The sequence below is a fragment of the Cytophagales bacterium genome, assembly GCA_033344775.1.
In the GTDB taxonomy this organism is placed as follows: domain Bacteria; phylum Bacteroidota; class Bacteroidia; order Cytophagales; family Cyclobacteriaceae; genus JAWPMT01.
In genome coordinates this window covers 807400-922742 of sequence record JAWPMT010000002.1, presented here as the reverse complement: position 1 = coordinate 922742, position 115343 = coordinate 807400, and the positions used below count along the sequence as shown (strand labels likewise).

General features: G+C 44.4%; 18 protein-coding genes (2 of these 18 only partly in view). 2 read left to right on the top strand and 16 right to left on the bottom strand.

The features are described 5' to 3' along the window. Positions 1-393 carry the 5' portion of a hypothetical protein gene (locus tag R8G66_07790; protein MDW3192250.1) on the bottom strand. 240 nt of this gene lie to the left of the window's left edge, so only the first 393 of its 633 coding nucleotides appear in the window; it begins with the start codon at positions 391-393; its stop codon lies off the left edge, out of view. A 70-nt stretch (positions 394-463) separates the two neighbouring features. Here R8G66_07790 and R8G66_07785 point away from each other — a divergent pair, with 70 nt between their 5' ends. Then, positions 464-595 carry a hypothetical protein gene (locus R8G66_07785; GenBank protein MDW3192249.1) on the top strand — a complete coding sequence of 44 codons (132 nt, stop codon included), beginning with the start codon at positions 464-466 and terminating at the stop codon, positions 593-595. Positions 596-633: 38 nt separating this feature from the next. On the opposite strand, the gene R8G66_07780 is transcribed toward R8G66_07785, so the two are convergent. From R8G66_07780 to R8G66_07765, 4 genes are all read right to left on the bottom strand, one after another. Further along, positions 634-1872, bottom strand: coding sequence for a site-specific integrase (locus R8G66_07780; GenBank protein ID MDW3192248.1), 1239 nt, complete (start codon positions 1870-1872; stop codon positions 634-636). A 562-nt stretch (positions 1873-2434) separates the two neighbouring features. Further along, a complete protein-coding gene (locus R8G66_07775; GenBank protein ID MDW3192247.1) occupies positions 2435-3247 on the bottom strand; it encodes an amino acid racemase in 813 nt (270 codons plus the stop codon). 14 nt (positions 3248-3261) lie between these two features. Beyond that, a complete protein-coding gene (locus R8G66_07770) occupies positions 3262-6333 on the bottom strand; it encodes a cyclic peptide export ABC transporter (GenBank protein ID MDW3192246.1) in 3072 nt (1023 codons plus the stop codon). Positions 6334-6469: 136 nt separating this feature from the next. Beyond that, positions 6470-7213 (bottom strand): hypothetical protein, encoded by a 744-nt coding sequence (locus R8G66_07765; GenBank protein ID MDW3192245.1) that lies wholly within the window; start codon positions 7211-7213, stop codon positions 6470-6472. A gap of 449 nt (positions 7214-7662) precedes the next feature. On the opposite strand from R8G66_07765, the gene R8G66_07760 reads away from it, so the two are divergent. Next, positions 7663-10101, top strand: a complete 2439-nt coding sequence (locus R8G66_07760) for an ABC transporter permease (GenBank protein MDW3192244.1) — start codon at positions 7663-7665, stop codon at positions 10099-10101. 65 nt (positions 10102-10166) lie between these two features. Here the strand turns inward: R8G66_07760 and R8G66_07755 are convergent, their stop codons facing one another. The 11 genes from R8G66_07755 to R8G66_07705 all read right to left on the bottom strand — a co-directional run. Further along, entirely contained in the window at positions 10167-11858 is a 1692-nt protein-coding gene (locus tag R8G66_07755; protein MDW3192243.1) for a carbamoyltransferase N-terminal domain-containing protein, read from the bottom strand. 59 nt (positions 11859-11917) lie between these two features. After that, positions 11918-31111, bottom strand: coding sequence for an amino acid adenylation domain-containing protein (locus R8G66_07750; protein ID MDW3192242.1), 19194 nt, complete (start codon positions 31109-31111; stop codon positions 11918-11920). A 3-nt stretch (positions 31112-31114) separates the two neighbouring features. After that, complete coding sequence (locus tag R8G66_07745; protein ID MDW3192241.1) at positions 31115-40723, bottom strand: amino acid adenylation domain-containing protein; 9609 nt, start codon at positions 40721-40723, stop codon at positions 31115-31117. After that, entirely contained in the window at positions 40720-52833 is a 12114-nt protein-coding gene (locus R8G66_07740; GenBank protein MDW3192240.1) for an amino acid adenylation domain-containing protein, read from the bottom strand. Before R8G66_07740 ends, R8G66_07745 begins: the two co-directional genes overlap by 4 nt. A 39-nt stretch (positions 52834-52872) precedes the next feature. Then, positions 52873-60603 (bottom strand): amino acid adenylation domain-containing protein, encoded by a 7731-nt coding sequence (locus R8G66_07735; protein MDW3192239.1) that lies wholly within the window; start codon positions 60601-60603, stop codon positions 52873-52875. Between the two features lies 1 nt (position 60604). Next, positions 60605-68323, bottom strand: a complete 7719-nt coding sequence (locus tag R8G66_07730) for an amino acid adenylation domain-containing protein (GenBank protein MDW3192238.1) — start codon at positions 68321-68323, stop codon at positions 60605-60607. Between the two features lie 4 nt (positions 68324-68327). Further along, on the bottom strand, positions 68328-87461 hold the full coding sequence (locus tag R8G66_07725; protein MDW3192237.1) for a non-ribosomal peptide synthase/polyketide synthase: 19134 nt from the start codon (positions 87459-87461) through the stop codon (positions 68328-68330). Positions 87462-87474: 13 nt separating this feature from the next. Beyond that, positions 87475-88293: a phytanoyl-CoA dioxygenase family protein gene (locus R8G66_07720; protein MDW3192236.1), complete on the bottom strand. Its 819-nt coding sequence runs from the start codon at positions 88291-88293 to the stop codon at positions 87475-87477. Next, positions 88283-101107 (bottom strand): amino acid adenylation domain-containing protein, encoded by a 12825-nt coding sequence (locus R8G66_07715; GenBank protein MDW3192235.1) that lies wholly within the window; start codon positions 101105-101107, stop codon positions 88283-88285. Before R8G66_07715 ends, R8G66_07720 begins: the two co-directional genes overlap by 11 nt. Before the next feature lie 428 nt (positions 101108-101535). Beyond that, positions 101536-107955: an amino acid adenylation domain-containing protein gene (locus tag R8G66_07710; GenBank protein ID MDW3192234.1), complete on the bottom strand. Its 6420-nt coding sequence runs from the start codon at positions 107953-107955 to the stop codon at positions 101536-101538. Then, positions 107952-115343: the 3' portion of an amino acid adenylation domain-containing protein gene (locus tag R8G66_07705; GenBank protein MDW3192233.1), read on the bottom strand. The gene runs 2211 nt beyond the window's last position; the window shows 7392 of its 9603 coding nt (coding positions 2212-9603); the start codon falls outside the window, past its right edge; it ends in the stop codon at positions 107952-107954. Before R8G66_07705 ends, R8G66_07710 begins: the two co-directional genes overlap by 4 nt.

Here is a 115343-nt window from a genome sequence, read left to right as displayed (position 1 = left end):
GGCAAGTAAGGCCAGATCGTAATGAATTCTCTCCGCATTTGGCAACTGGTTGATCTCCTCTCCGACCCTAAGCCATAGGTCAAAAGATTTTTGAAGTTCACCCTGGTCTCTAAGCACGTAAGCTTCCAAACTCCTGGCCTCCAAATGAAGTGAATCGAGATCCTTTATTTGATTAAGGTATAGTAAAGCCTCGTCGGCATTGCTCAATTTTCTGGATGTCTGCGCCAAATCAAGTAATAAATCAAGATTGGCGCTATCTGTACTCAATAGATTTTTTAAGGTGTTGTAATTATTCCTAAGTTTCACTGTGTCCGGGCGACCTTGTCCCTCGACCTTAAAAAGTATAAACAGACACCAAATAGAAACTATCAAAGAGGCCGTTGAAGACTTCATATTAATCAATTAGATTATATCAAATGATAATAATTTATTTAAATATATATCAAATGATATATCAGAAAATATGAATGCTACTGAAGCGGTAGATTTGAGAACGGGCCGGTGTTTAGGTGGTCCTATTACAAACCTGGATTTCGTTGGCAACGCCGGTGCGATCCATATGATCGTCCCAGCGCCTACGGGGGTAGAAGGTTAACAACATCGAAATTTGGTGAATTTGAAAGCAGTCCTGGACTAAAGTATCTCAAACAAATCATCCGAAGCACTGTCCACTTTATCATTCCCAAAGTAAGAAAGATACTCCTGCGTCTGCTCCTCGGTCTTGTGGCCCAGGCTGCGTTGAGTGACTGCAGCAGATCCAGAATTTTCCCATAACATCGTAGCATAAGTATGTCGAGCGGAATAGATGGAGAAGCTTGAAATATCCAGGTCTTGGGCAACCATTTTCAGATACTTATTGATTTTAAGCCTGCGGTTGTTGATTTTAGTGACATACTTCTCAGGATCATCTTCGAGCTTTAAGACGGGAAAAATGAAGTCCTTTCGATTGGAAGCATCGAAGGTTTTCAATGAGTTTATGGCATCAATAAGAGGCTCCGATACTTTGAGATTAAATGGCTTACCAGTTTTCTTCCTAACATATTGCAACCGATTTAGATCATCAGATAGGTTCTCATATCTCAGCAAACACATGTCCATCCAGTTCATGCCGTGTAAGTAGAAGCTGGCCAGGTAGAAATCTCTTCCAATCTGCTTGGCACTCCCCTGTTTAAACTCAGCCTTTTTTACTAGCTGAAAATTCTTCTTGGTCAAAGCACTTCTTCTGGGTTGTCCTTCTTTGATTTTGTATTTCGTAAACGGATAATGTTTCTCATTCACCAAGCCCATTTTAATGGCTTCATTGTAAAGCGAACGAAGGGTTCGCAGGTAAACCGAAAGTGAACTGTATTGATTCCCTTTACCAATATGTTGATGTTCCAATTGAACCAGAAAATTGTAATCTATCTCGACAAAACTGAGATTGAGATTTCCATCATTGTATCTTCTTAGGAAGTTTGCCAGATCCTTATAGGTTCGAGCAGTTCCTGACTTATTAGCATTCAGCTTCAGTTCGTATTGTTGCTGAATGAAATCACCAAAACTCACGTTTCCTTTGGGTTTCTTCTCTAGGTGGCCCTTGAGCTGGGAAGCACTCAAATTATCTAGAATTCCATCTCGTTCCAATTCTCCAATGATCTCGAAATACTTGGCTTTACGTGATTGCAAATCGTTATTGAAGCGGCTAACATTGCCGTAAGATTTCGAGGATGATCTAAGACGCTCATTCTTGCCGTCCCATTCTTTCTCTGAAAGAGAATAGCCCAATGAGATATGAGAATTGACACGGTTATGCATAATTCTTAGTCGTAATGGATAGGTTCCGTTATCTTTAGCTCTTCGGGTATCGAGGACGAATTTTAGTGTTGTACTCATGACGTGCACGCGATTTGCACGCAAAATATGGTTTCATATGGTATTTCACAAATTCATAAACCTCCCAATTGGCCATTTTAAAGACATTTAACACATATCAAACCAATATGTTCCTGCCTGTCACGCAGGAGGTCGTGACCGGGTCGCCGGTGCGATTCGAGTCTCGTCCGGTTCCGGTCCGCGTAGGACGCAAAAAGCCTCTCAGAGAAATCTGAGAATCTTTTTTTATTTTACGGCGAGTGGCTTCAACCCCCTCTTTAGAACAAAAAGACGTTAACATTTTGGCTTAGAAAGTCAAAAAGCCTGAATTAACAAGATTCCGGTTCTTGGTCACAATTTTAGTCCTAAACAAGAGCATTGTATTTCCTAGGCCAAGAGCTTATTTATATTAATAGAAGCCACGCGTTCAAAACGCGCGCCAGCAAGGACCTTTTCTTTCGTGGTTTACCCTATGCTTACTGTCAGCACTCTGATGGAATTCTTCGAATCCTCTTAAATGAACTTATCAACCTAATGTTTACAGAACAGTCGTAAAGAACCTTCCTCCCCTTCAAGTTAATCTTTACTCGCCATGAGCCAGTTGTCGCCTTTCTGTCGCTGCGATGAGGGCTTTGGCCAATATTTCACTGGGATTGATCAACAGGGGTATTTGTTTTGTCTTAGGGTATTGCTTCAGGGCCAATGGAATTTCTGTACAACCTAATATGACTGCATCTACTCCCTGCTCCTGAAAAAAAGAAAAAGCTCGTCCCAACAAGTCGATGACTTCATCTGTGATCCCCTCTGGACAGGATTTGATCCCATAACTGGGATTGTAGACCATGTCGTGAATCACTTCATTTTGAAACGAATATGTTGGAACGACTGCCTGAAGTCCTGCCTGCTCAAGGAGTGTCACATATACTCCTGCTTTATAAGTACCGTTCGTACTCATGACGCCTACTTTTGCAGCTTCTGGGAAATGTTCCTTGATGTGTTTACAAGTTTCTTTGGGCATGTTCAGCAGCCTTACCCGACTTGATGACTTTTTCAGTTCATCTAGTATTACATTGTAGATGGCAGGAACATGGGAACTATTGCAAGCGATTCCAACGACATCTGCTCCCGACAATTCCAACTTTTGAATGACCTTCGCAATATTGAACGCCGGATTTATCAACTCAGTACCCTCGATGTAAGCAGTCCGGTCTCCTAGCTGCCCGGGATATGACATCATGATCACCGATCGATGCTCCTGATCTTTCTTAGCTTCCGTAAGTCGGAAAATATCATTGGCCAGCTCTATCCCTGCTTGGGGCCCCATACCTCCAACAATCCCAATCACCTGCTCTTCAGCTGATTGATCCCGATCGTCCGTATCATTCAACATATTCATTCCTGATTTGGGATTTACAACTCAGAAGGTGCCAGAATTTGACCTTTGGAGTATAACTCGAGATGTCCCTGATTCATCTTCATTACTCTATCCGCCACATCGAAGTAGTGATCATCATGAGTGATCGCAATGACGATCTTTCCCATCTCTCTCATTTCAGGGAGCAATGTACGGTAAAAGAATTTACGGTATTCGGGATCCTGATCTGCCGCCCATTCATCGAAGAGATAGATAGGTGAATCCTCCAAATAACATTGGAGCAAGGCCAGGCGCTTTTTTTGACCGCCCGAAAGCCTGATGGTACTGTATTGGTTGTTCTCGATTGTCACTTTTTCCTGTAGGTCCAATACCTGCAAATATTGCTCAATTTTCTCTTTCTGTCCTGTTGTATCGCAGTTGTAGAGCTTTTCGAAAAGGTAGGGAGGTGTGAATACAGGCGAGTAATATTCGCTGAGCTCCGCATTTTTCAATGCTGTATCATTCACAGTTATTTCACCTTCATCTGGCAAGTAGAGTCCCAGCAACAATTTGGCAAGGGTGGTCTTACCACTTCCATTCCCACCGATGATGAACAAGATCTCCCCTTTGTTTACCTCCAGATCAATTGGACCCACCCGGAAGCCGGCAGCTTTTCCCTCTGCATTCTTAAACTGATAAGTGATCCCTTTTGCTTCCAGTCTTTCTACCTGTTCGAATTCAGGCTCCGTCTTTTGATCCAGGTCCAGGTTCGCGGGGATCTCGCTGATGAACTGATTAATCCGGTTCCAGGATATTCTTAAATTCATCAGCGCCGGAACTGCACTTAAAATGCTATTGACTGGTCCGATCAGATAGAGCAGCACGATGACAAAGCTCATGACGGTGAAGAATTGAATATTGGGAAACATCTCTGTCATTCCAATGGAAACGACCCCTAAGAGGATCACAAGCAGCGATTCTCCTATCAGAAAAGCATTGACAAAACGAATATCGGCGGTCATGGTCTTGTCTTTGAATTCCCGGGCACTTGCGGCAAGATCATCCTTGTATTCAAGCTTTTTCTTCCGGTGCAAACTAATTTCCTTGAACCCATCGATCATCCCATTGATCAGCCCCATGAATACATTTCTGGAATCACGCGCTTGCTCAAAGTAGATATTTGTGCTTTGCACTGCAAAATAATAAATGGTGGAAAGTGTAATGATCAGAAAAATGGTGAGCATGGTGGCCCAGAAAGCGATAGCTGCCAGGTATATAAAGGCACCTAATGCGGTAATGAAGCTGGTGATCAAATTGACAAACAGCGAAGTTGAATTGCCGATGGTAGCAACATCATCATTGAGGGCGGTATACACCCTACCCCGATGGATCCGTTCGAATTTGTCGTAGGAAGTAGAAAAGATCTTGCTCGTCAACTGTATCCTGAGATCATAAACGAGTTCCCTGGTAAATTTGATGAGGCTGATCTGCACAAATCGACGACCAAATAAGTAAAGGCTAATGACGAGACCGTAGTAGAAAATCAGGTATTTGAGGGCAACATCCGAATTGATCACAGATGTCACGATAATGATGACCGCTACATTGGCAAGACCGGAGAGGATGCTGATCAATAATATCCGGGGAGCTTTCCTTTTGTAATCATTAGGTTCAGATAAAAACAAACTCACCAGATACACCAGCATCGACAATCCTATGGCCAGGAACAGGACTCCCAGCATGATCATCAGGCTTTCGGGACTCCATACCAGGATCGCATCCCAGGTAAAGCCCACTACAGCTCCCGGAAATATATACAGACCCCCAAGAAACGGGGCAATAAATAACAGGGCTTTAGCAAACGCTCCGAAATCCGAGGGTGCGGGCCATTTCACGCGTCTTTTCCCCTGGATACTTTGCACAATGATCAGTATCAGGAAAGCTAAAACGATCAGGACATATAACGCTAATGCAATCGCTATCCCCGAGTAAGTCTTGTCATTACCATCGCCCGGATCAAATTCCAGTTCAATATCTTCATCAGCCAGCAATTTCATGACCCTATCTCCCAGCACTGCTGTGTAATTACTACTGGCATTGGTCAGGACCCCAACGGCGATCTTTTCCTCTGACCGAAAGGCAAAATAAGAGGAGAAGTTCGGATTCATCCCACCGTGATATACCTCTTCAGTACCATCAAACGCCACGTTCCACCCACTGGCGTAAGCAGATTGGCCATGAAGCCCTACAGATCTGTCTCGTTGATGTGTTTGTAAGATCGCCTCACTTAGGTTGGTTTCAACCAGTCCCAGTTGCAACTGCATCCATCGTCCAATGTCCCGAATATCCGAGATCATATATCCAGCGGCGTTGTTGCCCCTATAAACCGGAGCTTCGTATTCCCTGGCATTAAAAAAACCTAATTTATACCCCTTGGACATACGTGTCTCATTTATTGGAGAACCAATGGAGGTGTTTCGCAACTGTAGTGGTGCCAAGACATGATCCTTTACAAAGTCCTCAAAGGGTTGACCGGTAACTTCCTGTATCACCAACGCCAACACGTCGTAATTGATCGTGGCATATTGGAACTCTTTTCCTGGCAATTCATCAAGTTGCTGGTCAATGATTTTTTTCACGGTCAGTTGCAGGGCATCGGGATCATTGCTCTCCGGAATTTTTGCGATCGTCTCCCAGGGAATCCCACTCGTATGATGCATAAGTTGCCGTAAAGTCACCTGCACCATGGAGTCTTCGAATCTCACCCTAAACCACGGCAGGTAATGGGCCACCCTTGCATCGAGATCGATCTTACCTTGCTGTTCGAGCAGAGTGACTGCCAGCCCGGTGAATGCTTTACTACAAGATCCCAGCTGAAAAAGTGTCTGGTCACTCACCGGAACCTGGTTTGTAAGATCGGCAAATCCATACGTTCGGATCACTTGCTCATCCCCGAAGTGAATGACCAGACTTAAACCAGGAATATCTCCACGCCTCATCAATCTTGTCACTTCCTGATCAACTTTATCCAGCAACTTTTGATCCGTAGCAATCGCTAGAAATTGTTGGCTTAAACATATGAGTGCCAGTAGCATACCTTTTCGAAAGGCGCTTAATGTGATCTCCATTGATTCGAAGGTTGTTTTGAGTCGACGAAACAGTCTACTATTCAAGTGTTAATATTCAAAGACTAAAAACCTGGACCTATATTTTTGAAGGAAATGCATTTGGGACTCAGCCCAAAGTATAATCGCTTCTAAATTTTTAGTGCGTTTCTTCCAGATTAAACTCCTCTTCGATAATCACTTCTAATTGCTCCAAACCGGTAAACAATTGATCGTAACTATCAATCACAAAGTAATCAGTTTGCAATTTCAGATTATCATATGGGGTATTGATAAGCTCATACACATCAAAATCATGCTTGCTACTGGTATTGCTATAGATGTTCTTAATTTCCTTTCTTGATGTGAGGATCGCTCCTCCGTATGGTTTGACCTCTCCTTCTTCATAAATCAGACCCATTTCCAAAGTATACCAATAGAGCCGGGATAAATAAAGAACGGCCTTTTCATTTTCGAAGTGTTTCAGTCCCAACTCACTAAACTTCTTAACAAATTCCGAAAATGTATCATTCAATAACATCGGCACATGGCCACACACATCATGAAAGATGTCGGGTAACTTGCTAAAACCCAATTCTTGAGGCTTTCTGATTTGAACTGAAACAGGAAAATTCTTCTTCATCAACATAAAGAAAAATTCTTTGGTTGGTACCAGGCCGCGAACACCTACCGCCTGCCATCCGCAAAAAGAACCTAGCTTTTCATTAAGCTTGTCCAAATTAACCACCCTACCCTCCGGAAGTGCTATTTTTCGGTAGCCCAACTGGTATCCTTCTGAAGAATATGAGATCAGTTCCTGATTTTGAATTTCATATAATTCCTTCCATGTTTTGTGGTCATCTTCTGAGTAAGACTCATACTGTTGTTCGATAAATACACTCATTGTAATGTGACTTGTTTTTAGCAGCTGTAATCTAGGCAAACCGATCAAAATATTGCTAAATAAATGGCAAACATTTTCCTCTCAATTTGATGGTAAACATTGTCTGATCTTTTTTTTCTTACCTACATGATATATGTATGTTTTAACATATGGAAAAAAGAGGTATAACCTTGCTATATGCGCCATTAAAGTTATTTTAAGCACTTTTTTTCTATATTTTCTTCCTTCAAATACTGACAAAAAAATGATAAATTCACCCAAAATTTTCACTAAAAAAATTAGTGTATTCTTTTTTTGTAATTGACGTAAGCAGGCATTTACACCTATCTCACTCATTATTGATCGGGAAACCAGATTCGTCATCTCATAAGAATTAACAGTAATTGTTCATCCATATTCTTTTTATATTTTGAATAACTTCGAAACAAACAATAAATCAACCCTCTATTATGTTTAAAACGAACCTCCGAATTTCATTAAGAAACCTCATCAGGAATAAGTCTTATTCACTGATCAATATCCTTGGGTTGTCCATTGGCATGGGGGTATGTTTAGCCATTTTACAATATGTCCAATTTGAGTCAAGTTACGATGGTTTTCACACCAATGCTCAGGATACCTATCGACTGACCCTAAGAGCACTGGAAAATGGGGAGGTTAACAGACAACAAGCCAAAACCTCTTATGCTATAGCTCCTCAAGCACTTCTTGATATACCTGATATTGAAAGTTACACCAGGATCCACCCACAGTATTTCGGAGCAGTGGTGAATAATCCCGAAAAGAATAATCCCTTCATGGAGGAAGACATGCTCTTCGCGGATAGTACTTTTTTAGAGATGTTCGACTTTGAATTAAAGCAAGGCAATCGATCAACTGCGCTGGACGATAAATATAGTATCGTTCTTACGGAAGAGATGGCAGACAAATATTTTGGATCAAAAGTGAACCCTATAGGAAAAACCCTTAAGGTCGATGGATGGGTTACTGCCAGTTTTAAGGTAACAGGTGTTCTGAAGACGATTCCTGGAAACAGTCATTTAGAGTTCGACTTTTTAATGCCAATGCAATCTCTCTTAGAAAGTGAGAGCTATCAAAATGGTCGAGGCAGATGGGGAAGAACCAATTTTTTCACCTATTTCAAATTAAGAGATGGAAGTAAAACAGCCGATGTTGAGGAGCAGATTGCCGCAATGGTTTACGAGAATTTCGGAAAAACGCTGGAACACTATAACATCACCTGGGAGTTTGCACTACAACCCCTGCCAGATATCTATCTCTATTCCGAACATTTAGAAGATCAAGCAACCAGTACAGCTAATATCCAGGAAATACGTGCCCTTGTTCTCATTGCTATCATCATATTGATTGTGGCATGGCTCAACTTCATTAATCTTTCCATTGCCAGCTCTACCAAGCGGGCAAAAGATGTGGGTGTTCGAAAGGCGCTGGGTTCTACGAAAGGCCAATTGCGGAAGCAGTTTATTATCGAATCGTTTCTGATCAATGTCATTTCCGCTGTGATTGCTTTGTTCATTACCGCAGCATTACTTGCTTATCTCAATCAGATTCTTGGAACCAAGTTTGCCTTTTTGCTGGTACAACAAGCATCATTCTGGCTAACCTTCATACTTTTTATCATCGTTAGCTCTTTTGCTTCTGGCATTTACCCTGCAGTAGTCATTTCCTCTTTCAAGGCGATCAATATTCAACGATTTAAGCTGTCCAATTCAGGATCGGGGTTCAATATCAGAAAAGCCTCACTGGCATTCCAATTCCTCATTTCTACCCTACTCATCTCAGGCACATTCATCATCTACAATCAGATTACATTCATGAAAACTCAGGATTTGGGTGTAGATATGGAACAGGTATTGATTGTTAAAGGACCAGAGATCGTTTCCAACGAAGAACAATTGCCATCAGACCTTGTGGCCTTCAAAACAGAATCCTCCAGATTGGCATCAATTGCTTCGTCCACCAGTTCCGGCACAATCCCCGGGAAAGGTCACAATGCAGTTGTTGGCATGAGAAAATTAGGTGATGAGCCAAGTCTGAATAAACCTGGCGGCATTTCGTATGTTGATCCGAGTTTCTTTACGACCTATGAATTTGACTTCCTTGCCGGTGAACCATTTAAGGAAAGTGATCTTACTGGCAGTCGTCCTCATGTGATTATCAATGAAAAGGCAGCTGAAGTATATGGTCTTGGCCAGGGAGAAGAAGCACTCAATAAACGGATCTTGATCAGAAAGGATACGGTGTATGTGTCTGGTGTCTTAAAAGATTTTCATTGGCAGTCATTGAGAGAAGATCACATGCCCATCTTATTTGTGGTTAGTAATCAGGCTAAGCGCTATTTCTCCTTTAAAATGAGTCCCAGTAATATCTCCGAAACCATTGTCCACATACAAAATTCTTACAATGATATCTTTCGGGGGAATCCATTCAATTACTACTTTTTGGATGACGAATTCAACGAGCAATACAAGTCTTATGTACAGTTTGGCCAGATCTTCCTGATCTTCTCCATACTCGCGATTTTTATTGCATGTTTAGGCCTGTTTGCATTCGTCACCTTTTCTGCCGCTCAGCGAGTGAAAGAAATGAGTATTCGAAAAGTTCTCGGGGCGGATGTTAATCACCTGATTCTCATATTGTCAAAAGAATATGTGATTACACTAATTGTGGCCAATGTAATCTCAATCCCAATTGTTATTTATGTGGCCCAGGATTGGCTTTCTAATTTCGCATTCAGGATGCAACTGGGAATCCTGGCCTTTTTGGTACCAATACTGACCTTGTTCATCATTTCCTGTTTGACTGTAGGACGTCAGATTGTGAAAACAGCCATGATCAATCCGGTAGACTCCATTAAAGCTGAATAGTAAACCAGGTAAATGTGAAAAATCAACATAGTTCGGGCATAGCCCGAACTATTCCATGACATTGCTTAAGTAGCGGTTAAGGTATCGTATTGTTTGACGAGGGATTTTGCGTGCTTATGGTAGTGCAATTTGTCATCGCTCCATATTAAATCTACTTCACCCCACTCCATCACACTTTTAACATCGGGGAAAAACCCTTTGCCTTTAAAGTTGGCGCTGGTGTTACACAAAACCGGAATTCCGGTATGTCTTTTATACTCAGCTAACAAACGATAAATAACAGGATTTTCTGCCTTATTTACAGTTTGTAACCTTGCGGAACCATCCAAATGACATACAGCCGGAATTTTTTGCAACCAACTTTCTTTCACCATGTGATCGAATAACATGTATGGATCAGGGCTGCCAGGATTAAATACTTCAGGAGCATCTTCCTCAAGGCATATTGGTGCCACAGGTCTATAGGGCTCACGATCTTTAACACGATTGAGGATATCTTTCATGGAGGTACTCCGTGCGGAAGCAATGATACTCCTCCCTCCTAACGAACGCGGCCCCACTTCGGCATTACCTTGAAGCACCACGACCGGAAGGTCTTCATTTTCGGCGATCATACCCGCAAGGGTTTCAATTGGACAATCCATTGATGACCATTCCTGATCCATTTCCAGGCTATCCTGCACCTTGGGGCCACAGAACACACGCCAATCTAACCATCGGTCTGGGGATACTGTGATCATCTTCGCACATGCTACTCCAATAGCACTGCCAGAATCGTTTGGAAAAGGTGGAATCCATAATTCTTTTAACAATCCACTATTTCGAAGCGCGCTGTTCCATTTGATGTTCAATGCACATCCACCGGCATAACAAAGGTTTCTTTCGTTCGCCGGGTATTTGCTCAACTTGTTCTTGAGCCCTTCAAGCAATTGATCCTGAAGAAACTGATGCATCGTTGCCAGCATGTCCTCCTCTCTATATTTTTCTTTGATGCGTCTATTGTGCAGATGTTTTACAAAAGTGTGAACAAAGTCCAAAGACAGATCCAAATGCTCTTTGAGCACTGAATTATATTCATCCAACAAATCAGGCACCACTTCACCCTTTGCGATATAGGCCATCACTTTGCCTGCGATTGATAGGTCTTCCTTTTGTTGCGGATTTGCGACGCTAAATGGATGGAAATAACTGGCGAATACCTGGTAGAAGTTACCAATCAGAAAATTAATTGGCCCCAGGTTTTGAAAGGCAATTTTCTGTGCATCAAAGTAATAGAGTCTTGGGAACATCCCACCATCCCATACCAGGATGTAACTGCTTTGATTTGCTCTGGCAAAAGGGCTGCTGCAATAGGCTCCGGCAATATGCCCTGTCACATGCATATAGCTGGAATATGCCAGCACGTGGTTATCTATGGGAAGTGAGTCATGATCAAAAGGTTGAAAAACGTTGGCCGACAGGGCCTTTTCCCGGTATCCTGCAACAGCCAATTTGACTGGGTTTCCATTCGATCGAGCCTCGATAAACGAGTCTTCCAGTCCTGACCAGCCATCGATGACAAAGTGGTCAACATCTTCAATTTCCAGGTCATATTCCGCCAGAATGTGTTTCACGATCGATAGATCAGGAATGGAACTGAACCTTGGATTGTTATTCAGTTTTTCCATTTCTATGCTAAAAATCAGTTGATTCCCTTTGATGACCGCAATTCCTCCATCATGAGTTAATTTCAGGCCACAAATTATTTTGTCATTCATATTAGTCAGTTCATTTTGACCATTCCATCAGGAACGGTAATTCCAAATCGGTTCAGTAGTTAAGATTCTAGTTTAAGTGCTCCATCAAGCACGGCTTCATTAATGATCGGTTCAAGTGTTGTTAATGCGGGTTCTTTCAGGATAGAAAAATGTGTAGCTTCAATAATATGCCCGGTCACTGGATTCGAATAGTAAGACGACCAACGATTCCAATCGAAATTAGAGTCTTCGGCGTGGACATATAAAAGTGGAGCATCAACTTTTCCTTTTGGGCGATAGCTTAGCATCACACGTCTAAACATGGCAATGGTCTTGAAATACATCAACATGTTCTCAATATCAATGTTGTCCTCAGTTGGCAACATATTTCGAATCCCTTCTGGCAATGTTCTCAGCACAGATACGGCATCAAGGTTATTAAGGCTAGTCAGCTTTTTGAAGTCCATGAGCAATTCTTCGAAAGATTTGGCCTTGAGTAGTTGATCGGTATCCCAATCGAAAAACCCTGTAATAGCACTTTGGATTTCTGTTAATAAATCACCTTGAACCTGCTGCGTGTTCTCATTCAATACCGTATCGAACATAAAAACCTGGGCAACCTTTTCGGCGCTTTCTGCTTCCAGTTGATAAGCCATTTCATGGGCAATAACACCACCGAAACTCCAACCTGCGAGGTGATAGGGCCCTTGTGGTTGAATAGATTTGATCAAATCAATATATTTCGAAGCTATTTCATGAACATTGGACACTTCGTAGCTCAGGTCCGATAAACTTCCGGATCTGATTCCCCAACAATTACACCCTGCGAGGTGACTGACAAGATCCAGATACCCCAGTAAATCCCCACTGCCATCGTGAATAAAGAACAAGTTCTTTTCATTCGATTGCTCATGCTTTAACCTAACCAGTTCATCGGATTCAGACCGAAGGGGTTCTTCCGTCTCCAGCGCAAAATGAGTTGAAAACTCGTTAATGGTCGGATATGAAAACAAATCCACCAATGCCATGGGCACTTCAAATGAGTCAGAAAGCTTCTTGAAAAGAATCATGGCTTTTAAAGAATTCCCGCCTAACTGAAAAAAACTTTGATCTATACTGATCTCATCCTCTCGTAAATTCAACACTTCAGCCCAAAACGATACCATTCGCTGTTGTACAGGATTATTCGGAGGCACGTAATCTTGTTTTGTTTGAATCTCTTGCTCACCAATGGCCTTTCGGTCCAATTTACCATTAGCGGTAACCGGAAGCAGATCAAGTAATATAAATTGAGCAGGCACCATATACGCAGGTAATTGTCGTGACAGAACGTGAGACAAAGAAGATTCAAGATCCTGCTCTTTTGATACGTAATAAGCTACCAAAGTCTCAACATCTCCTCTTTCCATCAGTAACACAGCACAGGCAATGACGGATTCATGGGCCAGTATATGACTTTCGATCTCACCTAACTCCACTCGATACCCTCTGATTTTCACCTGATCATCCACCCTTCCAAGAATCTCAATAGTGCCATCAGGGAGCCGTCTTCCAAGATCTCCTGTTTTATAGAGCCGCTCTCCTTTTTCGAAGGGGCTTTCGATGAACTTTAGTGACGTTTGAGTAGGATTATTTACGTAACCTCGGCTCAAGCCCTCACCGCTTATGCATATTTCACCAACAACTCCCCTGGGCTGGAGCTTCCCTTGCTCATTGAGCACATAGGTACGGGTGTTGGCAACAGCCTTGCCTAAGGGTAGCGCATTCCAATCTCCACTCCCTGGAACAAAAGAATAAACATGGGTCGTTACTGTGGCTTCGGTTGGGCCATAGGAATTATAGATCGGATAATTAGCAGCATATTTCTGCACCACATGCACCGGACATTTTTCCCCGCCCACGTTGATTCGCCGCAATGCGTTGCTTTTACTTAATTCAAAACTGGCCAGAAATGATGGTGTCACATGAAGATGGGTAACACCGGATTCCTGGAGAAAAGTATTGAGTAAATGCTCGCTTAGAATCATTTCTTTATTGGGAACGACCAACGTACCACCGGTACCAAAGGCAAGCCACATCTGTTCCACTGACGCATCAAAACTTACATTGGCAAATAGTAAGATCCTTTCTCGGTCGGCTATCCCATATTGTTCAGGAAGTGATTGGACCAGGTTGATGACCGAACGATGTTCCACCATGACACCTTTGGGTTGACCCGTCGACCCAGAGGTATAGATGATATAAGCCAATTCTGAGGGAGAAAATCCAACTGGTTGGTAGGGTTGACCGTCCAGGTTTGTCTCGGATCGGGTATCCAACACAGTTAATGCCTTCTCAAATTGAGAAACATATGTTCTCTCAGTCAGCAGCAATTTGGCAGCACTTTCCTGAAGCATGAACAAGACCCGGGATCCTGGCAAACTGGTATCGATCGGCAAATAGGCTGCACCAGACTTCAAAACAGCAAGAATTGCAATGACCATTTCCGGTGACCTTTCGATCATGACGGCCACAATGTCTCCTGGTTTGATGTTCGCTTTTTGCAATCGCAAACACTGCTCATTTACACGTCGATTCAGTTCAAAATAACTGAGCTCTTCTTTCTCGGCTATCAGTGCGATTTCATCTGAATGCTGTTCCACCGATCTTTCGAACAAATCGACAAGGGTCGTATCTTTTTCTATGGATTCAGCCGAATAGCCGCATTCGTTTAATAGTTCATGCCTTTCTTCAGGTGAAAGGATGTCAATCTCGGAAAGAGGAATTGCTACGTCAGCGATAACACAGCTAATCACCTTTTTGAAGTAATTCAAGAAACGGTTAATGGTCGAAGAACGGAATAACTCCGTGGCATAGTTTACGCTAAGGTGTAACCCATCCTTCAACTCATTTACGGTAAATGACAAATCAAATTTGGCGACAACATGTTCATTTTTTACAGAAGTAATCCGTAGATCCTGTATCGCCTCAGCCTCCTCTTCATATCGGTGGTAAGCAAACATCACATCAAACATTGGATTACGCCCGGTATCTCTGGTTAATTCCAGGGCTTCTACCAGGTCCTCATATTGATAAACCTGATGTTCAAAACAATTGAGGACATTTTCTTTCACCTGACGCAAGAAAGCGTCAAAGCGCAAGGCATGTTTAGGGTAGTTTCGGAGAGGCAGCGTGTTGACAAACATCCCTTGCATCCTTTCCAGATCTGCATGTGTTCTTCCTGAGGTAGGTGTTCCTACGATGATGTCTTGCTCATTACTCAACTTGCTCAATAACACATTGAGAACAGAAAGCATGGTCATGAACATGGTCGTTCCCTGCTCCTTATTCAGTGCTTTTAAACCGACAGATTCCTCGGCACTTAACAAACATCCGGAAATTGCTCCGGAATAATCCTTGACCTTGGGTCGGGAAAAGTCACCAGGAAGGTTTAGTATTTTGATCTCTTGTTCAAACGCATTCAGCCAAAATACTTTACTCTCGGATAGTCTGGTTTGCTCAGCCTCACTCTGTTGCCACTCAGCATAATCCTTGTAATGTAGTGTTAGGTCATGAAGTTGCTTTCCATTATAAATACTGATTAGTTCATTGATCAAATACCCTTGAGACACGCCATCACTGATCACATGATGCATATCTATCATCAGCATGCGATCTTTGGTGGACCGTGTGACCAATCCGACTCTTAGTAAGGGTGGTTGACTCAAATCGAAAGGCTGAATGAATTGCTTGACGACTTCCTCCGTACTTCGATCACCCGGTTCATAGTGCTGCATCTCAAAGCCTGGATCCTCAATCACCCTTTGAACCACACTTCCCTCAACCAATTCGATAGCCGTTCGAAAGATCTCATGTCGATCAATTAGCGTCCTAAAAGCTTCTTCCAATTTCTCAGCGTCAAATTCACCTTCAATTCTAACGACCTGAGGGATGTTGTAAGCAGTGGAGTGTTTATCGAACTCATTCAGAAAATATTGTCGTTGTTGTGCCGCTGAGCTGGCATAGTAAGTTTTTTCCGGAGCACGAGGAATAGACGCCCTTTGTTTTTTTGACAATCCATCTATGAAATTGGCTAGACTTCTTATGTCCTGATAAGTAAAGAGTTCTTTTACAGGGACTTTAACCGCCAACGACTCTGTAATTTTATTGGTCAGCGTCATCGCCTTCAGTGAGTGTCCCCCTAAATCAAAAAAGTTATGATCAACACTGATTACATCCTTCTTGAGTTTTAGGACATCACTCCACAGTTCAACCATTTTTTCCTCTGTAGCCGTTTCCGGACCCACGAAATCCTCCTCTACAGCTTGAATTTCTACCTTAGGCAAAGCTTTGCGGTCTAATTTGGCATTTCTAGTGACCGGTAGGAAATTAAGGTGAACAAAGTGAGCTGGTACCATATAAGCCGGTAAAAACTCGGAAAGTTGATCTTTCATCCTGCCAACAGGCAATTTCTCCGGCGCTACATAATAGGTCACCAACTTCGCATCATTCCCATTACCCAACACAATCACCGCCGCAGCAGTAATTGATTCAAGTTTAAGCAGGCAACTTTCTATTTCACCCGTTTCGATTCGAAATCCCCTGATCTTTACCTGATCATCTATCCTTCCAATAAATTCAACATTACCATCGGGAAGCCATCTGGCCAGGTCTCCTGTCTTATAAAGACGTTCGTCAGATCGAAATGGGCTCTGGATAAATCTTTCATTCGTCAGTGTCTGATTATTCAGATATCCCCGTCCAAGGCAATCCCCGCCAAGGTAAAGCTCGCCTACAACACCAATAGGCTGAAGGGTATTACTCCTGCTCAAAATGTAAGCACTGGAATTGGCAATCTGCTTTCCAATAGGGACAGATGACCGGTCGTAGACTCTCTTATTATAATGGAAAATATTGGTAACAATGGTAGCCTCTGTAGGTCCATATGCATTGAAAAAATCAAGGGATCTACTGTATTTCTCAGCCAAATGAACCGGGCATTTTTCTCCGCCCACTACGATTCGCTTCAGATAAGGATTGTCTTCCAATTCAAAGCTCGAAAGGAATGATGGCATCACTTCGAAATACGAGACCTGACTTTTCACCAGGTATGCGTTCAGCAACTCCGTATTGGTGAGCGTCTTCTCATCCACAACAACCACCGCTGATCCACTGTTGAAAGCATACCAAATCTGTCCGACAGAAGCATCAAAACTTACACTTGAGAACATCAACATTCGTTCCCCCTGGGTAATGCTCATCTTCTCCTTATGATCGTGCAATAAATTGATCAGTGACCGATGTTCGATCATCACCCCTTTCGGTGTTCCGGTTGAGCCGGACGTGTAAATAACATATGCCAAATCGCCAGAGGAGAAAGTAACAGGCTGATAGGTACCTTCAACACTTTCATGAGATCTAACATCTACTGCCGCCAAATCATATTCCCCTGATTCAATCTTATCTGTTTCAGTCAGCAATATCCTGGCGCCGCTATCTTCGAGCATAAACCTTACCCTTGAGACAGGCAGTTTCGTATCGATCGGCAGGTAAGCCGCTCCAGCTTTCAGTATCGCTAAAATTCCTATGACCAATTCTGGAGATCTTTCGATCATAATGGCCACAATATCTCCTTTTCTAACGCCGGAGCCCTGTAATTGAGCACACAGATCATTTGAACGCTGATTCAATTCCAGATAGCTTAACGTCTCTCCATGGAAGATCAATGCGGTTTCATCTGGGGTTCTTTCTACCCATTGTTCAAAGATGTCAACAAGCGTCTCGTCTCTGTTGTAAGGCAATTTAGTAGCATTGAATACTGATATCTGTTGATTTCGCTCTTCATCAGATAGTACATCTATTTCCGACAACTTCACGGTGGCGTCGGTGGCAACTTGCCCAATTAATGCCTTCAAATAACCATTGAAGCGATCAATGGTCGATGGATCGAACAACTCTGTAGCATAATTGACATGAACATGAAAGTTCTCTACTATTTCACTGACTGTAAAGGTCAGGTCAAATTTTGCTACGTCATGTCCACTGTTCATTGGATGGACTGTAAGGTCTGGGATCGCCTGTGTTCCTTCCTCGAAGTTTTGATAGACAAACGCCACATCAAACAGTGGATTTCTTCCTTGGTCCCTATTCAGGTCCAGTGCATCAACCAACTCTTCGTATTGATAATCCTGGTTCTCAAAACAATTAAATACACGCTCTTTTACGTTTTGCAAGAAAGCTTCAAAGCTCAACTGATCATCGGGATAGTTGCGTAACGCCAGTGTATTGACAAACATGCCTTGCATACCCTCCAGGTCCGCGTGATTACGACCTGCGACTGGTGTTCCGACCACAATATCCTGTACATTACCCAGTTTGCTCAACAACACATTGAATATTGACAAAAAGGTCATGAACATGGTCGTTCCTTGCTTTTCACTCAAGGTCTTTAATCCCACTGATGCTTCAGTAGCCAATAAGAAACCTGTGGTTGCGCCGGAATAATCTTTCTCTTTTGGACGTGCATGGTCAGTCGGTAGATCCAATGCGGTAACGTCTTCTTCAAATTCTCTTAACCAAAAGGATCTTTGTCTGGAAAGCCGGTCTTGTTGGGTTTCACGCTGTTGCCATTCAGCATAATCTCTGTACTGTAATGGTAGATCTTGAAGCTGTTCGCCATTATAGACACGCATCAATTCATTGATCAGATGTCCCTGCGAAGCCCCGTCACTGATGATATGATGTATATCCATCATCAAAACATGCTCATCAGCGGATAAGTGGATCAGTCCTACTCTAAATAATGGAGCTACACCAAGGTCGAAGGGACGAATGAATTGACGAACAATACCTTCAACACGTTGTTCATCCGCTTCAAAATGAGTTATTTCAAAATTGGGATGATCAGCCACTCGTTGTACTACCTCACCATTGAATAGTTCGATCGAAGTTCGGAAGATATCATGCCGATAGATCAACGTCTCAAAGGCCTTTTCCAATTGATCACGCTTCAATTCACCTTTTAGCCTCAAAATACGAGGCATGTTGTATGCTACCGAGTCTCTTTCCAGCTCGTGTAAGAAAAACAATCGTTGCTGAGCTGAAGAAGCCGCATAAAGTGGTTTTTCCGGAGCTCTTGTGATGGCCGTATGAAGATCACTATCCAGTGTATCAATATGTGCCGCAAGGCTGATGATATCTTCATGCGCAAATACCTCCCGTACAGGCAACGCAATGTCTAAATCCTGCGATATTTTGTTGACCAGCATCATGGCCTTCAATGAATGCCCACCCAGCTCGAAAAAGCTCTTATTAATACTGATGTGTTCTTTCTTCTTTTTCAGCACTTCACTCCACAATGTGAGTAAATACTCTTGAGTCGGCGTGATGGGTTTCACTACTCCGGCAACTTCATTCGAGCTGATATTGGCAAGAGCTTTTCGATCAAGTTTTCCGTTGGTATTGATTGGGAATTCCTCCAACCCTACAAAACGTGATGGCAGCATGTAATGAGGCAGCTGCATTGCCAGGTAATCTCTCAACTCGGAATGTGAGACGTCTCCTTCGGACAAATAGTAAGCCACAATTTCTTTCTCATTCCCTTCTCCTATCACCAAAATGGCGGAGGCATTCACGGAATCATGAGATGTCAGACAGCTTTCTATCTCTCCTGTCTCTATTCGGAATCCTCTTACTTTCACCTGATCATCAACTCTTCCTAGGATTTCAATATTTCCGTCAGGAAGCCACCTTCCCAGGTCTCCGGTCCTGTATAGCCTACTGTTATGATCAAATGGGTTTTCGACAAATTTTGCCGCGGTAAGGCTATCGTCGTTAAGATAGCCGCAACTTAAGCCATATCCACTGATGCATATCTCTCCGACAACTCCCATCGGTTGAAGATTATCTTCCTCGCTGAGGATAAAAGTTTGGGTATTGGCAACCGCCTTTCCCAGAGGAAGTGTGCTTAAGTCAAGCGTCTCCGGGTCGAATGCATACACATGTGTTGTTACTGTCGCCTCTGTTGGACCGTATGAATTAAAAATCGGGTAATCTGCGGCATATTTCTGAACAACGTTTACCGGACACATTTCCCCTCCAACATTGATTCGTTTGAGGGAAGGCATGTTTTCCAGGTTGGAATTGGCCAAAAAAGAAGGGGTTACATGTAAGTGAGAAACTTCCGTTCGTCGCAAGTAGGCATTCAGTAAAGTCTCGCTTAAAATCATCTCCCTGTCGGGTACTACCAGTGTCCCTCCTGTATCAAACGCAAGCCACATTTGTTCTACAGAAGCATCGAAACTCACATTGGCAAAAAGCAAGAATTTTTCCTGGTCTGTGATCCCATAATGCTTCGGAAGAGATTTAACGAGGTTGATCACCGAACGATGTTCCACCATCACGCCTTTAGGCCGCCCCGTTGATCCTGAGGTATAAATGATGTAAGCTAAATCAGTAGGAGAAACAGCTACGGGTTGAAAAGATCCAATCGCTCCGTCCTGAATTGAAAGAATATCTAGTACACGTATCGTATTTCGGAAAGAGTCCAAATGCAAACTTTCAGTGAACAGCAGAGCAGCGCCACTTTCCTTTAGCATGAATCTTATGCGGGAATCTGGCAACTCTGTATCAATGGGCAAATACGCCGCACCAGATTTAAGTACGGCAAGGATACCGATCACCATTTCAGGAGATCTTTCAATCATTACGGCGATAATATCTCCAGTTCCTATACCCTCTTTTTGTAATCGAGCGCATTGCTTATCCACCTTGTTATTCAATTCGCGATAGCTTAATGTCTGATCATCGAATATCAAAGCCTCCTCATCCGGTGTTTCTTTGACCCATCTATCAAACAAGTGGATCAGTGTCTGATACTGGTCATAAGCTTCTTCCGTAGCATTGAATTCCTTCAATAAAAGCGATCGATCTTCAGGTGAAAGCAAGTCTATTTCAGCAGGTAAAGTCTCGCTATTCGATATCGCAGCATCAAATATATTCAGCAGATGGCCCCTGACGTTCTCGATTGTTTCATCGGCAAATACAAGGCCATTGTATTGCCATTCAATTCGTATTTCATCACCGGGAAATACCAATATGGTAAGATCGTAATGCGACTGTTCAAATACTTCCATATGATGAACCAGGTAGTCGCCTTCCTCTTTCGCATTTCCTTCTATCTCTTTAGAGATCGGGTAATTTTCGAAGACCATGATGTGATCGATGAGGTCCTTACCTAATTCACTGTGAGATTGAATCTCCGGTAGAGAGTTGTAATGAAATTCCTCCGTTTCCAATGAAATCTGTTGAACCTTTTGGAGTAAGGCACCTAAAGTATCCGCAGCATCGAAAGTGATCCGTGTCGGTATGGTATTGATAAAAAGACCAACCATGGTCTCGATTCCGGAAATTTCGGCTGGTCTGCCGGAAACGACCGTTCCAAAGACCACATCTTTGGTGTTGTTATAGCGGGCCAATAACACCGCCCATAAGCTCTGAATGATCGTGTTCAAAGTGACGCCATATTGGCCTCCCAACTTTCGTAAAGCATCTGTTTGAACTTTGTTTAAAACAGCCGATACATGTCTTTTCTGGTAGTTGCCGGCACTCTGAGGTGAGTTCAGGTTCTTGGGTAATGTTGCGATTTTCTCATACCCCTGGAGGTACTTCGCCCAATAATTAACAGCTGCTTTTTTATCCCTGTCCTCCAACCATCCAATGTAACTGGAATAAGGCTGAACCGGTGGGAGATCTATTGGCGTATCGTGTTTAAAACTCCTATATAGTGCACTAAATTCATTGATGATGACTCCCATGCACCAGCCATCCATCAAGATGTGGTGGTGACTCCAGATAAACTCATATTCATCCTCATTGACTTTTAGTATGATCACTCTCATCAGTGGATCACGACTCAAGTTGAACTTATTGGCCTTATCCTGATCTCTGTAAGCTTGAATGGTTTCATGGAAATCTCCATTTTCCAATTCTTCCGTAAGGTCATGGTAACTCAGATCGGGCTTACGCTCTTTCAAGACCACTTGTAAAGGCCGTTCAAAACCTTCATGGAGGAATAAGGTTCGGAGGATATCATACCGCTCGATCAGGTAAGAAAAGCTTTTCTCTATCGCGCCAATGTCTACCTGACCTTTAAGTCGGTAGCTAATTTGTTCAAAATAGAAATCCGCCTCACGATCTAGCAAGGCGTGGAATAACATACCCTCTTGCATGGAAGACAAGGGATACACATCGCTGACTTTGTACTGACTTTGAAGCAATTCCAATTGAGGAATCGTCAGGTTTTTATAGGTAAGATCCGAAGGTGTGAGCTCTTCGATTTTTAACTGGGAGCAGTATTGGATGAGGTCTTCAAGCTTCTCTTTGAAGGTTTCCATTACTGCTACCACCGTTTCCCGATGATATTGCAATTGGCTATACGTCAGACTAAGACTTAAGTGACCACTAGACACCATTCCAGAAAAATCCCAATCATAGACCCTTTCTTCTTCTAAGGTGTGGTTGAGCCCTTTTTGCTCAGAAGCCATCGCAAATACTCTGTCCTCGGTATCACTATCAAATTGTCCCAGGTAGTTAAACCTGATACTCGAATCGGCAACCACAGGATCCTCATTGAAAGCATCTTCTGTAAGGAATTTACTGATCAGATAGTCGACTCCATTATTCGGTACCGCACGAAGTTTTTCCTTAACTGATTTGATCAAATCACTCAAATCGTCACCTTCCAGGTTTAGCTGAACCGGATAAATACTGGTAAACCAGCCAATTGTACGACTAATATCTACGTTTTTTAGGATCTCCTCACGACCATGTCCCTCAAAATCAACGCGAAGATTATTGGTATTAAAGCACGCTTTGATGCTCAGCAACAAAGCACTTAATAAGATATCATTGATCTGGGTAGCATATGGCCGATTGACTTTTGTTAACAAGAGTTGAGTTAGGTTTTCATCTAGCTGAAAACTGATCGTCGAAGCATCTGTGTACCGATTTCCGCCTTCAGGGAAGTCTCTTGGGATCGCCTGGAAGTCCTGGTCAATTGCGGTTTGCCAATATGATTGCTTACTTAGGAATTGATCTTGCTGAAGGTACGATTGAATGCCATGGGCCCACTTTTTGAAAGCATCAGTCTTAGGAGGCAAAGTCAAGGTGTCTCCCTTCTTGATCTGTGTGTACAACGTTTCAATATCTTCAAATACAATTCGCCATGACACACCATCCATCACTAAATGGTGAACGGCAATTAATAGTCGACTCCCATCATTCAAGTGGAACAAACCTAGTTTCATCAGAGGACCTGATTCCAGATCGATGCTACTTTGAACTTCGTTGCATAAAGTGAGCAGCTCTTTTTGAGGGTCTGGTAGCTGTTTTAGATCCACTTCTGTGATCGCCACATCAATACCTTTCGGTTGATTTTCCTGAATCGTTCGATCACCCTCATTCCTGAACCGCATCCGCAATGCGTCATGATGTGACTGTATGGCATCGAATATGCGATAAACAGTGTCATCAGTTATCCCTTCAGAGAAATTGAGCATCACCGATTGATTATAGTGATGTGGTGACTTCAGTTGCTGTGCAAAATACCATCGCTGAATAGCTGTAAATGGCACTTCTCCAGTTACTTCTGACTGATCAGCAGTGATCTCTCTGAGTTTCAGTTTAGGCGCTAATTGTTCAATGGTTTGGCTATTAAAAATGTCTTTGATAGACATTTCATAACCAACCTGGCGCATTCTTGAACTGATCTGAATAGACTTGATCGAGTCTCCTCCTATCGCAAAAAAGTTATCTCTAATACCTATTTGATCTACCCGTAATACTTGTGACCACACCTCACACAGTGCCTTTTCTTTTTCTGTCTTAGGAGGCACATGGTTGGTGGTTCGTGTTATGTCTTCTTTTGGCAAGGCTCTGTGGTCAACCTTACCATTCAAGGTCAGCGGGAATTCCTCAAGTTGAACAAAATAAGATGGCAGCATATAATCAGGAAGTAATTCTGCCAGGTAATTCCTCAACTCATTTGCCTCTATATCATACTTAGCAATGTAGTAACCCACGAGGTATTGATGATTGTCCCTTTCTTTGGCAACTACATGAACATCAGTGATGTCAGCGTGTGACGCCAGCTGATTCTCTATTTCTGATAACTCAACTCTGAAACCCCTGATCTTGACCTGATGATCGATCCTTCCGAGAAATTCCAGGTTTCCATCGGGCAGCCATCTTGCCATATCCCCGGTTTTGTAGATGAGTTGCTCCTTGTTGTGAGGATTGGGAATAAACTTCTGATCAGTTAAGCTTTTTTCCTGATGATACCCAAGAGCCACTCCATGACCACTGATACAAAGTTCCCCGGCCACTCCCACGGGAAGCAGTTCATGGTTCTTACCTAAAACATAGCATTGGGCATTGGCTACAGGCTTACCTATAAGAGGTCTTTTCTCAAAAGCAGAGATCGATTCTCGATGAATATGTGTCGCTACTGTGCCAATGGTAGTTTCCGTAGGCCCATAGTGATTCACAAAATTCACCCCTTCACCAAACCTGGAAAGTTCTGCTTCCAGATGTTCGGTTTTAATGGATTCACCACCAAACACAATATAACTGAGCGCTGATGAAACCTGAAATTGATCGTCATCTACCAGGGAGAAAGTAGAAAATAAAGATGGCGTTAGTTTCAGATAAGTGATGGCGTGCGCACTAAGGTAGCTTAGCAATTGTTCCGGGGAACTGTAGAGCTCCTTGCTGACAAGGTGTAGTTCACCGCCGGCTATCAACGTTGGGAAAATACTGGAATACCCCAGGTCAAATGCATAGGATGAGGTCAAAATTGACTTGTCCTTATTGCTAAGTTGTATGAATTCACCAAACCACAATGAGTAGTTGACCAAATTGCTATGCGAAACCTCTACACCTTTCGGTTTACCGCTACTACCAGAAGTGTAGATCAGATAGACAGGATCATTACCTACTGGCCTAATGGATGATTCTATTGGGGGTTTCTCCTTCAGCTCCTCAAGGTCTACCGCAATCTTCTTGTCCGAAAATTGTATCTCCTTTTCCAGATCCTTTCTGGTGAGAAGGATTTTGCTTCCACTGCTTTTTAGTATATCCTCATTTCGGTTGAGGCTATGCTCCGGATCAAGTGGCAGAAATGCGCTACCAGATTTCATACTGGCCAAAATGCTGACGATCATTTCCAGAGATGGATTGAAAAACAGCGCGACAATACCGGAATCATTGGCTAATGATGAAATTTTCACAGCCAATCGTTCCGAAAGCTCATGGAGCAATCCATAGCTCACCGGCACTCCTTCGCACATTAAAGCGATATTATCCGGAGCTTGTGCAACTTGCTGTTCAAACAATGATACAACTGTTTGCTGCTCGTCGTAAACCTGGCTGGTTTGATTGAATTCACGCAGCAAGGTCACTTTCTCTCTTTCCGGGAGCATGTCAATACGAGCCAGCTTTGTGGTGGTGTCTTCGGCTATTGCACTAACAATTTTCTTAAAGTAGCTGACGAATCTGGTGATGGTTGCCTCCGAAAAAAGCTCGGTCGCATAAACCACATTGAAATGCAGGTGGTCCTTTGATTCTGCAGCACGGAAAGTAAGATCGAATTTGGAGGTAAGATTTGGCGTACTGTCATAACTTTTGGACTTGATCCCAGGAACGCTAAATGTTTCATATTCAAAATTCTGAAAGACAAACATTACATCGAACAGGGGGTTCCTGTTGGGTTCCCTGCTCACTTGCAATAAGTCGATCAGGTCTTCATACTGGTAGCCCTGATTGTCAAATGCTCGGAGCGTTCGTTCTTTGACCTCCTGCAAAAATTGTCTGAAGGTCTTCGCCCCTGCGACATTATTGCGCAACACCAGCGTGTTCACAAACATCCCGATCATCTCTTCCAAATCCGTGTGGTTCCGACCTGCCGTCGGTGTACCTATCACTATGTCTTCCTGATTGCTCAGCTTACTCAACAACACATTCAGCGCCGACAACAATACCATGAACATAGTCGTCCCTTCTTCTCGCGTCAACTGTTTCAAGGCAGCCGTCTCCTTCGCCTCCAACATGAACCCTATCTTGCCACCACGATGTTCCATCAACCGAGGACGTGCATGATCTGTCGGTAACTCCATCACCGTCACTGGCTCGGAAAATATTCCTTGCCAATAGTCACGTTGGGCTAACAGCCCTGATTGGTATGCCTCACTTCCCTGCCACTGCGAATAATCCTTGTATTGTAAGGATAGTGCCGTCAACTCCTCACCCTGATACAACCGCATGAAGTCTCCGATCAGTATCCCCTGTGAGGTGCCATCACTCACAATGTGGTGCGTATCTACCATCAACACATGGTCCGCTTCCGATACACGGATCAAGCCTACCCGGATCAATGGGGCTGTCGACAGATCGAAAGGCCGGATGAATGCCTTCACCAGTGAACTGACCTCTGATTCTTCCGCTTCGTAGCAAGCAATATCAAGTGCACAGTCCGCATGTACCCGCTGTACCACCTCTTCACCTACCATCTCAAAGGAGGTTCTTAAGGCTTCATGACGATCAACCAGCTGCTGTAAGGCATACGCCAATTGTTCCCTGTCCAAATCCCCCTCAAACCGTACCACCTGTGGCAGGTTGTATGCCAGAGAAGACCGGTCAAACTCATATAAAAAATATAACCGGCGCTGTGCCGATGATAACCCGTAATGTGGCTGCTCCTCTGCCTTAGCTATCGATTCATGACTTTGGCCTTCCTGATCCGATAAGTACGAGGCCAGTGAAACAATCGTCGAGTGCTTAAAAAAGTCCACCAACGAAATGTCCACCTGAAAGTGCATGTTGATCCGACGCGTCATCGTCAACGCTTTCAAGGAATCTCCTCCGATCTCAAAAAAGTCATCCTCTACCTCCAGGTCAGTCTTGCCAAAAAAGGACTGCCATAATTCCAGTAACCCAGTCTCCAGATCACTGTAACTACTTATTGACAGCTCTTTGGTCGATGCTTCCTCCTTGTCTGCAGCTGTGTCTACCGATGATGGACTCAGACTTACCACTGCCTGAGGCTGATCTCGATTGGCCATTGGGTCATATCGGGTAATGAAAACCTCAGGCCGGTTCAGTTTCAAGCTCCGCTTCAATAAATCATAACCCTCCTCCGGGGTGATGCTGTCCTCACTCAAGTTGAACCGCTTCGCTGCAATCTCTCTGGCTGCTATGCCCACCTCTGACCACTGGTTCCAGCCAATGCTGATCACCTTGCCTTGTTGTACCAATGACTGTGACCGGGCAAAGGACTCCAAAAACAAATTGGCCGCTACATAACTTACCTGACCAAACGGGGCCGATACCGATGAAAATGAGGAACAATACACCGTAAAGTCCAACTCCTTGCCCTCCAGGGCTGAGGTCAACGCGATCGTACCATAGATCTTCGATGAAAAGATCTCCTCACAATCCTCCCGGCTCCGTTTATGGATCACACCTGCAAAATCTCCAATACCCGCCGTGTGGATCACACCTCGTATCTGACCTGTCTGCTGGGTAATCCTGGTGAGCTCTGATTTAAGGGCCGCCGCGTCTGTCAAATCAATACTGACATAATACACCTCACCTCCTCGTTCCTCGATCTTCAATAAAGTTGCTATGGTACTGTATTGTGGATCTTCTTCTTTATTTTTCTTATTTAATGTTAGCCATGAAGCCCAATCGCTTTTGGGTGGCAATGTCCTTCGACCCAACAAGATCAACTTCACTCCGGGTACCTCTTTCGATAGTTGATCAGCATAGGTCAACCCTACTCCACCCAGACCTCCTGTGATCAGATAGACTCCTCCTGCTACCCATGAGAGTTCCTCATTATTGGCTGGTAAGTCCACTATCTTTTGACGTAACGAAGGCGTAAACCTTGTTCCGTAGCGATAACTCACCAGCTGCTCACCATCAGAATAATGGAGCTCATCCAGCAACGAACCAATCAATTCTTCGTCACCATCTACCCTGTTGAGGTCTATGTTGCGGCAACTGATGTTTGTATATTCCTTCGGGATCACCTTTACCGCTCCCAACATCGGGGACTGGTCCGCCAAAACAGCTTCCTTTCCCAATACCTGATGTAATCTGTGGGTCAGTGTCGTGATCTCTACCCGATCCTTGCCTACCCATTCGCTTACTGAACGCGTCAGGTCCAGTAAACTGAAATAGCTCTCTCCTAGCTTCTTACGGTACGATTCTAAACGTATCTGTGGTTCCTCTACACTCAGCCCCCAACCGAATATGATCCGCACATCTTTCCCTTTACGGTCAATCGACCCTAACAGTCGATCATAGTGATTCCTGTCTTCTGGGTCTATCGTGAAGGCTGTTTCCTTCTCTTCAAAAGAAGTGCCTTTTCGTACCTCAATAACTGTATCTCCTTTCGCATTCAATGACGACAATAATCCGTCTGCCAGGCCTTGCCAGGAATCGTCACAGAAAAACAAGGTGAGGTGTTCTCCTTTCTCTCCTAAGCCGTGCCCTTCCTTGATCAACTCCGAGGATTCCCATGAGGGCACATACAGGCATTCCGATAAAGATGTGCTCACCGGACGCTGTACCGACATCATCTCCATGATCATCTTCGTCGCATCGACATTGGCTGGGTATTGCTCTTTTTCAAAGGAATACGTCGGTAAGGAAACCTTCTTCCGTTCTTCATTACCGTAAAAGGCACTCCAATCTGGTTGGTGACCATGAACCCACAGTTTGCCCAATCCTTCAAAGACACGCTTGAAGTCATTCTCCTCTTCCTTCGGATGCCCCAACATATTCACCACCTGATGGCCTCTGCCTTTCTTAGGATGAGCGCCAACAAATGATCCCAGCGTCTTGCCGGGGCCTACCTCCACAAACAATACATGCTCCGAGCTCATCAACTCCCCGATCCCTTCGGAAAACTTCACCGTATGACGCAGATGTTTCAACCAGTAGTCTGGTTTACTTACCTCTTCATAGCTCGCCTCCTTCCCTGTATAGTTCGACATAAATGGCGTCTGAAGTTCAGAAAAAGTCACCCGCTCCAATTCCTCACGATAAGCATCCAGCATACCATCCATCATCTGGGAATGGCCCGCATGCGAAGAGCGTACCGATTTTGTCATGATGCCTGCTCCTTCCAGCAGTGCCTGAAATGCATCTACTGCCTCAGGAGGTCCCGAAACCACACACGAGGTGGCACTGTTGTGCGCAGCAAAGGCAATCTCAGGGGCCTGATCTAAATAGGGTTGTAAATCCTGCGATGAGATCGATACACTCAGCATCTTTCCAGCAGGCATCTGCTGCATCAGCTCTCCGCGACGAACAATCAAACCTAAGGCTGATTCCAAACTCAACAACCCACTGAGGCAGGCTGCTATGTATTCCGCATTGCTATGGCCAATCATGCTGTCTGGTTGAATCCCCCAGCTCATCAGAAGTTTTGCCAGGGAATACTCAAAACTGAACAGCAGCGGTAATGCATTCTCCAGGTCATCAATACCCGTCGAACCCTCTGAAAACACAACCTGCTTCAAATCCCGGCCACTCAGTTTCGTGATGAGCTCAAAACATTGATCAATGGACTCCCGGAAGGATGGTTCCCGATCATAGAGATCACGGCACATGTTCACATGCTGTGAACCCTGACCCGGAAACATGAAAACAACTTTGTAGTTCGTCTTTTTACTCAACGCTTTAGTCCCACGAGAATCTTGCATCTCTCGCAATTGGACAATCGCCTCTTCGCGATCCCTGCAAACCAGCACTTTCCGGTGGGAAAACGATTCCCGGCCCGTGTTCAGCGTATAAGCGATATCCGATAAAGACGCTTCTTCCGCGTTTTCCAAGTATTCCAAAAGGTGCGTCGCATTCCGCTGGAGCGCGCCTGAGGTCTTGCCTGATAACTTCAGCAACTGATAGGAACGTTTCGATTCCGTCGAGCTTACTTCCGGAGCCTCCTCCAGAATCACGTGCGCATTCGTGCCGCCGATCCCAAAGGAGCTCACACCCGCGCGCAATGGATAGCCTTCAACTTTCCAGTCCTTTAACTCCGTATTCACATAAAAAGGTGAAGCATCGAAGTTGATCTTGGGATTGGGCCGCTCAAAATGCAAACTTGCCGGAAGTTGACGGTGCTTTAATGACAGCACGGTCTTGATGAATCCTGCAACTCCTGCGGCCGCATCTAAATGTCCGATATTCGTCTTTACAGAACCCAAGGCGCAGTATTTCTTCTCACTCTTGCCATAGGCAAGGGTCAACGCTTCTATCTCAATCGGATCTCCTAATGGGGTGCCCGTGCCATGCGCCTCAATGTAACTGATGCTCTCCGCTGGCACATTTGCCATTTTGCGTGCCTTCAGGTGCGTCTGTTGTTGCCCCGAAATGCCCGGAGCTGTATAACCTACCTTATTGCGTCCGTCGTTGTTGACCGCACTCCCCCGGATCACCGCATGGATGTTGTCTTTATCCGCTATGGCATCTTTGAGGCGCTTCAAAACCACTACACCAGCACCTTCTCCTCTGATCGTGCCACTGGCATCGGCATCAAAGGCACGACAATGCCCGTCTTTTGAGGCCGTCATGCCTTCCTGATACATGTATCCTTTCTCCGCCTTATTCCCAATGGATACACCGCCGGCCAAAGCCATATCACACTCTCTCAACAGCAAACTCATGGAAGCTCTCTGAATCGCTACTAAGGAAGTTGAGCAAGCGGAATTGATATAGATGGAAGGCCCTCTTAAGTTAAATAAGTAAGATATTCTTGTGGCGATGTAATTAACATCTCTGAAGACATAAGCACTTAATTCATCGACTTCTCTACCTGAATTAATGATCTGTGCGTAGTTCTGCCAATTGACATTGGTGGCTCCTCCTGCAAAAACGCCAACCTTGTCCTTGTTTTCAGACATGATGTAACCCGCATCTTCCATGGCACCCCAGACACATTCATGGAAAACCCGCATCTGTGGATCCATCAAACTGGCTTCATCTGGCACATAGCCAAAAAAGGAAGCATCGAAGTTCTCTTTGTTTTGTAAGTAGCTACTGGCTTTTACATAATTAGGGTGATTGATGTAATGTTCTTTCTCGCCGCTGTTCAAAAGGTCTTCCCTCGAAGAAAAAGTAATGGACTCTTTGCTACTCTTCAGGTTTTGCCAGAATTCGCCAATGTCGTTTGCTCCGGGGAACCTACCCGACATGCCAATTACAGCTATTTCCATTCCATTGTAATCCTTCTTCATTTTTTAGCTGAAATTTTTGAGTAAGTCTCCCATTTCTGAAATTTCCTGAGTCGCTTCATCTTCCAATTCGGCAAGGTCCTCTTCTCCATGATCAATAAAGTCTTTGAATGAAGTAATGGTAGGGTACCTGAATAGCTCTTGTATAGAAGCTTCCAGACCCAATTGTTCTTTCAATAACTGCTGCAATTGAATAAGCTTGAGAGAATGCCCTCCTATTTCGAAAAAGTTTGCATTCACGCTGATGTCTGACTCATCAATCTCGAGTGTCTGGCTCCATACCTGTACCAGTTGCTGTTCGGTCTCATTTGTTGGAGCAACATAATTTTCACCTGCTCCTATCTCAGGGTCTGGTAAGGCCTTGCGGTCCAGTTTGCCATTGGCGGTCACCGGGAATGATATCAGATGCACATAATAGGTCGGCAGCATGTACTCTGGTAATCGAGCGGATAAGTGACCTCTTAAGGTAGCCGCTTCTACAGGTTCCGATGAAACATAGTAGGCCACCAGATACTTGTCGGATCCTTCTCCTTTCGCCAGCACTATTCCTTCATTGATCCCTTCATAGGACAATAACTGTTGTTCGATCTCTCCCAGCTCTACTCGGAATCCCCTGATCTTGATCTGATCATCCTGTCTGCCTAAGAACCGGATCGTCCCATCTGCTTCCCAACTCGCCAGGTCACCAGTTCGGTACAAACGTTCACCTACATGATACGGATCGGGTATGAACTTCTCTTCCGTCAATTCCTCCCGGTTCATGTAGCCTACCGCCAGTCCCTGGCCACCGATGCACAACTCTCCCACTACACCTCGCGGTTGTAATTGGCCATAGGAATCCAGTATCAACATCCGCACATTGTCCAGCGGCTTACCTATCGGTACTACCTGACGACCGTTCAGGTTCGATAGAGAAAAGGCCGTGCTGTATACCGTCCCTTCTGTTGGACCATACAAGTTCTCCAACTTGACTGCTGTCCCTAAATTGTTGAACCGTTCTACCTGTGAAAGTTGTAAGGCCTCTCCAGCCAAAAAGATGTACCGTAGGCTGGAAACTGAATCGATTCCTTTGACTTTCAGACGGTCTGTGAATACCGAAAACACCGAAGGTGAAAAATTCAGATGCGTCACTTCATGCTTGTCAATTGTATGGATCAACTCATCCATGTCTGATTCTCCGCCTTGTGGTAGCAGCACCAGGCTGCCTCCACCCACAAACCAGCCCATCAACTCTGTCATCGATACATCAAACGTGTAGTTCGTCTTCAGTAAATAGCGATCTGATTGGGTTAGTGGATACCTTGCCTGAAGTCCATGCTGTAGGTTGGTCAATGACTGATGTGCTATTTGTACCCCCTTCGGTAAACCTGTACTCCCTGAGGTGTACATCACATAAGCCAGGCTTTCCGGGTGACTCTTGTTTTCAATGGGTTGCTGAGTATTTGTTTCGTTAATAGAATCCAGCGTCAGGGTCTTGATGGATAAGTCAAAAGTCTGTTCATGGGCTGGTGAGCACAGCAATAAGGATGCGCCACTGTCTTCCAGCATGTAGTCTACCCTGCTCTGGGGAAACTTCGGATCAATCGGTAAGTAGGCACATCCACTCTTGAGGATACCCAGTATCCCAGCGATCATGTCAAAACTACGATCTGTCATTAACCCAATCAGTGACCCTGGATTCATTCCTTCTTCCGTCAGTCTTGCTGCTACTGCATCTACCTTTTTCTGTAATTCTTTATAAGTCAGGGAGGTATCCTCCTGAAATAAAGCTACTGCTTCGGGTAGCTGATTCGCCTGTCTGCCGAACAGGTCTACTACCGTCTCATCTGTAGGGTAAGTGACCTTGGTGTCATTGAAATTATTTAGGAGCTGGTCCTGCTCTTCCTTCGAAAGCACGTTGATTGCAGACAGCTTTACCTCCGGGTCGGCCAGTACCTGATCCACAATCCGCTGGAAATAGGAAATGAACCGGTCGATCGTGGTAGCCTCAAACAACTCCGTCGAATATTCAAAACTCAGGTACAAGTGATCTCCTGCCGTGGAGCCCGTCAGGGTCAAATCAAACTTCGATACCGAGTGGTTACTTGGGTAACTGGTCAGTTTCAGTCCCGGAAGCGTCAAGGCTGTACCGTCAAAGTTCTGATAAGAAAACATCACATCAAACAAGGGGTTGCGGCTCGCATCACGAACCACCTGCAAGTCCTCTACCAGGTCTTCATACTGATAGGCCTGATGATGAAATCCCTCCAGCGTGTTTTCCTTGACCAATTGTATGAATTGCTTGAAGCTTAGGTCTCCTTTCGGGTAATTGCGTAGCGGCAAGGTGTTGACAAACATGCCGATCATGCCTTCCAGGTCCGCATGATTACGACCTGCTGTGGGGGTACCGATGACAATGTCTTCCTCATGAGACAGTTTACTTAACAGCACATTCATCAACGAAAGTACCGTCATGAACATCGTGGCACCCTGCTCCTGACTCAATGCTTCTAATTGGCTCGTCTGGTCTGCATCCAGGCTAAAGCCCTTGATCGCTCCCGAGTAATCTTTTGCCTTCGGACGAGCATGATCTGAAGGCAGGTTCAACGCTACTATCTCTTCTTCAAAGACTTCCTGCCAGTAGGCTCTGGAGGCCGATAGCTGCTCCTGATGAGTCGGGCTGCTCTGCCACTCCGCATAGTCTTTGTAATGCAATTGGGGAGCTTGGGGGACTTCCCCTGCATAGAGACTCATGAATTCTTTGATCAGGATTCCCTGTGAAGCGCCATCACTGATGATGTGGTGCATGTCTACCAACAACACATGATCTTCCGGATTTAATTCGATCAAACCAACTCGGATCAATGGAGCGTCCCTCAAATCAAATGGACGGATAAAGCCTTCAACGATTCCTACTATATCCTCCGCTGCAGCGGTGTAATGGCTGATCTGAATCGCTACTTCTTCCCTTACTTTTTGTACCACTTTCCCTTCCACAACTTCAATTGTGGTACGCAATACCTCATGGCGATCTACCAGGCCCTGAAATGCCTGCTCCAGACCGGATTTGTTCAGTTTGCCTTCCAGTTTCAGCACATAAGGCATGTTGTAGGCCAGTGAACCCCGATCAAACGCCTGTAGAAAATACATCCGTTGTTGTGCTGAGGAAGTGGCATAATATTCCTGCATGGGTACTCCCGGAATCGCTACATGTGTCTGGGCGGTCAGGCTCATCAGGTGATTCGACAAGCTCCTGATGTCCTGATAAGTAAAAAGGTCCTTCACCGGAACCGATAGATCCAACACTTGTGACAGGCGATTCACCAGCACCATCGCTTTCAACGAATGGCCGCCAAGGGCAAAAAAGCTCTGGTCTACACTGATCGTTTCCGGTTCCAACTCCAGTATTTCACTCCAAACCTGTACCAGTTGCTGTTCGGTCTCATTCGATGGAGCCATGTAATCTTCACCTACTCCTATCTCAGGATCAGGCAAGGCCTTGCGGTCCAGTTTGCCATTGGCGGTTACTGGGAATGAGGCCAGGTGCACAAAGTAGGTCGGCAGCATGTACTCTGGCAATTGAGCCGATAAGTGACCTCTTAAGGTAGCCGCCTCTACAGGTTCCGATGAAACATAGTAGGCCACCAGATACTTGTCGGATCCTTCTCCTTTCGCCAGGACTATTCCTTCATTGATCCCTTCATAGGACAATAACTGTTGTTCGATCTCTCCCAGCTCTACTCGGAATCCCCTGATCTTGATCTGATCATCCTGTCTGCCTAAGAACCGGATCATCCCATCTGCTTCCCAGCTCGCCAGGTCACCAGTTCGGTACAAACGTTCACCTGCACGATACGGATCGGGTATGAATTTCTCTTCGGTCAATTCCGTATTGCCCCAATACCCTTTACCCACTTGAACTCCCCCGATGTACAGCTCTCCCGGGACACCCAGCGCTTGCAGGCGTTTTTCAATGTCCAAAATGTAAATACTAGTATTTGTGATCGGTTGCCCGATTCCTGGACGTGATGGAATATTTTCTGAAGGAGCTATCGTATTTGTAGTAACGACATGTGTTTCTGAAGGACCGTAATGATTGTGCAAATGGACTTTTGCCTCGTGTAAAAACTCTTTAAATCCCTCATTGATAATCACTTGCTCTCCTGAGGTTACAATGTGCTCTAATGAATTGACGTTGTTTAAAGCCCTGATCAGCTCTGGATCTTCAAAGAAATGATTTAACACCGAAGGCGACATCCAGAAAGTACGGACCTCCTGATCCGCCATTAAATCAAAGACTTTTCTGAAATTAAGCCGATCATCTTCCGGTACAAGCACCAACTTACCTCCACTCAATAGTGCACTGAAAATTTCCTGAAAGTGTCGGTCAAATCCTATCGTTGCATATTGCAACACACTCTCAAAGTTGATACCGGTGTGTTGGTAATCATTGTAAATGAGGTTGGCCAGATTACCATGCGTCAACATCGCACCTTTTGGTTTACCCGTTGATCCCGATGTGTAAATCAAATAGAATAAGTCATCAGGCTTATTTACGAGAGGAAGATTTGGAGTTTGTTCTTCGAGATAATTAAACTCATTGATATGAAACAACTGGCCACCAAAGTGTTCTGCACCTTTCTTTGATGAATGCGTATCGACAATGAGCAGTTTCGTTTTACTATCCTGAAGCATGTGTATGACACGGCTTGTCGGATAAGAGGCATCTATCGGCATATAGGCACCTCCGGCCTTCAGCACGCCCAAAATTGACGTAATGAGATCAAATGAACGTTCTACCATTACCCCTACAATGGATTCCTGACCTACTCCTGATTCACGTAATCGATGTGCGATTTGATTGGCACGATTATTCAAATCCTGATAACTCAACGTCACACCTTTGAAAACCAGCGCCGATTGATCAGGAGTTTGACTGACCTGTTCTTCAAACATTTCCACGATCGTCTTCTCAGACGTATTCGGAATGTCTGTGTCATTGAAATCACGCAAAAGTTGCGTTCGTTCTACCTCGGAAAGTATATCAATCTCACCTATTCTGAGGTCAGGATCGATAGAGATCAAGTTTACGATCCTTTTGAAATAATCAATGAATCGCTGTACTGTGCCCTGCTCAAAGAGTGCTGTCGAATACCTGAAATCCAAAAACAATTCATCGTAAAATTCCACTACGGACAAAGTCATATCGAACTTGGTCACCAAAAAATCACTACTGAATGGCTTCAGGTTCAGACCTGGTATGTGAGACGTAGATGTTTCGAAATTTCGATAGGAGAACATCGTATCGAATAATGGATTTCGGCTGGTATCCCGTGGAATGTTAAGTGCTTCTACCAGGTCCTCATATTGGTAAGACTGGTTATCAAAGCAATTCAACGTTTTTTGCTTCACCGTTTGCAGAAAATCGCGGAAACTCAGTTCCGATGTAGGTGTATTCCGCAAGGCCAACGTATTGACGAACATACCGATCATCCCTTCCAGGTCCGCATGGTTACGGCCTGCTGTAGGTGTTCCTACGACAATATCTTGCTGATTGGTAAGCTTCGACAGTAATACATTGAATACCGATAACAATGTCATGAACATTGTCGTGCCTTCTGCATTGCTGAGCGATTTCAGCTTCTCTGTATCCGCTTTATCGAGATTAAAGGCAAGCACTTTCCCATCATGTCCTTTCAACTTTGGTCGAATGCGATCAGTCGGAAGGTTAAGTACAGAGACTTCTTCTGCGAACTCATCCATCCAAAAGGATTTCTGTAACGCCAATTCTTCTTGATGTGCCTCACTCCGTTGCCATTCCGCATAGTCTTTGTATTGCAATTCAAGAGATTCCAACTCTCCTCCAGTATAGAGTTGAATGAAGTCTTCAATCAATACGCCTTGTGAAACGCCATCACTGACAATGTGGTGCATATCTACCATTAATACATGGTCCTCAATCCCTATATCAATCAAGCCTACTCGAATCAGAGGTGCTTCTTCCAATACAAATGGCCTGATGAATGCTTTTATGATGTCGGATATCTCCGATTCCTTTGATTTGTAATAATTGATTGCAAAGTCAAAGTTGTCATTGACCTGCTGTACCACATAGTCCCCAAGAATTTGGATGGAAGAATGTAAAATCTCATGGCGTTCGATCATTTGTCTGAAAGCACTTTCCAGCTTCACCCGATCAAACGCCCCTTCCAACCTGAACACCTGGGGCATGTTGTAGGCAATTGAATTTTTATCAAATTCATATAAAAAGAACATCCGCTGTTGTGCAGAAGAGGTCGAATAGAATGCCTTCTCTGGTGCTTTCTTAATCGCCACATGCGTTTGTTCCGCCAGACCCGATATGTGTTCGGATAAATCTCTGACAGTCTGAATATTGAAAAAATCTTTGACCGACACAGAGACATTGAGTACTCTTGATAGCTGACCTACCAGCACCATCGCTTTCAACGAATTACCTCCCAATTCAAAAAAGCTCTTTGTAACACTGATTTTATCCGCATCCAACTCCAATATTTCACTCCAGACCTGTACCAGTTGCTGTTCGGTCTCATTCGATGGAGCCATGTAATCTTCACCTGCTCCTATCTCAGGATCAGGCAAGGCCTTGCGGTCCAGTTTGCCGTTGGCGGTTACTGGGAATGATGCCAGGTGCACATAGTAAGTTGGCAGCATGTACTCTGGCAATTGAGCCGATAAGTGACCTCTTAAGGTGGCGGCCTCTACAGGTTCTGATGAAACATAGTAGGCCACCAGATACTTGTCGGATCCTGCTCCTTTCGCCAGCACGATTCCTTCATTGATCCCTTCATAGGACAATAACTGTTGTTCGATCTCTCCCAGCTCTACTCGGAATCCCCTGATCTTGATCTGATCATCCTGTCTGCCTAAGAACCGGATCGTTCCGTCTGCTTCCCAACTCGCCAGGTCACCAGTTCGGTACAAACGTTCACCTACATGATACGGATCGGGTATGAACTTCTCTTCCGTCAATTCCTTTCGGTTCATGTAGCCTACCGCCAGTCCCTGGCCACCGATGCACAACTCTCCCACTACACCTCGCGGTTGTAATTGGCCATAGGAATCCAGTATCAACATCCGCACATTGTCCAGCGGCTTACCTATCGGTACTACCTGACGACCGTTCAGGTTCGATAGAGAAAAGGCCGTGCTGTATACCGTCCCTTCTGTTGGACCATACAAATTCTCCAACTTGACTGCTGTCCCTAAATTGTTGAACCGTTCTACCTGTGAATGTTGTAAGGCCTCTCCAGCCAAAAAGATGTACCGTAGGCTGGAAACTGAATCGATTCCTTTGACTTGCAACCGATCTGTGAATACCGAAAACACCGAAGGTGAAAAATTCAGATGCGTCACTTCATGCTTGTCAATCGTATGGATCAACTCATCCATGTCTGATTCTCCGCCTTGTGGTAGCAGCACCAGGCTGCCGCCACCTACAAACCAGCCCATCAACTCTGTCATCGATACATCAAATGTGTAGTTCGTCTTCAGTAAATAGCGATCTGATTGGGTTAGTGGATATCTGGCCTGAAGTCCATGCAGCAAGTTGGTCAATGACTGATGTGCTATTTGTACCCCCTTCGGTAAACCTGTACTCCCTGAGGTGTACATCACATAAGCCAGGCTTTCCGGGTGACTCTTGTTTTCAATGGGTTGCTGAGTATTTGTTTCGTTAATAGAATCCAGCGTCAGGGTCTTGATGGATAAGTCAAAAGTCTGTTCATGGGCTGGTGAGCACAGCAATAAGGATGCCCCACTGTCTTCCAGCATGTAGTCTACCCTGCTTTGGGGAAACTTCGGATCAATCGGTAAGTAGGCACATCCACTCTTGAGGATACCCAGTATCCCAGCGATCATGTCAAAACTACGATCTGTCATTAACCCAATCAGTGACCCTGGATTCATTCCTTCTTCCGTCAGTCTTGCTGCTACTGCATCGACCTTTTCCTGTAAATCTTTATAAGTCAGGGACGTATCCTCTTGGAATAAAGCTACTGCTTCGGGTAGCTGATTCGCCTGTCTGTCGAACAGGTCTACTACTGTCGCATCCGTGGGGTAAGTGACCTTGGTGTCATTGAAATTATTTAGGAGCTGGTCCTGCTCTTCCTTCGAAAGCACGTTGATCGCGGACAGCTTCACCTCCGGGTCGGCCATTACCTGATCCGTAATCCGCTGGAAATAGGAAATGAACCGTTCGATCGTGGTAGCCTCAAACAACTCCGTCGAATATTCAAAACTCAGGTACAAGTGATCTCCTGCCGTGGAGCCCGTCAGGGTCAAATCAAACTTCGATACCGAGTGGTTACTTGGGTAACTGGTCAGTTTCAGTCCCGGAAGCGTCAAGGCGGTGCCATCAAAATTCTGATAAGAGAACATCACATCAAACAGGGGATTGCGGCTCGCATCACGAACCACCTGCAAGTCCTCTACCAGGTCTTCATACTGATAGGCCTGATGATGAAATCCCTCCAGCGTGTTTTCCTTGACCAATTGTATGAATTGCTTGAAGCTTAGGTCTCCTTTCGGGTAATTGCGTAAGGGCAAGGTGTTGACAAACATGCCGATCATGCCTTCCAGGTCCGCATGATTACGACCTGCTGTGGGGGTACCGATGACTATGTCTTCCTGATGAGACAGTTTACTTAACAGCACATTCATCAACGAAAGTACCGTCATGAACATCGTAGCACCCTGCTCCTGACTCAAGGTTTCTAATTGGCTCGTTTGGTCTACATCCAGGCTAAAGCCCTTGATCGCTCCCGAGTAATCTTTTGCCTTCGGACGAGCATGATCTGAAGGTAGGTTCAACGCTACTACCTCTTCTTCAAAGACTTCCTGCCAGTAGGCTCTGGAGGCCGATAGCTGCTCCTGATGAGTCGGGCTGCTCTGCCACTCCGCATAGTCTTTGTAATGCAATTGCGGAGCTTGGGGGACTTCCCCTGCATAGAGACTCATGAATTCTTTGATCAGGATTCCCTGTGAAGCGCCATCACTGATGATGTGGTGCATGTCTACCAACAACACATGATCTTCAGAGCTTACTTCAATTAATCCCACCCGGATCAAGGGGGCTTCCCTCAAATCAAATGGGCGGATGAAGCCTTCAACGATCCCTGCTACATCCTCCTCTTTACCTATATAGTGGATGATCGGTATAGTTATTCCTTCCTGTATTTTTTGAACGCCCTTTCCTTCAATCTCTTCAATCGTCGTTCGTAATACCTCATGACGATCTACCAGGCCCTGAAATGCCTGTTCCAGTCCAGATTTGTCCAGTTTGCCTTCGAGCCGTAACACATAGGGCATGTTGTAGGCCAGCGAATCTTGATCAAACGCCTGTAGAAAATACATCCGCCGCTGTGCCGAGGATAAGGAATAATATTCCTTCAATCCGGTATTGGGAATAGAACTATCTTCTGATTTCTTATTGAAAGCATCATAGAATTCAAGGATCTCAGCTTTTCTTGAACTGATGCTACCGATCATCTCATCAGTCAAAGACGACCCGGTTGTCTTGATTTTCAGGTTACCGTCGCTAACAGAGATGTAGACCTCTTTTTCTGCCAGCATTCTGATAAATTGTTCTATTATCATATCGTAATCTCTTGAACTTCTTTACCGCCCAAGTCCTGCTTATTAAGTTGATTAATTGCTTCTATGATGGTTTCCAATTCGGTGATTGTGGATTTCCGAAAGACTTCCTTGATTGGAATTTCTACGCCAAATTCCTTCTTTATCTTATTGACCAGCATCATCGCTTTCAGTGAGTGTCCGCCCAATTCAAAAAAGTTCGAAGTGACACTGATCTGATCCGCTTCCAACTTCAGTACTCCAGCCCATAACTCGACCAGTTTTTCCTGAGTGGCCGTGGAAGCTGCGACATATGCTACTCCGTCATGTAAATTGATAGTTGGCAATGCTCTTCGGTCCAACTTACCATTCTTAGTGATCGGAAGTTGGTCCAGATATATGAACTGTGCCGGAATCATGTATTCAGGCAATTGACCGGCAAGATGATTTCTCAAATCGGAAAGTTGCAGTTCATCTGTCGAGACATAATAGGCGATCAGTACTTTTTCACCTTCACGGTCCATCATCATTACAGCCGCCGAACTGATAGATTCTAATAGCAGCAAACAATTTTCGATTTCTGGCAGCTCTATTCGGAAACCTCTGAGCTTGATCTGATCATCTATACGTCCGATAAATTCGATCTCTCCGTTTGGCAACCACCGAGCCAGATCTCCGGTTCTATAGCATGTTTGACCTGCTACAAATGGATCATCAACAAACTTCTCGGCAGTAAGTCCTGGGTTATTGAGGTACCCCCTCGCCAATCCATCTCCACCAATGTACAATTCGCCTACTACGCCTTTGGGCTGTATTTGTAGATTTCTATCCAGAACATAAATGTGGGTGTTATTGATCGGTACTCCGAGTGGAATATTCGCTTCATAGTCTATTGCTATCCTATGACATATTGAAAATGTGGTTCCTTCCGTAGGGCCATATCCATTAATCAGTTGTAGTTGCGGATGTAATTTCCTGGTCAGATTGATGTGATGAGGGCTCAATGCTTCCCCTCCAACGATCAATTGTTCCATCTCAGCAAAAACTGCCGCATCTTCATTAACAATTTGGTTAAAAAGGGAGCTGGTCAACCACATCGTATTGACCGAATGAGTCGACAATAAAGTTCGGAATTTTGTTAAATCAAGCAGCACTTCATCAGCTGCCAATACAAGTTTCCCTCCGTGCAACAAGGTGCCCCATACTTCGAACGTACTGGCATCAAAAACCAATTTACCTGTACCTAAAATCGTCGTATTGGGAGAAAGAGCAACATATTCCTGACCAAACAACAAGCGTGAAATGTTCTTTTCAATGACCATTACGCCTTTCGGGCTACCCGTTGTACCAGAGGTATACATGACATAGGCCAGTTGATCGGAGGTTCTTTTCACCGTCAGGTTATCCTTGGCAAGGTCTTTCCCGATCTCTTTCAGGTTTAACTCCAAACGTTCTTTCCCTAGTGATTCCGGGAAATCACCCTCACTTAAAACGATCCTGGATTTACAATCATCGAGCATGAATTTCAATCGCTCTTCCGGGTAATCCATATCAAGCGGAAGGTATGCTCCACCTGCTTTCAGTATCCCTAGAATCCCTGTTACTGCGGCAATTGTACGTCCAGCATAAACACCTACTAACTCTTCTGACGACAAGCCTTCCTGTAGAAGGGTCCTCGCTATCTGATTCGCTCGATCATTCAATTCTTGGTAAGTGATCTGATCAGCGCCAGAAATCAACGCTACTCGTTCGCCATTCGATGAGGCCTGCTGCTCGAACAACGCCACAATGGACTGATCTTTGGGATAGTCCACCTTCGTCGCATTAAATTGATAAAGCAATTCTTCTTTCTCAGAACCTGTCAGAAGCTCAATATCCAACAACTGGCTACTATCATTAGCGATTATCTGGTCAACAATTCGATCAAAATGTACCTTCGCATCTTCAATTGTATCCGTTCCATAACGATCGGGGTTGTACTGAAACACCAATTCCATTGACGTCCCTGGCAATACTGTAACCGATAGGTCATAGTGGGTCTCTTCATAAATCTGTGTACCCGACACCACATAGTCGTGGCTAGTCTCTTCACCATCGTCTTCGATCTGCTCTGATATTGGGTAGTTCTCAAATACCAGGATGTGGTCGATCAGGTCCTGACCCAACTCACTCATCGATTGGATTTCTGACAACTTCTGATAATGATGGGGCTCACTTGCCAAAGATTGGTCTTGAAGTCGTTTTAAATAGGCCTCCAGGCCCTCTTGCTGTTCATAGCCTACGCGAACGGGAATCGTGTTGATAAACAAGCCCACCATCTCTTCTATGCCCTTTACCTCCGCCGGACGGCCTGAAACAACCGTACCAAAAACTACGTCGTTGGTATCATTGTATCGACTCAATAAGATGCCCCAGATTCCCTGGATCATCGTGTTGAGCGTCACTCCATATCCCTGACATACTTCCTGCAATCCAGAAGTTTGTTCCCGATCCAAAACCAGTCTGGTCATGGTTTTATCGGGGTTTGTAGATGTATGCTGTATCTGATGCTTGCCCGGTAGCATAGCGCGGGTAGCATATCCCGACAGGTATTTCGACCAATAGGCTGACGAGGCTTCCATGTCTCGACCTTCCAGCCACATGATGTAGTCCGAATATGGAAGCACCGATGGTAAATTGAGCGTCTGCTGTGCTCCCTTGCTGCTGTACAATGCCCCGAACTCATTGATCAGGATGCTCATGCACCAACCATCCATCAAGATATGATGGTGACTCCAGACAAACTCATATACCGCTTCACTTAATCGGTAGATGCTCACTCGCATCAAGGGCCCTTTACTCAAATCAAAACCTCGCGAACGGTCAGCTTCCCGGTAACCTTGCAGTATCTCTTCTAATTCTTGTCTTGAGGTAGATACCTCTTCACGGAGGTCTTCATACGTGTAGCCTATCACTCCATCTTCCTGTACCACCTGCAGCGGTCGATCATGTCCGCCAGACACAAACACCGTACGCAAAATATCATAGCGTGAGGCTAACCTCAACAAGCTTTGTTCTACCGCCGACTGGTCAACCTGACCCTCTAGGCGGTAGCTTACCTGTTCAAAATAATAGCTCGTATCTGGTTCACTCAGGGCGTGAAACAACAGCCCTTCTTGCATCGGTGACAGTGGATAGACATCCTTCAACCTGTACTCTGTCTGTAAGTGTGACAATTGATTAAGTGTCAGGCCTTTGTAGGAAAGATCTGAAGGAGTTAATTCCCTTCTACCCGCTTCAACATAGCCCTGGCAATACGTGATCAGGGATCGTAGCTGTGACTGGTACGCAGACATGAACGACCGGACCTTCTCTTCTGAATAAGCCTCCTTGTTATAGGTCAAACTTAGTGTCAACTGACCTTCTGCTACCATGCCTGTGAAGTCCCAGTCATGAAAGCGGATCTCTTCCTCGGAGTGATTCAACCCGGATGACTCAGACGCTATCTCAAACACACGACCTTCGGTATCGCCATCAAACTGCCCCAGATAATTAAAGCTGATCCTGGTTTGAGATGAAGCATCTACTTCCGGCAACTCTTGGGATACGTATCTTGCCAATAGGTAATCCGCACCATTCTGAGGAATACTTCGAAGCTGTTCCTTAACTCCCTTCAATACCGCTGACATCTCTGATGCATAGCTCAGTTCCACCGAATAAATGCTCGTAAACCATCCGATCGTTCGACTGATGTCCAGGTCTGGTACTATCTCCTCCCTACCATGGCCTTCCAGATCCACCCGCAATGAGTCATTACCATAATGTTCATGCGCGCCCAGGATCAAGCCACTTAACAACAAGTCATTGATCTGTGTATTAAAGGGCTTGTGAACAGTGGTCAAAAGATCTGTTGTGATTGCTGCATCCAGCTGAAAATGGACCGTTCTGGTATCACACATCCGGTTACTTTCCGTAGATGTGTCTTTTGGAATGTCACCACATTCTTGCTTAAACGCTTCTTGCCAGTAGGAAAGGTTATTCTTGAACGTCTCCTCTTTCATGTACGACCGTAAACCCTCCGACCAGCTCTTGTAGGAATCAGTCTTCGGAGGCAATTGCAAGGATTTACCTGCTTCGATCTGTCGGTACAGGCTATCAATGTCTTCAAACAGCACTCGCCAGGACACTCCATCCATGACCAGGTGATGGACCACAACCTGTAATCGACTTCCATCAGGCATATCAAACAGACCTAACCGCAGCAGCGGTCCTTCCTTCAGGTCTATCCCTTCTTGTTCTTGCTGGCACAAGGTTGACAGTGTAGCTGTGGCAGAATTGTCTGAGCTAAGATCAGCATAGGTCAACGTAAGCGGATAAGGAATGCCTTTATTCTCTTGATGAACGCCTGAAGTATCCATCGAATAGCTCATCCGAAATGCATCGTGATGTCGCTGTAACTGATCGAAAATCGTCCTTACCGTAGCTTCTGTGATCCCATTCGGAAAGTTCAGTAACACAGATTGATTGAAATGATGCGCAGCCTGCAATGGCTGAGCGAAAAACCAGGCTTGTATACCGGTCAAAGGTACATAGCCCGTAACCGGAGACTGGTCAACTTCCCGAGTCAGCAGGCGCATTCGAGGCGCTAATACTTCGATCGTCTGACTAGAAAATATGTCCTTTACTGACAACTCATAACCTGATGCACGCAACCTGGATATGATCTGGATCGACTTGATCGAATCTCCGCCTACCGTGAAAAAGTTATCCCCGATCCCGATCTTTTCAATACTCAATACTGATTGCCAAATCTCACATAACAGCGCTTCTTCGGGGTTTCGTGGGGCGATGTATGCTTCCTGAGCAATCGCTTCTGGCTCTGGTAAAGCCCTCAGGTCTACTTTCCCATTAACTGTCAATGGCATCTGATCCAGGTGAACAAAGTATGCTGGGATCATGTAGCTTGGTAGCTGATGTGACAAGTGTCTTCTTAATGTATTTACTGACAGTTCTTCCTCCGACACATAGTATCCCACCAGGTTAATATCTGTCTCTTCACCCCGACTGGTTACTACCGCTTCTTTTACCCATTCATGCGCCAATAGGTGCGTCTCGATCTCGCCGGTTTCTATGCGATAGCCACCGACTTTCACCTGTCGATCTTTCCTCCCATGAAACTCGAGATTTCCATTTTGGAGCCATTTACCAATATCTCCCGTTTTATAGATCAATTGATCTGGCTGATAAGGATCTGCAATAAATTTTTCCCGAGTCAATTCCGGATTGTTGAGATATCCTTCAGAAAGGCCCGTCCCACCTACATACATTTCCCCTATTACACCGGAAGGAACGAGTTGCAGTTGTTCGTCCAGCACATATATTCTTTTATTCGCACTGGGTCGTCCTATGGGAATACTAGTAGGATATTCTTTTGTGGGGTCTACTTTGTAAAGGGTCGCGTTGATGGTTACCTCCGTAGGGCCATATCCATTGTAAAAATCTTTGAATTGGCTGTAATAAAGGGCATCTTCTTTCCGACACGCCTCTCCTGCTGTAATTAAAGTTCTAACCGAATCCATTTTGGCCTTATCAAGCAGACTCAAATAGGATGGTGTAATCGTGAATAGGGTTACACCTTGTTCATCGATATATCGTAATAATGCTTTCGGGTCTTCGATCAATTGTTTTGTGGGGAGCACAAGCGTCGCTCCGGATAACAGCGATTTGACCATATCAAGAACGGAGCCGTCAAATAGCAGTGACATGAACTGCAAATACTTATCTCCGGCACCCATATTCAATTCTTCAATATGGAACAACACCACATTGACCAGTCCTTCGTGATTGAGCATCACTCCTTTTGGGGTACCCGTACTTCCTGAGGTATAAATGATATACGCCAGATCCTTAGCAGACATTGAAGTCTCCAGATTACCCGGCGGGAATTCCGACAAATCAATTGCAGATAATTCCTTCACCTCTATGGTTTTGTTAAGACCCTCCAGTGATAAGTTTGGTGGACTTGCCATTGCGCTCAATATCAATGGCGTATCCAACTCCATTAATACATGCTTTAATCTCTGAATTGGAGCATTAGGGTCTAGAGGGACGTATATTCCACCAGCTTTCATCACTCCCAACATACAAACGATAGTGCCGATACTTCTATCAGCATAGATGGCTATTCGGTCACCAACTTTAACTCCATTTCCCTTCAAATAGCAAGCAAGTTGATTCGATTGCTTATTCAACTGACCGTACGTAACTACCTGATCATCAAAAACAACAGCAATCTCGTCTGGGCCTTTTTCTACTTGCTCCTCAAACACTTGAGTCACTGTTTTATCCTTCGGGTATTTCACCGAAGTATCATTGAATTCCCGAAGTAGTTTATCCTTTTCTATCTGACCCAGTATTTCGATATCCGAAATTCTTACAGTAGGATCAGAGGCTATTTCAGCAACAATTCTTTTGAAGTACGCGATGAACTTTTGGATTGTTTCCAGTTGAAATAATTCCGTCGAATACTCTAATCTGAAAAAGACAGCCTTCTCAGCTTCGGTAGCAGATAAATTGAGATCAAAGTTTGAAGTTGCACTCGGAATGCTGAAAGGAGTAACTTCCATCTGTTCAAGACGGAGGTCTTCCATCTCAATGTTTTGCAACATGAAAAACACATCGAAAAGTGGATTCCGGTTGGTGTTCCGTGCGAGCTGAAGTGTATCTATCAATTGCTCATAGGGGTAGGCTTGATTCCCAAAACTGGAAAGGGATTTGTCCTTGACGCTTTCCAGGAAATCCATAAACCTTAATGAAGGATCTACCTCATTTCGAATGGCAAGCGTATTTACAAAAACACCTACCACACCTTCCAGGTCCGCATGATCTCTTCCTGAAACGGGGGTTCCTATTACTATGTCCTTTTGGTTACTTATTTTGCTCAAAAAGATGTTAAAAGCGGAAAGGATTGTCATAAACATCGTAGCGCCACTTTCTCTGGTGATCTGCTTAAGCTTCATCGTTTCCTCTTCGCCTATGCTGAAAGACGTGGCATCACCTGTGTGATTCAATGTAACCGGCCTGTCAAAGTCCGTTGGCAACTCCAAATAGGAAGTATTTGTTTCAAACTCACTGATCCAAAACTTTTTTACTTCTTCCAGCCTAACTTGATGTTCCTCGCTTTTCTGCCATTCTGAATAATCTTTGTACTGAATCGCTTGGTTTGGCAATTCCTCTCCGTTATACAGACGAATGAATTCTTGTATTAGAATTGAAGTGGATGTTCCGTCCGTGACGATGTGATGCATATCCAACATCAACAAATGATCATCTTTCTCCAATTTCAAAACGCCCACCCTTAAGAGCGGCGGAAACTCCAGATCAAAGGGTCTGACAAATTGTTTGAGAATTGTTGTGACATCCTTGTCGCCCTTCTCAAAGCTTTCTATTCCAAACGGAATCTCCTTTTCTATGTATTGAACAACACCACTTTCTGTATTTCGGAAAGAGGTCCTTAGGCTCTCATGTCGCTCGATGATTTGTTCAAAAACCCACTTAAGTCGGCTCTGATCAAGTTTTCCTTTTAATTGGTAAGCCTGAGGAAGATTATACGCTATCGAATCTTTATCAAACTCGTAGAGGAAATGAAGTCGTTGCTGTGCAGAAGAAACCTCATAGAAGGACTTAGGCTTAGCTTTTTCTATGCCTAGATAATCACGACCATCGGACTCAGCAATAAACTCCGTCAATGACCTCACACTGGAATTATCGAAAAAGTCCATTAATGCCAGATCAGTGCGGAATTGCTTATTGATCCTGGTAGTTAAAGTTAGGGCCTTCAGTGAATCACCTCCTATTTCGAAAAAATCATCATCTAATGCTATTTCTGCTTTACCGAAGAAATCTTGCCACAAGCTTAGCATTTGGAGTTGTGGTGAAGCCTTTAAGTTCATAGACTCGTCAGAAACGGACGAATCCGCACTTTCAACGGGCTCATTTTGATTGCCAAGTTGTTTTACCCAGTCATTCAATCGCGTATTCAAATCCTCAGTAGAAACCACGATCTGTGAAGCTCCTCTGAATGCAAGGGCATGCTCCAATACTTGTGGTAACTCGGCGGCACGGATAGAGGTGGCAGTTGGACTTGTATAATCAATGCCATCCAGGTCCAGACTCATCCAGTTTTGTAAATCCCCAATATCGCTGTGATACTTTACATACCGATCCACGAACGCGTTCGCCATCGCATAGACTCCCATGTTGATTCCTCCCAGAACGGTCGACAAAGAAGAAGTCGTAACACAAAAATCCAGTTCTCTATCTCCTATCGCTTCTTTCAAAGCCATGATTCCATTTCGCTTAGGCGAAAACTGAACATTCAAGTCTTTGCGTTTTACCTTTGTTAGGGGCTTAAATGAATCATCATTCAAGGTGCCAGCTGCATGGATCACTCCATCAATTGGACCAAATTCCGTTTCAGATGCTTCAAGAATCTCTTTTAGCCGAACCTCCGATGAGAAATCACAAGCAGCATAGTGAACCTTACCTCCTGCTTCTTCTAACTCCTCGATTTTTCGAATCTTGCTTGCAACATTTGGCTCAGATTTATCCCTGGCTAGTACATTTTCCCATTCTACTCTTGGCGGCAATTCCGTTTTACCAACCAAAATCAAATGGGCACGGTATTCGTTGGCCAAATAATTGGCCATGGTCTGGCCAAGATTGCCTAATCCACCCGTGATAAGGTAGACTCCCTGCTGTTTAAATGTTGGGTAAACTTTTTCCGGAATGACCTGGCGATCAAAGTGCTGCTCCCATCGGAGGGAGTTTCTCAAAGCAATATGCTTCCCGGGCTCCGGGTTACCTAACTCCGTTAATACGTTTTGCAGTAAAGCAGGTGTTTCCAATTCGTCTTTAGCAACGTCAATAAGTCCTGTTACAAGCGCAGGGTGTTCTTGAGCAATCACCTTAAGCAGACATGAAGCAAACGATCCTGAAACGTTATTCAATGCAGGTTTCGTCAAAAAGTCGTGTGAATCACTTGTCAATATGAGAACCTCCTTTTGCTCATGATACTGCTCCAAATAGCCTTTGCATACGAACAGGAGTGTTTCAAGCTGGCTATCAAAATCTGATATCGATAATGCTGAAAGCCCTTGACCCATGATGCCCCAGGCATAAATTACCTGATCCGGAATTTGGCCCCGTGTAGCCAGTTCCTCGAAGAGTTTGAAAAAATCCTCTTCCGAAGATGGATTAATCTTATAGTCTCCGGATGGTTTTTCCTCAAATTGATCCCCTGCTTCAACACGAACCAACGTGGCTACATGTTGATCCAATGATGCACAAATTCGCTCTGAGAGCCCGCAATCATCCATGAAAATCAGACAGCTCTTTTCTAGACTAAAATCAGCCGCTGATTGCCGTTTGGTTGACAGTTTCCAGGTGGGTGCATAAAACCAGTTTGAGAGGTCTTCTCTTACTGATTTCGTCTCGGGAATGAGTCCGGAGATTGTTTTATAGGCATCTACTGAGATCGGATATTCCTTCTTTTCAAATGAATAGCCGGGTATTGATGTTTTCTTACGCCCCTGACCTATATAGAAAGCAGTCCATTCCGGATCAATTCCGTATTGCCATAACTTACCGACTCCTGTAAGAAAGGTTTCGTAATCATTGGTATGACCACCTTTCGAACTAATCAGGTTCACAATTTTATGCGTTCTCTTTTTGAGTAGGTGCGCACCAACAAATGATCCAAGTGTTTTACCAGGGCCTACTTCAACGAAGACCAGGTGCTCATCAGTCATCAGTTCTGCAAGACCTTCGGAGAACTTAACGGTATTCCGAATTTGGTCAACCCAGTAAGAAGATTCTGTAAGCTCCGAAACTGAAGTAACCTTTCCTGTGAGATTAGAAACAATAGGAATGTTAGACGCTTGTCGCTCTACATTGTCCACAACTGCCCGAAACTCTTCCAGCATTCCAGACATCATCTGTGAATGAAAAGCGTGAGAAGTATTGATGATCTTACTTTTAATTTCCGCTTTTTCTAACTCAGTCTGAAGGATCAAAAGTGCGCTTTCCTCACCCGCCAGCACAACGGATGCAGAACTGTTAATGGCCGCTATATCAACCTCTTGGGGTAATGCAATTGAACGAGCAAGTTCATTCTCCGAAACCATGACGCTCAACATTTTGCCCTTCGGCATTCGCTGCATCAATTCGCCGCGTTTCGCAACGAGTTTCAAAGCATCGGCCAAAGAAAAAACACCGGCTATACAAGCTGCCACATATTCCCCAATGCTATGACCGATCATTTTATCCGGTCGAATACCTAGATTCATCAATAGCACTGCCAAGGCATATTCCATGACAAAAAGCGCAGGCTGCGTGAATTCAGTCTGATCAATTCCATCACTATCCTCAGCAAAAAGAATAGGTTTCAGGTCCTTTCCTGATTGCTGACGAATGATGGCACAACATTCATCAACGATCTGCCGAAAAGAGGTTTCACTTTCATAAAGATCAGCACACATCCCCGTATACTGGGCACCTTGTCCGGGAAACATAAAAACCACGGAACTCTTATCCACTAGCGGCGTTACAACCGACGTATCATCAATCAGATCGTCAAGTTTCTTCTGTAGATCTGCCTTGGTTTGAGCAACTATGGTTTTTCGAAAAGGAAAACTACTTCGCCCTATGTTTAGCGTATAGACAGCATCCGCCAAACTTAATTGAGCATTATCATTCAAGTAGGTCTTGAGAGAAGCTGCATTTCGTTTAAGTCCAGCAACAGATTTTGCTGAATACGTGAGTAATTCGTATGGTCGTAACTTGCTTGTATCCTCCTTGACTGGAGCTTCTTCTAAAATCACATGGGCATTCGTCCCGCCAATGCCAAAGGAACTCACCCCAGCGCGCAATGGATATTGGCCTTTATTCCAATCCCTCAAGGCAGTGTTCACATAGAAGGGTGATTTTGTAAAATCTATTTCAGGATTGGGTGAGCTAAAGTTCAGGCTTGCTGGAATTTTCTTATGTTTCAGCGCCAGTACCGTTTTGATAAAACCGGCGACGCCTGCGGCGGCATCCAAATGGCCAATATTGGTTTTTACTGAACCGATGGCACAATGTTTATCAGATCCATTTCCAAAGGCCAGTTTCAGAGCTTCTATTTCTATGGGGTCTCCTAGAATCGTCCCAGTTCCATGGGTTTCAATGTAACCAATACTCTCAGGGGCAACTTTTGCCATTTTCCTGGCTTTGATGAGCACTTCCGCCTGGCCGTTTACACCAGGAGCGGCATAGTTCACTTTTTCCGCTCCATCATTATTGATGCTGCTTCCTTTTACGATGGCGTAGACCTGATCTCCATCTTCTAAGGCCTTACTTAACTTTTTGAGGACTACTACCCCAACGCCTTCCCCGCTGATGCAACCACTTGCCTCCTCATCAAAGGCTCTGCAATGACCATCCTTAGAAGAGATCATGCCCTCCTTGTATAAATACCCTTTCTTTGATTCTCCTTTTATCGATGCTCCTCCGGCAATGGCAACATTACAGTCTGCCATGAGTAGACTTCTACACGCCTGATGGATATTTACCAGGGAAGTGGAGCATGCCGTATCATTGAAAATGGCCGGACCTTTCAGGTCCAATAAGTAGGCGATCCTGCTGCTGACAAACTTTGGATCAGATAGCGGGATGAGAGAGAAGTCATCCACCAAACCCTCCAAATTTTTGACCTTCGATAGGACTTGCCAATCAAAATTATTTGAAGTACCCAGAAACAAACCAATCGGAATTTTATGGTGATCTAAGTTGATCCCAGCGTCCTCAATCGCATGCCAAACACACTCATGAAGTACCCGAACCTGAGGATCCATGACCTTCGCTTCGTCTGGTCGATAGCCGAAAAATGCTTCGTCAAAGTGTTCTTTGTCTGATAGGAAAGCGTTGGCATTTACGTAGTTGGGATCATTGATCTTGTTTTCATCTTCCCCGGCTTCCAGTAGCTCTTCTTTGTGAAAAAAGTCGACGGATTCCACACTCCTCGAAAGATTAGACCAGAACTCTTCAATATTATCTGCTCCGGGGAATCTTCCGGCCATCCCAATTACCGCTATTTCAAGGCCATTATATTCAGACATGGTTGTTTTCGTTTTCGGTGGCGTTAAGACCCTACCTGATCATTGGTTAAATGTGTTAAAAAAGTCATCTGCTTCACTTACTGAAGCATCTACACGTTCATTGATTTCTTCAATCTTCGTGTCTCCCTTCATCAAAAATTCAGCAAGACTGGCCACCGTCGGTGACCTGAAAATCGTTGCGACATTGATGTCTGTTTCAAATGTTTGCTTCATCTTTTCCTGAAGCTGGACAAGCTTGATGGAAGTCCCTCCTATTTCAAAAAAGTTCGAATCAGTGCTTATCGCTGTTGCTTCTACATTAAGTACCTCTTGCCATAAGTGAATCAGTTTAGCCTCCACTTCATTTGCCGGAGCTACATAGCTTCCTTCTATTGTAATCTGAGGGGCAGGCAAGGCTTTCGTATCGAGTTTTCCATTGGAAGTCAGGGGCAATTTGTCCATATGAACATAGTCCCTGGGTATCATGTACTCGGGTACGCGCTCTGATAAATAAAAGCGGATTTCACCACGCGACAATTCATGATCTGACGTATAGTATGCGCTAAGAGAAACGTCCTTATCTCCTATCGGCACTACCGCAGCTTCTCTAATGCTTTCATGGGCAACGAGATGATATTCAATTTCTCCGGGTTCCACTCTAAAGCCTCTGATCTTCAATTGTTGCTCTACTCTTCCAAGATATTCCAGATGGCCATTTGGTAGCCACTTTCCCAGGTCTCCGGAACTGTAGATCTTCTCTCCTTCATGGAAAGGACTATCAACAAATTTATTTTCCGTTAATTTCTGATTATTCAAATAGCCACGGGATAAGCAATCTCCACCGATGTAGATTTCACCGGGCACACCCACAGGCTGCAGTTTCCGGTCTTTGCTCAAGACATAAATTTTAACATTAGCGTTTTGACGACCCAATGGAATTACGGGTGTATCGTGCGTTTCCGGGTGAAAAATACACGTGTGAGTGGTGACCGTGGCTTCAGTTGGGCCATAGGAATTGTAAAAGTCACAATATGAACTGTACTTCTCCGCTAATTCCAGTGGACATTTTTCTCCTCCAACGATTATTCGATTGAATGATTCAAGGGGCTTCACTTCCATCCCAGCCAAGAATGAAGGTGTCGTGTTTAAGTGGGTTACGTGATTTTTAGCGAGATAGTCATTGAATTGTGTGGTATTCAATAAGGTTGAATTATCAACCAATATCAAGGAAGAACCCGTACTGAAAGCGAGCCACATCTGTTCCACCGACGTATCAAAACTGATGTTGGCGAATAACAAAATTCGTTCACCTCTCTGAAGCCCATACCTGTTGGTCAAACTGTGAACCAGGTTGACGACTGATCGATGTTCAATCATGACGCCCTTTGGAAGTCCAGTAGACCCTGAGGTATAAATGATGTACGCAATGTCCGTAGAGGACATATCAGATGAACGAGTGAAGGAGTTCGTGCTTTCTTCTGGACTCCAAACATCCATTACATTTACTTGATCGCTGTATAATGACACATTTTCATGCTCCGAAAGCAGTAGCACCGTATTGCTATCGGACAACAAATACCTGATCCGTTTCTCTGGTTGTTTTATGTCTAATGGCAGGTAAGTCGCTCCTAGCTTTAAGGTAGCAAGTATGCCAACTACCAATTCAACGGATCTGTCAATCAGTAGCGCTACGATATCTCCTTGCTTTACGTTGGCTTGCTGAAGCTGAGCAGCCATGCGTTCTGCCTTTTCATTCAATTCCCGGTAAGTGACCTTTATGTCATTATGAATCAATGCAATCTCCTCAGGAGTTCCAGTAACCGTTTCTTCAAAGAGATCCAGTAGTGACATGTGTTGCGGATATGGCTGATCTGTTTGGTTGAATTCATCAATGAGTTGAACGCTTTCTTTATCCGATAACAGATCGATCTCCGAAGGTTTTAGTCGCTTATTTGACGTGATTTGAAAAACAAGCTGTGTCAAGTGAGTTTTAACCCCTGATATCAGGAAATCTTCGTATCTGTTCCGGTTATATTTAATGTCGATGATGATCTCCTCTCCGGGCAATACTGTAACCGATAGGTCATAGTGGGTCTCTTCATAAATCTGTGTACCCGACACCACATAGTCGTGGCTAGTCTCTTCACCATCGTCTTCGATCTGCTCTGATATTGGGTAGTTCTCAAATACCAGGATGTGGTCGATCAGGTCCTGACCCAACTCACTCATCGATTGGATTTCTGACAACTTCTGATAATGATGGGGCTCACTTGCCAAAGATTGGTCTTGAAGTCGTTTTAAATAGGCCTCCAGGCCCTCTTGCTGTTCATAGCCTACGCGAACGGGAATCGTGTTGATAAACAAGCCCACCATCTCTTCTATGCCCTTTACCTCCGCCGGACGGCCTGAAACAACCGTACCAAAAACTACGTCGTTGGTATCATTGTATCGACTCAATAAGATGCCCCAGATTCCCTGGATCATCGTGTTGAGCGTCACTCCATATCCCTGACATACTTCCTGCAATCCAGAAGTTTGTTCCCGATCCAAAACCAGTCTGGTCATGGTTTTATCGGGGTTTGTAGATGTATGCTGTATCTGATGCTTGCCCGGTAGCATAGCGCGGGTAGCATATCCCGACAGGTATTTCGACCAATAGGCTGACGAGGCTTCCATGTCTCGACCTTCCAGCCACATGATGTAGTCCGAATATGGAAGCACCGATGGTAAATTGAGCGTCTGCTGTGCTCCCTTGCTGCTGTACAATGCCCCGAACTCATTGATCAGGATGCTCATGCACCAACCATCCATCAAGATATGATGGTGACTCCAGACAAACTCATATACCGCTTCACTTAATCGGTAGATGCTCACTCGCATCAAGGGCCCTTTACTCAAATCAAAACCTCGCGAACGGTCAGCTTCCCGGTAACCTTGCAGTATCTCTTCTAATTCTTGTCTTGAGGTAGATACCTCTTCACGGAGGTCTTCATACGTGTAGCCTATCACTCCATCTTCCTGTACCACCTGCAGCGGTCGATCATGTCCGCCAGACACAAACACCGTACGCAAAATATCATAGCGTGAGGCTAACCTCAACAAGCTTTGTTCTACCGCCGACTGGTCAACCTGACCCTCTAGGCGGTAGCTTACCTGTTCAAAATAATAGCTCGTATCTGGTTCACTCAGGGCGTGAAACAACAGCCCTTCTTGCATCGGTGACAGTGGATAGACATCCTTCAACCTGTACTCTGTCTGTAAGTGTGACAATTGATTAAGTGTCAGGCCTTTGTAGGAAAGATCTGAAGGAGTTAATTCCCTTCTACCCGCTTCAACATAGCCCTGGCAATACGTGATCAGGGATCGTAGCTGTGACTGGTACGCAGACATGAACGACCGGACCTTCTCTTCTGAATAAGCCTCCTTGTTGTAGGTCAAACTTAGTGTCAACTGACCTCCTGCTACCATGCCTGTGAAGTCCCAGTCATGAAAGCGGATCTCTTCCTCGGAGTGATTCAACCCGGATGACTCAGACGCTATCTCAAACACACGACCTTCGGTATCGCCATCAAACTGCCCCAGATAATTAAAGCTGATCCTGGTTTGAGATGAAGCATCTACTTCCGGCAACTCTTGGGATACGTATCTTGCTAATAGGTAATCCGCACCATTCTGAGGAATACTTCGAAGCCGTTCCTTAACTCCCTTCAATACCGCTGACATCTCTGATGCATAGCTCAGTTCCACCGAATAAATGCTCGTAAACCATCCGATCGTTCGACTGATGTCCAGGTCTGGTACTATCTCTTCCCTGCCATGGCCTTCCAGATCCACCCGCAATGAGTCATTACCATAATATTCATGCGCGCCCAGGATCAAGCCACTTAACAACATATCATTGATCTGTGTATTAAAGGGCTTGTGAACAGTGGTCAAAAGATCTGTTGTGATTGCTGCATCCAGCTGAAAATGGACCGTTCTGGTATCACACATCCGGTTACTTTCCGTAGATGTGTCTTTTGGAATGTCACCACATTCTTGCTTAAACGCTTCTTGCCAGTAGGAAAGGTTATTCTTGAACGTCTCCCCTTTCATGTACGACCGTAAACCCTCCGACCAGCTCTTGTAGGAATCAGTCTTCGGAGGCAATTGCAAGGATTTACCTGCTTCGATCTGTCGGTACAGGCTATCAATGTCTTCAAACAGCACTCGCCAGGACACTCCATCCATGACCAGGTGATGGACCACAACCTGTAATCGACTTCCATCAGGCATATCAAACAGACCTAACCGCAGCAGCGGTCCTTCCTTCAGGTCTATCCCTTCTTGTTCTTGCTGGCACAAGGTTGACAGTGTAGCTGTGGCAGAATTGTCTGAGCTAAGATCAGCATAGGTCAACGTAAGCGGATAAGGAATGCCTTTATTCTCTTGATGAACGCCTGAAGTATCCATCGAATAGCTCATCCGAAATGCATCGTGATGTCGCTGTAACTGATCGAAAATCGTCCTTACCGTAGCTTCTGTGATCCCATTCGGAAAGTTCAGTAACACAGATTGATTGAAATGATGCGCAGCCTGCAATGGCTGAGCGAAAAACCAGGCTTGTATACCGGTCAAAGGTACATAGCCCGTAACCGGAGACTGGTCAACTTCCCGAGTCAGCAGGCGCATTCGAGGCGCTAATACTTCGATCGTCTGACTAGAAAATATGTCCTTTACTGACAACTCATAACCTGATGCACGCAACCTGGATATGATCTGGATCGACTTGATCGAATCCCCGCCTACCGTGAAAAAGTTATCCCCGATCCCGATCTTTTCAATACTCAATACTGATTGCCAAATCTCACATAACAGCGCTTCTTCGGGGTTTCGTGGGGCGATGTATGCTTCCTGAGCAGTCGCTTCTGGCTCTGGTAAAGCCCTCAGGTCTACTTTCCCATTACCTGTCAATGGCATCTGATCCAGGTGAACAAAGTATGCTGGGATCATGTAGCTTGGTAGCTGATGTGACAAGTGGCTTCTTAATGTATTTACTGACAGTTCTTCCTCCGACACATAGTATCCCACCAGGTTAATATCTGTCTCTTCACCCCGACTGGTTACTACCGCTTCTTTTACCCATTCATGCGCTAATAGATGCGTCTCTATCTCGCCGGTTTCTATGCGATAGCCTCTCACCTGTACCTGATTATCGATCCTACCCAGGTATTCCAATTCCCCATTCGGTAACCAGCGACCTGCATCGCCAGTCTTGTACAATCGACCTCCTCCTTGAAACGGATTAGGAATAAATTTCTCTTCTGTGAGTTCTGAATTATTTAAATACCCTCGGCAAACACCATCACCTCCTACATACAGCTCCCCTTTAACTCCAGGTAAACTCAACTGGCCTTGATCATCCAATACATGTACCTGGGTAGTTGGAATAGGCTTACCTATGTTGGAAACACTTGACGATAGGTCGCTGGCGGTCAATAATTTGTAGGTCACATGCACGGTGGTCTCGGTGATCCCATACATGTTGATCATTTCCGTTTCAGGGTATTTCTCTTTCCAGGACCTGATGACGCTCGGAATCAGCTTTTCGCCTCCAAAAATTACTTTACGAACCTGCAAGGAATTGTCACCCTTCAGATGATCTTGAGCTTGTAGGCTTTGAAACGCAGTTGGTGTCTGATTCAGGATTGTTACTCCGTGATCCGCCAACAGCTGATGATAGATACCAGGGTCTCGCGCTACTTCACGTGATAGTAATACCAACTTGCCTCCATGCAACAACGCCCCATACATCTCCCATACGGAGAAGTCAAAACTGTAGGAATGGAACATGGTCCACACATCTGAAGGACCAAAATCGAATAAAGGTGACTCATTGAAAAACAATCGAACCACTTGACGATGCTCGATCATCGCCCCTTTCGGACGACCGGTCGTTCCTGATGTGTAAATGATATATGCCAAATCACTACTCCCTACTTCCCGGACAAGGTTCTCACCAGAGTAGGTCTGTACTTTTTCATCAGACACCAGTACCACTACACGGCCTTCCAGCAGTTGTTGACGAGCGGAAGCCAGGGCGGTATTGGTCAGGACCATCTTGCATGTACTGTCATCCAACATATAACCAATGCGCTCATCCGGATGAGACGTATCAATTGGTAAATAGCATCCCGAGGCTTTTAATGTTCCGAGAATGGAAATCACCTGTTGCAATGGATCATCCAATAACAATCCAACAATGGATCCGGTTGTTACTCCTTTATATTTCAGGTACGCAGCCAGCTGATTCGATCGAACATTAAGGTCATGATAGCTCACAGACTCTTCACCATAGATGAGGGCAACCTTATCTGCTTGCTGCGTTACTTGTTCTTCAAATAAGGAAACTAACGTCGCTGTGGTTGGGTAACCGATTTTGAATTGATCACTTGCTGTCAAGCTTGTAATAATGTCATCCGGAAAGACACTTGCTTTTTTTATAGGATCATTGGCGCGAGCTGCAATTTCCTTTATCACCCTTTCATATAAAGCAAGGAAGTCTTCAACAACCCCATCGCTTACGTATGAAGTCAGATAAGAAAGCGTACAGGAGATCAACCCATCTGTCGTACTCACCGTAAAAGCCATCCCGAAGTTGGTTCGTTCATAACTTCCCGCATTGAATCGAAAGACCTCCGAATTTCCATTGAGTTGCTCCGGTTTGTGATCATTGATCTGATCATAAACGTGGAAATCGATATAATTAAAAATTACATCAACAATGGGATTCTCTTCGTCGGTAGTTCCATCAACCAGTTTTGAAATCTCCAATAGTGAAAGGTGATCATATTTCTTTAGCTGGATCAACTTATCGTGAACGCTTTTGACCAATTCATGCCATGTCTGGTCCTGCTCAAAAACATACCTGAATGGTACCGTATTGAGGAAACAGCCTAATACCTTTTCACCATCTTCGATGGCTGGACGATTGTTGGTAATTAATCCAGCGGTAATATCACTGCTGTGGGCATACAACCTGAGGCAATACAAAAAAGCCGCGTAGCAAACGGATTTGGTGTTTAAATGATGTGTTCTGGAATAGTTTACCAGTTGTTCGTAGACCTCTGCACCAATAACCGCATTTGCATGTTTAAATGTGGCAATGTCTTCTTTTTCATCAAACGCGAACCTGGTATAATCATCAAGTTCTTGTTTCCAGAATTCCTCCCCATGGTTGTTTTTCTTCTGCAATCTTTGTTCGATGATGAAGTCCTTATAGGAGCTTTTCAGTGGTGTTGGCGTATAACCTGGATCCTTTAATAATTGAAAATAGATATCATGTAATTCTGTACTAAAAGAGGCATTGCTCCATCCATCGAGTATTGCATGATGAAAGATGAAACAAACGGCAAAATTATTGTCGCCCAATGCGTAAGACCGGTATCTCCAGGCTCCAGGTCGAGACAAATCAAAAGGTTTAGACTTATCCATTTGAAGTTCGGATTCAATGAATTTTTCTTGTTGATCCGTTAATAAATCAGTCAGGTTCTGATGCAAATAATCTATAGCGACACCTTTATGCACAAATTGTAGAGGCTCGTCGTACTTTTCCATGCTGAAACTTGTCCTAAGCATGGCATGTTTCCATGATATAAGTGCTAAGGCCTTTTGAAATATCTCAACATTGAAGTGTTCGATTTTCAATAGATGCAGCATCTGATCATGATAAACTCCACCTTCCTTGATCGAGTGGAATATCATGCCCTTTTGTATATCGCTCATTGGATATACGTCTACAATGTCATCCATTTTATCCATGGTTAAGCACTTTATCTTTTAAAGCCGCAAATTCATCGAGGACTTCATCTCTTAAATTTTCTGTCGAGGTTTCAGCAGATTGATCTGGAATCAATGAGGCGATTTGTTCAATGGTCTGGTGAGCGAAAACGTCAGCGATCGTTATGTCAGCATTGAAGGCTTTATTGATTTGGCTCACGATATTGATCACTTTGATCGAGTCACCACCTAAAGCAAAATAATTGTCATTGATGCCAATTTTCTCGACCTTCAATACCTCTTTCCAGACTTGAGCTAATTGCTCTTCAGTCTCATTTCTCGGCGCAATGTATGCTTCCTGAGCAGTAGCTTCCGGCTCTGGCAAGGCCCTCAAATCCACTTTACCATTTCCGGTCAATGGCATCCGTTCCAGATGTATAAAGTATGCTGGGATCATATAGCTCGGAAGCTGCAATGACAGGTGGTTTCGTAACGTACTAACTGACAGTTCTTCTTCGGACACATAATATCCCACCAGGCTGACATTAGTCCCTTCACCCCAGTTGGTAACTATTGCTTCTCTTACCCCTTCATGTGCCAATAGATGCGTTTCAATCTCTCCCAATTCGATGCGATATCCTCTCACTTGAACCTGATTGTCGATCCGGCCCAGGTATTCCAAATCTCCATTAGGTAACCAGCGACCTGCATCTCCAGTCCTGTACAATCGGCCTCCTGGTTGATACGGATTCGGGATGAATTTCTTCACTGTAAGTTCCGAGTTATTCAAATAGCCTCGGCAAACGCCATCGCCTCCTACATATAACTCCCCTTTCACACCAGGCAAACACAATTTGCCATGATCATCCAACACATACACCTGAGTCGTTGGAATGGGCTTACCAATGTTCGACACACTAGATGATAAATCACTGGATTTCAACAGCTTGTAAGTAACATGCACGGTAGTCTCCGTGATTCCGTACATGTTGATCATCTGTGTATCAGGATATTTTTCTTGCCAGGACCTGATGGCACCCGGAATTAGCTTCTCACCTCCAAAAATTACTTGACGAACCAGTAAGGAACTGTCACCCTTCAGTTGATCTTCTGTTTGCAGGTTTTGAAATGCGGTTGGTGTCTGGTTCAGGATCGTCACCCCATGTTTCACCAACAGTCGACGATACATTGACGGGTCCTGTGCTTCTTGACGGGATAGCAAAACCAACTTACCTCCATGCAACAACGCTCCATACATCTCCCATACAGAGAAATCGAAGCTGTAAGAATGGAACATGGTCCATACATCGGACGGACCAAAATCAAACAAGGGGGACTCATTGAAAAATAAACGAACCACTTGTCGATGCTCAATCATCGCTCCTTTCGGACGGCCGGTCGTACCTGAGGTGTAAATGATATAAGCCAAATCACTGCTTGTGGCCTCTTGAGTCAGGTTATGTCCTGAATAGTTTTGTATTTGATCATCAGATACCAATACTACCTCTCGACTTTCCAACAATTGTTGACGTAAAGAAATTTGCGTCGCAGTGGTTAAAACCATCTGGCATGCACTATCATCCAACATATAACCAACTCGCTCGTCCGGATGAGTCGTATCGATAGGCAAATAACATCCTGAGGCCTTCAATACTCCAAGAATGGCTACAACCTGTTGCAGGGGATCATCCAATAACAAGCCAACAATGGATCCCGTAGTTACTCCCTTGTCTTTTAGATAGCCTGAAAGCTGATTTGATCTAACATTCAAATCATTGTAGCTCACTGATTCTTCTCCGTAGATAAGGGCCACTTGATCAGTTTGCTGCTTTACTTGTTCCTCGAATAATGAAACCAGCGTTGCCGTGGCTGGGTAGCCAAAGTCTGATAGATTGTATTGATTCAGAAGCATAGTTCGCTCCTGTTCTGATAATAATTCAATTTCCGACACGGCCACCGAATGGTCAAATGTGACACATGTAAGTACTTCTTTTAAGTATCCCAAAAATCGTTCTGCCGTATCTTGAGTGAACAGTTCTGTCGAGAATTCGAGCTCGACTCGCAAGTTTTCAGCCAGTTCTGCCACAAAAAAGGTCAGGTCAAACTTTGAGGTTTTATGAACGATAGGGTATCCCTTCAAAGTAACTCCTGGCACTTTGAGCTCCTGTGCCTCAAAATTCTGAAAGACAAACATCACATCAAACAGGGGGTTCCTGTTGGGTTCCCTGCTCACTTGCAATAAGTCGATCAGGTCTTCATACTGGTAGTCCTGGTGGTCAAATGCTCGGAGCGTTCGTTCTTTTACCTCCTGCAAAAATTGTCTGAAGGTCTTCGCCCCTGATACGTTGTTGCGCAACACCAGCGTGTTCACAAACATCCCGATCATCTCTTCCAAATCCGTGTGGTTCCGACCTGCCGTCGGTGTACCTATCACTATGTCTTCCTGATTGCTCAGCTTGCTCAACAACACATTCAGCGCCGACAACAATACCATGAACATAGTCGTCCCTTCTTCTCGCGTCAACTGTTTCAAGGCAGCCGTCTCCTTCGCCTCCAGCATGAACCCTATCTTGCCACCACGATGTTCCATCAACCGCGGACGTGCATGATCTGTCGGTAACTCCATCACCGTCACTGGCTCGGAAAATATTCCCTGCCAATAGTCACGTTGGGCTAACAGCCCTGATTGGTATGCCTCACTTCCCTGCCACTGCGAATAATCCTTGTATTGTAAGGATAGTGCCGTCATCTCCTCACCCTGATACAACCGCATGAAGTCTCCGATCAGTATCCCCTGTGAGGTGCCATCACTCACAATGTGGTGCGTATCTACCATCAACACATGGTCCGCTTCCGATACACGGATCAAGCCTACCCGGATCAATGGGGCTGTCGACAGATCGAAAGGCCGGATGAATGCCTTCACCAGTGAACTGACCTCTGATTCTTCTGCTTCGTAGCAAGCAATATCAAGTGCACAGTCCGCATGTACCCGCTGTACCACCTCTTCACCTACCATCTCAAAGGAGGTTCTTAAGGCTTCATGACGATCAACCAGTTGCTGTAAGGCATACGCCAATTGTTCCCTGTCCAAATCCCCCTCAAACCGTACCACCTGTGGCAGGTTGTATGCCAGAGAAGACCGGTCAAACTCATATAAAAAATATAACCGGCGCTGTGCCGATGATAACCCGTAATGTGGCTGCTCCTCTGCCTTAGCTATCGATTCATGACTTTGGCCTTCCTGATCCGATAAGTACGAGGCCAGTGAAACAATCGTCGAGTGCTTAAAAAAGTCCACCAACGAAATGTCCACCTGAAAGTGCATGTTGATCCGACGCGTCATCGTCAACGCTTTCAAGGAATCTCCTCCGATCTCAAAAAAGTCATCCTCTACCTCCAGGTCAGTCTTGCCAAAAAAGGACTGCCATAATTCCAGTAACCCAGTCTCCAGATCACTGTAACTACTTATTGACAGCTCTTTGGTCGATGCTTCCTCCTTGTCTGCAGCTGTGTCTACCGATGATGGACTCAGACTTACCACTGCCTGAGGCTGATCTCGATTGGCCATTGGGTCATATCGGGTAATGAAAACCTCAGGCCGGTTCAGTTTCAAGCTCCGCTTCAATAAATCATAACCCTCCTCCGGGGTGATGCTGTCCTCACTCAAGTTGAACCGCTTCGCTGCAATCTCTCTGGCTGCTATGCCCACCTCTGACCACTGGTTCCAGCCAATGCTGATCACCTTGCCTTGTTGTACCAATGACTGTGACCGGGCAAAGGACTCCAAAAACAAATTGGCCGCTACATAACTTACCTGACCAAACGGGGCCGATACCGATGAAAATGAGGAACAATACACCGTAAAGTCCAACTCCTTGCCCTCCAGGGCTGAGGTCAACGCGATCGTACCATAGATCTTCGATGAAAAGATCTCCTCACAATCCTCCCGGCTCCGTTTATGGATCACACCTGCAAAATCTCCAATACCCGCCGTGTGGATCACACCTCGTATCTGACCTGTCTGCTGGGTAATCCTGGTGAGCTCTGATTTAAGGGCCGCCGCGTCTGTCAAATCAATACTGACATAATACACCTCACCTCCTCGTTCCTCGATCTTCAATAAAGTTGCTATGGTACTGTATTGTGGATCTTCTTCTTTATTTTTCTTATTTAATGTTAGCCATGAAGCCCAATCGCTTTTGGGTGGCAATGTCCTTCGACCCAACAAGATCAACTTCACTCCGGGTACCTCTTTCGATAGTTGATCAGCATAGGTCAACCCTACTCCACCCAGACCTCCTGTGATCAGATAGACTCCTCCTGCTACCCATGAGAGTTCCTCATTATTGGCTGGTAAGTCCACTATCTTTTGACGTAACGAAGGCGTAAACCTTGTTCCGTAGCGATAACTCACCAGCTGCTCACCATCAGAATAATGGAGCTCATCCAGCAACGAACCAATCAATTCTTCGTCACCATCTACCCTGTTGAGGTCTATGTTGCGGCAACTGATGTTTGTATATTCCTTCGGGATCACCTTTACCGCTCCCAACATCGGGGACTGGTCCGCCAAAACAGCTTCCTTTCCCAATACCTGATGTAATCTGTGGGTCAGTGTCGTGATCTCTACCCGATCCTTGCCTACCCATTCGCTTACTGAACGCGTCAGGTCCAGTAAACTGAAATAGCTCTCTCCTAGCTTCTTACGGTACGATTCTAAACGTATCTGTGGTTCCTCTACACTCAGCCCCCAACCGAATATGATCCGCACATCTTTCCCTTTACGGTCAATCGACCCTAACAGTCGATCATAGTGATTCCTGTCTTCTGGGTCTATCGTGAAGGCTGTTTCCTTCTCTTCAAAAGAAGTGCCTTTTCGTACCTCAATAACTGTATCTCCTTTCGCATTCAATGACGACAATAATCCGTCTGCCAGGCCTTGCCAGGAATCGTCACAGAAAAACAAGGTGAGGTGTTCTCCTTTCTCTCCTAAGCCGTGCCCTTCCTTGATCAACTCCGAGGATTCCCATGAGGGCACATACAGGCATTCCGATAAAGATGTGCTCACCGGACGCTGTACCGACATCATCTCCATGATCATCTTCGTCGCATCGACATTGGCTGGGTATTGCTCTTTTTCAAAGGAATACGTCGGTAAGGAAACCTTCTTCCGTTCTTCATTACCGTAAAAGGCACTCCAATCTGGTTGGTGACCATGAACCCACAGTTTGCCCAATCCTTCAAAGACACGCTTGAAGTCATTCTCCTCTTCCTTCGGATGCCCCAACATATTCACCACCTGATGGCCTCTGCCTTTCTTAGGATGAGCGCCAACAAATGATCCCAGCGTCTTGCCGGGGCCTACCTCCACAAACAATACATGCTCCGAGCTCATCAACTCCCCGATCCCTTCGGAAAACTTCACCGTATGACGCAGATGTTTCAACCAGTAGTCTGGTTTACTTACCTCTTCATAGCTCGCCTCCTTCCCTGTATAGTTCGACATAAATGGCGTCTGAAGTTCAGAAAAAGTCACCCGCTCCAATTCCTCACGATAAGCATCCAGCATACCATCCATCATCTGGGAATGGCCCGCATGCGAAGAGCGTACCGATTTTGTCATGATGCCTGCTCCTTCCAGCAGTGCCTGAAATGCATCTACTGCCTCAGGAGGTCCCGAAACCACACACGAGGTGGCACTGTTGTGCGCAGCAAAGGCAATCTCAGGGGCCTGATCTAAATAGGGTTGTAAATCCTGCGATGAGATCGATACACTCAGCATCTTTCCAGCAGGCATCTGCTGCATCAGCTCTCCGCGACGAACAATCAAACCTAAGGCTGATTCCAAACTCAACAACCCACTGAGGCAGGCTGCTATGTATTCCGCATTGCTATGGCCAATCATGCTGTCTGGTTGAATCCCCCAGCTCATCAGAAGTTTTGCCAGGGAATACTCAAAACTGAACAGCAGCGGTAATGCATTCTCCAGGTCATCAATACCCGTCGAACCCTCTGAAAACACAACCTGCTTCAAATCCCGGCCACTCAGTTTCGTGATGAGCTCAAAACATTGATCAATGGACTCCCGGAAGGATGGTTCCCGATCATAGAGATCACGGCACATGTTCACATGCTGTGAACCCTGACCCGGAAACATGAAAACAACTTTGTAGTTCGTCTTTTTACTCAACGCTTTAGTCCCACGAGAATCTTGCATCTCTCGCAATTGGACAATCGCCTCTTCGCGATCCCTGCAAACCAGCACTTTCCGGTGGGAAAACGATTCCCGGCCCGTGTTCAGCGTATAAGCGATATCCGATAAAGACGCTTCTTCCGCGTTTTCCAAGTATTCCAAAAGGTGCGTCGCATTCCGCTGGAGCGCGCCTGAGGTCTTGCCTGATAACTTCAGCAACTGATAGGAACGTTTCGATTCCGTCGAGCTTACTTCCGGAGCCTCCTCCAGAATCACGTGCGCATTCGTGCCGCCGATCCCAAAGGAGCTCACACCCGCGCGCAATGGATAGCCTTCAACTTTCCAGTCCTTTAACTCCGTATTCACATAAAAAGGTGAAGCATCGAAGTTGATCTTGGGATTGGGCCGCTCAAAATGCAAACTTGCCGGAAGTTGACGGTGCTTTAATGACAGCACGGTCTTGATGAATCCTGCAACTCCTGCGGCCGCATCTAAATGTCCGATATTCGTCTTTACAGAACCCAAGGCGCAGTATTTCTTCTCACTCTTGCCATAGGCAAGGGTCAACGCTTCTATCTCAATCGGATCTCCTAATGGGGTGCCCGTGCCATGCGCCTCAATGTAACTGATGCTCTCCGCTGGCACATTTGCCATTTTGCGTGCCTTCAGGTGGGCTTGATACTGACCAATCACGCTTGGTGCCGTATATCCGACTTTATTACTACCGTCGTTGTTGACCGCACTCCCCCGGATCACCGCATGGATGTTGTCTTTATCCGCTATGGCATCTTTGAGGCGCTTCAATATCACTACACCAGCACCTTCTCCCCCGATCGTTCCGCTCGCATTGGCATCAAAAGCACGGCAATGTCCGTCTTTCGAATAAATGCTCCCTTCCTGATATAAATATCCGTTTTTACTGAGGTTACCGACACTAACACCTCCCGCAATCGCCATGCTGCACTCTCCTAGCAACAAGCTCATCGCTGCTCTTTGTATCGCCACTAAGGACGTAGAACAAGCCGTATCAACATAGATGGAAGGGCCACTTAAATTAAAGAGGTAAGACAATCGCGTGCATAGGTATTTGATATGGCTAAGGTGCCCCAGACTGAAATGAGGTACCTTGCTCTTATTCATGTTTTCCAATGCCGCATAATTCTGCCAATTGACATTATCAGACCCTCCTGCAAAAACGCCAACCTTGTCCTTGTTTTCAGACATGATGTAACCTGCATCTTCCATGGCACCCCAGACACATTCATGGAAAACCCGCATCTGTGGATCCATCAAACTGGCTTCATCTGGCACATAGCCAAAAAACGAAGCATCGAAGTTCTCTTTGTCTTCCAGATAGCTGTTCGCTTTTACATAATCAGGATTGGACAGGAGGGTTTTTTGTTCACCATTCTCAAGTAATTCCTCATCCGTAAAAAAACTGATCCCTTCAACACCATCAATGAGGTTGTTCCAATATTTTAAGTGACAATCTGCACCAGGAAACTTTCCAGCCATGCCAATTACGGCAATTTCCATTCCATTGTATGCCTTCTTCATTGTTCTAGTTTAAGTTCCTGATTAAATTCTCAAACAAATCAACTTCTGCATCCGATTGTTTTTCATACTGTTCAACATCCAATTCTCCTTCTCTAAGAAAGTTCCGAATGGCTGAAATTGTGGTGTATGTAAACAATTGTGCGACTGATATATCAGAAGCAAATTCTCTTGCGATCATCGACTTGAGTTTGATGATTTTCAGGGAGTTACCTCCTATTTCAAAAAAGTGGTCATTTACGCCAATCGCCTCCGTGTCCATGTCAAGTACCTTGCTCCATATATGTACCAGTTTTTCTTCTACCTCGTCCGTCGGAGCCATGTAATCCTCACTTCCACCGATCGTTGGATCAGGTAAGCTCTTTCTATCAATTTTACCGTTTGAAGTTAGCTGGAAGCTATCGACCTGTTCAAAAAATGATGGTAACATGTAATCAGGGAGCCGCTCCATTAAATAACTTTTAATGGTCTTGGATGAGATCTCCTTTTCTGACAGGTAATAACCTACAAGGTATTGATCACCTTGCGTTCCTTTTGGAAGAACTACTGCTTCGGTGATGTCATCATGATTCAGTAATTGACTTGCTATTTCGCCAAGTTCGATGCGGTATCCTCTTATTTTAACTTGATCATCTACTCTCCCCAGAAAGGTCAAATTTCCGTCAGGTAACCATCGGACCAGATCTCCGGTCCTATAGATTCGATCACCCTCCAAAAATGGATTTGCCAAAAAGCGTTCATCGGTCAAATCCTTTTGACTTATATAACCTGCACTAACACCTTTACCGCCGATATAGAGCTCACCGGTTACACCTCTGGGTAACAATTTCAAGTGCTTGTCGAGGACATAGTATTTCACATTACCCAATGGTTTCCCGATCGGTACATTACCCGATGATGGTAAAGCTGATAGCGAAGTTTCGTAGAAACTGCTATCAATGGTAGCTTCTGTGACGCCATAGGAGTTCACAATGCGAATCACATCTCCAAAATCTTCAAGCAACCATTGGAAATCTGCGACACTGCACACATCCGAGCCCAGAATCAGCAACTTCATAAAGTCGATATTCAGGTTATTTTCCCTGATGTAGCTCATCAATGGTACAATAAGCGAAGGTGTGGACTCAAGGATATTGATCGATTCCTGACTCAGGATATCGTACAGGTTTTCTGGTTCCAACCGAATATCCTCCGGACATACCACCATTTTTCCACCACTAAGCAGTGCGCGAGCCACATCGCCGGAAAAAACATCGAATGAAAAACTAGCCATCTGCAGCAGGTTGACTGACAGGCGATCTAATCCATAAGCATCAAACCATGATTGGGTAACATTCAAGTAATTCTCATGATTGACCATCACTCCTTTTGGCTTACCAGTAGATCCGGATGTGTAAATCACATATAAAAGATCCTCTGGAGTATTAATTCGTTCAGGGTTTTCGGCGGACTGTTCCATGATTGAAGCATCCGCCATATTGATCACCAGGCCATTAAATTGACATTTAGATGACTGATTGCTATTGGTCAATACCAGCGCAACGTTACCATTAGACAAATAATAATCAATTCGATCTGAAGGTAAGGATGCATCAATCGGCAAATAGGCTCCACCGGATTTGATGACGCCCAACAGGGCGACTACCATGTCAGCACTTCTGTCCATCAAGAGCCCTACGACATTGTTTCGTCCAATTCCCTGGCTTCTTAAAGTGTTTGCTACTTGATTTGATCGTCGGTTTAACTCCTGGTAGCTGATGTATTTTCCTTCAAAAACAAGTGCAGTGGCTTCCGGCCGAAGCACTACCTGACTCTCAAAAAGTTGCTGGATTGAAATATCCTTATCAAACGCCAACTCTGTTTGATTATACCCATTGATCAGTTCGTCTTTTTCGTCACTTGTAAGCGGATCAATCTCTCCAATGACAACATCCGGATTATCAACGATGCTATCAATTATTTGATTGAAGTATCGTATGAATCGCTCGATGGACCCTCGTTCGAATAATTGTGTAGAATACTCAAAAACGAATCTCAGCCCTTCCTTCAATTCGAGTACAGATAAAGTCAAATCAAACTTGGCGATTTGATAATCAATTGGATACGCTTCCAAAGAAAGATCAGGGATTGATAATGAAGCCCTGTCAAAATTTTGATACGAGAACATCACATCAAATAAGGGGTTGCGACTGGTATCCCGAACTACATTCAAAGCTTCTACCAGATCTTCGTACTGGTATTCCTGATGGTCGAAACTTTCCAAAGTACCTCTCTTCACCGTTTGCAGGAACTCGGAAAAAGTCAGCTCAGCCTTCGGATAATTCCTCAAAGCCAAGGTATTGACAAACATTCCGATCATCTCCTGAATATCCACGTGATTTCTTCCGGACGTTGGAGTTCCGACTACAATGTCTTCTTCATTGCTCAATTTATTTAGCAGCACATTGAAAACGGATAAAAGGATGATGAACATCGTAACCCCTTCCTTCTCACACAAAGCGACAAGTTTTGACTCAGTGGACTCATTCAGGGAGAAACTCATAATATCACCCGAAGCGTCCCATACAGCAGGTCTTACGTGATCCGTCGGAAGATCGAGCACAACAACATCTTCGCGAAACACCTCTAACCAATGGTCTTTGGATCTGGAAATACGTTCCAGATGTTCAGTACTTCGTTGCCATTCTGAAAAATCCTTATAATGCAATGAAGGCAAGTCACGGCTTTCTCCATTGTACAAACTCATGAATTCTCTGATCAGCAACTCATGAGATGTTCCATCGCAAATGATGTGGTGCATGTCCACAATCAGAATGTGATTGGTCGATGATACTTCAATAAGACCTACTCTGAAGAGCGGGGCTACTTCTAAATCAAATGGACGAACAAATTGATCAAGTATGGTCGAAACACCTGCCTCAGTAGAATGGTAAACTTGAATGCTAAATGAAAAATCATCATGCACTTTTTGCATAACCTCATCATCGATCAGGTGGATAGAAGTGCGCAAAATCTCATATCGTTCGATCAGACCAAAAAAGGCCCGTTCAAGTCTTATTTTGTCCAATTCCCCGGTTAGTCGAACTACCTGAGGCATGTTGTACGCCAATGAGTCTTGGTCAAACTCATAAAGGAAATACAACCGCTGCTGGGCAGATGAAGTAGCGTAATAGTCCCTGTTCTCCACCTTAGCAATCGCCATATGAGCGTCTTTCGACAGCCCGGAAATATGACCTCCGAGACTTCTTATATTTTGAAAAGTAAAAATGTCTTTTACCCTGACCTGTACTTCCAGCTCTTTAGACAATTGCCCGACCAGTATCATGGCTTTAAGGGAATTTCCTCCTAGCTCAAAGAAGTTGGCCTCGGTTCCAATAGCTGCGGCGGCTATATCCAGCACACCTGACCAAATCTCGACAAGCTGGGCTTCCAAAGGTGTCTCAGGTGCCCGGATTTCCGTCTTTCTTTTCTGCAATCCTTCTTCCCATTCCTTTCGCAATGCCCTACGGTCTGCCTTTCCATTACTGTTCTTAGGAAACCCATCCATGAAGTGGTAATGCACCGGGATCATGTAGTTAGGAAGTATTCCCGACAAATACTGATTGATCTGTTCAGGTTGAGTATTCGATCGGGCATTGAGGCATGCTCCCAGGATATTTGTCTTCTGATCATAGAAGACCACAACTTCCTCCACGGACGGATAACTGATGATATGAGATTCTATCGCTCCCAACTCAACTCGAATACCCTGGATCTTTACTTGATTATCCCTACGACCAACGAATGAATAGTTACCATTCGGTTCTTTAATGGCAAGGTCCCCTGTTCGGTAAAGAAGCTCATCCGGTTCAATACACAAGGGATGATGGATAAAACTAGTGCTCGTTAGCGCAGGATCTTTGTAATAACCCAATGTCTGGTAGGGTGTACGTATGCAAACTTCTCCTGTGGTTCCCGGTGCAACCGCGTTGAGACTGTTGTCCAGCAATACTGCAGTACAGCCAGGAATGGGTTGGCCAATCGGTATATCTCCTTTCTGATCACTTTGATAATCAATTGCATAGGCAAACTTGACCATGGTTGTCTCTGAGGGACCATACAAGTTCACCAACTGAGCTGTTGTTCCAAACGTGTCGGACCACCGCTTCACGTCTTCTCCATAAATCGCTTCTCCAGACATTAACACATGTCGGAGGTGTTCCAATGGACGAACTGAAGATTGAGTCATTAACTCTCTAAGCAGCGACGGACCACAATGCATCAAATTGATCTCATGCTGATCGAGCCAGCTTGCCAGCTCATCAATTTTCAAGATGCCTTCCGTTCTCGGAGGAATGAATAAGGTTCCACCAGAACATAATGGCACAAATAAGTCCCTGAAAAATGCATCAAACGTCGGTGTGATCAACTGACTGACCTTCGCTTCTACTTCCAGACCTAAATAGTTGATCTCCCAGTCAATGAAGTGATTGAGGCCTTTATAAGCCCCAAGTATAGCTTTCGACTTATTCGTTGAACCGGAAGTGAAGTAGACGTAACAAGGTTGTTCCGGATCTAAAGTCGGGTCCTGATAGGAACTCAAGTCGAGATCAGGGTTCTCGGAAACAAAGGAGGCAGCCAGGGTCCAGTCCAGTTTCGTTTCTGGTTTTAGATCATAAAAGCAGACTTTGGCAGATATGGCCTGTATGGATGATTGCAGAGAAGCTAACCGGTCAGCCGATTTTTCGTCGAGTATGATCCAACTCGGCGCATACGCAGCAATCAGTTCCGATATCTGATCCTCAGGAAGGTCATTCGAAATCGGCACAAATATTTTTCCTGCTCTTAATACACCAAGCGCTGACACAATCATCGATACTGGTGTCTGGGTCATCACAAAACACAAATCATCCTGCCCCACTCCATGGTGTTGTAAGTGGTGAGATAATTTCCTTGTGCTTTCTTCCAGTTCACCGTAAGACCAACGCTTGTCTGGTGCCTTCAAAGCAGGCTTGGCAGGATTTGTCGAAACCTGATCAAGGAATCGCTTAATGACATTATCGTGTTCAGGATAAGCAACGCTTCCTTTATCGAATACGGTCAGCAAGTCTTTTTTGTCTTCCTCCAGCAAAATCGATAAATCACGGAGCTTAGCATCAGGATTCGCAATTAGGTCAGAAACAATTTGCCTGAATTGCCTGGTGAACCGCTCAATCGTGGCGGTTTTGAATAGATCCGTAGAATACTTTAACTGGAAGTATACCTGTTGCCCGGATTCCACACCCGTTAAGCTTAAATCGAATTTGGCTTCCTTCCCATCAAGGCCTTGACTTTTCAAAACCAAACCAGGAATCTCCAATAATGAGCGCTCGAAATTCTGGTAAGCGAACGTCACATCGAACAACGGATTTCGACTGGTATCACGTGTCACATTCAATGCTTCTACCAGATCCTCGTATTGGTATGCCTGATGGTCGAAGCTGTGCAGTGTACTCTCTTTCACAGACTTTAAGAATGCTGAAAAACCAAGATCCGGCTTTGGATAATTCCGTAACGCCAGGGTATTGACAAACATCCCGATCATTTCCTGAAGATCGGGGTGATCCCGGCCTGAAGTAGGCGTACCAATCACGACATCTTCTTCATTGCTCAATTTGCTCAACAAAACATTGAAAACAGCAAGCAACATCATGAACATGGTGACCCCTTCCTGTTCACAAATAGATTTCAACGATGCTACTTCATTTTCATCTAAGAAGAAATCGAAGGATGCACCTGCATTGCTTTTCGTATTTGGACGGGGGAAATCTGAAGGAAGATCAAGTACACTTCCTTCACGATCAAAGACATCCATCCAGTACGCTTTCGAAATCAACAGACGCTCTTGTCGACTGCTGTCGTGTTGCCATTCTGCATAATCTTTGTATTGCAGCCTTAATGCGTCAGAAACCTTTCCTGAATAGATACTCATGAAGTCATCAATCAAGATTCCCTGAGAAGTACCATCACTTATGATATGGTGCATATCGACCACCAATACATGAACCTTATCGGATACGCGAATCAGACCTACCCTTAAAAGCGGCGCTTGTCCTAAATCAAAAGGTCGAACAAACTCCTCAATAACTGCTGGAATTTCATCTTCGCTTGAATCATAGCGTTCAATTGCGAATACAGCATCATCATGCACCTTTTGTAAGACCTGTCCATCAATCATATGAAAAGAAGTTCGCAAGACTTCATGACGATCTACTAAACCGCGAAAAGCCTGTTCCAATCTTGAATGATCAAGTTCTCCTTCGAGTCGCACCGTCTGAGGCATGTTATAGGCCAGGGAGTCTTTGTCGAATTCGTACAGAAAGTACAACCGTTGTTGTGCCGATGAAGTGGCATAATAAGGCTTATTTGATGTCCGTGTGATCTCGACAAAGTCACTTTTGGTCAAGCTGGATATATGCGTGGAAAGGCTCTTTACATTTTGATAAGTAAACAGATCCTTCACCGTTACGGCAACCTCCAGGGCCCTGGACAATTGACCCACTAATATCATGGCTTTCAGTGAATTTCCTCCAAGTTCAAAGAAGTTGGACTCTGTTCCGATGGCTTCAATCTCAACTTTAAGGACTCCTGACCAAATCTCGACTAATTGTGCCTCCAAAGGAGTCTCAGGCGTCCGGATTTCTGCCTTTCTCTTCTGTAAGGCCACCTCCCATTCCCTTCGCAATGCCTTGCGATCCGCCTTTCCATTACTGTTCTTAGGAAACCCTTCCATCAGGTGGTAATGAACTGGTATCATGTAGTTGGGAAGTATCCCAGACAAATACTGATTGATCTGCTCAGGTTGGGTGCTAGATGGGGCATTGACACATGCTCCCAGGATATTTGCCTCCTGATCATAAAATACCGCCACTTCTTCGACGGACGGGTAACTGATGATATGCGTCTCTATCGATCCTAATTCAACACGAATACCCTGAATCTTCACCTGATTATCCTTACGACCTAAGAATGAATAGTTGCCATCTGCTTCCTTTATCGCCAGGTCACCTGTTCTGTACAAAAGCTCATCCGATCCAACACACATCGGGTGATGGATAAAACTCGTGTTCGTTAGTTCCGGATCCTTGAAATACCCCAATGTCTGGAAGGGCGTTCGTATGTAAATTTCTCCTGGGGTTCCAGTTGCTACCGGATTGAGGCTGTCGTCCAGCAACACAGCAGAACTTCCGGGTATAGGCTGGCCAATGGATACATCACCCTCCTGATCGTTTTGATAATCAATTTCATAGGCAAACTTGATCATGGCTGTCTCTGAAGGGCCATACAGGTTCACCAATTGAGCTTTTGTGCCAAACGTATCAGCCCACCGTTTCACATCTTCTCCATAAATCGCTTCACCGGACATCAAAACATACCGGAGGTGCTCCAGTGGGTGTGCCGATGATTGGAACATTAATTCTCGTAGTAGCGACGGACCGCAATGCATCAAAGTGATCCTATGCTGGTCCAGCCATGTTGCCAACTCATCTACCTTCAAGATACCTTCCGCTCGCGGAGGAATGAATAAAGCCCCTCCTGAACATAATGGCGCAAATAAGTCTCTGAAAAAGGCATCAAAAGTTGGAGTGATCAATTGAGTGACCCTCGTTTCAGCTCCCAGGCCTAAATGATTGATTTCCCAATCAATGATATGATTCAGACCTTTATAAGCCCCCAGTATGGCTTTTGATTTATTCGTCGACCCGGAAGTGAAGTAAACATAGCAAGGTTTTTCCGGATCTAAAGTCGGATCCTGATAGGAACTCAAGTCAATATCAAGGTCCGCGGAAACGAAGGAGTCGGCCAGGAACCAATCCTGTTCAGTAGCTGGTTTTAGGTCATAAAAGCAAACTTTGGCAGATATGGCCTGTATGGATGATTGCAGAGATGTTAACCGGTCAGTTGATTGTTTGTCGATTATGATCCAACTGGGCGTATACATGGACATCAGTTCCGAAATCTGATCCTCAGGAAGGTCATTCGAAATCGGAACGAATATCTTTCCTACCCGCAAAACACCAAGAGCCGAAACAATCATCGATACAGGCGACTGGGTCATCACAAAACACAATTCGTCCTGCTTCTCACCGTAATGCTGCAAATGATGAGATAATTTCCTTACGCTTTCTTCCAGTTCACCGTAAGTCCAGTGCCCTTCTAGTGCTGTCAAAGCAGTCGAGTCAGGATTTGTCGCAACCTGAGCAAGGAATCGCTCAATGACATTGTTATGTTCGGGATATGTTACGCTTTCTTGTTCGAATGCCTGCTCGAACGCTATTCGATCTTCGTCCAATAGGATGGATATTTCTGAGATCATCATGTCCGGATTGCGGACAAGCTCAGTGACCACCTGTTTGTACTGACGTGCGAACCTCTTTATGGTCTCCTCCTTGAATAACTGCGTGGAGTACTTCATTTGGAAGAGTACCTGTTCCCCGGACTCTGCTCCAATGAGGTTCAGATCAAATTTGATTTCCTTTCGACGCAGGTCATAATCTTTTAAAATCAAGCCAGGCATTTCCATGACTGAAACCTCAAAATTCTGATAAGAGAACATTACATCGAACAATGGGTTACGGCTGGTATCCCGCACGACATTCAATGCCTCTACCATGTCCTCATACTGGTATTCCTGGTGATCGAAACTTTCCAATGTGTTTTCTTTCACCGATCGAAGGAACTCGAGAAAGGTCAGGTCGTTTTTAGGATGGTTGCGTAACGCAAGGGTATTAATGAACATTCCGATCATCCCCTCAAGATCTGCATGGCTACGACCAGATGTTGGTGTACCCACCACCACGTCTTCCTGATTACTGAGTTTGCTCAAAAAAACATTGTATACAGAAAGCAACATCATGAACATCGTTACACCTTCCTGTTCGCTGATGGTTCTTAAAGCCCTGACCTCCTTTTCTCCCAGAGCAAAGTCATATATAGCCCCTGCGGTTCCTTTCACTTTGGGTCGCGCATAGTCCGAAGGCATGTTGAGGGCACTTATTTCCTCGCTAAATAAATCCATCCAGAACGCTTTTGCTTTTGCTAACCGGTTCTGGTGGCCATAGCTTCGTTGCCACTCTGAATAATCTTTGTAATGAAGCGTAGGTTGGGCTAATTCCTCTTCTTTGTACAGGCTCATGAACTCTTTGATCAGTAGTTCGTGAGAAGTACCATCATTGATGATATGATGCATATCCACGAGCAGAATATGATCCTGAGGACCTATTTCTGTTACTGCCACTCTGATCAACGGGGCTTTGCTTAAGTCAAATGCCTGAATGAATTTTTCCAGAACAGAAGGTGCCTTTTCTTCTGTTGACTGAAAATAGGAAATATGAAAATCGAAATCTTCATTTACCTTTTGAACGACCTGATCATCGATCATATGAATGGAAGTCCGCAAGATTTCATGACGTTCAATCAATCTTCGGAAAGCTTGTTCGAGTTTCGAACGATCCAACTGACCTTCCATCCTAACCACCTGAGGCATATTATAGGCCAGGGAATTGCTATCGAAATTATATAAGAAGTAAAGTCTTTGTTGGGCTGACGAAGTGGCATAAAACTCTTTTTCCGGCGCCTTCGGAATCGCTACATAATCGCTTTTCGCGAGGCTGGAGATATGAGTCGATAAACTTTTTATGGTTTGATAAGTGAAAAGATCCTTCACCGGCACAACCACATCAAATTGCTTGGTTAACTGAGTTACCAAAACCATTCCAGTCAGAGAGTTTCCGCCCAGATCAAAGAAATTGGCATCCGTCCCAATAGCATCCTTCTTAATATCTAGTATTTCACTCCAAATGGAGATCAGTTGTTCTTCCGTTTCAGAGGCAGCTTCAGTTTTAGATTCGTCAACCTTAATTTCCGGGTCAGGCAAAGCCTCTTTATCCAACTTGCCATTGATGTTCACCGGAAAGGCTTCCAAAAAGATAAAACTTGTTGGAATCATGTATCCTGGCAAGCGCTGGGAAAGGTGCTCCCGGAGTTCCTTATCAGCCACTTCTGCCTGAGCTAAATAATAGGCCACCAGCACATTTTCCCGGCCCAATGGCTTGAGCAATATAACTACCTCTTCAATCGATGAATGACTGATCAGATGGTTCTCAATTTCCCCTGCTTCTACACGGAACCCACGTACTTTCAGTTGGTCATCCGAACGGTCCTTAAACTCGATGGAACCATCCTCCAGCCATCTACCCAGGTCTCCGGTTTTGTATAGTGTTTCTCCCTTCAAAAAAGGATCTTCCACAAACTTTTTGGCAGTTAATTCAGGATTATTCAAGTAACCTCGGCTAAGACATGCACCTCCGATGTATATCTCTCCTATTACTCCAGTTGGTTGGAGTGCACCATCTTCATTCAATATATATGTTCTTGAATTTGCGATGGTTTGCCCCAATGGCAAGTGCGTCAGCGATGCTATGGATGGATCAAACTGATAGACATGTGTAGTTACAGTAGCTTCGGTCGGGCCATAAGAATTATATACGTCAAAATCTTTTGAATACTTACTAGCGATATGGACCGGGCATTTTTCACCACCCACCACGATCCTTTTCAAATATGGTGTAGGCGCTATCGTGACATTAGCCAGAAAAGACGGAGTAATATCCAGATGGCTCACCTGATGTTGCTGAATATAGTCATTGAGCAGATTTCCGTTTAAGAGTGTGGTCTCATCCGCGATGACCAGTGCACCGCCAGTAAGCAAGGCGAGCCAAATCTGTTCTACCGACGTGTCAAAACTCACGTTCGAAAACAAAAGCACCTTTTCACCATTGTCAAAAGTATACTTTTCTTGAAGTGAAATGATCAGGTTGATCACCGACCGATGTTCTACCATCACCCCTTTGGGTTTGCCAGTAGAGCCCGAAGTGTAGAGCACATACGCCAATTGCGAAGCATCATGATTCGTCTGGTGATCTGAAAGCCTGGGCTCCGTAACAGGATCATGAATATCCATTACTTTAAGCTGTTGGGCATATTGATCAAGCCATTCACTTTCAGTTAGTAGCAAGCTCGCATTGGTGTCTTCAAGCATCAACTTGATGCGATGCTCAGGTAATTTAGGATCGATTGGTAAGTAAGCGGCACCAACCTTGAGGATAGCCAACATCCCAACAATTAGCTCGTGAGATCGATTGATCATCAACCCTACGACATGACCAGGTTTGACACCAGCCTCAAGTAGACGAGCAAACTGCAGGTTTACCTGATCCTGTAATTCTGAATAGCTCAGTAATCGATCGTTGAATACGAGGGCAGTTTGGTCAGGCCCTTGTTTTACACGGTTTTCAAAAACTTCCGTGAGCGTCTTGTTCGCATCATAGTTCCTGCTTGTATCATTGAATACCTGGAGCTGTAATTGACGTTCTTCTGTCGAAAGTATGTCAATATCTGAAAGCAAGACCTCTGTGTTTGCGATCACTGCATTGACAACTTGAATGAAGTAATCAGTGAATTTTTGAATGGTCACTGATTTGAATAGTTCAGTCGAATATTCAAAAGTCAATTGCATACCACTGGGTTGCTCAATGGCCGTGAGCGTCAGGTCAAACTGTGACACCTCATGACCAAATGGATAGGATTCCATTTCCAAGCCGTCGAAAGCCAGGGTTTCCGTATCGAAGTTTTGATAGGAGAACATCACATCAAAAAGTGGATTTCGACTCTTGTCTCTCTCTACCCCCAATGCTTCAATAAGATCTTCATACTGGTAATCATGATGGGCAAAGCTGCTTATCGTTTTGTCTTTCACCTTGGAAAGGAACGAACCGAAAGACATATCTCCCGCAGGATGATTTCTTAAGACCAATGTATTCACAAACATTCCCAGCATTCGCTCCAGGTCAACGTGATTTCGTCCAGCAGTGGGAACACCAACAACAATATCTCGTTGATTGCTGATCTTACTTAACATCACATTGAAAATGGCCAGGATCGTTGTGAACATGGTCGTGCCCTGTTCACCACTTAACTCCTTTAACCTGGCTGTTTGCTGATCATCTAGCTCAAAACTTAACTTACTACCTGAGAAGTCCTTTTCCTGTGGCCTTTCATAATCATAAGGTAATCCAAGGACATCAGGTTGCGAGGCAAATTCTTCTAACCAATACTCCTTCTGCTCAGCCAATTTTTCCTGGCTATCCGTGCTATTGATCCATTCCGCATAATCTCTGTATTGTAAAATCTGATCTGGTAATGATTCCCCATGATAGACTTGCATGAACTCCTCAGAGAGAACGACATGTGACACCCCATCGCTGATGATGTGATGCATATCTACTATCAATAAATGATGGTCTTTAGCAATACGGATCAACCCAACACGAAACAGGGGTGCATTTTGCAGGTCAAAAGGTCTTACAAACTCATTAATAATTCCAGAAATATCACTTTCATTCCCAGAGAAGTGCATGATCTCAAATGGAACTTCCTGGCTGATATTCTGAATAAGTTCATTGCCAGATAGTTCGAAGGAAGTCCTTAATATTTCATGACGTTGGAGTAAGCTTTCAAAAGCATTTTGTAATCTGTCGATTTCCAGTGCACCCTTCAATCGAATGACCTGAGGCAGGTTATAGGCGAGCGATTTCCTATCGAATTCATACAGAAAGAACAACCTTCTTTGAGCTGCCGTCGCAGCATAGTATTCTTTGATGATAGACTTGGGGATGGGCTTATGTTCACTTTTCTCCAATTTGGATATGTAGTCGCCCATGCTTAGGATATCCTGATGAGCAAAAACTTCCTTTACCGGTAATTTGATATCGAATTCCTTAGAAATCTTGTTTGCCAGGACCATCACCTTCAGCGAATGCCCACCTAATTCAAAGAAGTTTGAAGTGACACTGATTTGATCATTCTCCAACTTCAGCACCTCACTCCACAACCTGACCAGTTCTTCCTGAATATCGGAGGATGGGGCTACATATGCTGATTCTGAAGCGATTGTAACAGCGGGAAGCGCCCTTCGATCCAGTTTTCCATTTTTAGTAATTGGAAGCTGGCCAAGGTGGATAAAATGTGCCGGAACCATGTATCCCGGCAATCGCCCGGAAAGATGGTCTCGCAATTCTGAAGGCTTTAGTTCATCTTCCGATACATAGTAGGCAACCAACACCTTTTCGCCTTCTTGCTCGATCACTAATACCACGGCCGAACTGATCACCTCCAGCAAAAGCAGGCAATTTTCAATCTCCGGCAATTCTATCCTGAAACCCCTGAGCTTGATCTGATCATCGACTCGACCTAGAAATTCAATTGTTCCGTCGGGAAGCCACTTTGCCAGGTCACCGGTTTTATAAATTTTCTGTCCTGCCTCAAATGGGTCATCGACAAATTTCACGTTCGTGAGTTCCGGATTATTCAGGTATCCCCTTGTCAATCCGTCTCCTCCAATGCACAATTCACCCACCACCCCTTTCGGCTGTAATTTTTGATACTTGTCTAGAATGTAAATTCGGGTGTTATTGATCGGTACTCCCAAAGGAATATTCGACTCGTAATCCTCCGTTATCTTGTGACAAATCGAAAAGGTAGTCCCTTCAGTAGGTCCATATCCATTGATCAACTGAAGCTGAGGATGTAATTCCCTGGTTAGATTGATGTGATGAGGGCTCAACGCTTCACCGCCTACGATCAATTGTTCCATTCCCGAAAAAATCCCTGCATCTTCATTCACACATTGGTTGAAAAGGGAACTGGTCAGCCACATCGTATTGACGGAATGAGTGAACAACAACGTTGTGAACTGCGTTACGTCAAGTAAGTGCTCATCAGAGGCAAGTACAAGTTTTCCCCCATGCAACAAGGATCCCCATATTTCGAATGTACTCGCATCAAAAACCAGCTTACCCGTGCCCAAAATCATCGTGGAGGATGATAGCGCTACATATTCCTGGCCATATAACAACCGTGATATGTTCTTTTCAATGACCATCACCCCTTTCGGATTCCCTGTTGTACCAGAAGTGTACATGACATAGGCCAGTTGATCCGATGTTCTGCCCACGTTTAAGTTGTCCGTAGCGAGATCTTTTCCTATCTCTTCCAGGTTCAACACCTGACGCCCTTTTTCTAATGTTTCGGGAAAGTCACCCTGACTCAGAACGATCCTTGATTTGCTATCACTGAGCATGTATCCCAATCGTTCTTCCGGATAGTCCATGTCCAGCGGCAGATAGGCTCCCCCTGCTTTCAAGATTCCCAGGATACCAGTTATCGCGGCGATGGTTCGGTCGGCATACAGGCCCACCAACTCTTCCGATGACAAACCTTTCTCCCGAAGCACCCTTGCTATTTGATTGGCTCGAGCATTCAGTTGGCTGTATGTGATCTGATCACCTCCTGATATCAATGCCACACTACCTCCCGAGGTAGCTACCTGTTTCTCAAACAAATTAACAATTGACTGGCCTTTAGGATAGTCCACCTTTGTTGCATTGAATGCGTACAGTAACTCTTCCTTGTCCGACGGAGAGAGGATATCGATATCAGCGATCGATATCAGGGAATTCCCAGTTACTGCATTGATAATCCTTTTGAAGTAAGTGACGAAACTGCTGATGGTCTCTTCCTTGAATAAGGAAGTAGCGTATCCTATATCCAGTAAAAAATGGTCATCGGACTCTGTGACCGTAAATGTCAGGTCAAACTTGGCGAGATTATGACCGTGGTGATACGGCTGCAGTGATATCTCTGGGATTGAAAGTGATTCTCGTTCAAAGTTCTGGTACGAGAACATCACATCAAACAATGGATTGTGACCCGTGTCTCGCGGCAAGCTTAATGCTTCAACTAACTCTTCATATTGGTAATCCTGATGCTCAAAACAAGTCAATACTTTCTCCTTCACATTGGATAAGAAATCCAGATATTTCAGATCTCCATCCACCTGATTTCGAAGGACCAACGTATTCACGAACATCCCCAGCATTTCTTCTAAATCCGCATGATTCCGGCCAGCTGTTGGTGTACCGACGATGATGTCTTGCTGATTACTCAACTTATTCAGCAGTACATTCAACAACGACAACATGGTAATGAACATCGTTGTACCTTGCTCTTCACTCAACGCCTGCAGGCCGGATGTCTCATCGGCAGTCAATGGAATACGCAATGTTGCGCCTGAAGTATCCTGAAGCTTGGGTCTGACAAAATCTGTCGGTAACTCCAGCAATTCAGTCTCTTCCTGAAACTCATTGAGCCAGAATTCCCGCTGAGTGGAAAGCTGCTCCTTTTGGGCATCACTTTGCTGCCATTCCGAATAATCCTTGTATTGAATCGACAATTCGTTTAATTGGTCTCCGTCGTAGAGACGCATGAACTCCCGGATTACCAAACCTTGAGAAATACCATCGGTGATGATATGGTGCATATCAACCATCAAAATGTGTTCCTCGGCAGACATTTGAATCAATCCGACCCGTAATAAAAGTGGGTTGCTAAGGTCAAATGGGCGTATGAAGTCAGTGATGATCTTTTTTGCTCCTTCATGATCGGACTTGTGTTTTTCAATTTGGAAATGGTAATCATCGACAGGTCGCTGCACTACTTCCTCATCAATTACTTCGAAAGCCGTTCGAAGCACCTCATGGCGTTGAACAAGGGCTTTGAAAGTTTCTTCAAGCCTATCAGAATCTAACTTGCCTGCTACCTTAACAATCTGGGGCAGATTGTAGGCCAGTGATTCTTTGTCAAACGCATGAAGAAAATACTGGCGTTGCTGCGCGGAAGAGGTCTTATAGTAGGGTTTTGACGGGGCCGCAGAGATACTTTGTTCCTCATTGCCCGACAATTCTGTTAGATGAGAAGCCTGACTTCTAACATCTTGATAGACGAACACAACCTTTACAGGAAGTCTCACCGCGAAGACCTGAGAAATCTTATTGGTCAACGCCATGGCCTTTAGCGAGTGACCTCCTAATTCAAAGAAACTTTCTTCAACACTGATCAATTCCTTGTCGAGCGCTAAAACCTCACTCCAGATACTGACCAGTTTTTCTTCGATCTCGGTATAGGGGGCAACATAAATCCCACTCGTACCATAGTCTGGTTCCGGAAGTGCCTTCCTGTTGAGTTTTCCACTATTGGTAACCGGAAACTTTTCTAATTGTACATAGTTAGACGGCACCATATACTCCGGAAGGCGCTCCGCCAGGTAACTTCGAACGTCAGCAGAGGCTAAACCTTTGTTAGCCGTAAAATAACCAACAAGTAGTTTCTCTTGTCCTCGGTTTTTTAATAGAACAGCCGCTTCCTGAATCTGATCATGCTCCAGTAATCCGCTTTCAATTTCTCCCAGTTCTATCCGAAAACCTCTTATTTTAACCTGATCGTCCTGCCTTCCCAAATAGGCTACTTCTCCATTAGGTAGCCAATGTGCCCGGTCTCCTGTTTTATATAACCTTTCACCGTCAAAATATGGATTGTCAATGAATTTTTCATCTGTCAACTCTTCTCTTTTGACATATCCATCAGCCAGACCGATACCCCCAATACATAGCTCCCCAATGACACCTTTAGGTTGTATATTGTTATACTTATCGAGAATCAGATAACGAATATTCTCTAATGGCCGACCAATAGGAACTAACGCGTGATCACCTAATGATGACAAGGAATAGCTGCTGCTAAAAATTGTTGCCTCGGTAGGTCCGTAAAGATTTTCTAATTTGATATGAGACTCCAAGGAAGCAAAGTGTCGGGCTTGCGATGCGAGAATCGCTTCCCCTACAGAAAATACATAGCGAACCGTTGCTACATCAGCTAAACCTCGATCCAATAGACGATCCGTAAAAACAGAAATGACAGATGCCGATAAATTGATATGTGTGATCCCATATTCGCCTATGGCATCCACGATCTTATCCATGTCAGACTCATCACCAACTGGCAATAATGCCAGTGCTCCCCCTCGCTGGAACCAACCAAACAATTCAGTCAGTGATACATCAAATGTATAGCTCGTCTTGAGCAAGTAGCGGTCTTGATTGCCGAAAGGATAGCGTTTATGTAAGCTGAGCAACAAATTTGTCAGCGGCTTGTGACTTACACGTACACCTTTCGGTAATCCGGTACTGCCCGAAGTATACAACAAATAAGCCGGCGATTCAGGTCTGCTTCTATTTTCAACAGTTTTTGATGGATAATCCGGGTTTGAGGCCAGTTCTTCCAGGATTAACAGAGGAATGTCTACCTCAAGAGTCCCAGCCCTGTCTGAAGCTACCAGTATCATCGATGCCTGGCTATCATCCAGAATGAAGTTTATCCTTGCTGGTAAGGTAGATGGCTCTATGGGTAAAAACGTACAACCACATTTGAGGCATGCATACAAAGAAGCAACCATGTCAAAGCTGCGGTTACTCAAAATAGCAACTACTGCTCCTTCTTTGACTCCATTTTCTACCAATGAAGCTGCCATTGCATTGATTCGATCAGCAAACATGGCATAAGTCAGCTGCTCATTCCCATTGATCAGCGCGATGCTATCAGGCGTACTTGCCGCCTGTCGCTCGAAAATATCAATGACTGTTTCGTCGAGAGAAAATGCCGTTTCTGTATCGTTAAATGAAAACAGTTGTTCGTGTATCTCCGCATCAGACAACATACCGATCTCGGCAATTTTTACCGTTGGCTGGTCCAGTATCTGGTCCAGGATTCGATTGAAATAGTCAATGAATCGTTCAATTGTCTTTTCTTCAAAGAGTTCTCTGGAATATTCAAAACTAAATGATACCTCTCCGTCAGATTCGGAACCGTAAAGAGAAAGATCAAATTTTGATACCTGATGACCATTTTCATAAGGGCTTATGTCCAGCCCTGGCAGGCTAAAGGAAGTTTTCGCCTGATCCTGAAAGGAAAACATGACATCAAACAGGGGGTTTCTTCCCGTATCTCTCACAAGTCTTAGTGATTCGACCAGTTCTTCATATTGAAAATCCTGGTGATCGAAACATTGGATCACACGTTGTTTCAGCTGTTCAAGGAATTTGTCAAAACCAAGATCTCCACGTGGATTATTTCGTAAGGCCAGGGTATTGATAAAAGTGCCTAGAATATCTTCCAGGTCTATGTGGTTTCGACCTGCTGTAGGTGTCCCAACTACCACATCTTCCTGATTACTCAACTTGCTTAGCAAGACATTAAATGCCGCCAAAAAGGTCATGAACATCGTAGCTCCGTGTTCCTGATTGAATCTCCTTAACTGGTTGGTTTTCTCAACATCTAACTGGAATGTTTTTATGGCCCCGGCATATTGTTTCAGTTTTGGACGTTCACGATCATAAGGCAGTTCCAGAATCTGCACTTCATCAGCAAATAAGTCCATCCAAAAAGCCTTGTGCTCTTCTAATTGAGATTGACGACTGTCACTTAATTGCCATTCCGAGTAGTCTTTGTATTGCAAAGAAGGCAACGTCAATGAAGCACCCTCATACAAACTCATGAACTCTTTCATGAATATGGCCTGAGCAGCTCCATCAATGATGATATGATGCATATCGACCATTAACAAATATTGCTTAGGGTCCATCTCCACCAACCCTACTCTGATCAACGGACCTTCCGCAAGATTAAAGGGTCGAATAAATCGTTTGATCAAAGTCGGAATTTCTTCTTCTTTCTGCTTAAATCTTGAGATCGTAAAATCAAGACCTTCACTTATCTTCTGTGCTACTTCATCACCAACTCTGATAAAAGACGTTCTTAATATTTCATGACGGTCCAGCAATTGACGAAACGCGCTTTCCAACCGGACTTGATCCAGGTTCCCGTTCAATCGAAGGAGATAAGGCATATTGTATGCCAATGATGCTTTGTCGAATTCGTAAAGGAAATACAATCGCTTTTGCGCAGAAGAGGCAACATAAACCTCTTTATTTTGAGCCTTCGGAATGGACGAAAAGGATTTTCTTGACTTCAAGAAAGTGATCAACTCACTTTTATTGCTAGCAATCTTATCTCTAAGATCATCGGTCAACTTACCTTCGTATACAGCAAGTCTCAGGTTGTTATTGTCGTCTAGATACAAACGGTGATTACATTCCTTGATCGTTTTGAATAGCTCAATAATCTCATCGCTTGGGGCTGTCGGGGTAATATGACTAGTAGGCTCTATCATTCAGCGGTGGGTTCTAATAGCGTTGTGTTAAGTAAGCTTCAATCTTTGCGGTATCTCTTGCACACAGGTAATCTGGTCGCTGACTACCCATTGGCTTAGCAGAATTATTAACACCATTGTAGGTTATAATAGCTGTGTCTCTTTCGTATGGTGAAACATTCGAAGGAGAAGCATGAAAAATATTCGGATGAAAGAATAAAACCGTTCCAGCAGGCCCTTCAATGTGCTTTATGCCGTGCTCATCGGCCATATCTCGTACCAGCTGACGAGCTACCGTATATTTTAAATTGTTGCTTAATGAATGCCGAAAATCTTTATCCATGGTCATCGATTCCAACTCATTCTTGGGTTCAAAATCCGCGAGCCCTTCCTTATGAGAGGCTGGTATTATCATTAAACTTCCCTGATACGATCTGGTATCCTGAAGCAGGATCATCACCGATACCATTGCAGGATCCGAGACCTGATCATCCAAATGCCAATAGGGGAAATCCTGATGCCATTCCCATACATCTCCGTCAAAAGCTTCCTTAATGTTTATTTTGTATTGATAGAGATAGACATCATCTCCGATCAACTGTTCTCCAGGTATTACAAGGCGAGGATCTTTATATAATTCCTCAAAAAGCTTATTCGAATAGTGTGGAGCGAAGACAGACCTGACATCTCCATTACTTTCCCTTATGATGTTGGGTGAATTCGTATGATCCCGGAATTCGGCGATGGCTGCTTTTAACTCGTCAACCTCCTCGCTTCTGAACAATTCCTCAAGCAAGAGGTAGCCATTCTCTGCATAAAATGCCGTCTGTTCATCGGTAAGTCTAAAATTCATATGTCGTTGTTTCTTTTTGTTCACTTTCCTCGTTGTTTGACCACTTAACGATCTCAATCAATTCACCGAGTTTTTGGATCGTATCGGATTGAAAAAAATCTTTGACCAAAATGGTTGTATCGAATTCCTTGTTTATCCTTCCTAGCGTAGAAGTTGCTTTAAGAGAACTTCCTCCCAGATCAAAGAAGCTATGATCCACGCTAATTTTATCAGTCTCTAATTCCAATACCTCACTCCATATTTCGGTGAGTCTGATCTCTGTTGCCGTAGCAGGAGATCTGTACGTATTTACTTCCTCCAAGCTTACTTCCGGCAATGCTTTCTGATCTAGCTTACCATTGGTTGTAATGGGCAACTCCTGAAGGTGAACAAAGTGCGCCGGTATCATGTATTTGGGCAACTGTAGCTCGAGGTGGTTTCGTAATGCTGATGCAGTAAATTCGGCTTCTGAAACGTAATAGCCCACAATAGCAGCACTGTCATTTTCACCGTTTGTCAATACCACAGCTTGCTTTATCCCATCATGATTTGACAAGGCATATTCAATCTCTCCTAGTTCCACCCTGAGCCCTTTGAGGTTGGTCTGCTCATCAGATCTACCGCGGTATTCGATGTTCCCATCAGCAAGCCATCGCACGATATCTCCTGTTTTATATAACCGTTCTCCCGGAGCATAAGGATGCTCCACAAACTTTTCATCGGTCAGTTCCTCCTTATTCAGGTAACCTCGAGCCAGCCCTACTCCACCAATGCACAATTCACCAGGCACGCCTGATGGCTGCAATTTTCCTGTTTTGTTTAACACCAATACTGTGGTATTTCCTAGCGGTTTACCAATTGGAATTGCCAATGACTCATTTTCACCTAAACAATCGAAATATGTCGCATTAATGGTGGTTTCGGTAGGGCCATAAAAATTGGTAAGCCGGGTTTGATTAAGGTCATTTAGGATGCGTTTAAACGCGCGTACCTGTGACTTTTTCAAGGCCTCTCCTCCGGAAAAAACATGCTTCAAAGAATTCAGTCTCGGAGGTTGATTCGCATGATCCACATGATTCAGAAAAACTTCCAGCATGGAAGGAACAAAATTGATCATGCTCACCTGATATTTGTCGATTGCTTCGCTCAGCAAAATGGGATCCTTCTCGTCTCCTGATGGTAAAATGCATAGACTAGCCCCAGCTTGTGACCACCAAAACAACTCCCGGACTGATACGTCAAATACGCTTGTGGTTTTCTGTAAAAGAACGTCTTTGTGGTCGATCGGATAGGTTTGTTGCACCCAGTGCAGTCTTCCCATCAGGGACTTGTGTTCGATCATGACCCCTTTGGGCTGACCTGTACTACCTGAGGTATAAATGATATAAGCCAGATTTTCTGGTTTCGCCCGACTAACAATGTGCTCCTCCTCAAGCGCTTCATATTGTATTTCGTCTAACTCCTGCGTAGGAATGGCTGCGTTAATCTGTGATTTTGAGGCTGAGTTCAATAACAAAAAAGTAGCGCCACTGTCTTCCAGGCAATAGTCGATTCTGGCCTTGGGAAATTGTGGGTCGATCGGCAAGTAGGCAGCGCCAGCCTTCAAAATACTGTATATGCCCACGACCAAATCCGGCGAACGGTCACACATGATACCAATTACATCACCACTGGCAACCCCTCTTTTGATCAGCAAACTGGTCAACTTGTTTACACGAGACTGAAATTCCTTGTAACTCAATACTTCCTCATGAAATATGAGCGCAGGACGGTCTGGCACTAACGAAGCATTTAATTCAAACAGGTCTATGACTGTTTTATCTTTTGGATAGTCGTAGGAGGTATCATTGAATGAGAGCAGCTGTTGTTGTTTTTCCTGCTCATCAATGACGTCAATGTCTCCCAACAGAATGTTCACATCTTCAATGACAGAGGATATAATTCGCTTGAAGTAGGCAATGAATCGCTTGATGGTTGCTGCTTCAAATAATTGCGTAGAGTAGCTCACCATTACCTCGAGTTTGTCATCAGACTCGCTGACGGTAAACGTCAAATCAAATTTTGCAACCTCATGTCCATTGGATTCAGGAAGCAAAGTGAGTCCGGGGATATTCAGTTGTTCTCCTTCAAAGTTTTGATAGGAGAACATCACATCAAACAGCGGATTGCGACTGGTATCACGTGTAAGACCCAGTGCTTCTACTAAATCCTCGTATTGAAAATCCTGATGGTCAAAACAACTGAGTACCTTCTGCTTTACCTCCTCTAGAAATGCCTTAAAGCTCAGCTGGTTATGCGGATGATTTCGTATTGCCAGGGTATTGACGAACATGCCTTGCATCTCTTCCAGATCAACATGGTTGCGACCCGCGGTAGGCGTACCTATAACAATGTCCTGTTCATTGCTCAGCTTACTCAAAAGCACATTCAAAACACCAAGGAGCGTCATAAACATGGTCGTGTCATTTCCCTGGTTGATTGCTCTAAGTCCTGATACTTCCTCGGAAGTCAGTGAAAAGTTCACCAGATTTCCCTGGTAGTCTTTTACTTTCGGGCGAGCGTGATCCGTGGGTAAATGCAATACACCGACCTCCTCTTCAAACTCACCTAACCAGAAATTTCTTTGGATATTCAGGTTTGCTTGTTGTGTGGCACTCTGCTGCCATTCCGCATAGTCTTTATACTGCAACCGAGGCTTTTCCAACCACTCCCCCTCATAGATGCGCATGAAATCGCTGATCAAATGTTTCTGAGAAACTCCATCACTTATGATATGATGCATATCTATCATCATGATGTTTTCCTCTGAAGACAGTCGGATCAGACCTACCCTAAGTAACGGCGGTTTACTCAAATCGAAGGGTCGAATGAAATTTGAAATAATCTCTCCTACCTCACGCCCATCAGGTTCAAAGTCTTCAATTCCAAAATCCATACGGTCGATGGGGCGCTGTACAAGTTCACTTTCAAGTCTTTCAATGGCCGTGCGGAAAATCTCATGACGTTCGATCAATGCAATAAACGTGGATTCAAGTTTCGATTTGTCGACCTGTCCTCTCAATCTAACGACCTGCGGCATATTATAAGCAAGTGAAAGCTTGTCAAACTCATACAGGAAATGAAGACGTTGTTGTGCGGAAGATGTCACGTAATAAGGCTTCTCCGGGGCAGAAGAAATAGCTACATGGTTATCACTTGACAATCCCTCTATATGACTTGCTAGGCTTCTTATGTCCTGATGCAAGAACAAGTCTTTCACAGGTAATCTTACCGCCAAATCCTTGGACACCTTATTACACAAGGCCATGGCTTTGAGCGAATGACCTCCCAGATCGAAAAAACTCTGATTAACTCCAATCTTTTCTTTCTCAATCTTAAGGACTTCACTCCATAGTTCCGCTAACTGTATTTCTATCACCGTATCGGGGGCAACATAATCCTCGGTACACTGCACTGATATCTTAGGAAGGGCCTTTTTATTTACTTTGCCATTTGCAGTAAGCGGAAACTCATCCAACTGCTTGAAATGAGCAGGGATCATGTAATCTGGCAACTGTTTAGACATGAATGATCTCAATGAATCGATCGTCAAATCTTCTTTAGTGGTAAAGTAGGCCGCAAGTACTTTATCTCCCTCGTGATCAATCACAACGACTTCAGATTCCAGAACGGACCCATGTCCCAGCAGCTGAGATTTGATCTCTCCTAGTTCAATCCTGAAACCTCGAATCTTAAGTTGGTCATCGACCCTGCCGATAAACGCTATTTGCCCCTCATCTGTCCAACGCACCATATCCCCTGTTTTATAAAGGCGATCTCCAGGTCGATAAGGATTATCTATAAATTTCCTATCTGTCAGGGAAGTGTTGTTTAGGTATCCCCTGGATACACCATCTCCACCCAGGTACAATTCTCCTCTGACGCCCTTCGGTACTAATTTTTGATGTGCATCCAGAACAAAGCAAGTACTGTTTGAAATTCCCGAACCAATTGGAATGGTTACATCATTATCACTCACCTCACTTATTTCGAACCAGGTGGAAAACGTGGTATTTTCCGTGGGTCCATATACGTGATGAATGTTCACATCTGGAAACAATGCCTTGAACTTACTCACATGAGGCACAGAAACCTGTTCCCCTCCAAATAGTAGATATTTCAATCGTTTCAGAGAGCCTAACTCCGCATCTACCAACGCGTTAAACAAGGCCGTCGTGAGGAAAAAGGAATCAACCGCTTGTCCTGATATAAGTGAATCCAATGCCGGCAGATCCAGGAAAATGTCTTCATCGGGTAGCACGAGAGCACCTCCATTTAACAGAGGCATGTACAGGTCGAATGTAAAGCCATCAAAAGAGAAATTTGACAGGCTTAAAACACGATCTTCTTCCTTCAATTGCATATAGTTCTGCCCATGGACCAATCGGACAACTGACTTCTGATCTACTTGTACTCCTTTTGGGGTTCCAGTGGTACCGGAAGTGTACATGACGTACGCCAACTGTTCCGAGCTCCCATTGTTCTTAAGGTTGTCTGTAGGTTGATCCGTACCCACCGAAATCAGATCAAGTACTTGTCTACCACGCCCTATTGTTGGAGGAAATTCTCCAATACACAAAACGACCCTTGATCCGCTATCCTCCAGCATGTAACTCAGCCGATCCTCTGGGTAATCAACATCTAGAGGCAAGTAAGCACCCCCGGATTTTAATATGCCCAGAATACCGGCAACCGCTTCGATAGAGCGATCAGCGTACACCCCAACCAGCTCTTCTTTTTCGATACCACACGACTGGAGCACGCGCGCTATTTGATTGGACCTGGCGTTCAAATCCTGATAGCTAATCTGTCGCTCACCGGCAATTAAAGCCACGCGATCTTTTTGTGAGATTACCTGATTTTCAAACAGCTCCGCAATAGATTTATTGGGATATGCTACCTGGGTCGCATTGAATCCTTCTAACAGTTCACGCTTTTGATCCTCGGACAGTATTTCAATCTCTGAAAGTTGGATTTCGGCATTGGCAGTGACTGTCGCAATAATTTCTCTGAAATAAGTAACAAATTGAGCAATCGTCGACGCAGCAAACAATTCTGTTGAATAGTTCACATGCATTCGTATTCCATTCTCTGTTTCGCTGACGATAAAAGTCAAATCGAATTTGGCCACTTCATGAGGACTATCAACCGATTCAATAGCAAGACCCGGTAAGGTCAAAGATGTTCCTTCTGCATACTCATAAGAGAACATGACATCAAACAGAGGATTGCGATTGGTGGTACGTTGAAGGTCAAGCGCCTCAATTAACGCTTCATATTGATAATCCTGATGATCAAAACACGTAAGTACGTTTTCTTTGACGGTGGTCAGAAAGTCCAGGAATTGGAATTCGCCTCTAGGGTAATTACGTAGTGCCAGGCTATTGACAAACATGCCCTGAATCTTCTCCAAATCAGCATGATTTCGTCCGGCTATTGGCGTTCCAATAACGATATCTTCCTCATTGCTCAGTTTCGACAAAAGCACATATAAATAAGATAAAAAGGTCATGAACATCGTTGTGCCCCCGACTCTGCTTAACTCCTTCAATCCATCTATTTCTTCGGCCATCAAATCAAATTGAGCGGTGGCACCGGAATAGTCTTTTTCTATTGGTCTCGCATGATCCGGAGGTAACTCCAGTGCTGGAACTTCATCTGAAAATTCCTCAAGCCAATAAGCTTTATGGGCAGATAAGTTGTCCTTGATTTCAGGAAGGCGTTGCCATTCCGCATAGTCTTTGTACTGCAGCAAAGGTTCACTCAACGGATCACCCTGATAAAGCTGCATGAATTCCCTGATCATCTGATCTTGCGAAGCTCCATCACTAACGATGTGATGCATATCCACCATCAGCAAATGATCTTTGGAAGATACCTCTACCAGTCCGGCCCGCAACAATGGAGGATTACTCAGATCAAAAGGTCGAACAAAATGCCTCATGGTCTTATCCAGATCATGCTCATCCGATTCGTAAGACTCAATGGCAAATTTGAATGCTTCAAACGGCTGCTGTACAACCTCCCCTTCCAGCATCACAATGGAAGTGCGTAGTATTTCGTGTCGTGCAATCAATGATTGAAAGGAGGCTTCCAGCTTGTTAATTTCCAATTCTCCGCTCAGTCTAAGCGCATAAGGCATATTATATGCCGTCGATTTCCTATTGAACTGATGCAGGAAATACAGCCTTTGTTGGGCTGAAGAAGTAACATAGTGGGATTTATCCTGAGCTTTGGGTATACGATTGCTTCCAGCTACCAGATCTAATGCCTCAATATGATTGGCCTGGCTCCTGATATCCAAATGGCTGAATAAGTCTTTTACTGAAACAGTTACACCAAACACCGAAGTAATCTTGTTTGCCAGGGTCATCATCTTCAATGAATGACCACCCAAATCGAAGAACTCATGATCGATCCCTATTTGAGTCTTATCCAAACTCAACACCTCACTCCATATACCTACCAATTGTCTTTCAATTTCAGTACCTGGAGCGGTATAAGTCACACCATTGGCCATGTCCGGATCTGGTAGAGCTTTTCGATTTAGTTTCCCTATTCTGGTCATCTGAAACTCATCGACCTGGACATGATAGGTAGGGACCATATGCGCAGGAAGGCGCTCCGCCAAAAAGTCACGCACCTCTGACGAGCTCAACTCTTTGTTGGCACGGAAGTAACTTACCAGCACTTTGTCCGACCCCTGTTCTTTTATAACTACAACTGCTTCATGAATAGATGCATGTGCAGAAAGGCAGTTCTCAATTTCGCCTAGTTCAATCCGGAATCCTCTGATCTTTACCTGATCGTCGCCTCGACCTAAGTAGGCAATGTCACCACTTGGCAACCAACGAGCCATGTCCCCGGTCTTATAAATTCTTCTTGTCCGCTGGTGTGGATCTTCAATGAACTTCTCAGCTGTTAACGAATCATTGTTCAGGTAACCTCTGCATACACCATCTCCGCCAACAAACAGCTCTCCTTTCACTCCTGGCAAACTAAAATTGCCCTGTTCATCCAGGATGTAAACCTGCGTAGTAGGTATAGGTTTACCAATGTTAGACACGGCCGAGGAAAGGTCAGATTCACTCAAATGCTTGTAGGTCACGTGAACGGTGGTTTCCGTGATTCCATACATATTGATCATTTCAGTGGTCGGGTATCTTTCCTGCCATGACCGGATCGCGCTGGGAATTAATTTCTCCCCTCCGAAAATCACTTTTCGAACTCGTAGTGATGATTCAGGATGTGACTGATCTATCTTCAGAAGGCTTTGGAAAGCAGTAGGAGTCTGATTCAGAATGGTTACTTCATGTGCTCGAAGTAACTGATGGTAAGTAGCCGTGTCTCGTGCTTCGTCTCTTGTCAACAACACAAGTTTGCCGCCATACAGCAAGGCTCCGTACATTTCCCACACAGAGAAATCAAAACCATAGGAGTGAAAAAGTGTCCAGACATCTTTTTCATCAAAATCAAATATGGGAGCATCGTTGAAAAATAACCGTACTACCTGACGATGTTCAATCATTGCTCCCTTTGGGCGACCTGTTGTACCAGATGTATAGATGATGTAGGCCAGGTCCTTACTTTCATTATCTGAAGGCAGATTACAGGTCTCATGTCGCCGGATTAATTCATCGGAAACATTAATCACCTCATAAGGTGTTAATAGTTCGGTCTTTGAAGTGGCCAACAATTCTTGAGTCAATACCACCTGACAATTGCTGTCCTTTAACATGTATCCCACCCGTTCCTCCGGAAGTGTTGGGTCTATGGGTAGGTATCCTCCGGAAGCTTTCAGTACGCCAAGAATGGATACAACCTGATCAACAGGATCATCTAACAGTAAGCCTACAATAGATTCTCTTTGTACACCCTTCGTCTTAAGGTAACCTGCGATCTGATTGGCTCTTGCATTCAAATCAGCATAACTGACTTCATTTCCATGATAGCTCAAAGCGATCCGGTCCGCATGCTTTTCGACCTGTGTTTCAAATAAGGTCACCAAGGTTTCCGATGTTGGATAACCGATGGTTCTGGTAGAATTTGTTTGTCCTAGACCAGCAGCAAGGGCAGCTGGTAAAATGCTTTGGTGATCAATAACGTCTTCCGGATGATCAATGATCTTCTTTAACGTCGATTCATAGATCGACAGAAAATCTTTGGCCAATCTATGGCTCATAAACGACGTGAGATAGGACAAAGAGCAAGAGAGTTGCCCCTCTGTTGTACTCACGGTAAAAGCCATCCCAAAATTGGTTCTTTCGTAGCTTTTCGCTTCAAAAGGGGCATGAAGCACCTTTGCCGAATCCCTCAATTCGTCGGAATCCTGAAATGAAAGATTCAGGGCTTCATAGACATGAAAGTCAACGAAATTGAAAATAACATCAACAATCGGGTTTGTATGATCAGACTTATCTTCTACAAGTGACGAAATTTCATGCAACGACAAGTGATCGTAGCCTTTTAACAAAATCAACTTGTCATGAATACCCTTTACTAAATCATGCCATGTCTTTTCTTCCTGGAAGGCATATCGAAACGGTACCGTATTTAAAAAACATCCCAGTACCTTGTCTCCATCTTCTACTTCAGGACGGTTATTAGTAATTAACCCTGTAGTAAGGTCACTATTGAATGAATATAGTTTTATGCAAGATAAGAATGCAGCATAACAGACTGATTTAACATTTAAATGATGTGCCTTTGCATAAGACGATAGTCTTACGAGGGTGTCATCGGAAATATCGAAACTTAGCTGCTCAAATACTTGAAAATCTTCAGTTTCATCAAAAACAAACCGATTGTAATCAGCTAATTCTTCCTGCCAAAATTCTTTGGACGCTTTACTTTCCCTTCGTATTCGTTGTTCGACAATGAGGTCTTTGTAGGTGCTTTTCAGTTGTGCGGGTGCGAAATCCTGATCCTCCAGTAGTTTGTAGTAGGTTTCATGAAGCTCTGTACTGAAAGATGCATTACTCCATCCGTCAATGATGGCATGGTGAAAGATGAAGCATAAAATATAGTTGTTATCTCCTAGCGAATAGGATTTGTACCTCCATACCCCCGGTCGAGACAAATCAAATCCTGAGTGCTTGTCTTCTTCCAATTGCGTGGTGATGATCTGTTTTTGCTCATCAGCAGAACTTGAACCCAAATCCTGATGTACATAATCAACCATTCCATTCTCATGCACAAATTGAAGCGGCTCTTCTTCATCCATGCTAAAGCTTGTCCTCAGCATTGGATGTTTTTCGACCATTAATCCCAACGCTTTCCTGAAGACCTCTGCGTCGAAATGCTTCATTTTGAGCAGGTTTGACATCTGATCGTGATAAACCCCCTCTTCCTTAATGGAATGGAATATCATGCCCTTCTGTATATCGCTCATCGGATATACATCTTCCAGATGACCATACCCGACCTTTGCCTGGTATTCTTTCAATAAGGTGTCAAAATGCCGGAGCACCTCATTTCTTAATTCGTTTTCCTGATTTTCAGATGATCGAGTCGGGATCAGTGTGGCTATTTGCGCGATCGTCTGATGTGTGAACACATCTGCTATCCTGACCTGTGAACTGAAAAATTGATTGATTCGACTGACGATGTTGATCACCTTGATGGAGTCTCCACCTAAGGCAAAATAATTGTCATTCCGGCCAATTTTCTCCACTTTCAAAGCTTCGCTCCAGATTTGAGCCAGTTGTACTTCCGCCTCATTCTGAGGTGGTTCATAGCTCCCTTGCTCAGCATCAAAATCATCAGGTAAGGCCTTAAAGTCCACTTTTCCATTACTTGTCAAAGGCAACTGATCCAATTGAACAAAGAATGAGGGAATCATGTAGCCCGGAAGCTGCGCAGAAAGGTGTGTTCGAAGCAGATCGACTGATATTGGAGCATCAGAGGCATAATATCCTACCAGATATACCTCCGCGCCCTCTCCTCGACTTGTTACAGCTACTTCTCTAATTTCAGGATAACTTTGTAAATGCGTTTCAATCTCTCCAAGCTCAATACGATAACCTCGCACCTGCACTTGATGGTCAATCCTTCCAAGGTATTCAAGTTCTCCATTGGCTAACCAGCGACCTGCATCCCCTGTCTTGTAAAGTCGTTCGTCTGCTCGAAACGGGTTTGAAATAAATTTCTCTGAGGTGAGATAGGTGTTATTGATATAGCCACGGCAAACGCCATCACCACCGACATACATCTCTCCTTTTACACCAGGCAAACATAAATTCAACTGATCATCCAGGATATATATCTGAGTAGTAGGAATAGGACATCCAATGTTGGAAACTTTGGATTGGAAGTCGGGTGTAGTTAACAACTTGTAGGTTACGTGGACTGTCGTCTCAGTAATGCCATACATGTTGATCATTTCGGAGGCCGGATATTTTTCATGCCATGGCCTGATCGTAGCTGGATTCAATTGCTCTCCTCCAAAAATCACCTTTCGAACACTTAGGGACGATTCTTTTACCGATTGGTCAAATGCTTGAAGGCTCTGAAAGGCGGTGGGTGTCTGATTCAAGATTGTTACACCATGCTTCGCCAACAATTGATGAAAAAGGGCTGGATCTCGGGTATCTTCTCTTGAGAGCAATACCAATTTACTTCCGTGGAGTAACGCGCCAAATATTTCCCAAACAGAAAAATCAAAGCTATAAGCATGAAACATGGTCCACACATCTTCCGGACCAAAATCAAACAAGGTCGCTTCGTTGAAAAACAGTCGAACTACCTGCTTATGTTCGACCATTGCTCCTTTGGGTCGGCCTGTTGTTCCTGAAGTGTAGATGATATAAGCAAGATCGCTACCTTCTATTGCTGAGTGAATTGAAGTAATTGGTAACCTGGAGATTTCATCATCTGTCACCAAAATGACCTGATAAGGATCCAAAAGCTCCTGTCGATCAATTGCTTGTATGGCTGAAGTTAGCACTGTTTGACAATTACTGTCTTTTAGCATATAGCCAATGCGTTCCTCTGGGTGTGAGGTATCAATTGGAAGATAACAACCCGACGCTTTTAATGTCGCGAGGATAGCTACAATCTGATCCACAGGATCATCTAACAGTAAACCTACAATTGACCCCATTGTAACCCCGTGATTTATCAGATAACCTGCAAGTTGATTGGCACGAGCATTCAGCGAGGCATACGTTAATTCCTCACCGTGATAGCTTAACGCAACCCGGTCATGATGTGTAGCTACTTGTCTGTCAAAAAGAGAATTCAGGGTTTCGGTTGTAGGGTAACCAATACCTGAAGTATTGTTTTGATCGAGTAGTTGAAATCTCTCTTCAACGGATAACAGGTCAATGGCAGATAGTTTTATCCCACTATTATTTAATATGGAATCAACTACTTTCCTAAGGCACTTCAGGAATCGCTCTGCGGTATCTGGCAGGAACAATTCAGTCGAGAACTCTAGTTCGAAGCGTAACCCTTTATCTATTTCGGTCACAAAAAAAGTGAGATCGAACTTCGAGGTTTGATGCGTTATTGGGTGATATTTCAAAGTCGCACCAGGTATTTTTAACTCCTGGGTCTCGTTATTTTGAAACACAAACATGACATCAAACAGAGGGTTTCTATTCGGCTCCCTGCTCACCTGTAGCATGTCGATCAGCGATTCATATTGGTAGCTTTGATTTTCGAACGCTTCAAGCGTATTCTCATTTACTGCCGCTAAGAAGGACTTGAAAGTCAGCTCTCCTTTTGGGTGGTTACGTAAGACCAGGGTATTCACAAACATCCCAATCAATTGCTCCAGGCCCGCGTGGTTTCTTCCAGCCGTAGGTATTCCAATGACGATATCGTCCTGATTTCCCAGCTTACTTAAAAGTATGTTCAGTGCTGAGAACAATACCGTAAACAAGGTAGTCCCTTCTTCCCGAGCCAATCGGTTTAATTCAGTTGTTTCCCTGGCATCTAAAGTAAACTCAGTCTTGCCTCCACTCCGGTCCATCAATCGTGGACGGGCATGATCCCTTGGCAATTCTAATACGTTCAAGGGCTCCGAAAACACCTCTCGCCAATGGTTACCCTGTGTCAACAAATCTGATTGGTGGGACTCACTTTCCTGCCACTCTGAATAGTCTTTGAACTGTATAGATAGTTCAGGCAACTCTTCTTCCTGATACAATCGCACAAAATCAGAAATTAAGATTCCTTCAGAAGCTCCATCACAAATGATGTGATGGGTATCTACCATCAAAACATGATCTTGTTCTGAAATCTTAATTATTCCAATCCGAATCAAGGGAGCAAAGGCAAGATCAAATGGCCGTATAAAGGATTTTACCAGTCCATCGATATCCGACGCTCCACCCTCGAAATAGGTAATTTCAAGATCAAATTCGTCATGTATTTGTTGCACAATCTCCTGACCTTGCTGCACGAAAGATGTACGCAATACTTCATGGCGATCTACCAAATTCCTGAAAGCACCTTCGAGTTTAGGCTTATCAATGGCACCTTCAATGCGAACGACTTGTGACAGATTATAGGCGATTGACGTTTTGTCAAACTCTTGAATGAAATAGAGGCGTTTCTGGGCAGAAGATAGTTGATAGTGATCTTTAGATTCAGCTTTATCGATCTGTCGGGCAGGTGCGGGAAAATCGAAATCTTCCAGTAGATCCAGAATCTCGCTTTCGTTTTCCTTTATCAGTACCTTTAGTTCTTCTGACAAGCCGTTTTTGGGGTCGATAATTTCAAGCGCCGCTCCTTTTGCGCTCAACCTCACGCCCAACTCATTCAATTTAGAAAATAAATCTAGAATATCCATGGTACCCTTAACCTCAAGCACACGTGTCAACTCAAGGCTTGCTAGTTCTTATCAATTGGCCTGTTTAAAAAACTTGTTCAACAGCTTAAAAAACAAAAAACGGAATAACTTATGCGATGATCAGCACTACAAATTCAAATATACGCTTGTAGTTGTCCCTTAATTTTCAGCTATTTAGTGTTGGTTTTCAACCTTAAATATATAATTATTTTTAACTACTTCAATTGCTTCTTAATTGTAGGGTTTAAAAAAAAATATGACCCACAATAAATAATTACTAAAACACTGATAATGAGATATTTACATATCTATAAATATCATTCTTTTGTTATTAAAAATATGTAAATAAATCGCTCAGAAAATGTCGCTAAAAAAAGACAAGAACTGACGTTAACTATTCAAAAGTCATGCTATAAGTTAACAAAACCTCATGCCTTTATTTTTGATATTAAAATGAACTTCTTAATCCTTTTGATCGTGGGTTCCTTATAAAACGCTTTTAGTTGAATTTCAATTCCGTATTCTTCCTCTACTTTAGTCAGCAGGAACATGGTCCTTAGCGAATTTCCTCCTAAATCAAAAAATCTCTGATTGATCCCAATCCCACTCTTATCGATTTTCAATACTTCACTCCAAATTTTTACTAGTCGATGTTCGATTTTATCTGAAGGAGGGTCAAAATCTTCACCTACTCCTATCTCAGGATCAGGTAAGGCCTTGCGGTCCAGTTTGCCGTTGGCGGTTACTGGGAATGATGCCAGGTGCACATAGTAAGTTGGCAGCATGTACTCTGGCAATTGAGCAGATAAGTGACCTCTTAAGGTGGCGGCCTCTAAAGGTTCCGATGAAACATAGTAGGCCACCAGATACTTGTCGGACCCTGCTCCTTTCGCCAGCACTATTCCTTCATTGATCCCTTCATAGGACAATAACTGTTGTTCGATCTCTCCCAGCTCTACTCGGAATCCCCTGATCTTGATCTGATCATCCTGTCTGCCTAAGAATCGGATCGTCCCATCTGCTTCCCAACTCGCCAGGTCACCAGTTCGGTACAAACGTTCACCTACATGATACGGATCGGGTATGAACTTCTCTTCCGTCAATTCCTCCCGGTTCATGTAGCCAACCGCCAATCCCTGGCCACCGATGCACAACTCTCCCACTACACCTCGCGGTTGTAATTGGCCATAGGAATCCAGTATCAACATCCGCACATTGTCCAGCGGCTTACCTATCGGTACTACCTGACGACCGTTCAGGTTCGATAGAGAAAAGGCCGTGCTGTATACCGTCCCTTCTGTTGGACCATACAAATTCTCCAACTTGACTGCTGTCCCTAAATTGTTGAACCGTTCTACCTGTGAAAGTTGTAAGGCCTCTCCAGCCAAAAAGATGTACCGTAGGCTGGAAACTGAATCGATTCCTTTGACTTTCAGACGGTCTGTGAATACCGAAAACACCGAAGGTGAAAAATTCAGATGCGTCACTTCATGCTTGTCAATTGTATGGATCAACTCATCCATGTCTGATTCTCCGCCTTGTGGTAGCAGCACCAGGCTGCCTCCACCCACAAACCAGCCCATCAACTCTGTCATCGATACATCAAACGTGTAGTTCGTCTTCAGTAAATAGCGATCTGATTGGGTTAGTGGATACCTTGCCTGAAGTCCATGCTGTAGGTTGGTCAATGACTGATGTGCTATTTGTACCCCCTTCGGTAAACCTGTACTCCCTGAGGTGTACATCACATAAGCCAGGCTTTCCGGGTGACTCTTGTTTTCAATGGGTTGCTGAGTATTTGTTTCGTTAATAGAATCCAGCGTCAGGGTCTTGATGGATAAGTCAAAAGTCTGTTCATGGGCTGGTGAGCACAGCAATAAGGATGCGCCACTGTCTTCCAGCATGTAGTCTACCCTGCTCTGGGGAAACTTCGGATCAATCGGTAAGTAGGCACATCCACTCTTGAGGATACCCAGTATCCCAGCGATCATGTCAAAACTACGATCTGTCATTAACCCAATCAGTGACCCTGGATTCATTCCTTCTTCCGTCAGTCTTGCTGCTACTGCATCTACCTTTTTCTGTAATTCTTTATAAGTCAGGGAGGTATCCTCCTGAAATAAAGCTACTGCTTCGGGTAGCTGATTCGCCTGTCTGCCGAACAGGTCTACTACCGTCTCATCTGTAGGGTAAGTGACCTTGGTGTCATTGAAATTATTTAGGAGCTGGTCCTGCTCTTCCTTCGAAAGCACGTTGATTGCAGACAGCTTTACCTCCGGGTCGGCCAGTACCTGATCCACAATCCGCTGGAAATAGGAAATGAACCGGTCGATCGTGGTAGCCTCAAACAACTCCGTCGAATATTCAAAACTCAGGTACAAGTGATCTCCTGCCGTGGAGCCCGTCAGGGTCAAATCAAACTTCGATACCGAGTGGTTACTTGGGTAACTGGTCAGTTTCAGTCCCGGAAGCGTCAAGGCTGTACCGTCAAAGTTCTGATAAGAAAACATCACATCAAACAAGGGGTTGCGGCTCGCATCACGAACCACCTGCAAGTCCTCTACCAGGTCTTCATACTGATAGGCCTGATGATGAAATCCCTCCAGCGTGTTTTCCTTGACCAATTGTATGAATTGCTTGAAGCTTAGGTCTCCTTTCGGGTAATTGCGTAGCGGCAAGGTGTTGACAAACATGCCGATCATGCCTTCCAGGTCCGCATGATTACGACCTGCTGTGGGGGTACCGATGACAATGTCTTCCTCATGAGACAGTTTACTTAACAGCACATTCATCAACGAAAGTACCGTCATGAACATCGTGGCACCCTGCTCCTGACTCAATGCTTCTAATTGGCTCGTCTGGTCTGCATCCAGGCTAAAGCCCTTGATCGCTCCCGAGTAATCTTTTGCCTTCGGACGAGCATGATCTGAAGGCAGGTTCAACGCTACTATCTCTTCTTCAAAGACTTCCTGCCAGTAGGCTCTGGAGGCCGATAGCTGCTCCTGATGAGTCGGGCTGCTCTGCCACTCCGCATAGTCTTTGTAATGCAATTGGGGAGCTTGGGGGACTTCCCCTGCATAGAGACTCATGAATTCTTTGATCAGGATTCCCTGTGAAGCGCCATCACTGATGATGTGGTGCATGTCTACCAACAACACATGATCTTCCGGATTTAATTCGATCAAACCAACTCGGATCAATGGAGCGTCCCTCAAATCAAATGGACGGATAAAGCCTTCAACGATTCCTACTATATCCTCCGCTGCAGCGGTGTAATGGCTGATCTGAATCGCTACTTCTTCCCTTACTTTTTGTACCACTTTCCCTTCCACAACTTCAATTGTGGTACGCAATACCTCATGGCGATCTACCAGGCCCTGAAATGCCTGCTCCAGTCCAGATTTGTTCAGTTTGCCTTCCAGTTTCAGCACATAAGGCATGTTGTAGGCCAGTGAACCCCGATCAAACGCCTGTAGAAAATACATCCGTTGTTGTGCTGAGGAAGTGGCATAGTATTCCTGCATGGGTACTCCCGGAATCGCTACATGTGTCTGGGCGGTCAGGCTCATCAGGTGATTCGACAAGCTCCTGATGTCCTGATAAGTAAAAAGGTCCTTCACCGGAACCGATAGATCCAACACTTGTGACAGGCGATTCACCAGCACCATCGCTTTCAACGAATTACCTCCCAATTCAAAAAAGCTCTTTGTAACACTGATTTTATCCGCATCCAACTCCAATATTTCACTCCAGACCTGTACCAGTTGCTGTTCGGTCTCATTCGATGGAGCCATGTAATCTTCACCTACTCCTATCTCAGGATCAGGTAAGGCCTTGCGGTCCAGCTTGCCATTGGCGGTCACAGGGAATGAGGACATGTGCACATAGTAAGTTGGCAGCATGTACTCTGGTAATCGAGCGGATAAGTGACCTCTTAAGGTAGCCGCTTCTACAGGTTCCGATGAAACATAGTAGGCCACCAGATACTTGTCGGATCCTTCTCCTTTCGCCAGCACTATTCCTTCATTGATCCCTTCATAGGACAATAACTGTTGTTCGATCTCTCCCAGTTCTACTCGGAATCCCCTGATCTTGATCTGATCATCCTGTCTGCCTAAGAACCGGATCGTCCCATCTGCTTCCCAACTCGCCAGGTCACCAGTTCGGTACAAACGTTCACCTGCATGATACGGATCGGGTATGAACTTCTCTTCGGTCAATTCCTCCCGGTTCATGTAGCCAACCGCCAATCCCTGGCCACCGATACACAATTCGCCCACTACACCTCGCGGTTGTAATTGGCCATAGGAATCCAGTATCAACATCCGCACATTGTCCAGCGGCTTACCTATCGGTACTACCTGACGACCGTTCAGGTTCGATAGAGAAAAGGCCGTGCTGTATACCGTCCCTTCTGTTGGACCATACAAATTCTCCAACTTGACTGCTGTCCCTAAATTGTTGAACCGTTCTACATGTGAATGTTGTAAGGCCTCTCCAGCCAAAAAGATGTACCGTAGGCTGGAAACTGAATCGATTCCTTTGACTTGCAAACGATCTGTGAATACCGAAAACACCGAAGGTGAGAAATTCAGATGCGTCACTTCATGCCTGTCGATCGTATGGATCAACTCATCCATGTCTGATTCTCCGCCTTGTGGTAGCAGCACCAGGCTGCCTCCACCCACAAACCAGCCCATCAACTCTGTCATCGATACATCAAACGTGTAGTTCGTCTTCAGTAAATAGCGATCTGATTGGGTTAGTGGATACCTTGCCTGAAGTCCATGCAGCAAGTTGGTCAATGACTGATGTGCTATTTGTACCCCCTTCGGTAAACCTGTACTCCCTGAGGTGTACATCACATAAGCCAGGCCTTCCGGGTGACTCTTGTTCTCAAATTGTAACTGAGTTTTGGCTGTTTGGAGTGAATCCAGCGTCAGGGTATTGATGGATAGGTCAAAGGTCTGTTCATGGACTGATGAGCACAGCAATAAGGATGCCCCACTGTCTTCCAGCATGTAGTCCACCCTGCTTTGGGGAAGTTTGGGATCAATCGGTAAGTAGGCACATCCACTCTTGAGGATGCCCAGTATCCCAGCGATCATGTCAAAACTACGATCTGTCAGTAACCCAATCAAGGAGCCTGGCTTAAGGCCCTCTTCCGTAAGTCTTGCTGCTACTGCATCTACCTTTTCCTGTAAATCTTTATAAGTCAGGGACGTATCCTCCTGGAATAAAGCTACAGCTTCGGGTAGCTGATTCGCCTGTCTGTCGAACAGGTCTACCACCGTCTCATCCGTGGGGTAAGTGACCTTGGTGTCATTGAAATTATTTAGGAGCTGGTCCTGCTCTTCCTTCGAAAGCACGTTGATCGCGGACAGCTTCACCTCCGGGTCGGCCAGTACCTGATCCACAATCCGCTGGAAATAGGAAATGAACCGGTCGATCGTGGTAGCCTCAAACAACTCCGTCGAATATTCAAAACTCAGGTACAAGTGATCTCCTGCCGTGGAGCCCGTCAGAGTCAGGTCGAATTTTGATGTGTCTCGCGGGTTTTGAAACTCTTCTATCTCCAGCCCTGGTAATTCGAATTTCCCTGAATCAAAATTCTGATAAGAGAACATTACATCGAATAGCGGGTTTCGTCCCGTATCTCTGGTCACCTTCAGTGCCTCAACCAAATCCTCGTATTGGTATTCCTTATGATCGAAACCTGCTAAGGAGCGCTCCTTCACTTGTTTCAAAAACGCTTTGAAGCTTGAACTTCCTGAAGGGAAATTTCGGAAAGCCAGCGTGTTCACAAACATTCCTACGGTATGTTTCAGATCACTATGACTTCTTCCATCCGTAGGTACACCTACCACTACATCTTCCTGGCCACTTATCCTGGACAACAGAACATTAAAAATTGCCAGAAGCGTCATGAACATAGTAGTGCCTTCCCGTTGATTCAAGGCCTCGATTTGCCGTAGTTTATCACCGGCTATCACAAAGTCTTCGGTACGACCTGAGTAATTTTTTATTCTGGGCCGATCATAATCGAGCGGTAGCGTTATTGCATTTAACTCTTCCTTGAATTCTTTCAACCAAAAATCCTTATCCCGATTCGGCCTGCTTGTTTTTGAATCTGATTTTTGCCATTCCGCATAATCTTTGTAGTGGACCTCCACTTCCGGCAAACTTCGGCCCTCGTATAAGTCGAGGAACTCACTGATCAGAATCCCTTGAGATACGCCATCTCCAATGATATGATGCATATCAATCATTAGGAAGTGAAGATCATCATCCGCCTTAGCAATCCCCGCTCTTAGCAGTGGTGCTTGTTTCAGATCAAAAGGACGAACAAATTCCCGAATGCTATCCTGTATGTCCGCCTGGCCCAGCTTATAGCATTCCATTTCAAAAGAAACCTCTTCTCTGATTTCCTGAACCAGTTCAGCTGTCTCTTTTTGCAGGAATACCGTTCTCAAACACTCGTGGCGATCAACAAGTTGACGAAAGCAATTTTCAATCTTTTCAACATGTAATGACCCTTTCAAGCGGAGGCTCAGGAACATGTTGTAAGCAAGCGATTGATCATTGTATTCATTCAAAAAATACAATCTTCGCTGAGCAGAAGAAAGCACATAAGCAGTCTTTTCTTTGGCCCGCATTAAAGGTAAATAGTCAGAAGAAGACTGGACACGGTCATAAAAAGCCAATATTTCAGGCTTTCGGGATTTGATTTCTGCAAGAATATCGCTGGTCAACGATGTTTTCTTTCCCCTAATTTTCAACTCACCATCCGATACGGCCAGTGATAATTCCAGGGCATTCAGTTTACTTATGAATTGCTCTATCTTCATATAGTAATCTCTTCGATCTCCGGATCATCTGCTCCAAAGGTGGTATCTTCAAAACTTTTCATTGCCTCAATCATCACTGAGAGGTCTTCTATCGTGGATCGCTGAAAAATCTCCTTGTGAGGGATTTGCACATTGAATGCTTTATAAATCTCTTTGACGAGTTGGGTTACTTTCAATGAATGACCTCCCAATTCAAAAAAACTATCCCGTATCCCTACCTGGTCTACATTCAACAGGTCTTGCCAAATTTCTACCAACCGGAATTCCAACTCATTTCGAGGCGAAATTGCCAGCGGGTTTGATTTGAACGTTGGAGCAGGAAGTTTGCCTTTGTCTACTTTGCCATTTGAGGTCAGTGGAAATTCGGTCAGTTGAATGAAATATTGAGGGATCATGTAAATGGGTAATTGACCCTCCAGGAAAACGCGGATCTGGTCATCACTGATTTCCTTTTCAGATAAGTAATAGGCAACCAGATCACCCGGACCATCTGCATTATACAGCACCATGGCATCCCTAATATTTGGATGTGTCGAAATTTTCTGTTCAATCTCACCAAGTTCAACCCGGTATCCCCTGATCTGAACCTGATCATCCATTCGGCTCACATAAACCAGTTCCCCTTCAGGCAACCAATAGGCCAAATCCCCTGTTCTATAGAGCTTTTCTTTTCTATTAAATGGGTTTTCAACAAACTTTTGACTTGTCAGGTCTTTATTGTTCAAATACCCCAAACAAACACCTTCTCCACCTACATACATCTCTCCGGTCACGCCAATGGGTACTAATCTACCTTTCCGATCAAATACATATACCTGAGTTGTAGGTATAGGACGTCCAACATTAGACATGTCCTCAGCAAGCATGGAACTCGTTACTTCCTTATAGGTCACATGTACAGTGGTCTCTGTAATGCCATACATGTTGATCAATTGGACTTCAGGAAACCGATCATTCCATGACTTGATGGAGGCTGGAATTAATTTTTCTCCACCGAATATGACCTTCCGAAGGTTTAATTGGAGTTCGCTGGAATCATTGACTACTGATAGCAGGTTTTGGAAAGCTGAAGGAGTCTGGTTCAGTATGGTCACCTGATGTTCTTGCAGCATATTGAGAAACAGCCCCGGATCTCGAGCTTCCTCTTTTGAAACCAGGATTAGTTTTCCACCATTAAGTAGCGCACCAAAGATTTCCCAAACCGAAAAATCAAAACTGAATGAATGGAATTTGGTCCAGGTGTCGGATGCACTAAAATCAAACAGGTTGTTATCATTGAAAAACAGTCTAACTACATTTCTGTGTGAGATTTTGGCGCCTTTAGGATTACCAGTGGTCCCGGAAGTGTAAATGACGTAAGCAAGGTCCTCAGGATCATTGACCCCAGTCAGATTCTCATCAGAGAAGGCACTTATCTCTTCACCGGCTACTGACCAATATAGTCTTCCATCATCCTCCTTACGAAATTCTTTAAACAATTCCTGCCCCATCAATACAAACCTGGTATTGCTGTTATCCAACATGTATTGGATGCGTGACAATGGGTAATTTGGATCAATCGGCAAATAGGCCGCTCCTGATTTTAAGATGCCCATGATGCTGATGATCATGTCCAGGGAATCGTCGATGATCAATCCTACCAATTGATTCTTGCTAACTCCTTGTTCTCGAAGAAATTGACCAAGCTGATTGGCCTTATTGTTCAACTCGCGATAGGTTAATTGCTCCCCGTGATAATTAATGGCTGTGTGATCGGGATGTTGTATTACCTGTGATTCAAACAGGTCAATGATACAGGTATCTTGAGGATAACCTACATCGGTCTGATTAAATACATGGAGTAAGTGGTGACGTTCATCTTTGGACAGCACTTCAAGTGTATCAACTTGTTCATCCAAAATTGTCGGAAGGGTATTCAGTAGGCTTCCAAGTTGATGCTTAAGGGTCTCTACGAAAGGATCATTGTACAAATTGGTGTTGTATTCGAGGACGATATTAAGTTGTTCCCCAGGAAAAACAGTAACGCTCAGGTCATAATTGGTCTGTTCAACCATTTCGATCTTGTCAATTTCAAAATCTTTCGATTTCCCCAAAGACTTGTCCTTGAAGAACTTATCAACCGGATAATTCTCTATTACAACAAGGTGATCGAACAAATTCTTACCCAATTCATGAGCCGATTGAATCTCTGAAAGTCCCAGAAAACTATAGGGTTGACATGCCAGCGTTAGTTCCTGTTGCTGTTTCAAAAGTTCTTTGACAGTACATGAAACTTCATACTTGACTCTTACCGGCAACGTATTGATGAATAAGCCCAACATTTGCTCAACACCTTGCAATTCCGGAGGTCGACCAGAAGATACTGATCCAAATACAACATCATTCGTATCGTTATAACGAGATAGCAAGACTCCCCATAGCGTTTGAAATACTGTACTGAGGGTCACTCCCAAATCAGCACATATGGATGACAAGGCCTGCAAGCCAGATTGATCAATTGCTAAACTTTGAGATCGATAAGCCTTGACGACAGGTTGACTTGTTTCCGGAAGAGCGCTAAATGAAGCTGGTCTTTCATAACCCAGCAAATGATCTTTCCAGAAAGATATGGATGCTGTAAAGTCCATTCTCTGGAGCCAGTTGATGTAAGTTGAGTACGGTTTGGCAAATGGTAAGCTGGGTGAAGTCGCGAGGTGAAGGCTTTCATAAAGTGACCTGAATTCATTCAACAAGATGCCGGTACTCCACCCATCCATAATGATGTGGTGATAACTCCATATGAAGAAATAATCTTGCGCTCCTAATTGATACAGGCGTACACGCATCAGGCCCTCCTGCGAAAGATTAAATAGCTTCGTCCTGTCTGATTTTCGATATTGATCGATCAAATCATCAACGTGTAATTGAGTTACTTCCCCACGAATGTCCTGATATTCAAAATCAATCTCTCTCTGGTTGAGGACAATTTGTAGTGTTTCACCCACGTCCTGATCATGGAATACGGTACGCAGCACCGGATGCCGATCGGCTAGTGTCTCCAATACTTGCTGTACAAAAGTAATTTCCAGATCGCCCTGCCATCGGAAGCTCAATTGTTCGAAGTAGTCTTCCGAATCAGGATGAATAGTTGCATGTGCATGAAGCGTCTTTTGCATCGGTGCGAGCTGATAGGCATCCTGCATCGCATACTTCTCTTTCAAGTCGTCCAGTGTTACCCTTGACAAGCCCTTATAACTCAGATCTGATGGTGTCAGGTCAATCTGACCGTGACCTGAACAATGATCAATGATTTCAATGAGTTGCTGTCTGAATTGTTCCATGAACTCATCGATCACATTATCCCCATACTCCATATTGGAATAAGACAGTTCTAATTCCAGGCTTCCACCCGAAATCAGCCCAATGATGTCCCAATCATAACGCTGTTCTTGATTAGGAGAACGCATATTGCCCATCGGGGCATCTGACAATTGGAAAGATTGGTAAGTGATGTTGTCAAATTGTCCGAGATAGTTAAAACATATTCGGGATTGCGACAAATCGAGCCCCTCAGTATTTTGGTATTGATTTTCAACCAGAAGGTAGTCCAATCCACGGTTGGGAATGGCTCGCATTGTCTCTTTAACACCGATTAAGTTTTCTGATATTCCTTTTTCAGCCTGATAATTTAAGATAATCGGATATATGCTGGTGAACCAGCCTACCGTTCGGCTTAAGTCCAGGTTTTCGAGGATTTCTTCCCTCCCGTGCCCCTCGAGATCCAACCTCAATTGCTGGATATCAAAGCATTCATAAGCAGCTGCCGCAAAGCTTGCTAGAAGCATATCACTGATCTCGGTATTGTATGCTCGGTGAACATCTGTCCGGAGCATTTCGGTATACCTCTGATTCAACGAGATTTTTTTCCGGGTGATCTTACTGATCTTTCTTTCAGGAACCTGCTTTTTACGTGGAACAGGCGTATGAGTCGCTTTTAGTAATGAATCCCAGAAGGTTTTTACATCTCCAAATGAAGCAGTCTTTTGGTATTCTGAAAGGCGCTCCGACCAGGTTTTAAACGCATCCGTTTTTTCTGGCAGCTTGATGGGTTGATCCGTTTTTAACTGTTGGTAAATCGAATCGATATCATCCAAAATCACTCGCCATGATACACCATCTACGACCAGATGATGAATGACAATCAGCAAAAAGTTGCCCTCATCCGTCTTGAAAAGTCCGGCCACTACAAGTGGTCCCATCGACAAATCCAAGCTGGACTGCAGCTCCTCACCAGCTTTCATCAATTGCTGATTGAGGTTTGTTACTCCCCGAAAGTCCCATTCAATTAAGGTCATTTCCTCATCGGGCTCCAATACCTCCTGCAAGACTCCTTCATTTTGAACCTGAAACCGTGAACGGAGGGCATCATGATGATATTTCAAAGCGACAAGCATCTCATTGACCTGTGTCGTTGCAACATCTTCCGAAAAATGCAACATCACTGACTGATTGTGGTGATGTTTGTCGGTTAATTTGGCATGGAAAAACCTTTGCTGGATACCTGTGAGTGGTACTACTCCACTTACCGGAGATTGACTTACCTTTCGAGCGACAGGAGTAATGAGCAAAGACAATTCACGAATAGTAGGATTTGAGAGTAGATCTTTGGCCATTGTTTGATATCCTCGATCCAGCAATCTTGAAACGATCTGCACGGCTTTGATCGAATCTCCCCCAAGCCAGAAAAAATTGCTGGTTATGTCAATCTGATCTTTTTGGAGTATTTCTGACCAAATTTCCGAAAGCAACTGTTCTTCATAAGTTTCAGGTGCTATGAAATCTCGATCAGAAACAAGATTAGGAAGTGGTAATTTGCCTTTGTCGAGTTTACCATTTGCGGTAAGAGGAAAATAGTCTTGTTCCACATAATGAGCCGGCACCATATACAAAGGCAAAACCCGCATCAAATGATCCCGCAATTCCACCGATGAAACATGTGATTCGGGAGTAAAATAGGCAACCAGGTACTGATCACCTTCCGCCCCAACGGCCAATACTATCGACTCTTTTACTTGATCATGGAGGGACAAATGATGCGCCACCTCTTCTAATTCTATCCGATAGCCGTTGATCTTAACCTGATCATCCGCTCTACCCAGGAACTCGATATTGCCATTCGGTAATAAGCGGCCCTTGTCCCCACTGTCGTATATCCTAACACCTTCGTAAAATGGATGATTAAGGAATCTTTGTTCGGTCAATTCCTGGTTTAAGCAATACCCAAGGCTCAGCCCTTCTCCCTCTATATAGATTTGACCAACAACCCCTTGTGGCACAGGCTTTAAGCAATCATCGAAAATATGAATTTTCGTATTTTGGACAGGTTTCCCGATCGGTACCGATGGGGTGGTCTCAGCGCCATCAAATTCATAGATCATGCATCCTACGGTAGCTTCTGAAGGACCGTACTCATTATAAATTTGAACCTTATGATCAAACAAATCGCTTGTTCTCAGGGCAAGGTCATGACTCAGGTTTTCTCCGCCGATGATGAAAGTTTGAAGATGACTATTGGCATTGGCCGACTCCCCTAACTCATTTAAGACCTTCAAATGTGATGGTGTTAACTTAATGGTATTCACCTCCTCATCTGTCAGAATCATTTGCATTGTAGCCAGGATATCCTCCTGGTCATAAATGATAATTTTTCCTCCTGTAATAAGAGGAACGAATATTGACGTAACCGTCAGATCAAATGAAATTGAAGTGAACAGTGGGAAAGAACATGGCTTATTTGAAGCATAAAAAGAGGCAGCCCAATCGCAGTAATTGACCAAAGACTGGTGCCCGATCATCACTCCTTTGGGTTTGCCAGTGGTGCCAGAAGTATAGATGATGTATGCCAGGTCTTCTGGTTTTCGCAAACCCCTTCCCCATGTGGGTTGTGACCAATAGAACACTTCAGACCCAATAATTAACTGGCTATTTTCCTTCGCATGTTGTGTTCCGTCCTTGCTTGAAAAAAGCATGAAATCACATTGACAATCGTCAATAATTTGCAATAACCTCTCTTCAGGCATATGCTCATCCATAGGTACATAAGCACAACCTGTCTTCAACAAGGCCAAAATCGATATGATCAACTCCGGAGACCTTGGGAGTTTAAGTGCCACAACATCACCTGGCTTTAGCCCCTCTTTTTGGAATAAAGTGACTGTTTTGTCAACCTGGTTTGATAATTCTTTGTAAGTCGACAGGCTCCCACCTTGTGAAATAGCAACATGATCGGGGGTCTTTAGTACCTGATCCGCAAATAAGTCCGTGATTTTCTTATCTCCGGGGAATTCAGCGTTCGTATCATTGAATTGCTGAACGGATTGTTCATATGATTCCTCTGAAACCAATACCAGATCGGCAATACTTGAAGAAGGGTTTGCCAGAACCTGTTCAACCAGGTCACTATAGTACTTTCCTATCCGCTCAATGGTTGACCGTTCAAAGAGTGTCGTGGCATATTCAAAGAAGTACCTTATGGCTTGTTGATCATCATATACTTCAAGGGTTAAATCGTATTTGGCAGCCTTTGGATCAAAAAAGTAGTGTTCAACCTGCAGTTGGCCTAAGTCAATTTGCCTTTGGAAATTTTGAAAAACGAACATCGTATCAAAGACGGCATTTCGGCTAAGATCTCGTTGTTCTTCAACCCTTTCGGCGATCTTCTCAAAGGCATGATCCTGATGTTCCAGGACTTCTTTCCAAAGACCATGGACCTCCTCGAGCCAGGTATCAAATGCCAGATTTGGATCTACCTTACAACGAACCGGCAGGTTATTCACAAACATGCCCTGTACTCCCATTAATTCGGGCAATTGCCTTCCTGAGGTCGCGACACCTATGATCGCTTCTTGCTGATAAGAAAGCTTGTAGAGCAAAATACGGTAGATCGCGAACATGGTCGTTCCCAATGTATATCCATTTTCTCTCGCAATCTGACGTAATGCTTCACTGGCATTCAAATTCAACTCAAATGGGACCTTCTCTCCTACATGGTTGAATCGCGCAGGACGTGGATGATCGATAGGCAGTTCCAGCTTTGGTAATTCCTCGGACAATAACTTAGTCCAATATTGGCCACTTGCATTCCGATTGTTCGGTTGAGCATGCAGGACCCAGGCAGCATAATCCTTATACCCAATGTGGTCTTGAACTAATAATTCGTTCTCATCGATGGAGAAAAGTTCTATTACAAATGATTCCACCGAAGTTCCATCTGAAATGAGGTGATGAAAATCCAGAAACAGCAACTTCCGATTTTCGGAGTTTACGATTTCTATCCTGAATAAAGCTGCCTGACCAAGATCAAAGGGGCGAACTAGACCTCTTAAATGCTCATCCAGATCTTTCTCCAG

What these genes read in the sequence shown, in the direction of transcription:
- R8G66_07785 (MDW3192249.1), top strand. Translation starts at nt 464, where the DNA reads ATGAATGCTACTGAAGCGGTAGATTTGAGAACGGGCCGGTGTTTAGGT.
- R8G66_07780 (MDW3192248.1), bottom strand. Translation starts at nt 1,872, where the DNA reads ATGAGTACAACACTAAAATTCGTCCTCGATACCCGAAGAGCTAAAGAT.
- R8G66_07775 (MDW3192247.1), bottom strand. Translation starts at nt 3,247, where the DNA reads ATGAATATGTTGAATGATACGGACGATCGGGATCAATCAGCTGAAGAG.
- R8G66_07770 (MDW3192246.1), bottom strand. Translation starts at nt 6,333, where the DNA reads ATGGAGATCACATTAAGCGCCTTTCGAAAAGGTATGCTACTGGCACTC.
- R8G66_07765 (MDW3192245.1), bottom strand. Translation starts at nt 7,213, where the DNA reads ATGAGTGTATTTATCGAACAACAGTATGAGTCTTACTCAGAAGATGAC.
- R8G66_07760 (MDW3192244.1), top strand. Translation starts at nt 7,663, where the DNA reads ATGTTTAAAACGAACCTCCGAATTTCATTAAGAAACCTCATCAGGAAT.
- R8G66_07755 (MDW3192243.1), bottom strand. Translation starts at nt 11,858, where the DNA reads ATGAATGACAAAATAATTTGTGGCCTGAAATTAACTCATGATGGAGGA.
- R8G66_07750 (MDW3192242.1), bottom strand. Translation starts at nt 31,111, where the DNA reads ATGAAGAAGGATTACAATGGAATGGAAATAGCTGTAATTGGCATGTCG.
- R8G66_07745 (MDW3192241.1), bottom strand. Translation starts at nt 40,723, where the DNA reads ATGATAATAGAACAATTTATCAGAATGCTGGCAGAAAAAGAGGTCTAC.
- R8G66_07740 (MDW3192240.1), bottom strand. Translation starts at nt 52,833, where the DNA reads ATGTCTGAATATAATGGCCTTGAAATAGCGGTAATTGGGATGGCCGGA.
- R8G66_07735 (MDW3192239.1), bottom strand. Translation starts at nt 60,603, where the DNA reads ATGGATGACATTGTAGACGTATATCCAATGAGCGATATACAAAAGGGC.
- R8G66_07730 (MDW3192238.1), bottom strand. Translation starts at nt 68,323, where the DNA reads ATGAAGAAGGCATACAATGGAATGGAAATTGCCGTAATTGGCATGGCT.
- R8G66_07725 (MDW3192237.1), bottom strand. Translation starts at nt 87,461, where the DNA reads ATGATAGAGCCTACTAGTCATATTACCCCGACAGCCCCAAGCGATGAG.
- R8G66_07720 (MDW3192236.1), bottom strand. Translation starts at nt 88,293, where the DNA reads ATGAATTTTAGACTTACCGATGAACAGACGGCATTTTATGCAGAGAAT.
- R8G66_07715 (MDW3192235.1), bottom strand. Translation starts at nt 101,107, where the DNA reads ATGGATATTCTAGATTTATTTTCTAAATTGAATGAGTTGGGCGTGAGG.
- R8G66_07710 (MDW3192234.1), bottom strand. Translation starts at nt 107,955, where the DNA reads ATGAAGATAGAGCAATTCATAAGTAAACTGAATGCCCTGGAATTATCA.